Genomic DNA, 98,292 nt, shown 5'->3' with positions numbered 1-98,292 from the left:
ATAACCTAAATGGTTATCCATCTCTGCTTCCAGCATTTGTTCATAAACACGAGTATGAAGCTCTTTCATGAAAGCAGTAACATCTTCGCCAGTCTTAAACTGGGACAGAAACTCTTTACTTAAAAATTCTTTAGGAATGTCCATAAAATCTGATTTTTACAAAGTTAATATATAAATAAAAAAACTACGAGAAAAATCCCGTAGTTTTCTATTTACACAATCAGATGGATAGTCCCTTTAGTTTGGAATGTGGATATTTCAAAAATATATTAGTATTAATTGGGTAATCTTTGATTAAAATAAATATCTTCTGTTTATATTGTAAATAATACTTCTTTTTATGTATCTTTGCCTTCATAGTTTTAAATTGATGTTAGGGGAGATGGAGACAATAACAAATAAAGAAGTAAATGTCCGTTTGGACAATCAAAAAGGAATCTTGTGCATAACCGGCTTATTAGTTGGTACGATGGTATTTTTATACGATTCACAGGGAGAGCTGAGGGGGAAGTCCAAGTTTGAGTTGCCCTCAATTTCTATGCTGGTTCCTAAATATGGGACTTATGTATTGGTGATGAGCCATCCGAACTGTCAACCGGAAGTTCGTAGGATAATATATTCAGAGAAATAAAAAATGAGAGTGTGTCATACCGCGATGAACGCAAATTATCGCAGATTATTTATGACACATCCTCATTTTAATTTAATGAAACCTTTAGTTCCTGAATACTAATCCGTCACCGCTAGCGTCTACAATAATTGCTTTGCTTCGGTCTACTTCCTGAGAAAGTAGTTTTTTGGACAAGTCGTTCAGTAGGTAGCGTTGAATAGCCCTCTTTACCGGACGTGCTCCGAATTCGGGATCATATCCTACTTTAGATAAGAAGTCCAAAGCAGCTTCGGTCATCTCAAGTTCCACTCCGTTTTCGGCTAACATCTTCTGTACGCTCTTGATCTGTAAGAGTACAATCTGCTTGATTTCCTTTTCTGTTAACGGCAAGAACATGATTGTTTCGTCGATACGATTCAAGAATTCCGGACGAATGGTCTTTTTCAGCATATTCATCACTTCCTTTTTCGTTTCTTCGACTACCTCTTCTTTGTTTGCACCATTCAGCTTCTCCATCTGGCTCTGTATATAGGAACTACCCATATTTGAAGTCATGATGATGATAGTGTTCTTGAAGTTGACCACCCTTCCTTTGTTGTCTGTCAGCCGTCCGTCATCCAATACTTGCAACAGAATGTTGAATACATCCGGATGAGCTTTCTCTATTTCATCGAACAGAACGACAGAATAAGGTTTTCGTCGGATAGCTTCTGTCAGTTGACCGCCTTCATCGTATCCTACATATCCCGGAGGCGCTCCGACCAAACGGGAAACACTATGCTTTTCCTGATACTCACTCATATCGATACGGGTCATCATCGTTTCGTCATCAAACAGAAATTCAGCCAATGCCTTTGCAAGCTCTGTTTTACCCACACCGGTCGTTCCGAGAAAGATAAATGAGCCGATCGGGCGTTTCGGGTCTTGCAATCCGGCGCGGCTACGACGTACAGCGTCCGCAACAGCTTCTATCGCTTCATCCTGCCCGATAACCCGTTCGTGAAGCTCTTCTTCAAGATGCAACAGTTTGTCTTTCTCGCTCTGCATCATTTTGCTGACCGGAATACCCGTCCAACGAGAAACTACGTCTGCAATGTCTTCAGCGTCTACTTCCTCTTTAATCATGGCGGTATCACCTTGCATTTCGCGGAGCTTTTGCTGAGTCTCTTCTATTTCTTTGTCCAAAGCTTGGAGTTTACCGTAACGTATTTCCGCAACTTTTCCGTAGTCGCCTTCCCGTTCCGCCTTTTCAGCCTCAAACTTCAGATTCTCAATCTCCACCTTATTCTGTTGGATCTTGTCCATCAACGTCTTTTCGCTCTGCCATTTTGCCTTGAAAGACTTTTCCTGCTCTTTCAGTTCGGCAAGCTCCTTACCGATGATTTCCAACTTAGGCTTGTCATTCTCACGTTTGATGGCTTCACGCTCAATCTCCAATTGTTTGATTTTACGGGAAATCTCATCCAGCTCTTCCGGAACGGAATCCACCTCCATGCGTAATTTAGCGGCAGCTTCGTCCATCAGGTCGATAGCTTTGTCCGGCAAGAAACGATCGGTGATGTAGCGGCTACTTAGTTCTACGGCTGCAATGATCGCATCATCTTTGATACGGACATGATGATGGTTCTCGTAGCGTTCTTTCAGTCCACGCAGGATAGAGATTGTGCTCAAGTTATCCGGCTCATCCACCTGCACGATTTGGAAACGGCGTTCCAAAGCCTTATCCTTCTCGAAATATTTCTGGTATTCGTCGAGAGTCGTAGCACCGATAGACCGCAACTCGCCACGTGCTAAGGCCGGTTTTAGGATATTGGCAGCGTCCATTGCACCTTCCCCTTTTCCGGCGCCTACCAGCGTGTGAATCTCGTCAATAAACAAGATGATATCACCTTCGGATTTCTTCACCTCATTGACTACGGACTTCAACCGTTCCTCAAACTCACCTTTGTATTTTGCACCGGCAACCAATGCTCCCATATCCAATGAATACACCTGTTTGTTTTTCAGATTTTCGGGCACGTCTCCACGAAGAATACGATGCGCCAATCCTTCTACAATGGCTGTCTTACCGGTACCCGGTTCTCCAATCAGAATCGGATTGTTTTTAGTGCGACGGCTCAATATCTGAAGTACGCGGCGGATCTCCTCGTCACGTCCGATGACAGGGTCCAACTTACCGCTACGGGCAGCTTCATTCAAGTTGATGGCATACTTTTCGAGTGACTGATAGGTGTCTTCACTTGATTGGGACGTAACCTTTTCTCCTTTTCTCAATTCACTGATGGCGTTACGCAGTTCCTTTTCCGTCATACCTGCGTCCTTCAGGATGGTAGAAACAGTACTCTTGATAGTCAGCAATGCGAGTATGATATGTTCCAGTGAGACGAATTCGTCACCCATTTCTTTGGAATACTGTGTCGCTTTCTGTAAAACCTCGTTGGATTCACGACTCAGGTATGGCTCGCCACCGGATACTTTCGGAAGTGAATCGATTTGTCTGTCTACAACAAGAGCAACCTGTTGTCCGTTCATGCCCAATTTTTGGAAAATGAAATTAGTGACGTTTTCGCCTACTTTCATCACTCCCTGCATGATGTGGACAGGTTCAATAGCCTGTTGTCCCCGACTTTGTACCAGGTTCACAGCCTCCTGCACCGCTTCTTGAGATTTGATGGTAAAATTGTTAAAATTCATATTGTTGTTCTCCTTTCTTATTTCATGTTTCTAATAACACTTAAAAGGGCGCAAAAGATTTGCCAAGTAGAAAAATATGACAAAATAGCATGAATATTAAGGAGTTAAAGGACAAAATGACTTTTTTTGTTTAGTGCAGACTGACGAATTTGCAAGATAATCAAGTGGATAAATGAAAGTATTGTAGTATCTTTATCCGCTGTAATGATATAATTAAGGTATATATGAATGATAAACCCCAAATAAAACTGTCCGAAACAGTAGTGCTGATAGATGCCGCTTTTCTGAATTTTGTAATAACGGATATAAAAAACTATTTCGAGAAGACATTGCAACGTTCTTTACAAGAGATAGACCTTTCGTTGTTTACTTCCTATCTGACTCTGGATGCAGGAATCAACGAAGGAAAGAACGAGGTGCAATTTCTTTTTGTATATGATAAAGAATCGAGACACTTGCAACATTGCCAGCCCTCCGACTTGCAGGAGGAGCTGAACGGAGTTGCTTTCCAAAGTCCGTATGGCGAGTTCTCTTTTGCCGGTGTCCCGTCGGAGGGCATGGTGTCGAGAGAAGACCTGTTTATGGATTTGCTTTCCGTTGTCTCCGATTCGGTGGATGTGAAGCGGATGATTGTTGTTTCTTTCAACGAGGAATATGGGAAGAAAGTGACTGATGTTCTACAGGGACTGAAAGGCAAGGAAGTTATGCAGTTCCGTATGAATGAACCGGAAATACCGGTAAACTACAAATGGGATATGTTGGCTTTTCCTGTGATGCATTCATTGGGAATAAGGGCGGAGGAGTTATAATCGCTAATACTAAGTTGCTGTGTCCGATTTTCGTTTAAAAGTTTTTCAGAGTGTAGCGAAGAACCTAAGTTTTACGAAGGCTTCGCAAGAGTTGTTTGTCAGCCAGCCTGCTATCACCAAGCATATTCAGGAGTTGGAGACTTGTTACCAAACCCGTCTTTTCGATCGTCAGGGAAGTAAAATCTCCTTGACTGAGGCCGGAGAGCTGTTACTGAAGCATAGTGAAAAGATTTTGGATGATTATAAGCAATTGGAATACGAGATGCACTTGTTGCATGACGAATATATCGGAGAATTAAAACTGGGTGCCAGCACTACGATTGCGCAATATGTCCTTCCTCCTTTATTGGCCAACTTCATAACAAAGTTTCCACAAATCAATCTTTCTTTGATAAATGGGAATTCCCGTGGAGTGGAGGTGGCGTTGCAGGAACATCGTATTGATCTGGGATTGGTAGAGGGTATCTTCCGTTTACCGAATTTGAAGTACACTGCATTCCTGCAAGATGAACTCGTGGCTGTGGTTCATACGCGGAGTAAATTGGCGGTTGCCGACGAAATCCTTCCGGAAGAACTTCCAAATATCCCTTTGGTCTTGCGCGAAAGAGGTTCCGGTACATTAGATGTATTTGAGCGTGCGCTGCTGCAGTATAATCTGAAGCTCTCTTCTCTGAATGTTTTAATGTATCTTGGCAGTACGGAAAGTATCAAGCTTTTTCTGGAGCATACGGATTGTATGGGAATTGTTTCCATCCGTTCGGTACATAAGGAACTTGTTGTCGGCACTCTGAAGGTAGTTGAAATAAAAGGAATGCCGATGCAACGTGAGTTTAACTTTGTTCAGTTGCAAGGGCAGGAGGGAGGATTGTCCCAAGTTTTTATGCGTTTTGCGGGACATCATAGCAAGAGTTTATAACCTCGCTTAGGAATCTCTACTAGAAGAAAAACAATATTATCTCTCATCTCTCATGATTTGCTTGTAAATTGTTGATTATCAGTTTAGCATTTTATGAGAGATCTTTTTTATGCTACCATCTCTCATGCTTTCCGCACCTTTTGAGACATAATCTTTAACTCATTATTCTTCTTCTTGTTTCTTTTTTATATAGATTCTGTGTGCACCTCTTCCAGCGATTCCGATTCCGGAATTGGGTTGATCTCCCCATTGTTTTAATTCTATGGTTGCTGCCGTTTGTAAGAGTCCTGTTAGTTTCCGATATTCATGAACCGTAAGGAACGAATGCTCGTCGAGATATTTCAATGCCAGTTTGAGACGTTGCTCCGGTGTGAACTTCTGTGAGGAACGTTGCTTTTTCCAAGAGGCTCTTTCCAGTCGGCATCTTTCATTAATTCTTCTCAGCATGATTTTGTCTACTCGGAAATTTACATTTCCTACATAAATACTCTGTGCATTACGATGTTCACTTCCTTCTTCAGCTCCTTCCCGTTCTTTATCTTTGTACAGGGCCAGCGACGCTGTGAATGTGCCGATTCCGTCTATCTTAACCGAGCGTCCTTCCGCCATTATGTGTGCCATTTCGATGGAGGTTTGGAGCAATATACCTTCTATATCTCCTGGGCTGAAACCACTGACGTCACCCACTCGTTGGGCAAGTTCTTTTATGCTTGCATTGTCTACCCGTGCAAACTTCGGATATGTGATTCTCTTCCCCGTATTCTGTAAGTCGGGCATCTCCTCCATTATGTACTTTGCCATACTGTTTGTTGTTTGAATTATTAGTAGATAAGTTCTTGTATACTAGGGCAAAACTTCTTTTTCTCTAATAGATAAGTACTTTTGGGTTAAGTATAAACTATAAACGGAGCTTTCGTTTTTACAAACGCAAGTTTCATTTATAAAAACGAAAGCTTTGGTTATAAAAACAAAGCCTTCGTTTATAGTTTCCTCTTGTACAAAGGTAGGTTTTATATTTGAGAAAAAGAAGTTTAGCATTAATAAAAAGGAATTTATTTATTAATAGATTGTATGGAAAGTACTAGGATAAAGTGGAAGTAGGAAAGGGTGGCTGCGGAGTATGTTTATATATTTGGCATACTTTAAAAAGTGTACTGTACAGATTCCCGCGCTTTTTCTTTATATGGTAATCGCTTATCTAAATTTAGAACGCAAGTAAAAAATACTCTAATAGGTGTACCGGTTGATGATATAATTGAGACATCCAATCATTTTGGTTCGTGAATGCCTTCGTCATAATATCGTTCCATTTATTATAGATGAGCGCCATAAGCAATTTTATTATCGTGGACTTAGGGAGTTCGCGACTACTCGTGGATATTTGCTAGATACTTGTCTCTCTGCTCAAGATACTTATGTAGCGTGGGTAAAGTACTTTTATCCGGTATTATTAGACTGATAGATAGAAATAAAATCAGACTTTTATATGGGCTGTTTAATGAATCTTTTATGGTTGTTGCTTGACTGCATTAGCGTTATCACCTTTTGGAAAAGATAGTGTAGAAGTGTAATAAGGTAATCTTGATAAAGAAGAGGTTAGAGCTATAACTAAAAGTTATAACGTATAATTAGAAACGATTAGCGTGTCTTGATTGTTTGTCATACCTTTGCGCTCCAGAAAAACAATTAAAGATATATTATATGATTTCAACAGCTACAAAAACATTGCAGGCAAAAAATAAGACTATTTATGTCGCCCTGCTTTCTACTTTGACTCTTTTCTTATTTTTGGATTATATTCCGGGTTTGCAGGCATGGTCTGCATGGGTGACTCCTCCAGTAGCTCTGTTCCTCGGACTTATTTTTGCATTGACTTGCGGGCAGGCACATCCGAAATTCAATAAAAAGACTTCTAAATATCTATTGCAATACTCCGTTGTCGGATTAGGATTCGGTATGAATCTGCAATCAGCGTTGGCTTCCGGTAAGGAAGGGATGGAGTTTACTATTATTTCGGTGGTAGGTACATTGGCGATAGGTTGGTTTATCGGACGCAAGATATTTAAGATAGATAGAAATACTTCTTATCTGATCAGTTCGGGAACGGCTATTTGTGGTGGTAGTGCCATTGCGGCAGTAGGACCGGTATTGAAGGCAAAAGATAGTGAAATGTCTGTGGCATTGGGTACTATCTTTATTTTGAATGCTATTGCGCTTTTCATATTTCCAATGATTGGTCATGCTCTGAACATGAGCGAACATGAGTTTGGTACTTGGGCGGCTATTGCTATCCATGATACAAGTTCTGTGGTTGGAGCCGGTGCTGCTTATGGAGAGGAGGCTTTGAAGGTGGCTACTACCATCAAATTGACTCGTGCTCTTTGGATTATTCCGATAGCTTTCGCTACTTCATTCATTTTTAAGAGTAAGGGACAAAAGATTAGTATTCCCTGGTTTATTTTCTACTTTGTACTGGCGATGATCGTAAATACTTATTTGCTGGATGGAATGCCGGAAATTGGAAATGCTATTAATGGAATTGCTCGTAAGACATTGACAATTACGATGTTCTTTATTGGTGCTTCTCTTTCGATAGATGTTCTGAAAGCAGTTGGCGTAAAACCGTTATTGCAGGGAATAGCGTTATGGGTAGTCATTAGTTTGAGTACATTGGCATATATCTATTACTTTGCATAAGTAAGAATAAGGATTAGGTAATATATAAAAGAAGTGGGAGAATGTTCGTTTCGTACGATATTCTCCCACTTTTTTTGTACAACCCTCACTCCTCCGATTACAGCTTTGAAAAACTGTAAGGTGGAAGTGATTATTTCTTCTTTAACTCTTCAAAGATCAGTCCTTCCAGCTCTTCTGCTAGTTCCGGATTGTCGGCAATACATTGTTTGGCAGCGTCGCGTCCCTGTCCCAGCTTCGTGTCGTTGTAACTATACCATGAACCGCTTTTCTTGATGATTCCCAGATCGGCACCCAAGTCAACGATTTCTCCGGAATGGGAGATACCTTCACCGAACATGATATCAAATTCTGCTCTCCGGAAAGGAGGAGCCACTTTATTCTTCACGACTTTTACTTTAGTCAGTTTGCCCAGAATCTCTTCACCATCTTTGATCGGTTGTCCCGGACGGATATCCAAACGTACGGATGCGTAGAATTTTAAGGCATTACCACCGGTAGTTGTTTCCGGACTGCCGAACATTACACCGATCTTCTCACGCAACTGATTGATAAAGATACAAGTTGTACGTGTCTTGCTGACTGCTGCTGTCAACTTACGTAATGCCTGAGACATCAAACGTGCCTGAAGACCTACTTTATTGTCACCCATGTCACCTTCAATTTCAGCTTTAGGAGTCAATGCGGCAACGGAGTCGATTACGATAATGTCGATAGCGGAAGAACGGATCAGTTGTTCTGCAATTTCCAATGCCTGCTCCCCGTTGTCTGGCTGGGAGATGTACAGGTCGTCGATGTTTACACCTAATTTAGATGCATAGAAACGGTCGAAAGCATGTTCTGCATCAATGAAAGCTGCTATACCGCCAGCCTTTTGTGCTTCGGCAATGGCATGAATGGCCAATGTCGTTTTACCGGAAGATTCCGGACCATAAATTTCGATGATTCTACCTCTTGGGTAACCTCCCACGCCAAGTGCCACGTTCAAGGCTATGGAGCCTGTCGGGATCACTTCTACTTGTTCAACACTGTCGTCACCCATTTTCATGATAGAACCTTTACCGAAGCTCTTTTCTATCTTTTCCATGGCTGCCTGTAAGGCTTTTAGTTTTTCGCTTGATGCCATTTTATTATCTGTTTCAAAATTAAGTTCGTCTTTCTTTGCCATACCTTATTCTATAATTAATAGATTTATTGATTTAAAATCTGTGCGGCGTGTTCTTTGGTCTTCACCTCTTTGGGAGTGATAATCCGTTCTACTATTCCTTCTTCATTAATCAGGAAAGTAGTGCGGAAAGTACCCATGTAAGCGCGTCCGTACAGCTTCTTTTCTCCCCACACACCGAACTCTTCTACTAATTTCTTGTCAGTATCGGCAATCAGCGTGAAAGGAAGATTGTTTTTCTCGATGAATTTCTGGTGTGATTTCTCATTGTCTACACTGACACCGATTACTTCATAGCCGACTTTGCGTAGTTCGGAGTAGTTGTCGCGCAGATTACACGCTTGCGCGGTACACCCCGATGTATTGTCTTTCGGATAGAAGTACAACACAATCTTTTTCCCTTTATAAGCACTTAAACGGATTTCTTCGCCTTTTTCATTGATACCCAAGATTTCCGGTGCTTTATCTCCTACGTTTATCATAACTTTCTTTTTATCGAACAGGACTACTCTTACAATTCCAAATCTTTGTCGAATTCTTCATGCCACGGAAGGCCTTGTTTATTGAGTTGTTCCATGAACGGATCCGGATTGAATTCTTCAACGTTGTTTACGCCCGGACGTTTCCATTCACCTTTAAAGAACATCATAGCTCCGATCATTGCCGGAACTCCCGTTGTATAGCTCACTCCCTGCATACCTGTTTCTTTGTATGCTTCCTGGTGGCTGCAATTATTGTACACATAGTATGTACGTTCTTTTCCGTCTTTCAGACCACGTATACGGCAGCCGATAGAAGTTTCGCCTTCGTAGTTTTCGCCCAAGTCCTGCGGGTTAGGCAGAACTGCTTTGAGGAACTGCAGAGGTACAATCTTCACCCCATTATAATCGACCTCGTCAATGCGAGCCATGCCAATGTTTTGGATAACACGTAAATGAGTTAGGTATTCTTGTCCGAAAGTCATCCAGAAACGTGCACGTTTGATAGTCGGGAAATGTTTTACCAATGATTCCAGTTCCTCATGATATAGAAGGTATGAATCACGTGGACCGATATTCGGATAAGTCAGGTCCTTATGAATTTCCAGAGGACCGGTAGTTACCCATTTCCCGTTTTCATAATAACGTCCGTTCTGTGTAATCTCGCGGATATTGATTTCCGGATTGAAGTTTGTTGCAAATGCCTTGTGGTGATTTCCGGCATTACAATCTACAATATCCAGATACTGAATTTCGTCGAAATAATGTTTAGCTGCATAAGCTGTATAAATACCGCTTACTCCCGGATCGAATCCACAACCAAGAATGGCTGTCAGCCCTGCTTCTTTGAAACGTTCGTGATATGCCCATTGCCAACTGTATTCGAAATGTGCTTCATCTTTCGGCTCGTAATTGGCAGTATCCAAATAGTTTACTCCTGCTTTCAGGCACGCTTCCATAATAGTCAGGTCCTGATAGGGGAGGGCGACGTTAATCACCATTTCCGGTTTGAAATCATTGAACAGAGCTACCAGCTCGTCCACATTGTCGGCATCGACTTTTGCTGTTTTTATATTGGGGTTACCTATTGCCTCGACGATTTTATCGCATTTCTCTTTCGTACGGCTGGCAATCATTATATCTGTAAAAATGTCGGCATTCTGTGCCACTTTGTGTGCAACGACAGTACCAACACCACCTGCACCGATAATAAGAACTCTACCCATTTTCTTTAATTGCGAATTAAAAATTAAGAATATTAGAATTGTTTATGGAGCAAATATACGTGATTATTTTTAGATAATCATTCGTCTCGCTCTCTTTTTATTTACCTTTGTGAAGTCTATTCTCAATTTTTTTGTTATCTTTGTCCTCAATTTAACTTAAACGTTATAACAATATGAATAAAGTACTAGTTTCAATTTGCATTGCAGGTACAGCACTTGCAATGTCTTCATGCCGTTCAGTAGAGAAGGCAATGCCTTTGTCATCAATCAATGGCGAGTGGAATATCATAGAGGTCAATGGCTCGAAAGTGACTCCAGGCGAAAGCAGAACCCTTCCTTTTATTACTTTTGATACTGCAACCGGTCGTGTGTCCGGTAATAGCGGCTGTAATCGTATGATGGGTAGTTTCGATGTAAATGCGAAACCGGGAAGCCTTTCGTTGGGCGCGATGGCGGGTACGAAGATGATGTGTCCGGATATGACTACTGAGAGAAATGTATTGGGTGCTTTGGCACAAGTAAAAGGATATAAGAAAGCCGGTAAAGATAAAATGTATCTTTGCAATGCATCCAATCGTCCGGTTGTGGTTCTTGAAAAGAAGGAGGCTAATGTGAAATTGTCTGTTTTGAATGGAGAATGGAAAATAAAGGAAGCGAATGGCGAAGCAATCCCTTCTGGGATGGAAAAGCAACCTTTCATCGCTTTTGATGTGAAAAAGAAAACAATTCATGGCAATGCCGGATGTAACTTGATAAACGGTGGTTTTGAAACCAGCGCAAGCAATGCTAAATCAATCTCTTTTCCGGGAGTGGCAAGCACGATGATGGCTTGTCCGGATATGGAAACGGAAGGTAAGATTCTGAAAGCCTTGAACGAGGTGAAGTCATTTGATGTATTAGCAGGTGGCGGAATCGGTTTGTATGACGCAAATAATGCATTAGTGCTCGTCTTGGAAAAGTAATAAGTAAGAATAATATATATAATAATTAAGGTATGCCTGTGTCGCACATGATGACATAGGCATATTTTTTTGTTGGCATTGAACCAGAACCGCCTGTATTTGTTTAATGAGTCAGTTGCTGATAGTGTCCGGGTTTGATTGTGTCAGTAGTGTTTTATTTGTTGAAACTGTCTTTTTGGCAGATATTATGTCAAGCATTCGTATAATTTCTTTTTGGCATACGGTTTGTCTTTTAATAAACGTTCGTTTGGGATTACACCCTAGGAAAAGGATGGAAAAACAACCGGACAAAAGAAATTATAGAATAAATAATAAATAAAAAATAACGATCATGGGAAAAATTATTGGTATTGACTTAGGAACAACAAACTCTTGTGTTGCCGTATTTGAAGGTAACGAACCGGTAGTAATTGCAAACAGTGAAGGTAAGCGCACAACTCCTTCAGTAGTTGCTTTTGTGGATGGTGGTGAACGTAAGGTAGGTGATCCTGCTAAGCGTCAGGCTATTACCAACCCTACGCGTACGATTTTCTCTATTAAACGTTTCATGGGTGAAACTTGGGATCAAGTACAGAAAGAAGTAGAGCGTATTCCTTATAAAGTAGTGAAAGGTGACAACAATACTCCGCGTGTGGATATTGACGGTCGTCTGTATACTCCGCAGGAAATTTCTGCAATGATTCTTCAGAAGATGAAGAAAACTGCCGAAGACTATTTGGGACAAGAAGTGACAGAAGCTGTGATTACCGTTCCTGCTTATTTCTCTGACTCTCAACGTCAGGCTACAAAAGAAGCCGGACAAATTGCTGGTCTGGAAGTAAAACGTATTGTAAACGAACCGACAGCCGCAGCTCTTGCCTACGGTCTGGATAAGGCTCACAAAGATATGAAGATTGCTGTATTCGACCTTGGTGGTGGTACATTCGATATCTCTATCCTCGAATTCGGTGGTGGTGTATTTGAAGTGCTTTCAACAAATGGTGACACTCACTTGGGGGGCGATGACTTCGACCAGGTAATCATCAATTGGTTGGTACAGGAATTCAAGAATGATGAAGGTGCTGACTTGACTCAGGATCCGATGGCTCTGCAACGTTTGAAAGAGGCTGCTGAAAAAGCTAAGATTGAACTTTCTTCTTCTACAAGCACAGAAATCAACTTGCCGTACATTATGCCGGTAGCCGGTGTACCTAAGCACTTGGTTAAGACGTTGACTCGTGCTAAATTTGAATCTTTGGCTCACGGATTGATTCAGGCTTGTCTTGAACCATGTAAGAAAGCGATGAGCGATGCAGGTTTGAACAATGCCGATATTGATGAGGTAATCCTTGTAGGTGGTTCTTCCCGTATCCCGGCTGTTCAGAAGCTGGTAGAAGATTTCTTCGGCAAGACTCCTTCTAAGGGCGTGAATCCGGATGAAGTTGTAGCTGTAGGTGCTGCTGTGCAGGGTGCTGTTTTGACAGATGAAATCAAAGGTGTGGTATTGTTGGATGTTACTCCGTTGTCAATGGGTATCGAAACGTTGGGTGGCGTAATGACTAAGTTGATTGACGCTAACACTACCATTCCGGCACGTAAGAGTGAAACATTCTCTACTGCTGCCGACAACCAGACGGAAGTTACTATCCACGTATTACAGGGAGAACGTCCGATGGCTGCACAGAACAAATCAATCGGTCAGTTCAACTTGACAGGTATTGCTCCGGCTCGTCGTGGTGTTCCTCAAATTGAGGTTACATTTGATATCGATGCCAACGGTATCTTGAAAGTATCTGCAAAAGATAAGGCTACCGGTAAAGAACAGGCTATCCGTATTGAAGCTTCCAGCGGTTTGAGCAAGGAAGAAATCGAAAAGATGAAGGCTGAAGCTGAAGCTAATGCTGAAGCAGATAAGAAAGAACGTGAAAAGATCGACAAGCTGAACCAGGCTGACAGCGTAATCTTCTCTACTGAAAATCAGTTGAAAGAATTAGGTGATAAGTTGCCTGCTGATAAGAAAGCTCCGATTGAAGCTGCTTTGCAGAAATTGAAAGATGCTCACAAGGCACAAGATTTGGCTGCTATTGATACTGCTATGGCAGAAATCAATACTGCTTTCCAGGCTGCAAGTGCTGAAATGTATGCACAGAGCGGTGCGCAAGGTGGAGCACAGGCTGGTCCTGATATGAATGGTGGTGCTGGTCAGCAAGATAACAGCAAGCATGGAGATAATGTACAGGATGCTGACTTTGAGGAAGTCAAATGATTCCGATAAGGATACAGATAATAAACAATAAGCAAAAAGCGTGCAGCTCAACGAGTTGCACGCTTTTTGCGTTTAGAAGTTTCTTGCGGTACTTTTCTTTATATTTGGTATTATCGGGAAAGAAGTAAATCGGCTAATAGAACCGCTGTTTCTGGTTCATCTTTCGGTGCTTCTTTAGGTTTCCATGCTACAACGAATCGAACAGAGGCAGATTTTACTTCATATCCTTTTTCTTTCCATTCCGCCAATGTATTCTGCATATTTTGTGATAATTTGGCTACAGGTTTATTGGTTAATGAATCATACAAGACGAAATTGTCGTAGTTTAAAAGATCTCCGCCTCTTAATGCCAATATCTCTCGTTTAAGTTTTCTGAAGAATCCCAGATAGACATCTTTATGAGAGAGTTGTAGAACAATCTCTTCGGGCATTGCATACTCTTTGGAGTCAATAAAATACTGGTCTACATTTAAATGATTAAAACAATTGCTATTCGTATGTATAGACAGTCTGTTTTTTGCACGTGTTATTCCCACGTAGTATCGGCGCATCAAGTGAGCATCTTTCAAATAATTGTCAGATATGAGCATATATACATTGTCGAACTCTTTGCCTTTGGCTTTATGAATGGTCGATATCACGACATCTGTACCTGAAACGTTACAGAAATCTTCTACCGATGATTCAAATACAAACTCTTTGAAGTCACTAAGGTATTTTACTTTGTTGATTTGTTCAAATAGTTCCACACAACGCTTTACATACACCAAACTTTGACTTCCGTTGTAAGTGGAAAAAGTGGTATGTTTGGCATCATCCCATAATTCTTCCGGAACCAGGGGTGTTTTTGCCCGTTTGTCTATATACCTCAGGAAATATCTTATTTCGGCCATATTCCAAAAACGGAAACCATCCATAGATTGTACTAACTTGCTGTTTATTCCATATTTTCGTAAGAGAGCTACTAATATTACAGCTTCTTCGTTTGTTTGGGTGAGTACACACGAAGTGCCATTCGCCTGATGTTGAATTAATTCTTCAACGAGTGGCTGATACATATATTTTGATTGATAGTATGTTACTCCAACCCAACCATTCTCTTTTCTCATAGAGGTGATTGGGGTGCTTTTCATTCTTTTACCGATACTTTTCACAAATTCGTTGGCGAAATTCACTAGATGGTGCGCACTGCGATAATTCTCAGTCATTTCGAAAAACTTGCTTCCGGGTTCCTTTGTCAGTCGGTGCATATATTCGGAATTAGATCCGCGAAATTCATAGATATTTTGGTCATCGTCGCCTACTGCTATCATACGCATCTCCTCGTTATTGGTCATTAGGGCCTTTACAAGCTTATATTCGTCAGTACTCATGTCTTGAGCTTCGTCTATGACCAACACCGTCTTACCAATTTTGTTAGGTTCCACTTCTCCCTGATTAATCATTTCGGTAGCTTCTGCGACGACGTTTTTGGTATCTTCAAGATTTCCTACTCTTCCTAAAAGGTCAAAGCAATAAGAGTGAAATGTCTTTATCTCAACAAAGTGGGCGGCGTTGCCTATCAGCTCCATGAGTCTTTGTTTGAATTCGGTTGCGGCTGCCCTTGAAAACGTTAACATCAGAAGTTGTTCATGTTTTACATCTTCGAGCAGTAAGAGTGATGCGAGTTTGTGAACTAGCACACGTGTTTTTCCACTGCCGGGACCTGCTGCGACAACGATGCAACGTGAATCTTTATCGGAAATGATCTCCATTTGGCGCTTGGATAATTGACCGAATAATTGCTTGTATTTCTGTGGTGTCAGGTTACGCTGTATTTCACTGACCCTTTCCCCCTTGAAGTATTTTGTGATAAACTTCTTGTAGTCCATTTGGAAATAGTCTTGAACATATTGTAAAGCCGAATTGTAATCTCTTACCATCAGATTGGCATATTCACCCACAATATGAACTTGTTGAATCTTCTGCTTGTAGAATTCATTAAGCATTTGGTAGTCATCCTGCTTGTATCTCGATTTATTGTCCTTAATTCTTTGAATATTCATAGCATTATAAAGGACCAGGAAACCTCCTTCGAGTTTCAGCGCACCAATTTTTGACAGATAAAGAAGTGCTTCCTCCACGTCTTCCAATTGTATGTTGTCAAGCCCGCTGAAAAGGGACTGGGGATTTGACTTTATTTGATTTAGAAGTTCTACTACAGAAAACTGAACAGCTTTGTTTTGTGAGATTTGCTTTTCTGTATCAGCGGTCAACTTATATAGCCATTCCACTGTGAAACGGCTGATTTCCAATCGCCTTTCAAAACGTTTGATGGTTGATTCCATATCTGTTTGACGGCTGATTTCCATATTATGAACCGCATCCTCTTTCTTACGGATATATCCCTTGACTGTGAGGAAATAGAGTAACGTTCGGATGTCTTTTTCTTTAGATGTATTGATACCGTCGTTTGTTGCATCGTCATTCAGTTGCTTGCATGATGTCCGTAAAGATTTGTCAGGAATATGATTGAGGATGTATTGTTCAAGTTTCGCAAAACGTTCGAGGAGCGTGCGCGATTTTCGTTCCGATTCACCGGTATCTAACAAATAGGCGGATATGTCTTTACTGTCTGCCAATATACCTTCTTGTCGCATTCTCTCCACAACAGATATGATTTCACTCTTGCTTATCCCCAGTATATCTGCCAGATAATCAATTCGTGATTCAGCTTCTGAATCTTGGGCTTTGGCAATATGTTTCTGTGAAATCAGTGATTTGATGATTCTGACGGCTTTCTCTATCTCGTCACTGCCAAATAGTAGTGACGCTGATATGCGTTTTCTTGCCTCGTCTATATTTTTAACTGTGATACCTGTAGCATATACATGAGGTACATTATTGCCTCTTACCAAGTATCCACTTTGTTCCAAAGTTGCTAAAGCTGTCCGTACGCGGGTCTCAATATCGGATACAGAATCATCCCAACCTGCCTGTCGGGCAATTTCCAGTGCAGAGCAGCTAACTTTCATGCGTTGTCTGGTGAGATCTTTTACAGCTTTCCATACCTGTTGAATTTCACTAATACTTAGTTTTGTTTGGTTCAACAGTATAAAATGCTTGTCTAAGTCATTATCACTATAAAGCACATAGCAACGTGCGTTGAGGCTGGGATCACGGCCAGCCCTACCTGCTTCCTGCACATAATTCTCCAATGAGTCGGAAATGTCGTAATGTACCACAAGTCCGACATCCTTCTTGTCGACCCCCATACCGAAAGCTGATGTTGCCACGATGATGCGTACTTGGTCATTCATAAATGCATCTTGATTGGCAATCTTCTCTTCAGAATCCATTTTGCCATTGAATGGCAATGCTTTATAACCGTCACGAGTCAATTTGGCAGCCAATTCTTGTGTACGTTTGGTACGTGATACATAAACGATTGTAGGACAATCGGATTCTGCTACAAGTCCTCTCAGTTTTAAATATTTGTCATCGTTATTTTCGGCATGTATGACAGAATAACGCAGATTGGTCCTTGAAGCCGTTGATGCAAATAATTCTAAATCTAAATTCAAGGTTTGTTTGAAATAGTCACAAATGTCTTGTACCACTTTCTGTTTTGCCGTAGCGGTGAAGCAGGAAACGGGTATTGGTTTTTTACATCTTTTGTTTTGTTGGTATTCTCGGATAAATTTGCCTATGTAGAGATAATCAACCCTGAAATCTTGTCCCCATGAAGAAAAACAATGTGCTTCGTCTATTACGAATCTCACAACATGGCGTGCCATTAAAATCTTTTCAATGGTTTTTGAACGAAGCATTTCGGGAGATATATACAAAAGTGAAGCTTCTCCGTCTTGCACTCTTTGTATTGATAGTGCTCTTGTGATAGGATCTAACAATCCGTTGATAGTTACCGCATCAGTAATACCTCTATCAGCAAGGTTATCCACCTGATCTTTCATCAATGATTGTAGTGGCGAAATGACGATTGTGAGTCCGTGCACAGAACGTCCTTCCATAAGTGCGGGCAATTGAAAAGTAAGCGATTTTCCTCCACCGGTAGGAAATATTGCCAATAGTGATTTGCCTTTTACTGCTGCTTGGGCAGCTTGCTCTTGAAGCGGTTCGCCTTCGTATGTACGGAATTGTTCATATCCAAAGAATGTTTTCAAGTTATGAAGCACATTCAGTTGCGTATTACAGTAAACGCAATTTTCGCTGCAACTGTTATGACGCAGGAGTTTTACGACAAATTCTACTTCGGGATAATTGTGCAGTACCCATCCGGGAGTGATGGAGCGGTAGTCGGTGGTGTCAATTAAAGCCAAAGCGTATGCCAATTCACATGGACGCCGTTCAGTTAACATCTCAATATCAGCATGCTGGCAGATCTTATTCACGTAAAGTTTTCTTATGAGATCGGGTACTCCTTCATTGATATATTTCGCACCTACCATACTAAGAAATCCTTCAAACTCTGTCTTGCCTTTTAGTAACGATGCAAATAACGTACGTTTTTCGTCCGGCAGCGAATTCCAACGTGCTATTTCGTCCAGTAGCAGAGCTTTTGCTTTTTCGCAATCATTCACAGGGTTGTTCATCTGCTCGCTGATCAGTTTGTCATCTTTTACAAGCTTATGATAAGGGCGTTCCGGAAATAATAAAGGTGATACATAAAGTGTATCGACAAAGAAGCAGTGGAATGTTTTATCGGTAAACAGATACTTTGCATCATGATGGATGATATTATGTCCGCAGATATAGTCTGTATCACCAAGAAATTTGAACAGCTCTTCTTTCGAAGATTTATGAAATGTTGCACCATCATGACGGAGTGCCCCAATATCATGGATTTTATGATCTTTCAAACCAATTTCAACATCTACTATGGCATAACGTATGACATCAAATGGCACAGATGTATTTTTATTGTTGATTACATGGTTGGTGTCCTCATCTTTTCCGATTCCTATAAGTCTGCTCCATATTGACATATATCCAATAAATAAGTTGTTTTATAATTGAATTTATTATATATCTGTATCTTTTTATTGTTTGGGTATAGCCCCAATATTGTTTACAAAGATAAAAATAAAACTGAATAATCGGTTAAAATCACTGCATTCTTTTTATATATCGATACCATTTGTTTTGCCGTTCAATGAGATTACTGTAACTTTGCGTCCGGTTTAAAAAGATTGTATATTATGGAGTTACCTAAAGATCCGATGATGCTGTTTAGCGTTATCAATATGAAATTGCGGGATTGCTATTCTTCGCTTGATGAACTTTGTGAAGATATGGATGTAGATAAGGAAGAGCTGGTAGGTCAATTAAAAGCCGCAGGTTTTGAATATAGTGCAGAACACAATAAATTCTGGTAACAGTCTTTTCTTTTATTTACAGACTAACAATCTATCCGGATATCCGAAACGTCTTCATGCTCTTGGTAGAGCTTATGGAGTACGTTTTTTTATCATATTATTATTCTCTTTCATATCCTTCACTCGTTAATAAAAGCAAAAAGCAGGATTCTGTATTTAACTTCCACACTTTTATGCGTTCTAATAGACAAAGTTCAGAAAAAGAATCGATGATAAATGAGAATAAAATCAGAGAAACTTGTGCCTCGAATCGCGGACGGGGATTCAAGATGTTGATGGACGTTTTTCAGGAACCGATATACAATTATATTCGTAGACTGGTTGTATCCCATGAAGATGCAGAGGACGTACTTCAAGAAGTGTTTATCCGCGTGTTCCGGCACTTAGACCAGTTCCGTAGTGAAAGTTCTTTGAGTACGTGGATTTATCAGATCGCGACAAATGAAAGTCTGCGTTTACTGAATGACCGTAAAGAAGAAAGAAACGTTGCCTCCGAAGAGATTCAAGAGGAATTAATAAACAAGCTGCAAGCTTCTGATTACATTGATTACGAGAATGAGTTGGCTGTGAAATTTCAGGAAGCTATTTTGAGTTTACCGGAGAAACAACGTCTTGTGTTCAACTTGCGTTATTACGATGAACTCGAATACGAAGAAATAGCACGAATCTTGGACAGTAAAGTGGAAACACTTAAAGTAAACTACCATTATGCTAAAGAGAAAATAAAGGAATACATATTAAACAGATAGAAGAATGAAAAAGGATTTTGATTTTGACGATATTGGAAAACGTACCCCTTACCGTACTCCTGATGGCTTTTTCGAAGATATGCAACGGAGAGTGATGGAGCGTGCGGGAGTAAAGCAACGGCGGAAGTCACATTTGAAACTGATTGTTTCTGCAGTTGTTACGATGGCGGCAATATTAGCCGGATTCTTATTCGTTCCGTCCTTGCGTCAGATAAATGACGTTAAGTCGCCTTCTTCGATATTGGCTGTCGATAGAAGTAATGGCACGGACGTGGTAGATAAGTGGATTAAAGAATTGTCGGATGAGGAGTTGGAAGAGCTCGTCAGCTTCTCTGAAAACGATATATTTTTAAATTAAGTAACTCAATCAATTATTTAAAACGTAAAGATTATGAAGATGAAATTTATTTATGTACTTTTGGGTGCTCTCCTGTTGGGGAGTCAGATGAGCCTTTCTGCTCAAAACAATGATAACAGAGAAAAGAAACAGCGTCCTACGCAGGAACAAATGGTGCAGATGCAGACCAATCAGATGGTTAAAACGTTGATGTTGGATGATGCAACAGCAGCTAAGTTTACTCCTGTCTACGAGAAATATCTGAACGAATTGCGTGAATGTCGCATGATGAACCGTAAGCCCAGAGCGGAAAAAGCACAAGGTGCGGAAGCAAATGCTAAAAGAGAAGGTCAACGGCCGTCTATGACTGATGCGGAGATAGCAGCGATGTTGAAGAATCAATTTGCTCAGAGTCGCAAAATGTTGGATATTCGTGAAAAGTATTATAACGAGTTCAGCAAGATACTTTCTCAGAAGCAGATTATGAAGATCTATCAACAGGAGAAAAGCAATGCGAATAAATTCAAAAAAGAATTTGACCGTAGAAAAAAAGGACGTAAACCGGGACAAGGACACCATGAGGGACAGAAGCCTCGTGCTCCGCGTCAAGGTGAAAAATAAAGATTAGGTTCATTATTAGAGTTTTATTTTACTACATCGACACAAAATTGAACATAGGCAGCCATATTTGTTTTTTTCAGCGGCGTTTGATTAGTTGTTATGTCTTCTTGCTGATTATCAGTTTGGCTGCTTATGCGCAGTCCGGTGGAAAGCGTTTCTCCGGACGTGTCGTTGATTCGGAAACCTATCAGCCGGTACCGTTTGCTACGGTCCGGCTTTTGGCTTTATCGGATAGCTCCCTATTGGTAGGAGGGGCAACCGATGCGGAAGGTAAATTCCGATTGACCGTTGCCGCTCCCAAAAATAAGTCTTTGTTGCTTCATGTCTCTTTTATCGGATACACTGCGGTTTATCGGGAAGTATCGCCTGTAGCGGGCGGTCATAAAAATAATCTGGGCGATATACCTTTAGCTCCGGAAGTAATTGCTTTGGATGAAACCGTTGTGGTAGGACAAGCGCCTATGGCGGTAACCGAAGAAGATACAACCGTCTTTAATGCGTCTGCTTTTCGTACTCCCGAAGGTTCGATGTTGGAAGATTTAGTGAAACAACTTCCCGGTGGAGAGATAGATGCGGACGGAAAATTGTTGATTCATGGAAAAGAAGTGAAGAAGATTCTGGTAGATGGAAAGGAGTTCTTTTCCGACGATCCGAAAGCGGCATTAAAGAACCTCCCGGTGGAAATGGTGGAAAAGCTGAAAGCGTATGAACGTAAGTCTGATTTGGCACGTCTTACGGGGATTGATGACGGAGAGGAAGAAATGATTCTCGATCTGTCTGTGAAAAAGAATATGAAACTCGGCTGGATGGAGAATTTTATGGGTGGATATGGAAGCAAAGACCGTTATGAACTGGCCAATACATTGAACCGTTTTCGAGACAACTCCCAATTGACTATTATCGGAAACCTGAATAATACGAATAATCAGGGATTCTCTGAGATGCAAAAAGAATCAGCAGTCTCCAGCGGTAACCTGCGTACACAAAAAGGACTGACTACTTCCCGTTCTTTAGGTATTAACGCTACATACGATTGGCAACGCGTTAAATTTCGTTCGAATATTCAGTATGTAGGTACGGACAGGCTGGAAGATAGCCGTACGACAATCGATAACTTTCTCCGTCAAGATAAGTCGATAACGCAAAGTACGGGGCGCAACCGCCTGAAAAATGACAATCTGATCGCAAATGCGTTTTTGGAATGGAAGATGGATTCTGTTACAACCTTAATCTTTCGGCCCCAATACCGTACTGCCGCGAATGACAGACGTAACGGTAGTTTCCAGCAAGGGTGGGGGAATGATGTTTTGCTTAATGAGAAAGAGTCATCCGGAACCAATCATAATTCTTCGTACAATGTAACGATGATGATGCAACTCAGCCGTAAACTGAGTCGGATGGGGAGAAATATAGCCTTGAAAGTGGATTATGGAAGTAATGCCTCTTCAACGGACAGAAAGAATCTTTCTACCACGCATTATTTTAAGAACAATACGGAAAAAGTTCAGAATCAAAAGATAGAAGACGAAATAGACGGCTATAATTATCGGGTGCAACTGGTCTATGTAGAGCCGTTACCTTGGTTGCATTTTCTTCAGTTCCGTTACAGTTATCAGTATCGGGCGAATAATTCCGATCATTTCGTTTACAATTGGGATAAGGATCTGGACGAATTTACTCCCGATTATGATGAAGAGGCAAGCAACTGTTTCGAAAATCAGTATAGCAATCACTTGTTTAATGTTGCGGTTCGCACTTCCCGAAAGAAATATAACTATAATATAGGTGCCGACTTTGAACCTCAGAAGTCTGTGAGCCATTCCGTATTGAAAGATGATCCGGAAAATCAATTGGAAAGATCTGTTTTTAATTTCTCTCCTACCGTCAATTTCCGTTATAAGTTCTCCAAGCGCACCCGTTTGCAAATAGTATATCGGGGAAAGAGTCGCCAACCCAATATACGTGATCTGCAGCCTGTGACAGATCGTACCAATCCTTTGAACATCCGGGTGGGTAATCCTTCTTTGAAACCTTCTTATATAAATACATTTACGTTGAATTTCAATTCCTACAATATGAAACGTCAACGGAATATGGTTGCCACCGCTTTGGTTGAAAACACGATTAATAGCGTAACCAATCAAGTGACGTATGATAGCGAAACGGGGGTACGGACTACGACTCCACTCAATCTGAACGGGAATTGGCGGGCTTGGGGCTCTTTCTCCCTCAACACTCCTTTTAGAAACCGAAGCTGGATATTCCGCACCTACTCGTATCTGCAATACCGGAATCAGAACGGGTATACCACTATCAATAAAGAAGCTCCCGTGAAAAGTACTGTGAAACATCTTACTGCCCGTCAACGTCTGCAATTAACATATCGGACAAAGCAGATGGAGATCAGCGCACGTGCCGAGTTGCTTTATAATAATTCGCATAACAATGTGAAAGAGACGCGTACGGAAACGTATGATTATCGTTTCGGGACGGAAGTACAATATTATCTCCCTTGGGGAATGGAATTGTATACCGATCTTACCTATTTCCAACGTTCCGGCTATGGCTACGAAGGTTATGCTCGGGAGAATCTGATGTGGAATTGTCAGTTGTCGAAAGCCTTCTTGAAGCGGAAACAATTGTTGCTCCGTTTCAAGATATATGATATGCTCCGTCAGGATGTTTCAATGATACGTACCATTACCGCTACCGCTATCCGTGATACGGATTACAATGCGTTGGGTTCTTATTTTATGGTACACGCTATTCTACGCTTGAATCTGATGGGACGCTGAATGGAAATTAAATCTTCATTTGTCTGAAACCACTACCCTGTTTTGGTTGTTGTATGTCATGCGTATAAAACGGTGAAGAGTGGTAGTATGTTTAGATTGATGGAAAAAATAAAAGATGACGGCCGTTGGCGAATTTTCAAACTGAAATTGATTGATGCTCGGCTTTACTTCGTCAGTATCTTTGTTGGATTGCTGACGGGGCTTATTGCTGTCCCTTATCATTATTTGCTTCAATATTTCTTCAATCTACGTTACGACTTTTTCAACTCTCACCCCAAATGGTATTGGTATATCCTCCTTTTTCTATTGATGTGGGGCATTCTGGTATTTGTTTCTTGGCTGGTCAAGAAAATGCCTTTGATAACAGGGGGAGGTATTCCGCAGACACGAGGTGTCATTAACGGGAGGGTGGAATATAAACATCCTCTGATTGAATTGGTCTCTAAATTTGTGGGTGGAATACTTGCATTGAGTACGGGACTTTCTTTAGGGCGTGAAGGACCTTCCGTCCAGATCGGCTCCTATGTAGGCTGTTTGGTTTCCAAATGGGGCAGAGTGCTTGCCGGTGAGCGGAAACAATTGCTGTCTGCGGGGGCAGGTGCCGGGTTGGCGGCTGCTTTCGCTGCGCCGTTGGCTTCATCGCTGTTGGTTATTGAGTCCATAGAGCGGTTTGACGCTCCGAAAACCGCCATTACAACTCTTTTGGCGGGGGTAGTAGCCGGTGGGGTTGCCAGTTGGATTTTTCCGATTAATCCTTATTTCCAGATAGATGCGATAGTGCCGGGCATGACGTTTTGGTCGCAAGTGAAACTGTTTCTTTTGCTGGCTGCTGTTATTTCTGTTTTCGGAAAACTGTTCTCTATAACTACTCTTCAGGTGAAACGTATTTATCCTGCCATTAAGCACCCGGAATACGTGAAAATGCTGTATCTGCTTTTCATTGCTTTCATGATTTCTATGGCTGAAGTCAATCTGACTGGGGGAGGGGAACAGTTCTTGCTTTCGCAGGCTATGCATCCGGATATGCATATTCTCTGGATTGTAGGTATGATGTTATTACACTTGGTCTTTAGTATTTTTTCCTTTTCTTCGGGATTGCCGGGAGGAAGTTTCATTCCTACATTAGTGACAGGCGGACTGCTTGGGCAAATTATAGCCTTGATTATGGTTCAACAGGGAGTCATTGCCTATGAGAATATTAGTTATATCATGTTGATTTGTATGTCTGCTTTTCTGGTGGCAGTCGTCCGTACTCCTTTGACTGCTATCGTCTTGATAACGGAGATAACAGGACATCTGGAAGTATTCTATCCATCGATTGTTGTAGGAGGATTAACTTATTATTTCACGGAAATGCTCCAGATAAAACCCCTTAATGTGACTTTATATGAAGATATGATTCATTCGCCCGCATTTAAGGAGGAAACACGCTATACTTTGTCTGTTGAGGTGATGAGCGGTTCTTATTTAGACGGGAAAATTGTAGATGAACTTCGTCTGCCGGAACGTTGCATTATCATTAATGTCCATCGGGATAAGAAAGATTTTGCGCCTAAGGGACAAACGTTAATGCCGGGTGACCAGGTTCAGATAGAAATGGATTCACAAGATATCGAGAAACTATATGAACCTTTGGTCAGCATGGCAAATATTTATTGACCGGATTATTCAATGCTTCTGAGCCATGAAATTTCTTCTGCCCATTTGCTTTCATCCGGAGTTTCGAGTATGAGTGGGATATTATCGAATCTGGGATCTTTCATCAGTCTTTCAAAGAAAGCCTTTCCTATCAGGCCTTCGCCTATACTGTCGTGGCGGTCTACGTGGCTGCCCAATGCTTTCTTGGAATCATTCAGGTGCATTCCACGGAGATAACCGAAACCTACTTCCTTGTCAAATTCATCAAAGACCTTATCGTACTCGTTGACAAGGTCATAACCGGCCGTATAAGTATGGCAGGTGTCCAGACAAATACCTACCCGGCTTTTGTCGTCCACCCGGTCAATGATATATTTTAGTTGCCAGAATTCGCTTCCCAAGTTACTGCCTTGTCCGGCTGTATTTTCGATAACGGCCGTCACGTCTTTTGTCTTTTCTAACGCTAGATTGATACTTTCTGCGATAAGGGATAAACAGTCTTCGATTGATATCTTATTGAGAGAACTTCCAGGATGAAAATTCAATAACTTCAGGCCAAGCTGTTCGCAGCGTTGCATCTCGTCCAGAAAAGCGGCACGGCTTTTGGCAAGTCCTTCTTCTTCCGGATGTCCCAAATTGATGAGATAGCTGTCGTGAGGCAAGATGTATTCCGGTTGGAAACCATATTTATTACAATTCTCTTTGAAGAGAGCGATACTTTCTTCCGTCAATGGTTTGCTTACCCATTGGCGTTGATTCTTGGTGAACAAAGCAAACGCGTTTGCTCCTATTTCATGCGCATTGACAGGGGCAAGCTCTACCCCGCCGGATGCACTTACATGTGCTCCTATTTTTTTCATTGTTATATCTATAATTGTATGAGATGATTATGTTGGCTATGATTGCAAAGGTAATGAATATATTTAATATAGGAATATATTTAATAAAGTTTGAAACTGCTCCCGTTGTGCGTAGCTTTGAATGCTTTTTATTGTAGTAAAACTTGTGTTCTCTTATATCCTAACTTCCTTATGATTATATCTAAACTTCCGTTTTGCGGCAATGAAACTATAAACGAAGATTGCGTTTATAAAAACAAAGGCTTCATTTATATAAATGCAACCTTCGTTTTTATAATCAAAGGCTTCGTTTATAGATTGCGACTAGTCAAACCGAGATTTAGTTACTGATGAAGAGAAGTTTGGCTATAGGGAAGAAGAAGTTGTCTATTAGTAAAACATGGCTGAGTATGCGCCCTATTCATACGGAACGCTATTCGGATGAGATGTAAGTAAGCGTCTCTGCGATTCTATGTAAGCGTTTCCGAGATTCTATGATAGGTGAAAGACTGATGAGGGGAAGACCCTTCACCCGCAAACGACGATGAACAGGACGTTATGGCGAAAAGGTGAAGGGCTTTGAAATTTTAAATCCATACATGTTAGTTCGTTGGTTTTCGTGAATTGTATTGGGTTGTCATCGTGGAGAATACAGAGAGTGTCCTCGAACACCCTCCTGTATCTTTTAATTAATTCTTTTTATATTTCAAAGTCCGGCAAATAATCCGTCAGTACTTTACTGATCTGTTTGCCTTTTATCTGATCTGTTACAATTGTTGCACCTTCCTTTTTACCTGCATCATAGTTCAAAGAAACCTTTTCAGATTTGTTGGTAACAGTGATAGCGGCTTTTCCTTTCTCGGCCAGATTGCAGTTGATAACCCAATCTCCGACTTGAACGGTATTACCGTTACGGACTACTTTCATATCCGGGCGATTATTTCCATGAGTATCCATAACCGTTAAGAAACGGGCAACCTTGCATGGAACGGTTGTAGAAGAGAAATGCCAGTGATTAGGATATTTCAGAGCTTTCCCTTGCGCGTTCGTTACATTTTTCCAGTTTGTCGGAGCACAGAAGAAAGTATCTGCAATAGCCTGTTCTGTCTTAGCCGAACTGAAAAGGTGAGCTACAGATACTCCGCCTGCCTTATTCTTGCCCGTAACTTGCACTTCGTTCGGAAGTTCTTTCATTTCCATAGGAAGTTCTACCGTATGCAAAAGATAACTCCATGTTACAGCCTCTTTACCCTCCAGTTCGTCATAAATCACATATACGCCACTATTGCCTAATTGGATGATATGACGGCGGAACATATCCAGTTTGTTCTCATCCCATCCTTTTTCCGGAGTATATTGAGTACCCGATAGCTCACCGCGTTTCAGCCAAATGGGAGCAGTGACTTTTCCGTACGCATTGGACGCATCACCCACTATATAGGAAATCTTTTCCCCTTCATACCAACGTGGAATCCAGCCGTATCCTTCCGTACCTATCTTCTGCGTCATACCATTGACCAGAATACTATTGTGCGCACGTGTATTGCGGTAGGCGTACATGCAATGATCATCCGTAAAACCGGTACGATGACCGCTACTGTAGAAAATAGCCTTCCCACCATAGAACGTGTTGAAAGCATTCTGATTAGCCAGTGCATGAGAAGTGGAACCGTAAGGACTCGAACGGAATGAAAGCATGGCATTCTTACCTATATCTCCCAATGAAGTATGCATCGTTGCTATTCCCGTTTCGTTGAATACTTTTGTCATAGGGAGCTCAGCCAATGAACGTTCCTCTTTCGGCAATGATTTTTTAGTAGTACAGCGGTACCAAGTCAAGTCGCCGGATTTACCTAAGAATGTTTTCTTCATGATGTCCGGTTCTTTTTCCAATATCGTGCGTGCATAAGCTGCCGCCCACGGATTATTACATTCACGTGCCAGTGCATCTGCGTAGCCCACACGCGTGCCGTTCGGCTTCATCTTTGTCTCATGAGAATTCCCCTGTCCGGCAGATTTGGAGAATGGCGGTTGCTGATAGATGACATAAAGTGCATTGTTGTTATACCACGGGTCGGCAAAGAAATCGAATCCACTGATACGAGAGTAGAAAGCAGACACTTCGATTAACGTGCGGAGATTGACATGGAAATAAGAATCGCCATTATGCCATCCTCCGTCTGTATTAAGTCCCGGCAGACGAGATACCCATTCATTGTAACAATAATCCACCCAGGTGGAAGCCATCGGAAGTTCGCCGTACGTTGCGAAAGCCGCCATATTCAGAATACGGAAAGTCATTTGCCAGACATGATTGTCGGCAATACGGTTTTCCAGATGATTGACATACTCATGATAGAACTTCTTGCCATTATCGCGGATCGTTCTCAAGAGCAGTTTTTTTTCTTCCGGTTTCATCAGGTTATACCATGCATCGTATGCCGAAGTACTCATCGACAGAATCGTGGAACGGTTGAAATCTCCTGCAAAATACTTGCTGTTTTTCCATGAGAGAATTTCAGAAAGGCGTTTGATACCTTCCTTATAATACACCTCATCTTTAGTCAGCAGATAAGCGCGTACCATTGCTTCAATGTTCGCTTCTTCACGGTCTACAATCTTTCGGCTTTCCCGAATCAGTGCAGAACGGTATTGCACGATGTTCGTCAGTTTCACAACCTGTGTCGTATCAATTTCCTCTTCCAAATGTTTCAGCGGGTGATTCAAACATTTATTGGCCTTTGTGATATACGCCTGTGCTTCCGGGTTGTTCTTATTCCGTTCGATGATGTTATCCCAGTCGTTCGCATCGAGCAGAATGCGGGGATGAGTCTTTGGAAATTTAGCCAATACTTCTTGTTGTGAAGGCGGGTTGAAAGTACGCGTCTGCTCGTCTACATAGAAATGGTAAACAGGCGACCATTCCTCCTTACCGTCTTTGTCAACGTATGCGTGCTGCCAATACCATTTTCCTTTCCCGAACAATTTGAAAGGATTGAAGAATGCCCATTTCCTTTCAGCGGTGATAACTTCCGACTTGAACTCCGGATCACGTGCGATGCGGATACGATAAGTTACTTCCGGTTTGAAATCCTCTTCTTCCACACCGTCGAGTACGGCGCCGAGATGCGGATACTTATCCGGCCACATGAAGCGTGGCGGATTAACTGCAATATGCTGTCCATCCAGTGGCGAAGGAGTTTCGCGTACCTCATGCATCAATGTCTGTTGGCTAAGGCGCATAATACCTTTCTGGGCATATCCGTTTGCGGATAACAGGATGGAAAACAAAAGGAGAATATAGCTTCGTTGTTTCATAATCATGCTTTTTTAAACAGTTTTTTCAGTTTCACTGTCTTATTGTTAATCAACGGGCGAGCCCAAAAGCCGATGAACGTGATGTATCCTACAAAGACCAGGATAAACAACATACCTGTTCTCAGCGACGTAGCATCGGCTATCGTGCTGACAATCATCGGACCGCCTGCTCCGCCTACGATTGCGGAACATAAAATACCGGCAAAGGAGCCATGATGTTGTGAGGCGGAATTCAAGGCCAGAGAGAACACGATGGAGTACATCATTGAAATGCTGAATCCTACGGCAGGGAAAGCAATCAAAGCAATTCCCTTGCTTCCGAATAAAGCGGAAAGCAACAACACAATCGTCAATACTCCCGAAATCTGTAACAATCGTTTGCTGTCAATCAACTTCAGCAGCAACATTCCGACCAGACAACCGGCCGTCATCAATCCCCAAAAATAACTAACGGCTTGCGCGCCATCTGTTTGAGGGTTGACTCCATGATACTGTTCGAGGAATGTACTCATAAAGATAGAAGTGCCCTGCTCTGTGCTGACATAACAGAAGATTCCCAGAAAGAACAGCCATACATACTTTTGTTTGAATAAAGCCAGATAGGAATCCTTTGATCCGCTTTTCTCGTCTTCTTTCAATTCAATTTTCGGGAAACGGGAGAGACTGACGGCAATCAACATGACCAACAGAATTAAGGCGAATACCCAATAAAGCGATACCCAAGGCATTTCCCGCGGGGTGACGTCTGCCAATAAATCAATGAAGAATCCTTTTCCGGCTGTGTACGTTGCCGGATCAAGTTCGCGAATCAGATAAGTATACACTAAAGGACTCAGGAAAGAAGCGATTCCAAACATAAATTGCGCCAGTTCGGCAACAAACGCATAGTTCTCTTCCCCTCCCACAGTACGTTGAAGCGGATTCAGTACCGTTTGCAGCATAGCCATCCCCAAGCCGATGATGAAGGAAGAAGCCAGCAACATCGGATAGGTATGCATACAAGCAAACAGAATCGTTCCGATAAACGGCATTAGGAATCCGCCGAACAATACCGGCTTTTCACCGAAACGGTCGATCAGTAACCCGGCGGGAATGGACATGATGGCATAAGCCAGAAAGAAAGAGGTCGGGATAAAACCCGCCATTGCCAGGTCATTTAAATTGAAGTTGTGAATGATGTCCGGAATAAGTGGTCCCAGAATATTAGTGATAAACGAGATTGTGAACCAAAACGCCATTATCAGCACCAGCATTCCTATATTTCTTTTCATAATTTTGAATAAGTTGAAAGTTGACAATTGGAAGTCGAGAGTTTATTCAACTTTTAACTTTCCATTAAAGAAGAGGGAAGCGGCCCCGATACTTCCTGCCTTATTGCCTAATGCGGCAGCCATGATTTCCGTATTCACGGCACAGTCGGAGATAGCATGACGGTGTGCTTTTTCACTTACCTTCCGGATATAAAAATCACCGGCTTCGGAAAGGCCTCCGCCGATCACAATCTTCTGAGGGCTGAACGTATTGATGAATCCGGCAATACCGTGTCCCAGAAAATCGCAATGTTCTTTCAGTGATTCGGTGGCAATCTTATCGCCTTGTTTGTAAAGACGCACAATCAATTCACCGTTGATTTCTTCGCCCGGGTAGGAGATACCGGCTTCTGCTATTCGTTTACTGAAACGTCGTACGAGAGCGGAAGTAGAAGCATAGTGCTCCAGACAGCCGACAGAACCACAAGCGCAGGGCTCTCCATTGGCTATTAAGGGTACGTGCCCTAATTCCGTTCCCCGATTGGCAAAACCGTTGAATAATTTACCGTCGATAACAACTGCACCGCCGATACCGGTTCCTACCGTTAAGAAAACAACATGAGTCGCTCCTTTGCCTGCCCCGTACATAGTTTCACCTAGTCCCATCAGGTTAGCGTCATTTCCCAATAAAACCGGAATGCCGGTTTCTGCTTCAATGCGGTCTGCCAAACATAGGTTTTCCCATCCCTTGATGTTCTCCGCACCTCCCAGAACGATCCGGTTCGTACAATCTACGATACCCGGTGTTCCGATTCCTATACCGTTAATCTTATAATCCTGTTCTTTTGCAAAAGCCTTCACTTCATTAATGGCGGCAACCAACTGTCCGATGACCGCTTCTGCCGATACATCGGCTTTCGACGGCAACTTCCCTTGAAAATGAAATACGCCTTCATTATCAATAAGGGCGTATTTCACTGAAGTTCCGCCAAGGTCAATTCCTATAGCGTATTCTTTTTCCATATCATTTTAATACTTGATTTACACTCTTTCTGCCCAGATCGGTGAACTCCACGCCCATTGTCCGTCGCGTTGACGGGCGCGTACATAGTAATAATCCGTATCACGTTGAGGCTCTTTATCCTCCATGTAATGTTCTACCGTGAAGCAACTTTCCGGCATAGCGCGGTTGAAGAGGATCGCTTCGCTCAACCAGCCGATCATAAAGTGTGAACGTGAACCTTCAAGCAGTTCACCTAATGTATGTTCAAACTTCTTGCCATTGAATTCTGCGATAATCTTACCGTCTTTCGGCATTTCCACATCAAGTATTACAGCCTGCATAGCCGCTGTGGTAGTATTCGGATTCTTGCTGCTGTACATATCCAGTTCGGTTTCCTTGTCGTTCACGGAAACGATGCGGTTGACGTGTGTGTGGAATTCTGTTTCACCTTCTTGCGGAGAAGTGAAGGCCGCACCACGGAAGCAAGGAGTTACACCGTGCAATTTTCCTTTATCCAAAGACAGTTTACCCTGCCAGTGTACATATTGTTCTTCGCGGTTCCAACCGAAATCCATCTTCACTTTGCAACGTACCGTGTCACCTTCCGGAGCAACCGGAGTCAACGGACCGTTCATGCGGGCCAGAATCTGACCGTTCTTTATAATATCTACATAGTCGATACAGCTTTCACCGGTTACATTCACATAGATGCGTCGGCTGTTTCCGCGAACTACATCTCCCATAAAGGCGTCATTCAACCGGAAATCGATAAGAATCTTATCACCTGTTGCGGCGCATACGTGGCGGGTACGGAGTGCGTCCCAGATTGCATCACGGGTTAACGATGGAGCAAGCACTCCGATGCGTCCGTCTCCGTAACTTCCCGGATAACCGGAATGCTGGTCGGTAGAAGCCATGATACCGAACTTATTGCCTAACTCAAGACCGTATTGAATGGTTCCTTCCCATTGGCGAGGTCCCATATCATGCAGATACGGATAATCTCCCTGATCACTTTCCGCCAGACCGTGACGGGAATACATCTCTACGAACGGAGTCTGATCTCCTTCGGTGAAACATTTCCAGTTGTAGCCACGATAACCACCTTGATAACCCATGTGGTGCGGAGTGATAAATACTTTATGTCCTTTGGCTTTTTGTTTCCAGTCCTCAATAGAAGTACATTCAACAAGCGGTGCATCCAGGTCATAGTTCAATGCCACATGGTCACCATGTTCCATGCTGTGAGCTTCGTAGCCGATAAAAGCGAGGAATTCACCTTCTTTATTGTATTCGTTTGTCATGGCTACATATTTCTCGTAACCACCTTCACGCAAACGTTTGAAAGCACCTGTATGATAATCGATTACCCATTTCAGACGAGGATCGTCAGCTCCGGGAATATCCGGCCACATGGCATGGGGGGTGACGCTGACAAAATCCAATTGTCCTTTTGCTGCTTCAAAAGCGTCGCGCATATCGCCGTGTCCGTATGTGATGTTACAGTGGTTATGTAAGTCTCCCCAATACATTTTGAGGTCGCTTGCCGATGGCATGATTTTCTTTGCATCTTTGCTGCCCGGTGCACAAGCACCCAATAAGCTGCCCGAAGCTGCCAATCCGAGGAAAGACCAGCCTGTGTTTTTTAAGAACTTTCTTCTATCCATGGTTTTAGTAATTAGTTTATCTGTTTTTCATTAGTCGGCGATCCCCTTTGAAAAGAACTTTCTCTTTCTCATCAGGATCGGTGTCTTTGTACTGTTTTTGAGTCTCCTCAAGAAGTTGCATCAGTTCCTTTTGTTTTTCTGCATATTCCGGTTTGCCGAAAACATTATTCATTTCTCTGGGGTCGGCTTTCATGTCGTACATTTCCCATTCATCAATGTCGTTGTAGAAATGAATCAGTTTGAAATCTTGGGTACGGATACCGTAATGGCGTTTTACAGAGTGCTCCGCAGGATATTCATAATAATGATAATAAGCTGCTTTTCGCCAGTCGGCAGGAGTTTTGCCTTCGTTCACCAATATCGGTTTCAGCGAGGCACCTTGAATATCCGATGGTATTTCCACTCCGGCAAAGTCGAGGAAAGTAGGGGCAAAGTCAACATTCATGCTGATCGCATTGCTTACGCTTCCTGCTTTGATTGCCTTCGGATAACGGATGATAAGCGGCATACGCTGGCATTCTTCATACATGAAGCGTTTGTCGAACCAGCCATGTTCACCGAGGAAGAAGCCTTGATCGGAGGTATAGACAATAATTGTATTGTCCAGCTCACCAATATTTTCGAGATAATTCATCAGGCGACCGATGTTCTCGTCTACTGCCAATGTGGTAGCCAGATAATCGCGCATATACTGTTGGTATTTCCAACTGATCAACTCTTTGCCTTTCAAGTCGCCCTTACGATATTCTGCGATACGTTGTGCATACACAGAATCCCATTTGTCCTGTACTTCTGCAGGCATACGTTTGTACACACTGTAAAGACGGTTGGTAGTATCTTTCAGCATTTCTTCACGAGTCAGCAGTTTGAGATCCCAGTCGTCAGTCAAAGTGTGTTCGATAGACATATCCTGTTCACGAGCCGCTCTTCCACGTCCTTCGTAGTCGTCGAACAAGTTGGCAGGTTCGGGAAAGGTAGTATTGTTGAAGATACCCAGATAGCGGGGAGCAGGCATCCAGTTGCGGTGCGGTGCTTTCTGATGATACATCATGCAGAACGGTTTGCTCTTGTCGCGGCCTTCGAGGAATTTGATGGCTTTATCTGTGATAATGTCTGTTGCATATCCTTTTTCAACGATATGTTTACCGTCTTCCCAGAAGTCAGGATCGTAATAGTCGCCTTGTTCATGCTGACCGCTAAGGATGCTCCAATGGTCGAAACCTTGCGGCTCACTGATAAGGTGCCACTTGCCGATCATGGCAGTCTGATATCCGGCTTGTTGAAGAAGCTTTGGAAATGTCTGCTGGTCACCGTTGAAAGTGCTGGCATTATCGGTAAAGCCGTTCTCGTGACTGAACTTACCGGTCAGGATACAAGCACGTGAAGGACCGGAGAGAGCGTTGACAGCATAACAATTATCGAAACGGATACCTTCGTTGGCAATCCGGTCCATGTTAGGAGTCTGGATCAGATTTCCTCCATAGCATGACATTGCCTGAGTGGTATGGTCATCCGTCATCATGAAAATGATGTTCGGCTGTTTGGCTTCTTCCTTCTTTTGACCACCGCATGAAGCAAGGCTTAATGCAGCCAACGGGAGGAATAGGGTAGAGGGGGTTTTCATCAATTACTATATTTTGTATTTTAGTGACTGTTTCTTTCCGTTTACTTTCACTTCTACTTCCAGACCATTTTCATCGAACGCTTTGTTCTTGAATTTAGCGTCAAATTTAGGGGCATCTGCGCTTTTCTTTACCGGATAGATCACAGTGATATAACGTACAGCTTCTTCGCCGTCTTTCTTCACGTTGAATGATACATTCATACGTTTGTAACGTTTGCGGTAAGCTGTAGAACACCATCCCGGTTCTTTTTTCATAGTCATGCCGATAGGACCGAAACATTGCAGTTTCATGTTGCTTCCATCCTCGAACTGAGTAAGGAATGTCATGTCTTCGCGACTGTTTGCGATTTCTCCCTTCGGCATTTGATAATGAAGGTTGATGGAACCTTTGGCGCTGCCTGCCAATTCGTCTACAATTACAAAGTATGTGTTGTCGACGAAGAAAACGGAACGACGGTGCTTCAAGTTTTTGTAGCTTGGGTTTTCAGTCACCAACGTCTGGATTGTTCCTTCCGGCTGCCATAACTTAGTTACAGATTCTGTTGTATCCAGATTTTTGTTGTTCAGAGTCACAGTGTTGTGAACACAAGTCTGACGGTGCCAATTGCGTTGTTCCATTACTTCACCTTCGCCTGCATACACATACGAACCTGAATCCGGGAACAGATTTTTGCCATTGAACCATAGTTCGAATGTACCGTTGTCCGGTTGGCAGTGCCAGAAAGCTTTCGGACCGGCTTTTACCACCATTTGAGTAGCGTCCGTTCCCCAAGAGTTGCGGAATACGAAGAAACCTGATTTCAAGAATCCTTTAGACATATAATCCGGCAATGCACCTTCTTTACCTTCTGTTGCGAAGTATTTGATAGCCTGGTTTTTCGGGAATAATTTGCTCCATGATTTGTAGTTCTTCACCACTTCCTTCTTTGTTGTCAGTTTTGCGTCACTGAAACACGGATTTGTGTAGTCGGGAAAGGAGATGTTTGCATAGAACATAATCATGCTTTCGATAGTATCCAAATAGTCTTGTGGGAATTCTTTGCGGAATCCGTTTGCGTCTGCGATACCTAGTGCTTTACAGAAGATATTGATTGCGGCAAGATGATAATGCGGGTCAAGCTCGAATTGTCCCCCATCTTCATATACCTGTACATGAATTTCACGGTTCAGGATATCAATGCCGCTCTTTCTCCATGCCGGAGCGTCCTTGAATTCAGGGAAGAAAGCACCGGCATAAATCATACGCTGAGCTTCAAACAACAAGTGGTTACCTTGATCTGAGTAATTACCCAAAATATGTACAGCGTGTTTGTGATAGTTCACCAAGAACTCAGTTAGGAAATCTGGAGTGAAGGAAGGAGAGGGGAGGAACAGCTGGAATTGTGAGGTTTGATCTTGCAGACGGTTGCTCACTTCCAACGGACGCCATGCAAAACGTACGTTTTCCACTTCACCTTTAAGTTTGCTGTCACTCAACATTTCATATTCTTTTTTATCCATCTTCACCAACGGATTCTTTTTTATCCAGTCGATGTACTGATGAGCCCATTCTTTGGCATATTTCTCATCACCGGATACACGGTAAGCCTTACCCATCGGAGTGAACCATTTGTGACGGTGCAACTGCCAACGGAGTTCGTTATCTTTCACCGGCCAATATTGCCAGTTGATGTCTTCTCCATAATTATAAGAAGGTTGATAACCTTTGTGTACAAAGAAAGTATGTTGCAGCGCGTCGTCTGCCCATTTCTGTTCTTCTTTACCGATAGTGATTTTGTTCAGATTGATATCCGGAGTTTTTACGTTTGTACGTGCGCGATAGTAATCAAGCAAAGCTTTGGCTGCATCCGCATTTTTACCTTCCTGATGAAGTGCTTTCACTTTTTCCAGTCCCGGATAGTCCAGATTGAGAAGTGAAAATACTTCGCTTTTCAACTCTTGGGCATAACCTTTGCCTACGAGACATGCAAATGTCAGTAGGACGATATATTTTAAAGTTTTATTCATGATATACTTTACGATTTTAAAATTTACTATTGGATTCTTACTCTTATATTATTGAATCACTCTCAACTCTCCATTCTCAATTCTCAACTTCTTCAACTCCATGAATCTCTTCAATGCTTCCAGATAGTAGTAGTCGGCATAGTTCAGTGGAGTGTCTATTTCAGAACCGTTAGGTAATGAGCCGACAGAGTGCAATAGGATAAATCCTTGATTGTCGCCAACTTTTGCAAGGTATGCATCGCTTGACAAACTCTTCAGAATCTTTTCTTGCGTAATCCAGATATTTCTGTCCGTCGGGAACCATAGTGCTCAACTCGATTAATGCAGAAGCAGTAACAGCGGCGGCGGATGCATCACGCGGAGTCTCTTCTGTCACAGGAGCGTCATAGTCCCAATAAGGAATAGCGTCGTCAGTCTTCACACGATCCATTATCATGTTGGCTACTTTCACTGCAAAGTTCAAGAAAGTAGTGTCGTTTGTTTCACGGTAGCAAGCTGTGTAACCATATACAGCCCATGCCTGGCCGCGTGCCCATGAAGAATCATCGTTCTTGCCTTGATGAGTCTGTTTGCGTTCTACTGTTCCGTCGTTGTTGTAGCTCACTACATGCCAGCAAGTATAATCCGGACGGAAATGGTTGTTCATGGTAGTCATGGCGTGTTTAACGGCAATATCTTTATATTTGTTGTCACCTGTTGCTTTTGCTACGTTAAACAGAAGGTCGAGGTTCATCATGTTGTCGATGATAACCGGGAAGTTCCATGTTCCGAAATCCCATGAACGGATAGCGGCGATAGAATCGTTGAAACGTCCGCAGAGGTTGTCGGCAGTTTCTTTCATCACAGCTGCGATAGTATCGTTAGGGGCCAGACGTTCAGCATTGCCATAACTGCAATTGATCATGAAGCCTAAATCGTGTGTGCCTTTGTAATAGCGTACAGGATTCAAGAGATTTGTATATTGAATGGCTTGTGCTTTCAGAGTATCGTTTCCTGTCAGTTCGTATGCGTACCATAAAGAACCAGGAAAGAAACCGCTTGTCCAGTCATAAACGCCACAGAGACGGCGTTTACCTAATTGCTCTGCAGTCGGTTGTGCGCGAAGTGAGTCTTTGAAAGTCAGTGAGTCTCTTTCTAATTGACGGCAAAGAAACGCCATGTCATAGCCTGTGCGGATAGAACGCGGCAACATACCTGTGCCATTAATTTCCTCTGCGGAAAGCTGTAATTGTGCAGAAGCTACATCCAGTCCTTTTTTTATCCAACTGTAGTCTTCCTTAGGGGCTGTTTGGCACGATGCAAGCGCAATTGTAACCGAAGCAAAGAGAACGAGTTTCTTTTTCATGTTATTCATTTTAAGTGATTGTTTTTAGAAGTTTTGTAACTGATGCAAAAGTAGGTGAAAGCTCTAATTTCGCGTTACAAGATTGTCGAAAAGACATTCAATTAAGGCTTTTCAAATTTAGATTTTGTTGAAAAAGGTTTTAATATTCTCCAATATGCCCTATAATCAGGCATATTGGAGAGAATTGGGATCAGTTCCATTTAGGATTTTGTACAAACTGTTCACATAAGTCCATATCACGTTGTGGGATAGGATAAAGTTCATGTTTGCCAAACACTGTATATCTTCCTGCGGTATTATATGCTTTGTTTTTGGCCATATTATCATCAAAGAACCACTCTGTGATTGCATTGGATGTTTCTTTAACAGTTTTATAGTAGATGTCCCAACGTACTAAGTCCATACGGCGGTGTCCTTCGAATGCAAGTTCATAAGCGCGTTCGTCTTGAATAGCTTTGCGGAAGTCTTCGTAAGATAAGTTCTTTAAATTATATTTGTTGTTTCCATAGGCACGTTCACGTACTTTGTTTATAGCATCGTATGCCTCTTTAGTCGGGCCTTGCTTCCATTCGTTGAGAGCTTCTGCATATAGCAGTAATACATCAGCATAACGTAAGAAATACCAGTTGACATTTGATTTGTCATTATTGATTAATTTATTCTTTACGTATTTTTCAATGTCCCATTTGGCGGGGGTGTAGTTTTGTTTTTCTTTGTTCTTTAATTTACTATCTGCATCATTTTCCAATGCTTTTTTATCAGTATCACTTTTACCTTTAGCATATAAAACTTTGTTTGGACTATATTGGTAATTTGCTACTGAAAGGTTCAGGCGTTTGTCTTTAACGGTTTCCGGATTATATACCTCACCGTCTGTCAAGTCCTTTTCTCTCCATTTCAGAACGAAAGGATGAATAACCTTAACATTACCTGCGCAACTTCCACGTTCTCCTGCAAGCATTGTCGTTTTTACTCCATTCCATTTTCCAATGCGTCCGCACGGGTCACTGGCGCCTCCGGATGCTGTCGGACTGTAGAAACTGATTTCAATTAAACTTTCAGTAGGATCCCAAACACCATTACAAGTATTTTCCCATAATTGTTTAAAGTCATTTAACAAATCATGTTTTTGTGATTCGACCAGCACCTTCGCAGTTTTGGCTGCCTCTGCCCATTTAGTGTGATCTTTAACCGGATATCCGGCCCATGTGGCATAGACTTTGGTTAATAGGCCTAAAGCAGCTCCCTTGGACATACGGTATTTATTGCTTTGGCGATTTGTATCGTCTATTGCATAAGGAAGTGTTTGTATAGCATATAACAAGTCTTCTTCAATAAATTTATAAATAGTTTCAGGTTTTTCCTGAACGAAAGTACTTGGAGCTTGTTCGGACATTGCTGTATTAGTCATTAATGGCACATTACCAAATCTGCGTACTAACTCGAAATAGCACATACCACGAATAGCTCTTGCCTCGGCTATGTAAATATAAGCCAATTGCTTGTCGGTTTCATTGAAATCGTTCATCCGTTGTTGAAGAATCTCCATGAAATCATTCGCATTATAAATAGCTTTATATAAAGCAGCCCATGTTTGTTGTATTTCTGCTTGGCTTGCATTAAAAGCATTGGAAGGAATGATACGGTAATTTTCAGTAGTACTTCCTTCTACTTGTTCACAATCTGTTGCCAGATTGAACAGAATTGAGAGGTGATAGCCATACATGGCATCACTCACTAAACTTTGATAAACGCCTAACAATACAGTTTCCGCTTCTAAGGCGTTTTTCATGAATCTATTTTTATCAATCTCTGTCCGAGATTCTTCGTCAAGCGAGCATGAGAAAGGAAGTATGCACATCGCTGACAATAATATATAATAAAATATCTTTTTCATTGCGTTCTTTATTAGAATTGAAGATCAATACCGAATGTAAATACTCTACTCTTAGGATAAGCACCCCAGTCTAAACCTGGTGTCATAGGATTACTTCCTGCCGTACTAACTTCCGGATCATATCCACTGTATCCATTGATGCAGAATAGATTTTGTCCACTGGCGTAAACACGTAATTTAGATACATAAAATTTCTTAGTCCATTTATGCGGTAACGTGTATCCGAGAGTAACATTCTTCAAACGTAAGAAGGAACCATCTTCTACAAAACGAGAATATACATCATTTGTTATATAACCTTTAACCGAAGGTACTTTATTAGATGCATTTGTTTCACTCCAACGATCGGCTACTTCTGCCATCATGTTTCTACGGCCATTTCTAGTTTGTGTGGCATACAAACGTGTAGCATTATAGATGTCATTCCCATAATTGAACTGGAACATGAAACTTAAATCTATTCCTCTATAGTTGAATGTATTTGTAATACCACCATACCATTTAGGAAGTGCGTTACCTATTACTGTACGGTCTTCTGAAGTAATAATGCCATCACCATTCTGATCTTTATATTTTACAACGCCAGGACGTAAACCATCTGCATCAGTATAGCGAGTATTATTTACTACTCCTTCCTTTAAAATATATTTAGGATTGTTCGCGTCTGTATACCCATCTATGTAAAAGTCAGAACTTTGGTAGATACCATCAAATTCATACCCGTAAATCAAGCCTAATGATGAACCCACCATAGCTATGTAGTCATCTTGGGTGAAGTTACCGTCGAAACCGGAACGGGTTGTTTTATAATTAGCACCGGACTCTAATGATTTCAGTTCATTACGAATAAATGAAATATTGAAATTGGTACTCCATGTGAATGATTTCGTCTGAATGTTAGTACTGCTAAGATTTAACTCTATACCGCGATTCTGTATTTTACCAATATTTTGGTATTGGGTACTATGTCCGGTAACATGTGCTAATTCTTGAGCTAACAACAAGTCTTTTGTGTTTTTGATGAAGAAATCAGCAGTGAAGTTTAAACGGCTGTCAAAGAAGCCTAAATCTACTCCTAAATTGACACTGGACGAGCCTTCCCATTTCAAATTTTGATTTTTAATTTGTTTAGGGGTAAGTACAGTTACTAAACTGTTACCGATACCATATCTATTATTTTGATATAAATCAAGTGAGAGATAATTAGAGATTCGGTCGTTACCAACGATACCCCATCCCAAACGAACCTTAAAATTAGACAACCATGAAATATCTTTCATAAAGGCTTCTTCTGAGACACGCCACGCTGCCGAGAATGAAGGGAAGAATCCCCATTTGTTTTTCTTTGAGAATACAGTAGAACCATCGGCACGTACCGTGGCCGTCAATAAGTAACGATTGTCATAGTTGTAATTACCACGTGCAAAGAAAGACAACAACTTTTTGTCACCAAAGTCTGTGACGACTTTACTTGGGGTAGCTCCCAACCCTAAATTGTTGTTACCTAAATAGTCAACAGGAAAGTCCATTGCCTGCCCTAACAAATATTCATTGCTACGATAAGATATTTCATGTCCTAACATGATATCATAGCTGTTCTTTTTGTTGATTTTTTGTTTCCAAGTTAACTGGTTTGAATTGGTCCAACGTAAATCACGTCCCATTTGGGTGTCTCCGTAAGGCTTTTGACCATTACGGAATGCTTCTTTTGAACCCTCTTTATAGAATTTGTCAATGCGATTGTTTGTGGTATTATAAGTTGCTGCTGTTCTGAAAGTCAATCCTTTAATAATTTCCCAAGTCAGAGAGACATTGGCAGACCACATTTCCGCTCTTTTTTTATTGGTTACAGACTCTGTCTGTTTTACAGGATTTACTTGTGCCAGACTGCTTCCATCTTCCAACATTACAGGATCGATTGCAGATGCCAGCAATTCTTCATCTGTTAATTTAAGCCCACCTGTAGGACGTGCGCTTAAAATTTGTGCCAGCATATTAAAGCGTCCGCTATCCGCAGTTGTTCCAATTCCTTTTCTATTTGTTTGCGCATAATTTATAGTTGCATCAAATGATATTTTTTTGGTAAGCTTTTGCTTTAAGCGGAATTTGGCTGTTGTCCTGTCAAATCCACTGTTATTGAAAATACCATTTTCGTTATAACGTGTGAATAAAAGAGAATATGTGGTCTTTTCGTCTCCACCTGTGATTGAAAGGTTGTGATCTTGTGACCAAGTGGGATTAAATGTTTCATCCTGCCAGTCTACTCCACTTTGACCAATATAATCCTCTAATGATTGATAACGGTATGGAATGCCATTGTCATCATTTCCTTCTTTATAATATGTATCCGGATATTTTTCGTTAATTTCTCCTTGCAATTTTACAAACTCATAAGGGCTGAGAAGATCTAATTTTTTAGTGATCTTACGATAACTGGCGGAACCGTTGTATGTAACTGTTGGCCGTCCGCTTTTTCCGGATTTGGTAGTAATCATAACAACACCATTGGCAGCACGGGCACCATAAATTGCTGAAGAAGAGGCGTCTTTTAAAAATTCCATAGACTCAATGTCCGAGTTGGCAATGTTATCAATGTTGTCTACTTCAAATCCGTCAACAATGAACAGGGGGGAAGCGTCTCCCGTCATAGTACCGACACCACGAATGTTGATGTTGAAACCTGATCCGGGGCCACCATCGGATTGAGTAATTTGTACACCGGCAATTTGGCCTCCTAAAGCTCCAATGACAGAACTGCTTTGAAAACCTACAACGTCTTTTGCGGCTACCGAAGCAACTGAACCGGTCAAGTCGCTGCGTTTCATAGAACCGTAACCTACTACTACTACCTCGTCTAATGCTTGATTGTCAGGTATCATTTTTATGTTTACTTTTTGCTGTCCGGTATATTTCACTTCCTGTGTTTTATATCCGATATAGGAAACCACAATGGTGCTTCCTTTTTTGGCATTGATAGAATAATTGCCATCAATATCAGTAATTGTTCCTCCGCTATTTCCTTTTATTAAAACAGTTGCTCCAATTAACGGAAGATCTGTTTCGTCAACAACTGTTCCTTTAACTAAATTCTGGGCATACAGACTGATTGACATGACCAGTGCCAAGAGGGTGATGAACCCTCTATGGCTAATTGTATTGGTTATTATATTGTGCATAATTATTAGATTATTCGTTTTACTCTTCGTAATTTTCATCAAACCAGATGATTAGTGGTGTTACTTTACCTCCACTGTTGACATTTCCTATTATACCATCAGTACAAAAAGTCATTTCTGCTGCTATAAATCCATTAGCATATCCCTCGCTATCTTTCCACATATCTTTAATGATATTCACTGAATGTTCATGGTTTTTGTATTCTATAGTATTCGGATTGTAATTAATTACATAACCTAAGGATTGAGAGCTGTTATCTTTGTATCCACTGTTTGTGAAGAATGCCATCGGTGGTTTGTTTGCATTATTTTTTTGTCCACAAGTCTCCCATAAATGAGCCATGAATGGTGAAATTTTATCTGGATTTTTTTGGTCATAAGGTACACCATTAGTATGATTACCTCCAAAATTGTAGTAGTTGAAGTTTCTACGGTAGTCTAATAAGAATTTTTTACGCACATCACCTGAAAGTTCACTGTCAGATTTTCCTTTAAGGATTATTTTAGGAGATGTTGATATTCCTCCTTTATGTGGATTAACATGTAATACAAAGGGATAATATTCGATTTTGACATTATCTTGATTGTATTTTGTCCAATTGTTGAAATGGAAGAAAACAGGGACCTTAAGTTCTGTCTTATCATTTACAGTTGCAGTAATAATTCCGATATTGGATGTTGCTGCATCTCCTTTCCAACCAGAGAATGTAATTTCATTATTGGTGATATTTGCAGTTACTGATGTAGAAAGTTTTTCGTATTTAAATGTAATCTTAGCAGTGGAATAAGCATTGGTTTTTATAGTGAAGGTTCTATTCATATCATCTTCACTATTGAATCTAAATTGATTTTCGTATTGAATTCCCGGTAATGCATTACCGTTCGTATCTAAATTATTACCACAATGAATGTATGTAATCCTATCTTCATTTTGAGTTAGTTTGAAAGTTATATTGGCTTCTTTTTCATATTTTGAATTAGCAACTTTGACTTTCATTGTATAAGAGTCTTTACCTTCATCATTTATCACTAGTTTATTTCCCTCTTTCATAGTGATAGCACCTGTTGTTGTATTAAATTCAATGTTTTTTTGTAACTCTGGTTCACATTCAATAAGTGTATATTTAATATTTTCACCTCCACCTACTATAGTTGGCTCTATGGTATATGAAGGACTAAGCTCCATTCTTTCAATTGTATTTGTTTCATTTTCGTAATAAAATTGATCGAATTTTGCAATAAATGCTACTATTTTTAAAGAATAGGCGTTTTCAATAACTGTTCCTACCTCTCCTTCTTCATTGTACATATTTCTTGCACAAACACTGATCTTATAGGTTGTTCCTTTTTGTAATCCGTGCCCAGCTTCTACATATAGTTTACCTGTATTTTCATTAATTTTAATTATTTCTTGTTCGATGGCAGGTTCAATTGCGTAAATACTATATTTTAATCCATCTGTAGCTCCTTGATACGTTGGAAGTACCGATTCGAAAGTTGTTCCTTCTGGTGTAGCTGTACTTTCTTCTTCTAACTCTCCTTCAGCGGGGTCATAGGAAAAATTAAGTGGCTTAGATGTTACTTTAATGTTAATACTATTTTTTTCATCCAATAAATATTCATCTGTACGGGTTGATAATAAAATACTAACCGCATATAAGGTGCCTGGCTCTAAGATTCCTGATTTTTCATCTTGTACAATAGTAAATTCTCCTTCTTGGGAGATACTGAAACATTCTTTAACACCTTCTGTTGTCACTAATTCGTAAATAGGTTCTTCTTCTGTATTCTCATTGGTGATTTTGAATACATCAGAAACAGTGTATGAACTGATGGAAATATGTTCTTCACCAGTTGTTGTTATTTTTGCTATGGGCATATCAATTTCACTATTTTTGTTAATGATATCCCCGTAATCAGCCTGTATTAGCTTGGGAGTGACTATTACGTTTTTAGGAGCGGATGCTAATAATTTAACAATTACAATATCTTTATATTCATATCGAGTCCCTCCGGATATGCAAGAGATGGAAATTTTGTAGCGTCCTTTAGCTGCATTTTCTGTGTTTTGCACAGAAATTACTCCTGTTTCAGAATCAATCTGAAAACAATTTCCTGTATACACTTCATTGTTAAGTGTGATACCGGTAATTGTAAAATCAGAAGGGGCACTACCTTTATATGTAGGTTTACTGATTGTTCCGGTCATAGATGGAGCTATGTTGGTCAATCCTGTATAATAAAGTGCGAAGTTGGACGAGTCTGTTGTTTCTGTATCAGAACAAGAAACATAGAACAGCGGTGAAACTGTAACTATTAGAATCGCCAAAAAACTAAATGTTAATTTTCTTAGACTCATTTTATATCAGTATTAGTTATATTATTATAGGTTGATTATTTAGTGTATCCTAATTCATATCTCTGACCATTTACTGTGACCTCGAGCTTTATTGCATCCTCAATAAATGTTTCATCATCAGTGAATCTGGCCGAGATTTCAGGTGTTTCGTTTGCGACGGGATATATTACGGTTATATATCGTACCGGACTATTCTCTTTTTTATCCATTACGAGTGAGTAAGCCTTACGGGGAAGGAATAAACCTTTGGTGTCGTAGGAAATATATCCTTTGACTTCATTTTGGGTGATATCTGCATTACCAAAACTACGTATGAATAAGTTGTTATTGTCACTAAATGTAGTATGTGCTCCGTGGTTTTCTATATCTAAAGAAACAGATTCTGCTGTTTTATCGTCACAGAGATGGAAATATAGTTTACTAAATCCGGTTGCGTTTCCTATACCTTCATCTACTATTACAAAAAATGGTTTTTCTTTAGGCGTGACAAAGAATATAGAACGTCTATGAGTAAAGTTGGCATATCCTTGATTCTCTGTGGCTACAAATTGATATTGGTTAGTTTCTCCTTTACGGATTAATTTACCTAAGGTGTTTTTTATATCTTCATCTCCATATCTTTTTGCATTAGGTTCATCATTGTCTTCTGTTTCTTTATCGCTTAGAATCATTGTGTTATGAGATTTTGTTTGACGGAACCAACTGCGAATATTATTAGGAGTTCCACTACCTCCATAAGAAGATACTCCGGAATCAGGGAAAAAGTTACGCCCATTATGATATAATTCAAATGTTCCGTTATCCGGTTGATTGTGACTCCATATATCCATCTTTTCATTTGAATAGTTATTACTATGTATTAGCATAGTGGAAGTTTTATCCCATCCATTTCGTAGAATATAGTGTCCGGAGTTCTCGAAAACTTTTATTCCTGCGCTTGGTGCATGTCCTTGTCCACCACGAGTTGCCATCCACGCTAATTCTTGATTATTGGGGAACATCTCAGCATATTTCTTGAAGTTTTTCTCTAATACATTTTTCGTTTTCATCCACGAATCATTGAAAGCAGATGTACAATATTCATTGCTACCTGCCTCAAAATAGTTGGGATAGGTAAAATGTATAACTATTTCGGTCGCTTTCTCTAGGATTTGGTCAAACTTGGAAGTGAGTAAATTTTCCGGTAAATGATTCTCTTGGATGAGCCTTTTGAGATTATAGAGTTCGTCTAATATACCTATGTGATAATGTAAGGAAAGGTCACTAAGCATTCCGTCCGGTAAGAATTGTTTTTCAAGTTGTTCATTAATGATTCTACAACCTTCTGCTTGCCATTGAGGAGCATCTTTGAATTCCGGAAATAGAGTTCCGGCAAATACCATTGAGATTATTTGGCTAAATAGAATATTATTTTCGTCTGGATAGCGATTTTTTAGCAAGAAATCGGCATGTTCTGCAAAGTGAACTAAAAAGAAAGAAAGCCATTGGGGGGTGAAATTGGATGAAAACTTGAAATATTCAAATGCTTGTGCTTGCCCCATTAGACGTGTAGATACTTGTAATTGCCACCATGCAAATTCATCTACAACTGTTTCTGTTTTAGGGAATTTTGATACCCAATCTGAATACACGTCTTTCCATCCCAACATATATATTTCATCTTGTGTCTTTTGATATGCCATGGCTTGGAATGGAATCCAATTGTGCCGATGTAACTGCTTACGGTATTCGTCGTCAGCACCTTTGGGAATAAACTCCCAATTGATCTCTTTTCCCGATTTTAGGCTGTACGGAACTTTTTCTTTGCCATTTCCAAGATCTTTTTCTTCTAAGTAATTGGCATTTATATAAAAACGATAACCGTTTTCTGCTAATGCTAATTCTGCGTATCTTGCTTGTTGTGTTGTAATAGAATTTAAGGATACATAAGGATTAATGATACCAATTCGACCTCTATAGTATTCGAGTAGAGCTTTGGATGCAGAGTAATAATTTCCTGTTTCATACCATGCTTTTACCTGTTCCAATCCCGGATAATCTAAATTGATAACTTTAAACAAACGTTGGTCGATTTCCTCGTTAGGAAAACTTGTTTCCTCTTCGGCAGAATCTTTTCCACTGTTTTTGTAGAGTTCGTCGTCATCTGTGCATCCTGTAAATGCAATCAGTGAGAACACGCAAATAAAGAAGATGTTCTTCATACTTTATTAGGTTTTAATTATTAAAAGTTATATTTTACTGTTTGCAAATGTAATCTCTTTATATATAACGATTGGCCGAAGTTGTTCAGGCTTTGTTCAAAAATGTTTTTTTGATATTAGTTTTGTTGAATCATATACTATTTATGTTCAAAAGAACTGTTTATGACTTGAAAATAGGTCTTTTGTATGTTATAATGTAACCTCCTCGTACATATATAGAGGAAGGCTTTTGTACATTTTTAGGTGTTGGTTTGGACGTTTTTTAGTCCAAAGTGATTTTTGGAAACAGGTGGAATAGGGGAGATTATGAAGTCCGGAATCTGTCCTTGAGGATAGATAAAAACTTCTTCTCCTTTCTTTAAATTGATTTGGTATGTGCCGTTGTTGGTAGTTTGTACAGTAAACGCCCGTTTCCCTTTGAATATGGGATTAACAATGTCGGTAGTTACGATACATGGTTCTCCTGCAAGACTTTTGATGTGGATAAACAGTGTTTTCCCATTCTTTCTGTTAGCAGAAACTTTGAATGCTCCTTCTGTGCGTAAACCGGAGAAGCAGACATCTTTCCAAACGTCCGGCAGTGCAGGGAAAATACGGAGTTTCCCTCCCCAACTTTGTATTAACATATCATGTATACATTGTGCGCCTGATAGTGGCGTCTCGATAACCGGGCCGCTTTCTTTATACATGGTGGTCGAACTAAGGAACTTGCCAAATAATTTATTTAGATAGGATAGAGCCTCGTTTCCTTTTCCAATAGCGGAAGATATAGAAGATGCACCTGTACATGAGTAACCTAAAAGAGCTTTCGGCTTACTTTGCCAAAAGGCTAATGATTTCTCTATAAGTCGGGTATTGTTTGGTTGCTCCTTATTAATAAGGTATAAAGGATAGATGGAAAGCAAGTGTGAATAATGCCTGTGGGAGAAAGCATAAGGTGTGTCTTTTCCAATAAGTAACCCGTTTTCATCCATCGGATACGGAGTGAGATTATCCAAAACATTTTTCCAGGTTGAAATTAGTGGATCTTGAATCTGTAATCGCTGTGCTGACCCCAATAAGGTCTGACAACCCCAATATAATAGTGCGAGATCAAAGTTACAGTCTTCCGTTACACCATATTCGGGAGAATAAGTTTCAGGTAGATGATATTTGCCGTCTTCTCCTTTTTGGATGAAATGAAGATAGTAATTGATGGCCCCTTTTAATAACGGGAACAATTTGTTACGCAAAACTTCATCATCCATTTTATGACGATAAATAAGCCAAAGATTATGGCAGGCCCAAGGAAGAAGTCCCACTTGCGCTTTTCCTTTACCGGGAATTCCTACAGTGGTCGTCATGCATTCTAGATTTGAAGCAACACCTATGCCCAATGAGTTGTGACGATATGCGGCAGGTATGTTCAAGCGTAGTTGGTCAATGTGATTATAGAGTGCATTCTCTAGAGATGCGGCTAAATCCAAATGGTCGGAAGCATTCAGTGCCCAGTAGGTGAGTTGCACGTTGAGGTTCCACCAAGCATTTGGCCACGGTGTTTCAGATAACCACGGACCGGTGTTATCTATTAATGCCCGGTCGCCACGAGTAGCTGAGGCTAGTTTATACATTTGAATCCAGTAGAAATTTTCTTTCTTTGCATCCGGTAAGCTGATGAAACTAGCGGGATAATAAGAGTTCCACCATTGCCGATGAGCATTTTGAAGTGCTGCATAACCTTTACGTATGGCTTGGCGTATTTCTGCTTTACAAATCTTTTTTGAAGTACTTTGTGGATAAGTGTGTGTAAGATTTATCCATAAGATTCTTTCTTGTGGAGACGTTTTTGTCTCTTGCCATCCTACGGTTGTTTCTCCTCCTGCCAATAATTCTTGTATAGATAAGTTTATCTCATTTTCTTTGCTGTTAGTAGGGGAAGGATTGAGTTCGTAACCTTCGGGGATCTTATTCGTTTTTCCTTGCCTTTTGAATAATAGATAACGCGGGCTGTTAGCTTCAGCAGCTATCCATTCCCATCGAAAGTCATGTTCATCTCCTTCGGTAGTTGCTTTAACTACGATGATCATATCATCAGCATGAACGAAAGTTTGTAGATGGATAATTCCTTTTGTAGTGGTGATTTCAGTTGAAGCCTCTGCGTTCCAAAGATCAAGACGCATCTTGCCGCTGATTATTTCTCCTTTAGGGTGTAAAGCAAAATGCCCAGTAAGTAGTCGGGGAATTCCGAATACATCTCTTTTTGCACGATGATCGTGTACATCACAGTTTCCTGTTTCCAGGCGTATATAGTTTTTATTCGGTTCTTTGTAGATCATTAGTCCCAATCTGCCGTTACCTAGATAGGCTGAGTCATACCAATATTCCGGTAATCTTTCCCATATCATATCCTGCTGACTCATAAATTGAGGCCAATTTATATTCTGCTTGATATCCATAGAATAAATATCCGCACTACGAAGGCAGATTAAAAGCAGAAGGATACAGTTATAGTATCTGTGTTGAATATTCATAGTGCCATTTTTGTGTTTTATAAGGTTAACGAGAGATTTACAGGTTGCTAACAAACATAGGAATAAAAATAATAAATTCCAACTAATTGCTTGAATATATTTTTGCATAACTTTTAGTGTTTGAGTTGAAAGCTTAGTGGATATACCTGATTACCGATAGTCACTTCAATAGAAACATGGTTTGAGTTTGACGGGTCATCAGTAAATTTTGCACTGATCTTTTGATTGGAAACCTTACTGACCGGATATAGTATGGTAATGTATCGCACGGGGATACTTCTTTGTTTCTTCATAACAAGTGAATAGGCTTTTCTTGTTGAGTATTTTCTGTCGGTCTGATAAGATATCCGTCCATCAAAAGGCTTTAGGGTGATGGCCTGATTTCCAAAGCTTCGGATTAATAAGTTATTGTTTTCAAAGGTAGTATGTGCGCCTGCCTCTTGACTGTCCAGAATAACATTATTTACAGATGTTTCATCGCAAAGATGGAAATATAACTTAGCATAACCGGTTGCTGTGCCAAATCCTTCATCTACCAATACGAAAAATTCGGTCGGTTGTTTTACATAAAAAACAGCACGGCGGTGTTTGAAATCATTGTATCCTTGATTTTCGGTAACTATGAGTTGTTGGTCGGCATTTTCTTCACATAGTAGTAACTTGCCTTCTGCCTTGCTGATATTTTCGGCACCGATATCTTCGTGATCTTCAGATTTTCCCAGTACCATTGTATTGTGCGCTTTGGTCTGCCGAAACCATCTGCGTAGTTTCATTACTTCTGCATCATCCTCTTTCATATATGAACATACTCCGGAGTCCGGAAAGAAATTACGACCGTTATGATATAACTCGAATGTTCCGTTATCAAGTTGGTTATGGCTTGAGTCTTGTAACTTGGAAGATATGTTATTGCTAAGTATCAGCATTGTAGACTCTGGTGTCCAACCGTTGCGCAATACATAAAATCCGGAATCTTCGAATGTTTTGATTCTGCTGTCGGGAAGAGTGCCTTCATTACCATACGTTTGCATATACTTTAATTCAGAATCTTCCGGAAACATTGCCGCATACTTCACAAAGTTTTTGTTTAATACACTGCGTGTTTTTATCCATGAATCATTGAATGCGGGACTGCACTGTTTGCTTCCTTTCTTAAAATAACTTGGGTATGTGAAGTGCATGACAATTTTGGTGGCTTTCAAAAGCGTTTCATCGAGCTGTGGTGAGAGCAGATTGTCCGGCAATTTATTCAGTTGGATAAGCCGTTTGAGATCATAAAGTCCGTCTACTATGCCTATATGATAATGAAGAGAGAGATCGTTAGTCATTCCATCTTCCAAAAATAACTTTGTAGTTTGATCATTTATAATCTCACATCCTATTTTCTGCCATTGTGGGGCGTTCTTAAGTTCCGGAAACAATGTTCCGGCAAATACCAATGCTACTGCCTGGCTTAGTAGAATATTGTTTTCTCCGGAATATTTGTACATGGATAGATAATCGGCATGTTCAGCAAAATGTATGAGGAAAAAGGAAAGCCATTCCGGAGTGAAATGAGAGGAGGATTTGAAATACTCGAAAGATTCTGTTTGCCCCATAATACGTGTGGACATTTGGAGCTGGTGCCATTGGAATTTGTCCGGTTTCCCATTCGGCTTTGGATTTTTGAGTATCCAATCTGTATATACTTCTTTCCATGAAAGCATATATTTTTCATTCTTGGATTTTTGATAGGCTTTGCCCTGCATCGGTATCCAATTATGGCGATGTAACTGCTTTTGATATTCATTATCAGCACCTTCGGGAGCAAATTGCCAATTAATCGTTTGGTCGTTACTTTTCAGTGAATATGGAATTTTCCGGTCTTTGTCTTCTAAGTAATTGTCATTGACGTAAAAACGATATTCGTCTATGGCATAATCGGCATAACCTTGCTCCGTGTCATTAAGAGTAGCAGTCAGATTAGGGTTTTCAATGGCCGTTCTGCTTCTGTAGTAGGTAAGTAACTTTTGCATTGCTGCATCATTCTCACCGCTTTTATATAAAGATTTTATTTCTTCTAATCCCGGATAATCAAGATTGAGAATATCAAATAAATGTTCTTCGGCCTCTTCCTGAGGAGGGGTTGGCTCGTCTTTTGGAGGAAGATTATTATTATTTTCCTGAATGTCGTTGTCAGTGCACGCTATAAACGTGGCGATAAGAAATAACAATATGTGGATACCTAATTTATTACTGAAGCTCATAGTATTAATTATTAGTTTACGCAATTTCTGAGTACTGATTTATTTCTCTGCAAATATATGGAGTAAAGTAGCCTGATTATGGATAATTTTATTGAATAGTATTTCAATTTTGTGCAATGTTCCTGTTTGATACGTGGAAAAGGCCGTTGCATTTTGTAAAATTGTGCTGTAGTATTAATAATCTCGTCTACTTGTATTATGCAAAACATCTTGGTCTTTTGATAAGTTCGTCTGATAGAGTTAATGAGTTGGAGTTGAGTAATCGACTAGTTGCTGTTGTGTAACCATATGGAAAGACAAGTGTAACTTATCGGTTACACAACTGTAATGCACTAATGAAAAAATGCACTTTTCTCTTGGAAAAAAGCGAAAACATCCTGTTGTTTTTTGTAAACTTATTCTATTTTACCCCTGTTTTGGAACTTAAACTTTTGATAATGAGGATTGCAACATTTTTGTATTTCCCCCTATAATACTTAGAATAACTACAAAAATGTCACAGGCGATGAAAGAGAGGTTCATATTGCTGTTTTACAATAAAAAATCTTCTATATTCTCCGGAGTAATTTATTATAAGAGACTTCAGAGCCTATTTGAAAAGCCAGTGCTTGAAGGAGTTTTACAATCTTGTCTGCCTTTTTGATGTGTTCCCAATCTAAAATATCTTTATATAGGTAGCTGTCTGATAGTAACTTCAGAATTTCACTTTCCGAACTGGGATGTGTAACTACATCCGGATAATAGCCAAAAACCAAGCGGTGTGGTAACAGACGTTTTTCATCCAGTAAACCATGATGATTGACCATTTCTTGAAAAAAAGAGGGTACATTTTATATTCTCATTTTCTTCCGGTAAGAGGCTCATTTACTTTATTGGCTAAGTCGAACGAGGAACTCATGAATGGTTTGTTGTAATGCTCTTTCTATCATATTGCTTCCTCCATTTATCTGAGAACAAATTTCGAGCATTTTTGGATTCGGACTTATCCTTTTGTCCTCTTAATGTATTCTGTCGGAAGGTATCCAAAATATTTCTTGAAACTTGTAGCAAAGTAAGACGGGGTATTGAATCCTACCATTGTACTGACTTCCGCTACGGTATAACGTCCGTCTTTCAATAGTTTGGCAGCTTCGTTGAAACGAATCTTACGTATAAAGTCGATCGTGGATTCGCCGGTAATCGCTTTCAGTTTCAAGTGCAGGTTGGAGCGGCTCATGTTCATTTCTCTGGCAAACTCATCGGTGGAGAACTCGATATTGTCCATATTCTTTTCTACAATACTTACGGCACGTTTAAGCAAAGCCTCGTCCATGGCATTAAACGTGATCTTTTCGGGTTCTACTTCCAAAGACTTGGAATAACGTTCAAGCATACGTCTGCGTGTACGCATCATATTTTGTATCTTCGTGGTCAGGATCGAAAGAGAGAAAGGTTTGGGGATGTAGTCGTCCGCACCCATTTGCAGACCTTCCATCTGGTCTTTTGTTTCGCTTTTGGCTGATAACATAATTACCGGAATGTGACAGGTCGGAATGTTCTGTTTCACATTTTTGCATAACTTGATACCATCCATAACAGGCATCATCACATCAGTCACGATAATATCTACCTCATTTCCTTTCAATTTCTCCAATGCTTCTTCGCCATTTCCTGCCTCTAATATATTGAACAGTTCGGCAAGCCCGCTACTTAGATAGTGCCGGATTTCATTGTTGTCTTCTACGATGAGAATGGTTCCTCGCTTTTTGTCACCGGATTCTATAGCTTCATTCTCCACCTTTTCCGTGTCGATGAAATACATTTCTTTGGAATTGGTGGAATATACCTGTTCCTCCTCGCTCTTATTGCCGTTAGCAGCCAGTTCGGAGGGCTTGTAGATACTTATATCCTGTGGCAGATAGACGGAGAACGTACTTCCTTTTCCTTCTTCGCTATCCAGTTCGATATGTCCGTGATGTAGTTCGACCAGACGTTGTATCAATGAAAGTCCGATACCACTTCCTACATGTTCACTTTCGATCTGGTAGAAACGCTCGAATATTTTTCCCTGTTTATTGATAGGAATACCGATACCGGTATCACTGACTTGCAACACTAGATAATTATTTTCTTCCTTCAACGTGACAGTAATGCTTTGTCCGCTTTCTGTATATTTGAAAGCATTCGAAAGCAGGTTGTTTACTATCAATTCCAGATAATTAGGATCAAAAAGTACCTCTTTATCTTCCAGATCGGAGTGGAGAGTATAAGTTATCTTTTTGTGGCGTGCCAGTTTATCATAAAACAAAAAATTTTCTTGTATCAGTTGGTAAGCGTTCGCTTTCTTGGCTTTTAATTCGAATACTCCGAGTTCGGCACGGCGATAATCCATCAACTGATTGACAAGGTGTAGCAGACGATTAGCGTTTCGTTGGATATATTCCAATTGGTTTCGTGTCCAACGATCGCTTATCTTATTGATGATATCCTGCAGAGGAGCCAGGATAAGAGTCAATGGGGTACGAAGTTCATGGGAGATATTGATGAAGAAACGCATTTTCATCTGGTTGATTTCCTCCTGATGTTCTTTGTCTCTGCGTTCTATTTCCAGTTCAGCTTCCATGCTTTTGCGCATCCAGAAGAAACGGAAAACGAAAGTGATGAAGCCGATAAAAGTGGCTAGAAAAAGAAGAATAGCCCACCATGTTTTATACCATATCGGAAGTACGATAATCTCGAGTACAGTTGGGATAGTGTTCCATTTACCGTCACTATTGGCGGCTTTTACCATGAAATGATAAGTCCCTTGTGGCAGATTAGAGTAGGAAACACTACGTTTGTCTGTCAGATAATACCATTCTTTATCGTATCCTTCCAGCTTGTAAGCGAAAGTATTATGTTGTCCTGAAATATAATTGGATACGACGAACTCAATGGTGAAAGCTGTTTGCCAGGATTTCAGTGTGATACTTTCAGTTTCACTGATGTTTTTAGTCAATATGCCTGTTTCATCGTCCGGACGGACCGTTTTATTAAATAGCTGTAGCTTGGTTATTACTACCGGCGGAGTGTATGGATTGTCCAGCAACAATTCCGGACGGAAAGTAGTGATACCATTGATACCACCAAAGTACATTTGCCCGTTGGAAGTGCGGCAGTAGGAGGAAGAGTTGAATTGATTACTTTGTAATCCATCCGATTCTGTAAAGTTACGGAACTTTTCCGTTTCCGGATTGAAACAGGAAATACCACGATTGGTACTCAGCCAAAGTCGTCCGAAAGTATCTTCCAGTATGCCGTAGACCACATTATTGGGCAGTCCATTAATTGTTGTGTATCGTTTGATTGTTTTTTCTTCCTCATTAAAGCAATAGACTCCTTCACGTGTGCCTATCCAAATAATACCATTGGAAGCCTCGTAAATGCAATTGGTAAATAACTTTGTAACTGATGATTCAGGTAGTATCGTAACTTTCTGTATTTCCGGTCCTTCCTGTTGAAAGACTGATATACCCTCTTCACCGCCAATCCAAAGTCGTTTGTGGGAATCCCTGAATAAGATTGTGATTCGTTGAGAAGTGAAAGGCGTGCCGTCTTTCTCTTTTTCTATGGTTGTAAAACTGCGTTCTTTCGGATTGAAACGGACTAAAGCGCTGAGTGTTCCCAATAAGAGATTACCGTCTTTGTCGGGAAGGATGGCATATACATTCTCATTGATAAGCTGGCTGTTCAGCTGATTAAAACTTTCCATCCGTCCACTGTTACGGTGGAGGACGTTCAATCCTCCGGCGTGTGTACCTATATATACCAATGATTTTTCTTCATCCACATATACAGCTTTGATATTGTTGGAACCGATACCGATTTCACGCTCGTTTTCTTGCAAGGCGTAATGGGTGAAATGTTGTGTCTTGGTGTTGTATAGATTCAATCCGCCGTCATTGGTTCCTATCCACAGATTCTTGTCCTTGTCTTCTACAATACAGCTTACTACATTGTCACTCAATGAGTTCTTATATGGGATGCGCTGTATATTCTTGAATCGGTTTCGGATGGGATGGTAATAGTTGAGACCGCCAAAGTAGGTGCCAAGCCACATTCCTCCCTGTGAATCCATAAAAATACTTCGGACGGAACGTTGCGAAAGGCTGCCGCTTTCTACCGGACTGCTGCTATATGAAACGAACGAGTCACTGGCTTCGTGATAAATATTCAAATCATTGAAAGTTCCTATCCATAGACGGTTTTGTGAATCCAATGCCAGAGAACGTATGTAATTGGAACTTATACTTTTCGGATCGGAGGAGGAATGGAGGTATGTCTTTAGTTCTTTAGTTTTCGGATTGAGCAATAATAAGCCTGCCCCTTCGGTAGCTATCCATATTCGGGTGGGAGATTGCTGTAAAATAGCCTGAATCCGCTTGGTATCCAATATAGGAGTCACTTTCTCCAGATTTTTTTGAGTGACGGAATAACTGTAAAGCCCGTCTTCCATCGTACCGATATAGATTATGTCACCATGCCGGTAAAGAGCGGAAGCTATGATTTTGTGCATGGCAGTACTGAAAGCATCTTCTACAAACTTGGATTCTTTGCTGTCGAACATGATCAGACCTTCCTGTGTGCTTATCAACAATTGCTCAGGAGAGATTTCTGCGATGCCGTTGACCTGTTGCCGTTTGCCTTTTTTTTCATAGAAAAAGTTCTTGAATTGGTCTTTTTCTTCATCATAATAAGATAGACCGTCTCGTGTTCCTATCCAAACCCGTCCCTGACTATCGGTCTTGACAATTCTTGAAATGTCATTGGCAATGCTGTTAGGATCATCTTCATTGTGTTGATAAACCGTGAATGCGTATCCATCATATTTGTTTACCCCATCATAAGTGGCAAACCACATATTGCCCCGTTTGTCCTGATCGATGGCGAATACAGTGCTTTGTGACAATCCTTCATTGATGGAGATGTAAGAGAAGTTGATAGGTTCCGGTATTTCCGAAAAAGCGGAATGGGTACCTAAACACAGAAATAGCAAGCAAATGACTATATTTTTAAGGTTGCTCATTATTAGGTCATAAGATTAATAATGGCTTCAAAGGTAGTAAAATCTTTTATATACGGTATAATGAAAGATAGAAAAAATAAACCCGGAAATGATTCCAGGCTTATTTGTATGATTTAAAAATCTTATTATTTTTCTAAATTTCCGATTTCGTCCAGATTCTTTTGAATATCTTCATCCGTCAATGAATAGTTGACCAAATCACCTGCCAGATACTTGTCGTATGAAGCCATATCGATCAGGCCGTGTCCGGAAAGGTTGAACAGGATAACTTTTTCTTCCCCTGTTTCCTTACATTGGTTAGCTTCACGAATAGCAGCTGCAATGGCGTGGCAGGATTCGGGAGCCGGAATGATACCTTCTGCTTGTGCGAACAGGCAACCGGCTTCGAATGATTCCAACTGTTGGATATCTACCGCTTCCATCAATTTGTCTTTGAGCAATTGTGAAACAATCACACCTGCGCCATGATAACGAAGACCACCGGCATGGATATGTGCCGGAGCAAAATTATGTCCTAATGTAAACATCGGAAGGAGCGGAGTATATCCGGCTTCGTCACCGAAGTCATATTGGAATTTACCGCGTGTCAGTTTAGGGCATGAAGCGGGTTCGGCTGCCACGAAACGGGTTTTCTTTCCTTCCAGTATGTTATGACGCATGAACGGGAAAGAGATACCACCAAAGTTGGAACCTCCTCCGAAACACCCGATTACGATATCCGGGTATTCACCTGCCATCTCCATTTGTTTTTCGGCTTCCAGACCGATGATTGTCTGGTGAAGGGTGACGTGGCTAAGTACCGACCCAAGCGTGTATTTACAGTTGGGAGTCATTTGTGCCAGTTCGATAGCTTCGGAAATAGCTGTTCCTAATGAACCTTGATAGTTGGGGTGGGCAGTCAGAATATCTTTACCGGCACGGGTAGACATGGATGGAGAAGGAGTAACCTGTGCTCCGAACGTCTGCATGATGCTACGGCGGTAGGGCTTTTGCTCATAACTGATCTTTACTTGATAAACGGCCGCTTCCAAACCGAAGACTTTTGCCGCGTAAGAAAGAGCTGCTCCCCATTGTCCGGCACCTGTTTCGGTAGTGATATTGGTTACGCCTTCCTGCTTGCAATAGTATGCTTGTGCCAATGCGGAATTCAATTTGTGAGAACCGATGGGACTTACACTTTCGTTTTTGAAATAGATATGAGCCGGAGTACCGAGTACTTTTTCCAATCCGTATGCACGGACTAACGGTGTGCTGCGGTAATATTTGTACATTTCGCGTACTTCCTCCGGTATTTCAATCCAAGCATCGGTCTGATTCAATTCCTGTCGGCATAACTCTTCCGCAAAGATAGGATAGAGATCTTCTGCTTTCAGTGGTTGTTTAGTTTTCGGGTGCAACGGTGGCATTGGCTTGTTTACCATATCAGCCTGAATGTTGTACCAGTAATGTGGAATTTCTTCTTCCGGTAGGATATACCGTTTTCTTTTGTCACTCATAATATTGTGGTTTTTAATTATCTGCTGCCAAAAGTAGGCAAAATTTTTAATATTCAGATAAATTTGTCAACAAAGAATCGGTTTCGATTGTTATTTTAATTAAGTTTGCACGACGTTATAAAAAATATGATATGAAGATTTATCATAAATTCCTGTTATATCAGAATAAACTGCTAAAACCTTATATACGAATTATACTGGGCTTAGTGGAGGCTTTAACTTATTTAGCGTCTCTTACGCTAATTGTCGGAGTGATTTATGAACACGGCTTTCCGTTGTCGGTAGATGAAATTGCGAAAATACAAGTTCTGTATAAGGCTGTATGGATTATCTTTCTGATTGATGTAACGTTGCATATTTCGCTTGAATATAGGAGCACTAAAAAGCAATATCGGAAATTGGCCTGGATATTGAGCGGGCTGTTGTACCTGACTTTGATACCTGTCATTTTTCATCGTCCGGAGGAGGAAGGAGCTATCTTGCAGTTCTGGGAGTTCTTGGATGGCAAATTTTACCATTTGATATTATTGCTGGTCTTTTCTTTATTGAATCTGTCCAACGGATTGGTACGTCTGTTGGGGCGGCGTACCAACCCGTCTTTGATATTGGCAGTCAGTTTTCTGGCTATCATTCTTATTGGCACGGGATTATTGATGTTGCCAAAGTGTACGGTGAATGGCATTACTTGGGTCGATTCGCTGTTTACGGCTACGAGTGCGGTGTGTGTGACGGGGCTAGTACCGGTGGATGTGTCGACTACATTTACGACAGGAGGGCTCGTTGTTATAATCTTGCTGATTCAAATCGGTGGTTTGGGAGTGATGACATTAACGAGTTTCTTTGCGATGTTCTTTATGGGAAATACCTCTCTTTATAATCAGTTGGTTGTCCGGGATATGGTCAGTTCCAATTCATTGGGTTCTTTGTTGTCTACCTTATTATATATATTGGGCTTTACATTGGTGATTGAAGGAATCGGTATGGTCTCTATCTGGTTCAGTATTCATGGTACATTGGGGATGAATCTGGATGAGGAACTGGCTTTTGCTGCTTTTCATTCCATTTCGGCTTTCTGTAATGCCGGGTTCTCTACGCTTTCCGGCAATTTGGGGAATCCGATGGTGATGACCAATCATAACTGGTTGTTTGTCTCCGTTTCCTTTTTGATTATTCTGGGTGGGATTGGTTTCCCTATTTTGGTTAACTTCAAGGATATCGTTCTATATCATCTGCGTCATTTCTGGAGGTTTATCCGTACCCGTAAGTTGGAAAGGCACAAGGTGCATCATCTTTATAATTTAAATACGAAGATTGTGCTGATAATGACTTTTCTGCTTTTGGTAATCGGTACATTGGCGATTGCCGCTTTCGAATGGAATGCTTCGTTTGCGGGGATGCCTGTTGCGGATAAATGGACGCAGGCATTCTTTAATGCTACTTGTCCGCGAACCGCCGGTTTCAGCAGTGTCGATTTGGCCTCTCTGAGTGTACAGACGTTGTTGGTTTATCTGGTGTTGATGTGGATTGGAGGTGGGGCGCAGTCTACTGCCGGTGGTGTCAAAGTGAATGCCTTTGCGGTAGTTGTTCTCAATCTCGTAGCTGTGTTGCGTGGTACGGAGCGTGTCGAGGTGTTTGGTAGGGAGTTGTCTCATGATTCTATCCGGCGTTCCAATGCAACAGTGGTTATGTCATTGAGCGTGCTATTTCTTTTTATTTTTATCTTGAGTATGCTCGAACCGCAAGCATCGTTGATGGCATTGACGTTCGAATGTGTTTCAGCGCTTAGCACGGTAGGCTCCAGCTTGAATCTGACTCCGAGTTTGTGTGATGCAAGCAAATTATTGGTAGCGTTATTGATGTTTATCGGTCGCGTGGGCTTGATAACATTAATGCTTGGAATTGTGAAACAGAAAAAGAATACAAAATACCGTTATCCGAGTGATAACATCATCATAAACTAAAGATATGAAGTATATTATTATTGGTTTAGGGAATTATGGTCATGTGTTGGCAGAAGAGTTGTCTGCATTGGGACATGAAATTATTGGTGCGGATATCAGCGAAGGCCGTGTGGACGCAATCAAAGATAAGGTGGCTACTGCTTTTGTAATTGACGCGACGGACGAACAATCTTTGTCGGTACTTCCGCTGAATAGTGTGGATGTGGTGATTGTGGCGATTGGCGAAAACTTCGGTGCGTCTGTGCGGGTAGTGGCCCTGCTGAAGCAGAAGAAAGTAGCCCGTATTTATGCCCGTGCAATTGACGGTGTGCATAAGGCGGTATTGGAGGCTTTCAACTTGGAGAAGATTCTGACTCCGGAAGAAGATGCTGCACGTAACTTGGTGCAATTACTTGACTTCGGGACAAATATGGAGGGTTTCCGTATTGACTCGGAATATTATGTAGTGAAGTTTACCGTACCGAAGAAGTTTGTGGGATATTTTGTGAATGAACTGAATTTGGATGGAGAGTTTCATTTAAAACTTATCGGGCTGAAACGTGCGGATAAAATAACCAATTGTTTGGGGATCTCCCTGACAGAGCTTCATGTGAAAAACAATTTGCCGGAGGATGAGAAAGTAAATGAGGGGGACGAATTGGTTTGTTACGGTAAATACCGTGATTTCCAGGCTTTCTGGAAAGCTATCTGATAATTGCTTTATGTGAATATCGGCTATTGGAGTTCCGGTTTGCAATGATTAATAACCACAGGATGAAGTTGGACATTGCATTCTGTGGTTGTAAAGTTTAGTTGTACAATTAAACTTTGCGTAGTTTCCGGTTTGTGCTGGTCGAATACGAAATTCCCCAAACTGTAAAAGATTGGTTTGCCATCGTAATATTCCTCTTTTTGGATGATGTGAGGATGGTGTCCGATGATTGCATCCGCTCCGGCGCGAATGAGCGAGTGTGCACCTTTTCTTTGGACAAGGGTAGGGAGGGGCTGATATTCTACTCCCCAATGAAGAATAACGACTATGTAACTTTTGGGATTCTGCCGTTTGAAGTTTGTGATTTCTTCTTTCAGTTCCTCTATCGGCTGCTGACAGATACCGGGACTGTTTTCCAGATATACCCAGTTTTCCAAAGGAAGTGCAACGGAGTTGTAAAGTGCCACTTCTATCTTTCCTTTCTTAATAAGAACAGGCTGGCAACTTTGTGTGGAAGTATCTCCGTAGCCTACCGGAGTAATTCCGGAGGATAAGAGATATTGATTGGTGTCTGTCAATCCGTTTCGTCCTTGATCTATTGTATGATTATTTGCCATAGCAGCGTGAGTAATACCGGCTTGGGATAGAACTGTTGCCCATATTGGTTCAGCGCGGAAGATATATTTCTTGTGCAGTGGTGAACGAACGGAGGTAATAGGGCACTCTAGATTGATAACTGTTGCATCTACGGAGCGGAACAGTGGTGTGACTGATTCAAATAAGTGTTCGACACCTTTTTTTCGGATTTGTTGGCGTACTCCCCTGTCCAAAAGGACGTCTCCTGTGAAAGCGATAGACAGACATTCTTCTGAAGGCTGTTGACAGGCAGCCAGCATTAGGAATATGATTCCAATGTCAGCTGTGATTCGGCTTATCTGATAAAAGTTCATTAACAACCGGAACTATAAAAAACTCTTTCATTTACATGAGGCTCCTTCTCTATCAGGATACTCTTCATCCACTCTGGTACGGCGGGGGCTTTCTTTTCTTCCAGCATTTTTTGCCATTCTTCATCGGTAAGCCTTGTGCCTAGTGGCTGGACAAACTCGTAATAGCTGAAGGTCGCCCCGCGAGTCAAATAGAGGTTGCCTTCTATTTCTACTACGACATAAATATTGTTGGCATTTCCTGTCGCTATATGTAGTATTCCATTCTTGTTACAACCCCTTATATTGCGGGTATAAATATCGGCTACTATGGCTATCGACTTGTCCGGACCTTGTACTAATGACCAATCATCCAGATGCAAATCTGGGTCAACCACAGATAAAGTGAAATACTCAATACTGCTACCCATATATTCCAGTGTCCGGTATTCCGGTTCTGTCAGTTTCTCTCCTCTCAGTTCTTTTTCTGTTACTTGAATAAGGAAGGTGACGTAGTCATTCAATTGATCGGTTTTTCCTTTCAGGTCATCGGTCATACAATCGTTCTGTTGCAGGATTAGTCGGGTGGCCTGGAGAATGTTCTCCATTTTCCTCCAGAAAGGTAGATTAGGTTCTACATATCCTACAACGATTGGATCGGGAGGTCCGGCACCTCCACATTCAGCAGCCATCGGCTGTTCTCCATAAAGTATGGCATCGTGTTTTAACTCTGCCCAAGAAGCCAAAGCAGTATTCAGATTCTTGTATCCCCATTCAGGAGTTTGCATGAATCCCGGATTATTCTTGTCCGTTTGTTGCATGGTGAGCAAACTCTTCATCCATAGTTCGTAGACAGAGAGTTGTGTGGATTTACTTGTTTTGAATTTATCCTTTAGTTGTTGTAATTCTTTGGAATATTCGCTCCAGTTATTAGGCTCTTTATAAAAGTCAATCAACAAACTTTCAGCAGTACCTGTGCCAAAGGCCGCGAATACATCCAAACCTTTCGGGTAGGCTCGTTGACTATTGGGATTGACATCAACTAACTTTTGAGTTACTTCATTGTCAGATAGATACCGTTGTGGCATAAAGTTTATTTTATCCCGGCAAGTGATTTCTATCTGAGGCTTTATGTTGTTTTTATGTTTTGCCAATTCAATAAGAGCCTGATTCACTTTCTCTATTTGTCCGGCTGTCAGTGCGTCTTCAATATGTATGGCATTATTCTTTTCCAAAATTCGGGCGATATCAAAGATGGATAGGTTGTCAGCTTCCCCCATTAGGAATGTGAGTGGGGTATAGATATGTTGATATAACTTTATCAGTGGTGTCTGGTCTATACTTTTGTAAGTACAAAGTACGGCAGCCTGAAAAATGGAACGTTTCAATTGTTCCTGTTGCTCCCTGCAAAAGCAGGCAGTTTGCAGCCACATCATTGCTTTGAAATATGCTTGTAATTGCGGTTCTCGCGTGTAATGTCCACGAGGCTTGAAAAGGCTATACGGGAAATATGCATCTTTGTATGAAAGAAAGTCAGAAAAGTTATCTTCCTGTTTATTAATGTGCTCTATTTCTTCCTGATATTCTGTTTCATATTTGGAGGGAACGGTAAGCGTCTTATTGGTCAGCAGATAATAAGGGATGGCATAGAAGGTTGCTGCGTGTTCGGCCATATCTTTCAGGGATTCGTCCTCCGTTTGTTCGGCCAGCTTGATGCAGGCTGCATTGAAAGAATGGCATAGCATTTCGAGTGTAGGAATGATATGTTGCTTTTCCAGACTCTTTAGGATATAAGAGAAATACATGTGGAATGCTTGTAGATACAGGTCGGTAGTAATAAAATTAGGTACTTGGCGGTAGTCGTTTTCTTCGTAGGCATGAAAGAGTTGCAGGTTATTTCCTTTTGTGATGACAAAGTTGTTTTGTTGTAGTTTCTCCAATATTTCTTTGTCTATATCCTTAAATTGAAACAAGTTGACGATGTTATTTGTATTTCCCAGGTAATAGGAATCCCGTTGTATGAATTGATGCTGGCGTAGTTCTGTCATACGTGCATCAATACGGTCGACAAAGGCTTTTTCTTCAGGTGTCAGGTTGACCTCTTCATAGCTTTCTGCAAACTTACCTTTTCCTTCTTCTGCGTCCCAATATATATCATTGACTAAGTTGTTGTACCATTTGGTATTGGCTGAGAAAAAAGCATTGATATCCGCTTCCATAAAATGATAGCCATGTATGGCATACGGATAACTGCGTAATAACCGTAGTTCCTGAAAAGAAAGATGGCTGATATCCTGCTTTAAATCAATGGACTGAGGTAGTACCGTATCAGTCAACAGCGAGGAAACGGAATTGGTAATTGTATCTGTTTGTGCAGATACAGCGGACATGATTTGGTTGTTTTTGTTTTTATTCTTGCATCCGCAGAGAATGAACAATAGTATACAGGTGAATAATAATAGTCGTTTCATGTTTATTTCCATTCAGTTAATTACGCTATATAGTATGATGATAGTAGCTAATGTTTGAGGATATGTATGGCTTCCTGTTTTTTAACCTCCCGTTTTAAGTATCGCTTGAAATCCAGACCGAATCCTCTCCAGATGTATTCTGCGACTAGAAAATTCCCACTGCGTTCCCGTTCTAGAGTCCGTATCCGTGTGGGAGTCTCTTCACGGATTATTCTGAAGTCTTCCAATGGTTGTGCTACTCTTGACCCTAACCAAAGCGGACGGATATAAGCTTCATCTGCAATCCGGTAAATAAATAACCGTTTGTCCGGTTTGGGATCAAATCTTGTCGGTTTGATAACTCCGACAATGATTTCGGGAACTCCGTTTCCTGTAATATCTCCATAATCAAATTGATAGACAGGGTAGGGCAATTTCCAGGTAGAATGACTGGGGCGATCCGTGTCCAGGTGGATAACATAAAGTGAGTCGGACTCTTTATTCAGAGACACTTCCATGTGTTTCTGAGCAACCTTCCATTCAAACCTGTTATTGTCGTGACATGAACAGAATATAGGCATAAGACCTGTTAAGAGGAGGAAAGAAGTCCTATATGACATATCCGTAATTTTTTCTGATGCAAAGATAAATATTAATTTGCATTTATAAGCTCCTTTTCTTGCAAAAGGAAAGGCCTTGCCTGTATTTATATATAAAAGCCACCGGACGACTTTCGATAGAAGTGCAATCCGGTGGCAGATTAAGATATTGTTTGTTCTTGAAATGTGTTATTTCGTTTGGATACGAATATTTCCAGCTTTCACTCCACTTGCTTTTGCTGTGAGTACGATTTCTCCGGCTGTTTCACCGGATTGTACTATGGCTGTCAGCATTCCGTTGAAGGTATGCATTTTCGGAAGATGGAATTGCTCTAGATTTGTCGGGTCGCCATTAGCAGCGGCACGATACTTGCCTGCTCCTTTTACGGAGAAGTTTATCTGTCGGCTGTCAGCGGGACATAGATTTCCATCCTTATCTACCACTTTGACGGTGATATAGGCTAAGTCTTTTCCGTCTGCTGTCAGTTCGTTGCGGTTGCTCACCAGTTCGATGTGATGAGGCTTTCCGGCAGTGCGGACAATTTTTTCAGCTACTGCTTTTCCATCTTTATTGTAGGCTACTACTTTTATCTCGCCCGGCTCATATACAGCATCTATCCACATTAGGCGGTAACGGTTTTTAAGCGAGCTGTTGTTTTTACTTTGTTTGCCGTAACTTTTACCGTTAATAAACAGTTCGGCTGTAGGATGGTTGGTGTATACAAATACGGGAGTAACCTTCCCTTCACGTCCCGGCCATGTCCAGTGCGGCAGGATATGTAATGTTTCCGCCTTTTTGTTCCATACACTGCGATAAAGATAGTAACGGTCTTTAGGGATACTGGCAAGGTCGATGATGCCGAACATTGAACTGTGATTAGGCCATGCGTTTGTATCGTATGGCGATGGTTCACCTAGGTAATCAAATCCTGTCCATACGAATTGTCCGATTGTCCAATGGTTGTCGTCAGCTAGCGCAAAGTCTTCATCCGGAATATTTGACCAGGAACAGGCTTCCACATCGTATGAAGAGCATTGGTGGTCGTCGTAAGTGGCACTTTTTTTATCTTCCACAGGGAATTTGTATACTCCGCGTGAGCTGACGGTAGAAGCAGTCTCACTTCCTAATATCAGATTTTGTGGGAGTTGGTCGTATGCCTCTTTATAGCGATGAGCCCGATAGTTAAGTCCCGGAATGTCGATCATAGCGGCAAATCCGTTGGCAAGTACGCAAGTCACTTGGTCCATTCCGCAGGTAACGGGACGGGTAGGGTCTTCACGATGGCAAATATCTTGCAGGAACTTGGCTACTTTATAACCGACAGGACTGCATTGGGTCGGTACTTCATTTCCGATACTCCACATTACTACACACGGATTGTTACGGTAATTATGAAGCATATTCACCATATCACGTTCTGCCCATTCATTGAAATAACGGTGATAACCGTTTTTACATTTGGCGATATCCCATTCATCAAATGGTTCAATCATCATCATAAATCCCATTTCGTCACATAAGGCTACAAGTTCGGGAGTCGGCATATTGTGGGAGGTACGGATGGCGTCACATCCCATATCTTTTAATAGTGTAAGCTGATGCCGGAGAGCGGCTACATTAATAGCAGCACCCAACGGACCTAAATCATGGTGATTGCATACTCCTTGAAACTTACGATGCTTTCCGTTCAGGTAGAATCCTTTGTCGGCAATATATTCAATACTACGGATACCGAAACGTGTAGTGTAAGTATCTACCAACTTATTGTCTGCGTAAATCTTGGAAACGGCTTTATAGAGTGACGGATTCTCCGGTGACCAGAGTTCGGGCGCATTTACAATAAAATTCTGTTCGAATGGCTGTCCATGATTAATGCGGCTTGTATTTTCTTTGCGGGTAACGACTTTTCCATCAGGAGAAAGAATCTCCGTTTCGATACGGAGTTGTGTTTTCTCGCCTGCATTCTCAATTTTCGTTTGAAGGCGTATGGATGCAAAGTCCTTGTCGACATGAGGCGTTGTGATTTGTGTTCCCCATACGGGTACATGAATTTTGTCTGTTACAATCAGATGTACATTACGGTATAAACCAGCTCCCGGATACCAGCGTGAAGATTGTGGACGGTTTTCCAAACGTACGGCGAGTGTATTCTTTTTTCCATCTTTGTTGAGGAAAGGAGTTACATTGCAGTGGAAGGAGTTGTATCCGAAAGGCCAGAAACAAGCTTCCTTTCCGTTTACATAGACACGTGCTTCGCTCATAGCCCCATCAAAAAGAAGTGTTACTTCTTTGTCGGCAGGAGCGTCAAAACTTGTTCGATACCAGCCTGTGCCTACGTATGGCAGTCCGCCGGTGCGTCCGGTTTTCAAGGAAGCTTTTTTCTCGAAGTTCTGTGTGACTGCTACATTTTGTAGGTCATTGTTTACATCAAACGGACCGAAGATTGCCCAATCATGTGGAATAACAACCGATTCCCATTGGGTATCATTAAACTCCGGCTGGCTGGCTTCTTTGAAATCTCCTTTACTGAATCTCCAGTCCTTTTCGAGTAGTGTCTCACTGCGTTGTGCTTGCAATGTGCAGGCAACGCCCATCAAAAGTACAGTTAATAACTGTTTGGGATGTTTCATGTTCATTTTTGCTTTTCAGGTATACTATTAGTTGGATTTATTAAATGTCAATGTCCGGCATTACATTCACATAGTAATGCCGGTGTAAAGGTATAAAAACTAATCAATAAATTTATCGCTTGAAGGCATTAAATGAATTGGTAGGTCTTCCGTCGTCATCGAACATACCTTTGTGATATCCCTTCCAACCGCCATAGCATTGAGGTTCCCAAGCGAATACTCCGGGACATATATCAGTACCTAGTAATTTAGCTTTAGTAATGAAGTCTGTATAAAATGCTTCGGCGTTTTCATTGTTCCATGTCATGCCTATTTCACACATCATAACGGGTGTGTTGAATTCTTCATAGAGTTTTTGCATATTTGCGATACAATCTGTGTTCATTTTACGCCAATCTGCTGCAACAAAATTGGAATCTTCTTCATTGTCAGGATCCATTTGAGGATAAAGAGACATTCCGATGATATCCCATTTGGCTTGATTAGCTTGTAGATCTCCGAATACTTTCTGGAATTGTCCAATTTCATTTCCACGGTCTATATGTACGATGACTTTAGCCTGCGGATAAACTTCTTTTACTGCATTATAACCTGCTGTTACGAACTTGGCAAAATTTACGGTTCCATTTTCTTTATTTATATTGCCTTCATCGAACAACATTCCGTATCGAGTTTCGTTGCCCACTTGTACCCATTCTACATCTATACCTTTTTCTTTCAGAGTGTTGAGTACATCTTTGGTATGCTTGGCGATATCCTCCTGCAATTGTTCTACCGAGTGGTCTTTCCATGCTTGAGGTTTGTATTGTTTACCGGGATCTGCCCAAGCATCACTGTAATGGAAATCTATCATGAGACGATAACCTAAATTATGTGCTCGCCACGCTTTGAGTACGACATCTTCTTTGTTACACCAACCGTATACGTTATCTTTTTCTGTCGGATTTTCCGGATTGACCCAAACGCGCAAGCGGATAGCATTCATACCTAAGTCACGTAGCAATGACATACATTCTTGTTCTTGACCTTTAGCATTGTAGAATTTATAGCCGGAACTTTCCATCTCTGTGAGCCAACTGACGTCTGCTCCCCGAACAAAGCCGGACATATCGTAAACTGTTTCTGTTTTCTCCGGAAAAGTGGGAGTGTCGTTATCATCGCTGCAAGCGGTGAAGAAGGTTCCGCACAATAGTGCGGAAGCCGTAAGTAGTATATATTTTAATCGTTTCATAGTAATAATATCTTAATTTATAGATTGGATAGTATAAGTGCCGTTTATCAAGTCTACACTGATATCGTAAGTTCCGGTAGTTACTGGATATATTCCTTTGTTGGCATTGTAATATAGTTTGCCATCGTATCCTCCGTAAGATCCTGCCCAGTCATTATTTATTATGAATTTTACACCATATTCGGAATCTTGGTCTAATGTAATAGTCCCTGTGTATAATCCTTCTGTGTCAGTAGACTGTAAGGGGGGGAGGTCATCGTTGCCGGATATGCCTAAGTAGCAATAGATGCCTGTTACGGCTTTGACACTATATTTCAGCTCTTTCAAAGATACCTCAAATAAATAAAGACCGTTATCTGGAGCTGTTAGATTATTTCCTTTTCCATTGATTAAATCTCCGCTTTCGGCAGTGCTTGTGTTGTCGTCTGTGGCTAAGGTGTACAATTTACTCTCGTCCCAATAATTAACCAGACACATTGCGTAATCTCCCCATTCAGAAGCGACATTTACAACTCCAGCATATTTCTGAGCGTCTTTATCGTAAATGGTAATTTTATGGTCGTATGCCCATTCTCCATTGACGGCTGGACCTATCCCCGGTAAATATAAATATTCTCCTTCTTCTGGTTCAGGCTCAGGTTCTTCTTCTTTTTCCGTCACACTGACCGTCCATGCTTCCGGATTATTCAAGTCAATAACTAACGTGCATTCACCTGTCATCGGTACATTCACTGTGATGTTTTCTGCTGTTACATTTTCACCTGTGCTGAATGTCAATTGCCCTGCTGTTCCGCCAAAAGCGAACGAGGTATTTTGAGCTTTGCTGTCGTCAATCCCATTATCTGATCCACTAACACTCGTATTATCATAGAACTTACCTGTTCCTTTGATTTGAATGGTAACATCTGTTCCTGCTGTACCTGTAAATACACCTCTCCACTGATTATCGGCACGCTTATATTCCATTGTGATACCGTCAATTCCGCTTACTTCCAGTTGAGGTATTAGTAAGGCATTCCATTGCCTTTTGACTGTATTGACATTGACAAAATAACATCCAGATTGTCCTGGAAACCACATATCCCATGTACCGTCAGCTGCATCCGTTGTCAGTAAAAACGGAGTGCCTATACCACCGGACTGAGCTGTGTGCCAAGTTGTTCCATCGGCTTCTTGTACATAAATACCCTCATAAGCTGCAGCTCCGAAAAATCCTAGATACTGACCATCTGCATTGGCTGAATAGAAATCTTTGCCGGAGTCAGCTACCGTTTCTTTGTTGATGATGTCGGCATAGTGCATATCAATCGGATAAGGAGTCACCATCACTTTTACTGTGTTACTGTATACAGGAGTAATGTTACTTCCGTTACTTCCTGCCAATCGGAAATAAAGTGGCGCAGCCTCTTCTGCTGTTGCATTTAGTTTATAAGCGATGATATTTAATGCAGAAACTGTATAACTTTTAGAAAGCCCGCTTTCTGTTGATTCAATGATTGTTCCGGAAAAATCTTCCGACCGTGATATTTGTATGGTAGTCTGTACTCGGGTAGTCGCTTGATAGTTTGCATCGCTTATTTGCAAAGTCTGGTCTGTCCAAGCAAGTGACAAGGCATATAGCTTGGCAGTTGCTTCTGTCAGTACGACTGCATCGGCCGAAGCGATTAATGCGCTTTCTTCAGGACTGGAGAGGAAGAACTTGTCTCCGTCTTTTTCGCACGCTCCCGATAGCAGGAGGACGAAAAGTAAAGTGAGTAGGTTATTTATTTTTTTCATATCGTTGATACGTATAAGCGTGATTAATAGTTTTCATTGTATAAATTCGGATTGGCAGTCAACTCAGTTGTTGGTATTGGGTAAATGTTATATCTATCGTTTACTCCTGTACCTTCTTTGACTCCACCTTTCCATTGCCATTTGTAATCGTTTGAGGTGAACAGACTGTAACGTATCAGGTCCGTGCGTCGGTATCCTTCCCAGTATAATTCGCGGGCGCGTTCGTCTAGGATGAAAGATAAGGTAATTTCATCTTCTGTCTTATTGTTACTATTATCACCGTATGCCCGTTGTTGTAGATCATTGATATATCCTACTACAGTAGTAGCGTCAATTCCCGTTCCGCCTCTTTTGAAAGCTTCCGCTATCATCAGATAAACATCCGCCAAGCGGAATAAAGGATAGTCTGTATTTACTCCGCCATCAGCTGTATTGGAGGCCGTTTCTTTCGAGTCGGTCAGGTTCGTCCACTTTTCTACAAAGTATCCATTCGTCTGGTCGTCTATAATCTCTACGTCCTGACTTTGTCCGGTGGTGAAAAACATATATCGTTTATCAGTATTTTCATATCCTGTGAATAATTCAGGAATATTGCCTCGTACCCGGAACATTCCCCAACCACTCTTTACACCATAATCCTCTGGTTTCTGTAATTCGGATGTATTACTTACTGCCCCGCAAACGATATAAGTAGAAGACCCCCATGATACGGTATTCGTTGCATCCACCGGAAGGGTGAAGATTATTTCATTGGTACGGAGATGGTTGTCTGCATTGAATAATTTCGCATAATCGCTTTCCAATGAATACCCTTGTGCTATCACATTCTTGCAGGCTGTAATACACTTCGTATACATTTCCTGATTGTCGGTGTTGGTATAAACCTTCGCATTCAGATACAGTTTTGCCTGCAACGTATATGCCGCTCCTAATGTTGCCCGACCGTACATATCACTTCCGTTAGCAGACAAACAATTATTCGTATCACTTGTATTTGTGATTGCATTCAGTTCGCTTTCGATGTAATTGAAAATCTGCGCTCCTGTATAGCGGGGAGGTAGATAACCGACCAAAGGATCATTTTCCGTTATGAACGGAATATTGCGGAAGAGGTCGAGTGCGTGATAGTAGAACAAAGCACGCATAAAGCGGGCTTCCGCACGGTAAGTACGTATTTGCTTTTGGTCATCGGCGGAGAAAGAGCCGATTTTATCATCCGTTGCGTTGCGTAGGAATTCGTTACATAAAGCGATGTTGTAGTAGATACGATAATACATGTCCGATACCCAAGGGTCGTTGGCGTCCCAACTTAAATAAGTCAGTCCCGTTACATTGTCACCGGATAGCCAAGTAGATGCTACTTCGTCCGTACCGCATTCCTGCAAATTGAAATAGCAACGCATATAATCCTGACCACTGTTACTACTCAAATCTTCGTTACCGTTTTTTTCCTGACCGGTAGTTACCATGGAAGTATATATTTTCCCCAAGACAGACTTGTAGTTTTCCGCACTGGTGTAAATGGACGACGAAGTTTCGTCTACGTGTGGATATTGATCCAAGTCGCCTATACAGGAAGTGAACAGCAACGTGCTGCAAAAGTAAAAGGCTATATAAAATATCTTTTTCATGATTGGATGTTTTTGATAATTAGAAGTTAAGACCGATATTTAGGGAGAATGTACGCGGACGGGGGTAGAATGAGTTATCCACTCCGTTGGGAACTTCCGGATCCACACCACTGTATTTGGTGATGCAGAATACATTCTGAACCATTGCACTGACATTCAGGCTACATCCTTTATAAATTTCTCCGAAGTTGTATCCCAATGACAGGTTATCCATCTTTAAGAAAGAAGCATTCTCTACATAATAATCGGATAGATACTGACGTGATTTAAATCCGGTTTCCAGATAACTTCTGGAAAGATTATTCAATTGATAAGAGTTATAGCTGACCGTCTCCCAAGCTCCGGCATTCATTGCCATGGCATTGTAAACGTAGTTGCCGATATTGGCACGCAGACTGGTGCTTAACGTCCATTTCTTATAACGCAGTGAAGTGCTGAAACCGAGAATGTAATCCGGTGCCGGAGAATGATAGCGATATAAATCATTGGTGTTGATTTCCCCGTTTCCGTCGAGGTCTACGTATGCGCCTTCTACCGGTTTGCCTGTCTTTTCGTCATATAGCTGATGGTAAACGTAAAACATATAAGGTGCGTATCCTTCACTTAATACTTGCAATTGATAGCTGTCGATGTACGGCCCTACGGAAGTGTTGGTAGCTTGAGTACCGGCTGCGAGTGAAAGGTTTTTCACCTTCATCTTTTGCCAAGTCATGTTGAAACTCAAATCCCAATTCCAGTCTTTTGTTTGTATCGGAGTAGCGTTGATACTGAACTCAATACCTTCGCTGTCTACATTGCCTACGTTTGTGGTGATATTGCGGTCGAAAGTAGTACCTGCTGCAGCCGGTACGGTTGCAATCAAGTCTTTGGTCTGGCGGGTATAATAGTCAAAGCTACCGGTGATGCGGTCTTGCAGAAAACCGAAATCGAATCCGGCATTCCATGAAGTAGTCGTTTCCCACTTCAGGTCGGGTACGTAAGCCTCCGGACGATACGTGTGGATCGGGCTACCTCCAATCAGGGAGGATGCACCGCTTTGGCTGATATTGTAGACAGGTAGGTAATTATAATTACCGATACCGTCCTGCTGCCCTGTCACGCCGTAGCTTGCACGGAGTTTCAATGTACTTAATATCTTGTTATCTTTCAGGAAAGACTCTTCCGTCATTCTCCATCCGAGAGCTACTGAAGGGAAAGTACCCCAGCGTACATTTTTTGCGAAACGCGAAGTGGCATCCCGGCGTACGGTTGTCGTCAACATATAACGTGAGTCGAACGAATAGTTCAGACGACCGTAATAAGATAACAGCACATGACGGTCATCGGTAGCTTTGGATGTTTTTTGAATTTCTCCGAGTGTATTTGTCTCATAGTAGAGCGGGGTAGTGGATTTCCAATATTGATAGTCGTAACCGGCTGTTACATCAAAACTACTCTTGATGGATTCTACCAGTTTATTGTAGTTGGCATATAAGGTAAGCAAACGGTTTACCTTTTTCTGCGGTCCGTAAGTATAGTCCAAACCGGAAGTTGTATAGTTTTGTGCCGCCTCAGCCGGGACATATACACTTCCTTTACCTTGTGCATAGTCATAACCCAATGTAGCGTGCAACTTCAGATCGGGAAAGAAATGCAGCCGGTAGTCTGCATCGATATTTCCGATGAAACGTTTCACCGTACTGTGAGAATCATTCATTTTGAGAAGTCCGACCGGATTCATGACCGCTCCGTTCACGGGAGCTCCGGTGTTATCGATAGCTTCCGTATATCCGCCGAAATTGTCTGCTCCTGAATATACGGGAATGGTAGGATTCATGGTTGCCGCTGCCCAGATAGCTCCGGTATTGGCGAATGTATTTTTGTTGATAGACCCTTTGGCATTGATATTCAGTTTCAAGTGGTCTTTGAAGAAAGACGGATTTAGCGTGATGCTTCCCGTATAACGTTCCGCATTGTCCGTGCGTAATAACCCGCTTTGGTTGTAATAACCAACAGATGCACGGAACGGCAGGTTTTTGGCTATCTTTCCGGCAACGCTCAGATTATTGTCCGTACCGAATGCGTTTTGATAGATTTCATCGTTCCAATCTGTATGTGCGGTGCCGAGTAATGCCTGTTGCGCATCGGTACCTTTGCTTTGGATGGTATTTACGAATTCGTCATAGCTCATCATATCCGCCAGTTTGGTACGTGTCTGTACGGAGTTAGTCGTGCTGAAAGTAAACTTCAGTTTGTCCGAACTTCCTTTCTTGGTAGTGATCAAGATAACCCCGTTGGATGCGCGCGAACCATAGATAGCTGTGGAGGATGCGTCTTTCAGAATGGTCATGCTCTCAATATCGTTCGGGTTGATGAGGCTAAGGAAATTGCCGTCGTTACCACTGATACCTCCCTGTTCCAAAGGAACACCATCCAATACAATCAAAGGGTCGTTGCTGGCATTCAGTGAAGCACCGCCACGAACACGGATTGTACTTCCCGAAGTAGGAGAACCACTGTTGGACATGATTTGCACACCGGATATTTTACCGTTTATCAGTTGTTCGGGAGAGCTGACCAACCCCATATTGAAGTCTTTGCTGCTGACGTTTGTAACCGACCCGGTAAGGTCGCTTTTACGTTGCGTACCATATCCGATGACAACGACATCGCTCAAGACTTGTGAGTCGCTTTTCATCTGAACGTTCAGTGTAGTGCTGCTTGTTGGGATAGCTACAATCTTAGTTTCGTATCCGATGTAAGAAAATTGAAGTTCTTTATTGCCTTGCGGCACATTCAGCGTATAATTACCGTCGAAGTCGGTAACCGTTCCGGTAGAGGTACCTACAATGAGAATACTTACTCCAATCATAGGTTCTTTGTTTTCATCAATCACTTGTCCGGTGATTCGTTTGCCTCCTTGCTGTGCGAAGACCGAAATCGTGCCTCCTAAAAGGGCTGTACACAACATGAGTAGTACAGTCAGATGGCGTAGATTTAAGATATTACTGTTCATAATTACTGTGTTATTGATAATAGATTTGTTATTATATTTACTTAGGTTCTGGACCGAGTATAGAATTACTTTATTTATTCCAGCCAGATTTCCCCTAGCTCGATGATGGATTCTGTCTTGTCTTTTCCTAATAGAGACAATTCCAGTTTCTCTGCCTTCTCCATTTGGAAAGGTATGTCTGTTTCCGGATGGAAATATTGTTTCAGAAAAGTCGGATAAGCTATCGGAAGTAATGCCGTGTCCGCTTGATGCAACTTTTTCAAAGGGATACGTATGATTCCTTCCGGTGAAGGGGTACTGCAAATTGTTTTGTATGTATATCCGTCTGAAGTGATGAATCCTGCATAGAATCCTTCAGGGAGATTCTTATGGCGGTTGACACGGATGCAAAGAGTGGTGCAACTCTTTAATTTTCCTTTTCTTTCTTTTAGCACGTCTTGAATGGATTTGCGCAGGAAGTGATGTGTTTTCTCTCCTTTGGATGTGAAGGCGAAACGGAGTAATGGCTTTTCAATCGGAGAAAAATCGATTAAGGTACGTTTCAGGTCGTTCCATTCGGGAAGCGTATAGGCTTCTATGCCACTATGTGTGTCTGTCACGCTCAATAATTGTATTGGACTGTCGGGAGCGACAATACGGGTAGTCCAATATGAATCGGCAATGTAATCCCAATCCAACGGATTTCCTTTTATTCCAGAAGAAAATCCCTTTACGGAATTTCCGGCAGGATAAGTACGGGTACTGTCGCCCCGACAGACAATAATGTTATACTTAAAACAACCTTCTTGTAGTTCTGCGGCAGGAATTGTAGCTTGATAGCTATAGCCGCTTATACGTTTCATCTTGATAGATGGATTATGATCATTCCAGAAAGATACTTTGTCTGTGTAGATAATCACGGAGTCCGGAGAAGTGTTTCCAACCACTTGCGCAAGAATTGTTAAATCTCTGTCTGCTTCGGTGACTTGTGCAGGATTGTGGATGACTTTGTAATCTGTTGTATGCGGGGAAGGGGCTGCAAACTCTCCGAGACGAATGGAATTCCATCGGGAATCTGTTGTCCAATTCTGCTTCGGTGTGCAGTTCTTGCGTTTCAACAAGTAAACACCCGGTTGAAGATTACGGATAACTCCGTCTTTTACAGTCTCTTCTTTCCGTTGGTTTTCTTTATTGAGTGCGGTAAGAGTGAATGATTCTCCTAAATCGGGAATTTGAAGAGCCATATCCCAACAACCATAGATAATGCTGACTACCTCTTTGGCAAGTGACGGTTTGGCAAACGGGTCGCTGACTGTCACTGCATCCGGCATTACTTCCAGCCTCCATACTCCTGCTTCCAGACAGTCAATAAAATATGCACCGGTTCCTTCGTAATGTACGACGGGAGAACTGCCGCAACCGGCAATGGACATAAGTTGTGAAGCATTTCGAGGAAGGCTGTGGGTATTGTTGGAATAATAGTATTTCCTTCCATTATTCAGCTCGCTTAAATTCTCCGTATAGCTGACACGGAATCCGTCACCAAACAGTGTATCTTGAGGATAACTACCGTATGATTCTCCTCTTCTCAGATGGCGTGCCGCTTCGGCAGCAATTTTTATGCTGATTGCTTTGTGTGGTGTATAGGCAAGATTCAGAAAATGAGTCTGGTATTCCGTATTGGCGTATGCAATGTCCATCGGGTCGTATGCGAACTGCGTAACCCATTGAAATCCTGCCATGCGGAAAGTACGTGCCATAGCCGGATACATATAGGAATACATAATATCTGCCGGGTCGAATTCGTAAATCAGGCGTGCCTTCTTGTGAAATCCTTTCACCTTATCGGCAAAAGAAATATCATAGCGGTCTATATAGGGAAGAAAATTTCCTTGTTGCGTTTGTCCGGATACCAGTCCGATAGGATACCATTGATAAGTAGTGCCTTGAATGGCAGTCTCATAGTATGCTTCTACCACATATTCGTTGTGGCTTACATTATAGAAGACAGGTTTACGGTTCCCGGTTCTATGAATCGCTTCCAACATTCGGTTGATATATGCCTTTACCTCTTCCTTCGTACCGGAGTGGCAAGGTTCGTTATTGATTTCAAATCCCACTATGGAAGGATCGTCCTTATAGGCTATTCCGGTATAAGGATTGATATGTTTCACTAGGTTGTGGAGATAGGTCTCTTGTGCGGTAATGGCTTCCGGGTGAGAGTGCACGTCGCATTTATCATATTTATAAGAGAAACCACCGGTCTGAATGTTCCGTTCCGGGTAACCGTTTCCGAAATTGGTTTGGGCGGTAATAACAATATGAATGTTCCGTTCCTTGAGTTTGGCAATCAGATAGTCCATCAGGTCGAGATGCTCGTTTTCAAGGAGATTTCCTTGCTCGTCTGTGAGTTCGACATCCCAAAGGTGGATACGGTAAGCGTTCAATCCCAAACGGGTGATATGATATACGTCTTTATCTATAGCAGCTTTACGATCAAGTCCCAGATAACCTAAGGCACGATAGGCATGGGCAAAGGGGAGTGTGTAGTTCACACCGAAGAAAGAGGCTTCCTGACGGGTGTCACTCCAACGCATCACTCCGTTTCCGTCTATATATATATAAGGTGTAGAAGATGATTTCCCTTGTATATTGACAAAGGCGAATAATAAACAAATGGAGGTAAGAATAAATAGTCTTTTCATGCTATCAAATTTATCGGTTCATTGATAGTGACAAAGGTAAATTATTGGTAAATCAGGTAAAAGCACAGATTGGACATATAAGGATAAAAATAGGACGAAATGCTTTAGAATGCCCCTACAGCTCTTCATTTAAGTATTGACGGGGTGTTTTTCCGAATTCTGATTGGAAACATTTGGAGAAATAAGAGTGATTGGAAAAACCTACCATATACATTACTTCGGCAATGGTGAATTTCTTTTGTTGCAGTAACATTGCCGCCTTTTTCATCCTGATCGATTTGATATATTCCACAGGAGACATTCCGGTCAGTTGTTTAATCTTCCGGTAGATCTGTTTGTTGCTGAAGCCGGACAATTCGCATAGGGCATTCACGTTCAGGTCTGCATCGGAAAGATGGTCCTCAATCAGGCGGATGATATTTGACAAGAACTTCTCATCTTGTGATTCAGCTTCGATGGGTTTGAGCACAGGCAATGACTCCAGCGATTTTTTGGTTTGATGACTAGGGGTAATTTCTTCTTCTTCAATGGCGGTAATGGGAATACTTAGTCCTATGCTTGTACCTTGATTCTCTTTGGAGGTAACTCCGTTGATATGTCCGCCGTGCAGTTCCGTATAGGTCTTCACCAAGTAAAGCCCGATACCTGTACCTTCCTTATTTCCCGAACGGGGGGATTGATAAAAACGTTGGAAGATATATGGAATGTCTTGTTGCGGAATTCCGGTTCCGGTGTCCGATACACAAATGTCCAGTTGTCCGGTTTCCTGCGAATAAAAAAGGGAACACCGCACGCTTCCGCTGTCAGGAGTATATTTTACGGCATTTGAGAGCAGATTGTCCAGTATCACACCCAATTTGATTGCATCCATATCCGCATAAATTTTGGCTTTGTTCGCTTCAAAATGAAAAGTGAGCCGGGAATTCTCTTCGTAAACGGAGAACAGGCTACGGCTGAAAGATACCAGTTCGATACGCGACAGAATGAGTAATGAATCCGCATTACCCTCTATCCGATTGAAATTGAGTACCTGATGAATCAACGAATTTATCTTCATGGCGTTGCGCTGTACTTCTTCTAACGTTTGTTTCTCATGTTCAGTCTCTGTGGCAGGCAACAACTGGCTGACAGGAGCTATAATCCGGCTAAGTGGTGTTTTCAGTTCATTGGATAGGTTTGTAAAGAATGCCATTTTCTGACGTGACTGTTCCAAAATCTTCTCCTTCTCCAGGCGTTCCATCTTCAATCGGTTTTTAACCCGGAAGAAATTGATAGTCCAAGCGACCAGGCTTAGAAGTAAAAGGCAATAGATTATTTTTGCCCAAAGCGTATAATACCAGGGCGGCAGGATCTTTATGTCCAATATATAAGGATGTTCCGAAGGAACTCCGTTTTTTTCTACTTTGCTGATAGATAATTGATAATCCCCATAACTTAAATTGCTATAAGTAATACGGTTCGTATTGGATGGCAGAAAATTCCATTCTTTGTCCATACCTCCGAGCCGGTAAACGAATTTATTCTTTTCTTCGAGAGAGTAGGGGAGGTCGGACAGCTCAAAAGCCAAATTATTCTGATTGTACTTCAGTTCAATGGCATTGGTGTAACGTATATTGGGAATATTCGCTATGCGTGGGTTCATCAATTGATTGTTAATGTACAAAGCTGTCAGGAGAATGGGACGTTCGGGACGATTCATGGCTTGTATTTTCGGGCAGGATATGGCAAAACCGTCAGCGCCTCCCAAATAAACATTTCCGTCTTTCGAATCGAACAGCAGACTGGTAAAACGCTTATCCGTCATATTCTGCTGACGCGCATCCATCGTTTCCCGGTTGATAATCCAAAGCCCGTTCGTGGTAGAAACCCATATATGGTCTTTGACCGATGTCATGGACAAAATCTCGTTATTATTAAAGTTCCCGAAAGAAATGCTTTGCCGACTGGAGTCTTTAGGGTTGATACGCATTACTCCCCCGTGAAATCCTACCCAAAGCATACCTTCCGCATCACATAGTAGATAATTCGGGCTTTTTTCTCCGCTCAACTCATCGGAAAATAGTTTGGTGACTTGCTTTGTGCGTGGATTGATTTTATCCAGCCCTTTACTGTTGTATAGCAATACCCATACATTACCTTCCTTATCGGGCATAATCTGATTGATAAACATACCCGACAGTCCATTGTGAATAGAGTAATTGTATTCGGCTACGTATTGTCCGACTTTAGATTGCATTAATTTATGCTTGTCTACTACAAAGATTCCGCCTAAACAGGTGGCGATCCATAGGTTTCCGGAATCGTCTTCGAAGATGTAATAAGCCCAATTTGTATTGTAGGTTCCTGTGCTGTCGATAATGTTATAGTGTACAAACTCTTGTGTCGTATAGTCATAACGGTTGATACTGCCATCTGTAGCTATCCATAATTGCTGCTCTTTATCTTCATAGATATGGCGGATACGATTGTGTGATAAAGGATGTGCTTTATCTCCCATCCTGTACCAGACAGCCTCATGTCTGTTTCCGGTAGGATGGATAAAACGGAGTAATCCGTTTGTGCCGCCAAACCAATACATCCCTTTGGAATCCCGGAATAACGAGTAGAATTGATTTCCGTCTCCTGTACCCGTTATTTGAGAGATTGGTACGAATTGCAAGGCACTGTTATAACGCGACAAGGAGATACCATAATCAGTTCCCAGCCAGATATTATGTTCCTGGTCGGAAAAGATATTCCAAATGATGTTGTTTGTCAGCGACTGGATATTACGTGAATCATGGATGATATGTTGCAAAGGTTCCTCATTGTTTTGGTACACGTAAAGTCCGTTATCTGTACCGGCTAATAAGTTTCCGTTTCCATCCAATGCCAATGATTTGATGGAATTATTGTGGAAAACTTCGATTGCAACCATTTTTCCTGTTTCGGGAGTATATTGGAGAAGATATCCTTCCATACCGATCCAAATACACTGTCGGACGGTATCTTCCAATAAAGAGTTGACGAATAAATTACTTATCCCATGAGTGACAGGTAGAAAAATATCTTCAAACTTTCCACTTTCCGCTATATAACGACATAAACCATTGTAAGTACCCACATAGGTTTGCTTCTCTTTCGTGTGGATAATCGAATAGATTGTATTATGGGATAAACCACTATGCTTACTGTCGAAACGGGTTAATTTCCGGTTTTCTAATTGATAGGTATAGAGCCCGTTCAGGGAACCTATCCATAAGATTCGGTCACGGAGCGCCATTGTACGGACATCGGTAGGAAAATCCACCTCCGGCTGTTCATATCTGTCTGTACGGTAGTTGTAAACAAGTATTCCATTATCCGTCCCCAGATACAGATATGTATTGTCAATGATAATGCCGCAATAGATACGTGTGTTCGTCAGTTCTCCATAAGTGAAATGTTGTTGGGTGGAATAGCCGTCGTAACTGAATAAACCTTTATTGGAACCTATCCATATCATCCCTTCGCTGTCTTGCAAAAAGCAGCTGATAACCGAAGCTTCCGTACCGAGATAAATGTTTTCGAACTGCTGATAATTCACTTTTTGCCCATACACATCACGATGGATGCAGAATATGCAAATGAGTAGAAGTATCAATTTAATTCGTAGGTACATGATATCAGGTTTGCAAGTTTTACGTTGCAAATGTAGGAAAAAATGTCGGTTACACTTGTAAATATCCGCTTCTTTTTGTTCCTTTGTTACCTATTTATAAACGGAAAGCTTATATATGAGAATACTAATTTATTTGCTTTTGTTGCCATTAATGGTGGTTGTGGTTGCCTGTGGCGGCAAAAAAGGAGCTTCAGACAAAGAGTCGGTATTAGCGACAATGGATAGTGTGGATGCTCACGGATTGCAACGTATGCAGACTTCCAAAAGCGAAACGGACTTTAAATTTAAAGGAAAAGATTACCATTCCATTGTTTCACGTACTCCGGACGAAAGTTTGCCTCATATCAAGAATGAAATGGGAGATACCTATGTAGACAATAAGATCGTACTGCGTCTGATGCGCGGAAACGAGAAAGTTTTTGATAAGACGTTTACCAAGAATGATTTCTCTTCTGTGGTAGACGCGAAATTCCTGTCGAACTCTATTCTGGAAGGAATCGTATATGATAAGACTACTTCGCAAGGGATAGTGTATGCCGCAAGTGTCTGTTATCCGCAGACAGATTTGTATATGCCGCTCTCTATAACAATCACTTCAGACGGGAAAATGAATATAAAGAAAGTGGATATGCTTGAAGAAGAATATGATGATATCCCGTCTAATTAGCTCTTGGGATAGATATCGACAATGGAATTGCACAAATGTGAAAACATTTGAGACAAACGGAAGGCGACCTATATGGTTGCCTTTTGTATTTTTGCACCGTTAAAAACTTAATACCAACCATAGAATGAAGAAATACATTTTGGCTATCTGCGTGGTAGCAGTAAGCTGTACAGCACTGAACGCTCAAACAAAGAATACGCAAACATTGGTTCCGCTGACTGAACGGGTAAACGTACAGGCAGATTCGGCACGTGTTAATCAGATTATAGACGGTTGCTGGGTAGCAGTCGGATCTAAAAAGTCCCATGCCATTCAGAGGGACTTTACTCGTATGTTTAACGGAAAGCCTTCTTATCGTTTTGAACTGAAAGAAGACGATAATACACTGTCGGGATATGCCAAAGGCGAGACCAAGGGACGTGCGGAGTTCTCATACTGTTATGCAACATCCGATGATTTTAAAGGGAAACCTGCCGATACCTATAAGAAAGCGCAAATTATGAAAACCGTGTATCATCACGGAAAAGGAGCTTGCCCGCAAGGCTCTTCACGTGATTATGAGTTTTCGGTATACATCCCTTCTACATTGGGCAGTGATGTTTCCACTATTTTTGCTCAATGGCATGGAATGCCGGACCGTACATTGGTTCAGACTCCGCAAGGAGAAGTGAAGACATTGACAGTCGATGAATTTATAGAATTGGAAAAGACTACCATTTTTAAGAAAAATGTGGGCCACGAGAAAAAGGCCAAGTTGGACAAGCAAGGTAACCCCGTAAAAGATAAACATGGCAATCCTGTATATACAGCCGGAAAAGCTAATGGATGGTTGGTTGAACAAGGAGGCTATCCTCCATTGGCATTCGGATTCTCCGGAGGATGGTTCTATATCAAAGCAAACTCTGACCGTAGATGGCTGACCGACAAAGATGACCGTTGCAATGCAAATGTAGAAAAAACACCTGTCATGAAACCGGTGACTTCTGAATACAAGTCATCGACTATCGCTTACAAAATGCCTTTTGCCGATTTCCCGAAAGATTGTTGGATTACATTCCGTATCCATATTGATTGGACTGTCTACGGGAAAGAGGCTGAGACAATTGTAAAGCCGGGTATGCTTGATGTACAGATGAATTATCAGGATAAAGGTAAAAAGGTTAGTAAACACCTTGTAGACAATGAGCAGATTCTGATTGGACGTAACGACAAAGATGGCTACTATTTTAAATTTGGTATTTATAGGGTAGGTAACAGCACCAAACCGGTGTGTTACAATTTGGCAGGTTATTCGGAAAAGTAACTCCGGATAACAAGCTGCTGTTAGAGAAAGTTAAAGATTGGCAAACTCATAATATTCCAGAATCTTTTTAGGTTCTATATCGTTATTTGCATTATTAAAAACAAAGTGTAATATTAATGCTAAAAGGATAACGATTATGAAGAAGATTTTATCTTTACTTGTATTGGCTATAGTGGCCGTGCAGTTCTCGTTTGCAGCTGATGTGATAACTAAAGACATCAACCAATTGCCGCTTTCTGCGCGGAATTTTATCAATCGTCATTTCACAAAGCCTGAGGTTGTTCAGATTAAGATTGATAAGGATCTGATGGAGTCTACTAAGTATGAAGTCTTATTAATGGACGGTACGGAGATCGATTTTGACAGTAGGGGGAATTGGGAGGAAGTTAGCGCTAAGAAAGGAAAGACTGTTCCTGCAACTGTTGTTCCGGGATTTGCTGCCAATTATCTGAAGACTCATAATTTTGTGAGTGAAGGTGTGACGAAAGTAGAACGTGACCGTAAGGGGTACGAAATCGAATTGTCTACCGGAATATCTTTCAAGTTTGACAAGAAGGGCAAATTTTTGAAAGCGGATGATTGAGTAGTTATATGTAGATAAACCTAAACCGGAAGATTGTTATGTGGAAATTTAAGTTTGGCTTATGGGCAGTGGTTTTGATAACCTCTGTCTTTTCTTTCAGCGCATGTGGTGGTGATGATGATAATGATACTTTTGTTCCTCCTGCTAATATTGAGGTAGCTTTGAAACAATTGTATCCGGGTGCGCAGAATATAGAATGGGAAGTGAAAGGTGTTTATTATGTAGCTGATTGTTGGGTGACCGGTGATGAACTGGAAGTCTGGTTTGATGTGAATGCCAATTGGGTGATGACGGAGAATGAATTGGATAATGTTAATCAGTTAGTACCGGCTGTTTATACTGCCTTTATGGATTCTGACTATAACACATGGGTAGTGACGGATGTGTATGTTTTGACTTATCCTTTGAACCCGACTACCTCTGTCATTCAAGTAAAACAGGGCAGCCAGCGCTATTCACTTTATTTCTCACAGGAAGGCGGATTGCTCCATGAAAAAAATATTAGTAATGGAGATGATACCAATTGGCCGCCGACTGAGTAGGTGAATTGTTACATCTGTTGGTAGTCTTTAGCCAATCCTCCTTCGCTTGTTTCTTTATAGAGGGAGGGAAGGTCATGACCGGTTTGTTTCATCACTTGTACAACCTTATCGAAAGAAACGCGGTGCATACCGTCTGTAAAAGCAGAATAGAGGTTAGCGTCCAGCGCACGTGCTGCGGCATAAGCGTTTCGCTCGATACAGGGAATTTGTACTAATCCGCATACCGGGTCGCAAGTCATTCCCAAGTGGTGTTCCAATCCCATTTCTGCTGCATATTCAATTTGTGCGGGGCTACCTCCGAATAGTTGGTTGGCAGCGGCTGAAGCCATAGCACAGGCAACGCCTACCTCTCCTTGACAACCGACCTCCGCACCGGAGATGGATGCATTGAATTTGACGATATTACCGATAAGCCCTGCTGTTGCCAATGCGCGTAAAATGCGCATATCACTGAAATCACGGCTTTTCTGAAGGTGATAAAGTACTGCAGGCATTACACCACAGGAACCACAGGTAGGTGCAGTTACAATCTTGCCACCGGAAGCATTTTCTTCACTTACTGCCAATGCGTATGAAAAAACAAGCCCTCTGGATTGGAGAGATTGCTTGTATCCGGTGGCACGTATATAATAGGTAGAAGCTTTTCGTCTGAGATTTAACGGTCCTGGCAGTACGCCTTCCGCTTCCAGGCCACGATGAATGGCGTCTTTCATTGTAGTCCATACCTCTGCCAAATAATCCCAGATATCATCGTTCTCACATTCTTTTACGTATTCCCAATAACTTTTTCCTGTACGTTCACACCATTGCAGAATCTCGGTCATGTTGTTCATCCCATATACTTCCGGGCTTTCGATAGTCGGGCTATCGTTGTTTTCTGCCAGTGCACCGCCACCGATACTATAAACTGTCCAATTTTCGAGTACTTTGTTACTGGTGTCGAAAGCAGCAAATGTCATTCCATTCGGATGGAACGGTAGGAAAACTTTGGGTTGCCACACGATTTCTACAGGAGCAACCGCCTGCAGGGTGTCTATAATGGCCACATCTGTCATGTGCCCTTTCCCCGTAGCGGCTAGGCTGCCATAAAGGGTTACTTTAAAAGAAACTGCGTCCGGATGGCGTTCCAGAAACATTTCTGCGGCTTTACGCGGTCCCATAGTGTGGCTGCTGGAAGGACCTGTACCTATTCTATATAACTCTTTAATTGATTTCATGACTGATGATATATTTTCGTTAATACCAGTTTTTCTTTTTGAAGAACAAATATACGATAATACCGATAATTCCCATCACTAACCAGGCAAATAAATAACCATATCGCCAATCCAGCTCCGGCATCCATTTATAATTCATTCCCCATACCCCGGCCAGAAAAGTTAGGGGAATAAAGATAGTGGATACGATAGTCAGGCGTTTCATAATGTTGTTCATGCGCAGGTCATTGTTGGAAATATAAAGGTCTACCAATGAAGAAAGCGTTTCCCGGCAGATTTCGATGGTTTGCAGTACAAACTGGAGATGATCGTTCACATCGTTGAAGAAAGCACGGTTGACTTTATGGATAAGCAGGTTTTCCGCACGTAACAGTTTTACATATTGTTCTTTTAGCGGAAGTATTGCTTTCTTCATCAGCATATATTGGCGGCGGAGTGCCTGGATTTGAATGCCTATATCATATCCTTCGGTGATGGTGAGCAGTTCTTCTTCCAGATCTTCGAGAGCGTCATCGATAGAAGAGATGGTTGAAATATAATTTCCCATTACACTATTCAGTAGCACACTGAACAAATAGTCTGTTTGGCGGCTGCGTATTTTCAGAACGTCATTGCGCAAGGCTGTATTGACATCGTCGAAGAAGTCGGTTCCTTTTTCGAGGAAGGTAAGTACATAATTACTTCCGAGAATAATGCATACTTGTTGTTGGAGCAGTTCGTCCAACTCGTCCTCTCCCTTATGTGTATTGGGATAGAATAATTTCAAGATCAGGACAATATATTTATCATGCTCTTCGATTTTGGTGGGGTGGTTTGCATTTAGAATATCCTGTAATACAAGGAAGTCTATTTCGAAATGACTGCAAATCTCACGGATGGTTTCCGTATCTTTCATCCCGTGTACTTGCAGCCAATTGATGTGCGTATTGTCCAATGTATCTTTGATTGATTGGAAGGTATTACCGGACGACTCCTGTATTTCTGTCGTACTATACGTGCATAGGTGCAAATGGGTAGGAGTGAGACTGTCTCCGGTATAAATCAGCTTTTCGCTTAATAGGTTATTCTTCATGCTTTGTTCTCGTATTTAGACGTTTTTATTTATAGGTTAGTCAAAATCAACTACAGTGATTCCGGCACCTCCGAATTGTACGTGTTCGTCAGCATAATGGCTGACCCCCGGTACGGTAGAGAGGTATTGGCGGATAAGCGTACGGAGTATTCCCGTACCTGTTCCGTGAAGAATGCGCACGCGGTCCATGCCTACCAATATAGCATCGTCGATAAAGTAGGTGACTGCTTGCAGTGCTTCATCGCCACGCATACCCCGCACATCGATATCTTGTTTGAAACTGAGTTTCTTTTCGTACATCTGATCATGTGTCTGGCTGCTGACAAATGTACTCTTGGCAATCCCTTCCGTCTTTTGAGGAGCATTGCTGCGTTCGAGACGGTCTATCTTTACAGTCGTTTTAATGCTTCCGAAAGCGACAATTGCATTTTTGCCGTTTATTTCCATGACTTGACCAACACTTGTCTGTCCTTTGATTTTTACATTCTCGCCAATACCAATGGGAGTCACTTTGGGAACAATGATTGTTGGGGCATTGGCAGCTTTCGGTTCGTTCTTTTTATTTTTCTTCCGTTCCTGCTTTTCTTTCAACTTTTCCATTTTCCGTGCCAGTTTTTCTTCTTGTTCTTTGGAGGCTAATGCGTCCAAAGAAGTGCGGAAGTCAGTCAGTTCTTGACGTGCCAGACGAGTCTTTTCTTTTTCGGCCTGTGCTTCTTTGATGGTGCGGATAGTATTTTCAATACGGGCATTTGATTCTTGCAGTATTCGTTCCGCTTCTTCCTTTGCCTGTTTGATAATCTCTTTTCTTGACTTTTGCAGCTCTTCCATCTCCGTCTGGTAACGGGCAATGGTTTCTTCCATCTGTTTCTCCCGTTGTCGGATGGTTTGGCGTTTACCCTCCCAATAACGTTTGTCGCGGACAATGTCTTGCAAGTATTTATCAGCGTTGATGTATTCGCTTCCCACAATTTCCGAAGCGTCTGCAATGACATCTTCGGGTAATCCGATTTTTCGTGCGATTTCTACGGCAAACGAACTTCCGGGATTGCCAATCTGCAATTGGAATAGTGCCTGCATGAGATGACGGTCGTAAAGCATGGCTCCATTTACTACTCCTTCATGGTCTTCAGCGAAATGCTTCAGGTTTTGATAGTGAGTGGTGATCACTCCGAAAGTTTGTTTCCGGTTGAAACGTTTTAATACGGCTTCGGCGATGGCGCCTCCTATCTGGGGTTCCGTACCCCCTCCGAATTCATCAATCAAGATGAGGCTGCGTTCATTGCAGTTTTTCATCATGATTTTCATATTGGTCAGATGTGAAGAGTAGGTACTAAGATCATCTTCAATGGACTGCTCGTCACCGATGTCGATAAAAATACTGCTGAATATACCTGCATGACTGCGTTCGTGCAGCGGGATCAACATTCCGCATTGAAGCATATATTGCAGTAATCCTACCGTTTTCAGACAGACGGATTTACCACCGGCATTCGGACCGGATATAATAAGGATGCGTTGTTTTTGGTTAAGCTCGATATCCAGGGGCACGACTTTTTTCCCATGTTTGGCTAATGATAGCTGTAACAGGGGATGAACAGCCATTGTCCAATCCAGTAGTTGCTCATTTTCTATAGCTGGTTTCAAACAGTTCGTCTGTATTGCAAAATAACTTTTTGCGCGGATAAAATCAACTTCTGCCAGAAATTCATACGACTGTAAGATTTCCGGAATAGACGGGCGAAGGGTATTGGAGAACTCAGTAAGAATACGAATGATTTCCCGTCGTTCGTCTCCTTCAAGTTCACGGATACGATTATTGGCTTCTACTACTTCTGCGGGTTCTATAAATACAGTCTTTCCACTAGCGGATTCATCGTGTACGATTCCTTTGATTTTCCGTTTCAGTCCCGGAGCTATAGGGATGACCAGACGGCCGTCGCGCATAGTTGGAGTTACATCCTTATCTACGTATCCTTCGGATTGTGCGCTACGCAAGATACTGTTCAAAGATCGTGAGATACTTCCCATTGTGCTGGAGAGTTCACGACGTATGCGTGCTAATTCAGTTGAAGCGTTGTCTTTGATTTTACCGTATTTATTGAGAATACCGTCTATTTTTCCGATTAATTGCGGAAATACGGCTATATCTCCGGCTAATCGTTTCAGGCTGGGGTAAGGGGTATCGCTTTCTTCTTCCTCTTCATTCCGATGTAGGAAGCGTACGATATCGCGGATTGTTTCCAATGAACGGCGTAAGTCAAACAGTTCTTGTTCGTCCAGATACATGCCTTCTATCCGTACTCGTTTCAATGAAGGACGGACATCAAAGAAGAACTGATCGGGAAATCCGTCTTCTTCTTGAATGATGCGGATAAATTCAGTTACTTGATTTAATTTCTCTTCTACTTCTTCGTATTGGTCGGAAAAGACCATATCAGAGACTCGTTCCTCGCCTAAAGTGCTGAGACATCTATCCTTTAGTAGCTGTCTTATTTGGTCGAATCCTATCTTTTGCTCAAAATTTTGAGGATATATCATATTTCTATCTTGCTAATGGACTGCAAAAATACGATTTATTCGCGAAAAAAATATCAGAATGTTTGCAGATTTAAAAATGATTCGTACCTTTGCACCGCTTTCAACGGAAAGCACTTCTGATAAAGAAGTTTTGGAGAGGTGGCAGAGTGGTCGATTGCGGCGGTCTTGAAAACCGTTGAAGGTAACACTTCCCGGGGTTCGAATCCCTGTCTCTCCGCAATAAAGGGTGTAAATCAAGCATTTGCGAGATTTACACCCTTTTTTACACCCAAGAATGTAAAATTGGGTGTTTTTGTATTTTTTAAGATTCTTCAAAAGAATGTCAATTACAAAGCGATTGGTATTTCTATGGACTGGCAGAATGAACCTTTATGACGAAAAATATAGTTATTCAAAAAAATAAATATCTTAAATATGGAATTCATTTGCCAAATATGAAATTTCTATTCATATATTCCTCTTTTGTAATTCATTAGATATTGGGTAAAAGTCTTGCCTGTTTCTTTTTTGAAAAAACGCATGAGGTGACTGGGGTCGGAAAAGTGGAACTCGTCTGCCAGTTGGCTCACATTCAGATTGGAGAACAGTAGCTCATTTTTCAGCTCTTCCAAAAGACGTTGCTTGAGTAAGTGAATGGCTGATACACCAAATTGCGCCATGACAGAATTATTCAAGGTGATACGACTTACCCGAAGCATATCAGCATATTCTTGAACGCGCTGTGTCGTTCGGATATGTTTTTCGAGTAAGTCCTTGAATTTGAATGCGTAATTGTTTTTTGGCACTTCGACAGGTAGACGATAAGTTTGAGCGTATGCCCGGTTGATAATTACCAGTAGATAATAAAGCACTGACACAATGAGGTTGTAAGTGTCTACCACAGGATGTTGTAGTTCTTGTTTTATCTTTTTTAAGAGGCGCATATATTCCGTCAGCTCCTCCGGCTCGGCAAACAAGTAGGGCGGTGTATCAGTCTGATAATAATACAACAGCCGATATACGAAGAACTTGTCAGCAATGAACGTGCGCATAAAGTCTTCGCGGAAAATAAGAAAAGTGTAATCTAGTTCTACCTCGTTCACGTGCCATTCCTGTTGCTGGTGCGGCGACAAAAGCAGCACCATACCATCCCGTAACTCCACTTTTCGGAAGTTCAGCAACAAATATCCATTGGCACGACGAAAGAAATAGAAGCTGAAAAAATCTGTCTTAAACGCCTTATGCTCGGTCAAGACACCACAGATGTCCTTGCTTTCGCCTGTGTTAATGTAGAAGTCTACGCCACATTGCGTTTTATTGAACGGAACGCTTACAAGTCTTTCGGGATTGATTATAGCTTTCATCACTCTTGTTTTTTGCTTTCTGCAAATATACATCATTCTTTTATCAAAATGGCATATATTCCTGTTTTTAAGGCATAGAGACATTGGGATATCCTTTCGAACTTTGTACCCGAAAAATAATACAAAACATAACATCATGAACGAAAAAGCAATTATTCGGTTGGTACGCAGTGCCACCTTGAAAATCAACTATGCAGGACATACCATTCTTATTGACCCCGTATTTGCCGACAAAGGAACCCTGCAATCAGCTCTCGGTGTATATAAGAATCCGAGGGTACATCTCGTAATGCCTATTAGCGACATTACTGAAGGTGTTGATATGGTACTGCTCACCCACAACCACATCGACCATTACGAACCAAGTGTAAAGCAGCATTTGCCGAAAGACATTCCTTTCTACACCCAGCCACAAGATAAGGCCGCCATCCTGAAAGATGGTTTCTCAAATGTAGAAGCGATTGAAGAGAGCATAACCTTAGGTCATCTGACCATCCACCGTGCTATTGGCCATCACGGTTTCGGTCAGATAGGCCAGATGATGGGACCTGTTTCGGGCTATGTGCTGATGTCCGAAGGGCTTCCGACTATTTATATCATGGGCGATTGCAAATGGGAAGAATGTACTCTTGCTACCGTGGAAAAGTATCGTCCTAATTATATTGTGGTGAACAGTGGCGGTGCGGTATTTCCCGAATTCTCTAAGACGGACGGTTGTATCATCCCCAATGAACAGGAAGTAATGGCGATGCTTGACACACTCCCCCCACACATCAAGCTGATTACCGTACACATGGATGCCATCGATCATTGCCAGACCACCCGTGCCATCCTTCGCAACGAAGCTCGCCATCACGGGACGGATATGAGCCGACTGATTATACCGGAAGACGGAGAAAGCATAACACTTAAATAACTGTATAAACAATCATTTCAAAATATTAGAAAGATGAAAAAGATTAGGAAAATCGCGGTAGAACAGAATTTCGCCGCGATCAGTGTCGGTAAGTTGAATGAACTGAATGAATACGAACTTCAGCTTGGCCCGGATGTGAAAATTCCCGGAAAAGTATTCTGCAGCACCGCTCTCGGAACTACGGGAAGCGAGTTTTCTTTCCAGTCATTCGCCCCGGGTACAGAAACCGGATTTCTGCATAGTCACAAGAGTCATGAGGAACTTTATTTTTTCCTCTCCGGTAAAGGTGAATTTCAAGTAGACGGAACAGTGTTCCCAGTGGAAGAAGGTAGCGTTGTCAGGGTATCTCCTGCAGGAAAACGAAGTGTCCGTAACAACGGAACGACTCCGCTCCTCATGCTCTGCATACAATATTGCAGCAATACATTCTCACAGGAGGATGCCACTGACGGAATCATACTGAAAGAACCGGTAAAATGGAAAGTCTCTCCGAAATGATTCTAAAAAGGAACTCTAAGCAGATGACTATCTGTATAAAATCCCTGATAAAGAATATGAACATAGTGGTAGGCTGCTCCATCGGGTGCAGCTACTGCTATGCCCGTAACAACTGCCGCCGTTTCCATATTACGGACGACTTCTCCGTACCGGAATATATGGTGCGAAAGCTGCGTATCATCGACACGCCCAAGCCTCACGTATGGCTGATGACCGGAATGAGCGATTTCTCCGATTGGAAGCCTGAATGGAATGCGGAAATATTCAGACGAATGAAAAGCAATCCGCAACACGCTTATATATTCCTTACGAAATGTCCGGACAAGATCAGTTTCTCTACAGATGACGAGAATGTATGGATGGGCGTGACCGTCACGCGCAATTCCGAAAAAAAGCGGCTAGACGATTTGAAAAGAAATATCAAGGCCAAGCACTACCATGTCACTTTCGAACCTATTTTCGATGAAATCGGCGATATAGATTTCGAGGGTATCGACTGGATTGTCATAGGTACGGAGACCGGACATCGGAAAGGCAAAGTGGATTCCCGTCCCGAATGGGTGCTTCACATTGCCGACCAAGCCCAAACACAGGGCGTCCCCGTGTTTATGAAAGAGGATTTGCTGCCTATAATGGGCGAAGAAAGGATGATTCAGGAACTGCCGGAACAATTTACAAAACGCTTACAATGAATACCGAAATAATCAAAGAAATAGACGTACAGAGCGTTATGACCAAATCCTCACTGCCGGTCGGAGGATATTCGGTCAACCCTTACGTGGGCTGTCCCCACGCCTGTAAGTATTGCTACGCATCGTTTATGAAACGATTCACCGGGCATACAGAACCGTGGGGTGCATTTCTGGACGTGAAGAACTGGAAACCGATAGCCAATCCGCACAAATATGACGGAGAGCGCATTGTGATAGGTTCCGTGACGGATGGTTACAACCCGTATGAGGAGCAATTTTGCCGTACCCACAGGCTGCTCGAAGAGCTGCGTGGGAGCAACGCCGAGATTATGATATGCACTAAGTCCGACCTTGTCCTGCGCGACCTCGACCTGTTGAAGCGTTTTCCCAAAGTAACGGTGTCATGGTCGGTCAATACGCTTGACGAGCGTTTTCGTACGGATATGGACAATGCCGTGAGCATAGAACGTCGTCTGAACGCAATGCGTCAGGTCTATGAGGCGGGCATCCGTACCGTGTGTTTTGTATCGCCCATATTCCCCGGAATAACCGATATGAAGGCGATTATCGAGAAAGTGAAAGGATATGCCGATTTGATATGGCTCGAAAACCTGAATCTGCGCGGGCAGTTCAAGGGAGGGATAATGACGTATATCCGTGAGAAGCATCCCGACCTCTTTCCGTTATACGAAGAAATATACAACAAAAAGAGGCTTGATTACTGGCAGGCATTGGAACAGGACATTTCCCAATACGCCAAGGCACAGGGGTTTCCATATAGAATAAATGATTTGCCTTACGGGCGCTCGGAAAAAGGCAAGCCGGTTATCGTAAATTATTTCTACCACGAAAAGATACGATTGACTAAATGAGGGAAAGATATTGACAATATGGTATATTAATAGTGAATAAGATATTCTTTTATTGCTTATTTTACTTTAGAATAGTTAGACAACTTAGATTTTGTACTATATATTACGATAGAAGTACAATCCATGATGAATTGTACTTCTCTATATTACATCCTGAATCCTCTGGATTTTTGTTCTTTCTGCACTGAGTTACGCAGATGCTGCTGTAACTTCTCCCATTGTTCTTTGAACCATTCGCTGATTGGCTGTTGGTTTATAGTCAGCATCAATTTATTCTTATCGATCGGGCTTCGTTCAATTTTGAAAATTACATTTTTTGTTTCAAATCTCTGTCTATATTCTTCGGAATAGATTTTTCCACTACATCTGAGAGCTTCCTTTTTGTATAAAAGAGAATCAACCATCCCCTTGGTAAAACCAGTGACATAGCATAATTTTTCCATTCTCAGCATTTCTTTGAGTAATGGGAACCAGCATAATGCCTTTTCAAGCAGGGTGTTTAGCCGTGATATTTCTTTGTCTTTAGCTTCAATCTCTTTATTATGTATTCCTTGAAGATTGCGTATTTGTCTGCCGTGCTGTTCCTGCATTTGTTGCATCTGAATTTTTAATTCATCAGTAGCTTTGTCCCGGTTGGCAATCTCCTGATGTAGCTGCTCGATGTTATGTTCCAGTTCTTTCAACTTACCGCTTCCGAAAAGAGAACCTACGCTGCTGGTTATGGCAGTGGCTACATCGGTAGCTGCACTTTTGAGTTTGTCTGTACGTATCTCAGCTTTTACCTGTTTGAGTTCCTGTTCGGCAAGGCTTACCTGTTGCTCCTTGTGTCGCTTGGTTTCTTCTATACGTTGCAGTTCGGCTTTCTGCTTCTCAATGATGAAATCGTTTCGTTCCAGATGCTCTTTACCTGTGACAGCTTTTGTCTGCCCACGTTCCATTAGCAGAATATCGGAAGCAAGGGTCTGCATGGTTGCCATATCCTCGTCATTGAGCTTTCGGCTCTTCCCGGTTTCGTGGTTCATCCAGTCGAATACGATATGAGCATGATAGTTCGGCTTGAACCATCTGCTTCCTATTTGGAAGCTCTCTTTGTCTTCCGCTTCCGGCTGACCGTTCAGCCAATGCCCTTCGTCTTTATGCAGGAAAATCTGTAGCGGAGTGATGCCCCAGCGTCTTTGGCACTCTTCACCGAATTTGCGTACATCAGCCAGTGTGGTGTCCGGTCTGATAAGCAATACTCCTTCACGGATGGGTGAGCATCCCGCCACCTTGATAATCTTTCCATTCTTTCCCTTGCGTTCCCTTTCCTTTTCCTGCATGGCACGTCCGGTCTTTTCCTTGACCATTTGCTTGATATTGTCATAATGAGTTCGCAGTTCGGGAGTGCCGAAGTCGGGATTTATCCACTGTTCGTTATCGGTGGAAAGTTCGGGAACGACATAGATTCTGGACTCCCCGATATTACGCATATACTCGGCAGTCCTTCGGTTGTGTGCCTCGCTCGATGCGATGTTGCAAGGCTTGATGTGTATGCTTGATTTTGTTGCCATAGCTTCTTTTCTTTGTTTACAATTAATTTACTTTGCTCGCTTTCGCAGAGGGGTTATTTTATGAATCTCGGCTGCATTCGGCATAGGTCAAGCAAGTTTGCCTCTGCTCTCATTTGCACGAGATTTCTTAGGGGTAACCCATAAGCGGAGATTGCAAAGAGAGGGTCACTCTTTGCTCGGGGTTCTCAGGGGTGAAACGCCCTGAGTGGGTCATTAGGGCAAAGCCCTAATCCCCTCGGGAGAGCCCACAACTACGAAAGCGGAGCGTGTAGTTATAGTGGGCTATAACCGGAAGCCGCTCTTCTTCTCCGGTGATTGGCTGCGCACCCCTTTGGCGGACTGGAGCTGCCTTTTTCTTTCAACCTGTTTCTGTAAGTATTCGTTCAAGTCCTTGCATCCGCTGTAAATCTGCGAAGCGTCCCGGATGTACCGGTCTCTGCCGTATTCCATGCGGATTTGCCGGAGTGCTTCCATTCCTGCATGGTCGTTGTCGAAAAAGCAGTGGATGCGTTCGTAATTGCCCAACGGATAGAGAGCCTTGTTCACATTCGATACGGAGTTCAATACAATATAGTCCTGCCCGTCCAATTCCGGATAATTTGGGCAGCTCTCTTGTCTCAATGTCAGAAAGGAAAGGTAGTCCATGAAACCCTCGAACACATAGCAGGCAGTCCTTGCTTTTCCCGACTGTCTGATGTGGGAGATTTCCTTGGGGGCGATGCAGCCCTTGAAATAGGGGTTACGAACCTCAAACCCACCCGAACCGTTAGGGAATGCGATGGCAAAGTAACGCTTGCCGTTGTGGGTGTAACGGGCTTCACTACATTCTCTTTTTGCCAGTTCCAGATTTATTCCTCTACCTTGTAAATAGGAAAGCAGGGCAGGAGACGATAGCGGTACTATCTCCAGCTGTTGGAAGCTCGGACCGAAAGAGTCCTGCTTGCCAAAAGAGAAAGATACCGGGTGTACATGCGGTGTCTGTTCCGCAATCCGCTCCAGCAGGTAAGGTACATGGTCGGTAGCATACAGGTGTGCAGCCAGTTCAATGATACCGCCCCCTTTCCCTAAACCGAAGTCGTACCACTGGTTGCGTTCGGTGTTCACTTTGAAGGAAGCCTCTGTTTCTTCCCTCAAGGGAGATTTGTACCAAAGGTTGATACCCTGCTGTTTGACGGGTGAATACCCCAGGCTGTGCAGGTAGTCAGCCAGATTGATTTGTTTTGCAGTCTCGATGTTCATAAGGAAATCGTTTTTAGTGAGTGCTTTGATTATTTCTCTTTTTGCCCGCAACTCTTAAAAGTATGCGGTCAGTACAATCACTTCACTAAACTCCTAATATATAGACCCCCGGAATAAAGTGAAGTGATTTGTCTGTTTCTGAAATCACTTCACTAAATTGTCGTATATATAGGATACGGGAATAAAGTGAAGCGATTTTCGGGATTGTCGGCTAATAGTGGTAATCGGGCTTGAAGGAATACTTCCTGCCGTTTTCCTGCACTATCATCCGTTTGTTGCGCAGCATGGTGATAAGCGCCACTGCATTCTGGTGATTCAGTCTAACCCCTTCTGCCAGATAAGTCCTGATTAAGGTGTCTTCCAGCTCCTTGTAGCCGTATTCCTCTTTCAGTGCAAAAGCGGCTTCCAGTGCGGCACGGTGCTGCGGTTCTGAAATATCCTTGTAAGGGTCAAACTTTTCCACCGAGGGTCTTCCCGGCTTCCTTGCTTCCGGCTTGTAGCCTTCCGCAAGTTCGGGCAGGGCTCTGTCGTTGATGCAGAATGCAAAAGGCTCGAAATCCATCGCCCGGATGTGCATGGCGGAAACATGGCTGATGTCGCTGTTCCCCTTGTCCTTTTCCACCAGCAGGACTGTTTCCGCCTTGTTGTTCAGTTCCGTACCAATGTGCCCTCTTGCGTTCTCATCCCCCTTGTTCTGATGCAGTATCGTATGGATATGAATCTGCCTGTCGTCCGTCCACTGCATCAG

59 protein-coding genes, 1 tRNA gene and 3 pseudogenes are annotated in these 98,292 nt (G+C 41.7%); 23 read left to right on the top strand and 40 right to left on the bottom strand.

What is annotated here, in order from left to right; translation table 11 throughout:
* Positions 1-370 precede the first annotated feature (370 nt).
* Positions 371-631 (top strand): hypothetical protein, encoded by a 261-nt coding sequence (locus BACFIN_RS05485; protein ID WP_007756071.1) that lies wholly within the window; start codon positions 371-373, stop codon positions 629-631.
* Positions 632-715: 84 nt separating this feature from the next.
* On the opposite strand, the gene clpB is transcribed toward BACFIN_RS05485, so the two are convergent.
* Entirely contained in the window at positions 716-3,304 is a 2,589-nt protein-coding gene (gene clpB, locus BACFIN_RS05490; protein WP_007756060.1) for an ATP-dependent chaperone ClpB, read from the bottom strand.
* A gap of 224 nt (positions 3,305-3,528) precedes the next feature.
* Between clpB and BACFIN_RS05495 the strand changes: the two genes are divergently transcribed.
* Both BACFIN_RS05495 and BACFIN_RS05500 read left to right on the top strand, forming a co-directional pair.
* Positions 3,529-4,113, top strand: a complete 585-nt coding sequence (locus tag BACFIN_RS05495) for a DUF6621 family protein (protein WP_007756057.1) — start codon at positions 3,529-3,531, stop codon at positions 4,111-4,113.
* A gap of 19 nt (positions 4,114-4,132) precedes the next feature.
* Positions 4,133-5,029, top strand: coding sequence for a LysR substrate-binding domain-containing protein (locus tag BACFIN_RS05500; protein WP_007756053.1), 897 nt, complete (start codon positions 4,133-4,135; stop codon positions 5,027-5,029).
* Between the two features lie 162 nt (positions 5,030-5,191).
* Here BACFIN_RS05500 and BACFIN_RS05505 read toward each other — a convergent pair whose 3' ends face one another.
* Positions 5,192-5,830 (bottom strand): HU family DNA-binding protein, encoded by a 639-nt coding sequence (locus BACFIN_RS05505; protein WP_007756051.1) that lies wholly within the window; start codon positions 5,828-5,830, stop codon positions 5,192-5,194.
* A gap of 900 nt (positions 5,831-6,730) precedes the next feature.
* On the opposite strand from BACFIN_RS05505, the gene BACFIN_RS05510 reads away from it, so the two are divergent.
* Entirely contained in the window at positions 6,731-7,726 is a 996-nt protein-coding gene (locus tag BACFIN_RS05510) for a YeiH family protein (protein ID WP_007756046.1), read from the top strand.
* 130 nt (positions 7,727-7,856) lie between these two features.
* Here BACFIN_RS05510 and recA read toward each other — a convergent pair whose 3' ends face one another.
* From recA to BACFIN_RS05525, 3 genes are read right to left on the bottom strand one after another with little or no spacing between them, the layout of a single operon-like run.
* Positions 7,857-8,891 (bottom strand): recombinase RecA, encoded by a 1,035-nt coding sequence (gene recA / locus BACFIN_RS05515; protein WP_007756044.1) that lies wholly within the window; start codon positions 8,889-8,891, stop codon positions 7,857-7,859.
* Between the two features lie 23 nt (positions 8,892-8,914).
* The gene (bcp, locus tag BACFIN_RS05520; RefSeq protein WP_007756041.1) at positions 8,915-9,370 is read right to left on the bottom strand and encodes a thioredoxin-dependent thiol peroxidase; all 456 of its coding nucleotides are present in this window, start codon (positions 9,368-9,370) and stop codon (positions 8,915-8,917) included.
* Between the two features lie 29 nt (positions 9,371-9,399).
* On the bottom strand, positions 9,400-10,593 hold the full coding sequence (locus BACFIN_RS05525; RefSeq protein WP_007756039.1) for a saccharopine dehydrogenase family protein: 1,194 nt from the start codon (positions 10,591-10,593) through the stop codon (positions 9,400-9,402).
* Positions 10,594-10,766: 173 nt separating this feature from the next.
* Here BACFIN_RS05525 and BACFIN_RS05530 point away from each other — a divergent pair, with 173 nt between their 5' ends.
* Together BACFIN_RS05530 and dnaK are read left to right on the top strand one after the other, a co-directional pair.
* Positions 10,767-11,555 (top strand): META domain-containing protein, encoded by a 789-nt coding sequence (locus BACFIN_RS05530; RefSeq protein WP_007756037.1) that lies wholly within the window; start codon positions 10,767-10,769, stop codon positions 11,553-11,555.
* Between the two features lie 331 nt (positions 11,556-11,886).
* The gene (gene dnaK, locus BACFIN_RS05535) at positions 11,887-13,800 is read left to right on the top strand and encodes a molecular chaperone DnaK (RefSeq protein WP_007756035.1); all 1,914 of its coding nucleotides are present in this window, start codon (positions 11,887-11,889) and stop codon (positions 13,798-13,800) included.
* A 110-nt stretch (positions 13,801-13,910) separates the two neighbouring features.
* On the opposite strand, the gene BACFIN_RS05540 is transcribed toward dnaK, so the two are convergent.
* Positions 13,911-18,785, bottom strand: coding sequence for a RecQ family ATP-dependent DNA helicase (locus tag BACFIN_RS05540; protein WP_007756033.1), 4,875 nt, complete (start codon positions 18,783-18,785; stop codon positions 13,911-13,913).
* A gap of 213 nt (positions 18,786-18,998) precedes the next feature.
* Here BACFIN_RS05540 and BACFIN_RS05545 point away from each other — a divergent pair, with 213 nt between their 5' ends.
* From BACFIN_RS05545 to BACFIN_RS05565, 6 genes are all read left to right on the top strand, one after another.
* Positions 18,999-19,175, top strand: a complete 177-nt coding sequence (locus tag BACFIN_RS05545; RefSeq protein ID WP_007756029.1) for a DUF4250 domain-containing protein — start codon at positions 18,999-19,001, stop codon at positions 19,173-19,175.
* Positions 19,176-19,384: 209 nt separating this feature from the next.
* On the top strand, positions 19,385-19,924 hold the full coding sequence (locus BACFIN_RS0220110) for an RNA polymerase sigma factor (RefSeq protein ID WP_032839826.1): 540 nt from the start codon (positions 19,385-19,387) through the stop codon (positions 19,922-19,924).
* A gap of 4 nt (positions 19,925-19,928) precedes the next feature.
* Entirely contained in the window at positions 19,929-20,282 is a 354-nt protein-coding gene (locus BACFIN_RS05550; RefSeq protein ID WP_007756024.1) for a hypothetical protein, read from the top strand.
* Positions 20,283-20,315: 33 nt separating this feature from the next.
* Positions 20,316-20,882, top strand: coding sequence for a hypothetical protein (locus BACFIN_RS05555; protein WP_007756023.1), 567 nt, complete (start codon positions 20,316-20,318; stop codon positions 20,880-20,882).
* Positions 20,883-20,929: 47 nt separating this feature from the next.
* Entirely contained in the window at positions 20,930-23,677 is a 2,748-nt protein-coding gene (locus BACFIN_RS05560; protein ID WP_032839824.1) for a TonB-dependent receptor, read from the top strand.
* 87 nt (positions 23,678-23,764) lie between these two features.
* Positions 23,765-25,336, top strand: a complete 1,572-nt coding sequence (locus BACFIN_RS05565) for a ClC family H(+)/Cl(-) exchange transporter (protein WP_007756017.1) — start codon at positions 23,765-23,767, stop codon at positions 25,334-25,336.
* 5 nt (positions 25,337-25,341) lie between these two features.
* On the opposite strand, the gene nfo is transcribed toward BACFIN_RS05565, so the two are convergent.
* The 17 genes and pseudogenes from nfo to BACFIN_RS05650 all read right to left on the bottom strand — a co-directional run bounded on the left by nfo (position 25,342) and on the right by BACFIN_RS05650 (position 59,297).
* The gene (gene nfo / locus BACFIN_RS05570) at positions 25,342-26,175 is read right to left on the bottom strand and encodes a deoxyribonuclease IV (RefSeq protein WP_007756015.1); all 834 of its coding nucleotides are present in this window, start codon (positions 26,173-26,175) and stop codon (positions 25,342-25,344) included.
* Between the two features lie 678 nt (positions 26,176-26,853).
* Positions 26,854-29,472 carry a DUF4962 domain-containing protein gene (locus tag BACFIN_RS05575; RefSeq protein WP_032839833.1) on the bottom strand — a complete coding sequence of 873 codons (2,619 nt, stop codon included), beginning with the start codon at positions 29,470-29,472 and terminating at the stop codon, positions 26,854-26,856.
* A 2-nt stretch (positions 29,473-29,474) separates the two neighbouring features.
* Positions 29,475-30,743, bottom strand: coding sequence for a sugar MFS transporter (locus BACFIN_RS05580; RefSeq protein ID WP_007756009.1), 1,269 nt, complete (start codon positions 30,741-30,743; stop codon positions 29,475-29,477).
* 42 nt (positions 30,744-30,785) lie between these two features.
* Complete coding sequence (locus BACFIN_RS05585) at positions 30,786-31,745, bottom strand: ROK family protein (RefSeq protein ID WP_007756007.1); 960 nt, start codon at positions 31,743-31,745, stop codon at positions 30,786-30,788.
* A gap of 18 nt (positions 31,746-31,763) precedes the next feature.
* Positions 31,764-33,392, bottom strand: coding sequence for a PHP domain-containing protein (locus tag BACFIN_RS05590; protein ID WP_007756004.1), 1,629 nt, complete (start codon positions 33,390-33,392; stop codon positions 31,764-31,766).
* A gap of 16 nt (positions 33,393-33,408) precedes the next feature.
* On the bottom strand, positions 33,409-35,016 hold the full coding sequence (locus BACFIN_RS05595; protein ID WP_007756003.1) for a sulfatase family protein: 1,608 nt from the start codon (positions 35,014-35,016) through the stop codon (positions 33,409-33,411).
* Between the two features lie 6 nt (positions 35,017-35,022).
* Positions 35,023-37,023, bottom strand: coding sequence for a heparin-sulfate lyase HepC (gene hepC, locus BACFIN_RS05600; protein WP_007756002.1), 2,001 nt, complete (start codon positions 37,021-37,023; stop codon positions 35,023-35,025).
* Between the two features lie 48 nt (positions 37,024-37,071).
* Positions 37,072-38,377 (bottom strand): annotated as a pseudogene (locus tag BACFIN_RS20930) (DUF4995 domain-containing protein).
* Between the two features lie 181 nt (positions 38,378-38,558).
* Positions 38,559-40,265, bottom strand: a complete 1,707-nt coding sequence (locus tag BACFIN_RS05610; RefSeq protein ID WP_007755995.1) for a RagB/SusD family nutrient uptake outer membrane protein — start codon at positions 40,263-40,265, stop codon at positions 38,559-38,561.
* An 11-nt stretch (positions 40,266-40,276) separates the two neighbouring features.
* Positions 40,277-43,441, bottom strand: a complete 3,165-nt coding sequence (locus BACFIN_RS05615; protein ID WP_032839822.1) for a SusC/RagA family TonB-linked outer membrane protein — start codon at positions 43,439-43,441, stop codon at positions 40,277-40,279.
* A 19-nt stretch (positions 43,442-43,460) separates the two neighbouring features.
* Positions 43,461-45,800, bottom strand: coding sequence for a surface glycan-binding family protein (locus tag BACFIN_RS05620; protein ID WP_032839821.1), 2,340 nt, complete (start codon positions 45,798-45,800; stop codon positions 43,461-43,463).
* Between the two features lie 35 nt (positions 45,801-45,835).
* Positions 45,836-48,001 carry a heparin-sulfate lyase HepC gene (hepC, locus tag BACFIN_RS05625; protein ID WP_007755986.1) on the bottom strand — a complete coding sequence of 722 codons (2,166 nt, stop codon included), beginning with the start codon at positions 47,999-48,001 and terminating at the stop codon, positions 45,836-45,838.
* Positions 48,002-48,240: 239 nt separating this feature from the next.
* Positions 48,241-50,511 (bottom strand): glycosyl hydrolase family 95 catalytic domain-containing protein, encoded by a 2,271-nt coding sequence (locus tag BACFIN_RS05630; protein WP_032839820.1) that lies wholly within the window; start codon positions 50,509-50,511, stop codon positions 48,241-48,243.
* A gap of 113 nt (positions 50,512-50,624) precedes the next feature.
* Positions 50,625-52,757, bottom strand: a complete 2,133-nt coding sequence (hepC, locus tag BACFIN_RS05635) for a heparin-sulfate lyase HepC (protein ID WP_007755979.1) — start codon at positions 52,755-52,757, stop codon at positions 50,625-50,627.
* A gap of 563 nt (positions 52,758-53,320) precedes the next feature.
* A pseudogene (locus tag BACFIN_RS23730) lies at positions 53,321-53,652 on the bottom strand (ATPase); the annotation flags it as partial.
* 87 nt (positions 53,653-53,739) lie between these two features.
* Positions 53,740-57,801 carry a hybrid sensor histidine kinase/response regulator transcription factor gene (locus tag BACFIN_RS05645; RefSeq protein ID WP_007755976.1) on the bottom strand — a complete coding sequence of 1,354 codons (4,062 nt, stop codon included), beginning with the start codon at positions 57,799-57,801 and terminating at the stop codon, positions 53,740-53,742.
* 125 nt (positions 57,802-57,926) lie between these two features.
* Positions 57,927-59,297 carry a TrpB-like pyridoxal phosphate-dependent enzyme gene (locus BACFIN_RS05650; RefSeq protein ID WP_007755975.1) on the bottom strand — a complete coding sequence of 457 codons (1,371 nt, stop codon included), beginning with the start codon at positions 59,295-59,297 and terminating at the stop codon, positions 57,927-57,929.
* 131 nt (positions 59,298-59,428) lie between these two features.
* Between BACFIN_RS05650 and BACFIN_RS05655 the strand changes: the two genes are divergently transcribed.
* Positions 59,429-61,258, top strand: coding sequence for a TrkH family potassium uptake protein (locus BACFIN_RS05655; protein WP_007755974.1), 1,830 nt, complete (start codon positions 59,429-59,431; stop codon positions 61,256-61,258).
* A 4-nt stretch (positions 61,259-61,262) separates the two neighbouring features.
* Positions 61,263-61,949 (top strand): potassium channel family protein, encoded by a 687-nt coding sequence (locus BACFIN_RS05660; protein WP_007755973.1) that lies wholly within the window; start codon positions 61,263-61,265, stop codon positions 61,947-61,949.
* A 23-nt stretch (positions 61,950-61,972) separates the two neighbouring features.
* Here BACFIN_RS05660 and BACFIN_RS05665 read toward each other — a convergent pair whose 3' ends face one another.
* The 10 genes from BACFIN_RS05665 to BACFIN_RS05710 all read right to left on the bottom strand — a co-directional run bounded on the left by BACFIN_RS05665 (position 61,973) and on the right by BACFIN_RS05710 (position 82,512).
* Positions 61,973-62,899 (bottom strand): CapA family protein, encoded by a 927-nt coding sequence (locus tag BACFIN_RS05665; protein WP_007755971.1) that lies wholly within the window; start codon positions 62,897-62,899, stop codon positions 61,973-61,975.
* Positions 62,899-65,346 carry a DUF3160 domain-containing protein gene (locus BACFIN_RS05670; protein WP_032839819.1) on the bottom strand — a complete coding sequence of 816 codons (2,448 nt, stop codon included), beginning with the start codon at positions 65,344-65,346 and terminating at the stop codon, positions 62,899-62,901. The genes BACFIN_RS05665 and BACFIN_RS05670 overlap by 1 nt, the downstream gene beginning before the upstream one ends.
* 47 nt (positions 65,347-65,393) lie before the next feature.
* Entirely contained in the window at positions 65,394-65,843 is a 450-nt protein-coding gene (locus BACFIN_RS05675; RefSeq protein ID WP_032839818.1) for a hypothetical protein, read from the bottom strand.
* Between the two features lie 270 nt (positions 65,844-66,113).
* Positions 66,114-68,561, bottom strand: a complete 2,448-nt coding sequence (gene galB / locus BACFIN_RS05680; protein WP_007755964.1) for a beta-galactosidase GalB — start codon at positions 68,559-68,561, stop codon at positions 66,114-66,116.
* Positions 68,562-68,667: 106 nt separating this feature from the next.
* Complete coding sequence (locus tag BACFIN_RS05685; RefSeq protein ID WP_007755962.1) at positions 68,668-69,786, bottom strand: glycoside hydrolase family 53 protein; 1,119 nt, start codon at positions 69,784-69,786, stop codon at positions 68,668-68,670.
* Between the two features lie 12 nt (positions 69,787-69,798).
* Positions 69,799-71,562 (bottom strand): DUF5114 domain-containing protein, encoded by a 1,764-nt coding sequence (locus BACFIN_RS05690; protein WP_007755959.1) that lies wholly within the window; start codon positions 71,560-71,562, stop codon positions 69,799-69,801.
* Positions 71,563-71,585: 23 nt separating this feature from the next.
* Complete coding sequence (locus BACFIN_RS05695; RefSeq protein WP_007755958.1) at positions 71,586-73,193, bottom strand: RagB/SusD family nutrient uptake outer membrane protein; 1,608 nt, start codon at positions 73,191-73,193, stop codon at positions 71,586-71,588.
* A gap of 19 nt (positions 73,194-73,212) precedes the next feature.
* On the bottom strand, positions 73,213-76,188 hold the full coding sequence (locus BACFIN_RS05700; RefSeq protein WP_007755957.1) for a SusC/RagA family TonB-linked outer membrane protein: 2,976 nt from the start codon (positions 76,186-76,188) through the stop codon (positions 73,213-73,215).
* 74 nt (positions 76,189-76,262) lie between these two features.
* On the bottom strand, positions 76,263-78,872 hold the full coding sequence (locus BACFIN_RS05705; RefSeq protein ID WP_007755952.1) for a glycoside hydrolase 5 family protein: 2,610 nt from the start codon (positions 78,870-78,872) through the stop codon (positions 76,263-76,265).
* A gap of 115 nt (positions 78,873-78,987) precedes the next feature.
* Positions 78,988-82,512, bottom strand: a complete 3,525-nt coding sequence (locus tag BACFIN_RS05710; RefSeq protein WP_007755950.1) for a two-component regulator propeller domain-containing protein — start codon at positions 82,510-82,512, stop codon at positions 78,988-78,990.
* A gap of 115 nt (positions 82,513-82,627) precedes the next feature.
* Between BACFIN_RS05710 and BACFIN_RS05715 the strand changes: the two genes are divergently transcribed.
* The 4 genes from BACFIN_RS05715 to BACFIN_RS05730 all read left to right on the top strand — a co-directional run bounded on the left by BACFIN_RS05715 (position 82,628) and on the right by BACFIN_RS05730 (position 85,607).
* Entirely contained in the window at positions 82,628-83,179 is a 552-nt protein-coding gene (locus BACFIN_RS05715; protein ID WP_007758885.1) for a DUF4738 domain-containing protein, read from the top strand.
* A 124-nt stretch (positions 83,180-83,303) separates the two neighbouring features.
* Positions 83,304-84,482: a heparin lyase I family protein gene (locus BACFIN_RS05720; protein ID WP_007755944.1), complete on the top strand. Its 1,179-nt coding sequence runs from the start codon at positions 83,304-83,306 to the stop codon at positions 84,480-84,482.
* Between the two features lie 136 nt (positions 84,483-84,618).
* Positions 84,619-85,065 carry a PepSY-like domain-containing protein gene (locus tag BACFIN_RS05725; protein ID WP_007755943.1) on the top strand — a complete coding sequence of 149 codons (447 nt, stop codon included), beginning with the start codon at positions 84,619-84,621 and terminating at the stop codon, positions 85,063-85,065.
* A gap of 38 nt (positions 85,066-85,103) precedes the next feature.
* On the top strand, positions 85,104-85,607 hold the full coding sequence (locus BACFIN_RS05730) for a PepSY-like domain-containing protein (RefSeq protein WP_007755941.1): 504 nt from the start codon (positions 85,104-85,106) through the stop codon (positions 85,605-85,607).
* An 8-nt stretch (positions 85,608-85,615) separates the two neighbouring features.
* Here the strand turns inward: BACFIN_RS05730 and BACFIN_RS05735 are convergent, their stop codons facing one another.
* Genes BACFIN_RS05735 through BACFIN_RS05745 form a run of 3 tightly spaced genes read right to left on the bottom strand, consistent with a single transcriptional unit; the run spans position 85,616 to position 90,434 of the window.
* Positions 85,616-86,824, bottom strand: coding sequence for an L-serine ammonia-lyase (locus tag BACFIN_RS05735; RefSeq protein WP_032839817.1), 1,209 nt, complete (start codon positions 86,822-86,824; stop codon positions 85,616-85,618).
* Positions 86,825-86,843: 19 nt separating this feature from the next.
* The gene (gene corA / locus BACFIN_RS05740; protein ID WP_007755936.1) at positions 86,844-87,896 is read right to left on the bottom strand and encodes a magnesium/cobalt transporter CorA; all 1,053 of its coding nucleotides are present in this window, start codon (positions 87,894-87,896) and stop codon (positions 86,844-86,846) included.
* A gap of 36 nt (positions 87,897-87,932) precedes the next feature.
* Positions 87,933-90,434, bottom strand: a complete 2,502-nt coding sequence (locus BACFIN_RS05745; RefSeq protein WP_007755935.1) for an endonuclease MutS2 — start codon at positions 90,432-90,434, stop codon at positions 87,933-87,935.
* Between the two features lie 132 nt (positions 90,435-90,566).
* Here BACFIN_RS05745 and BACFIN_RS05750 point away from each other — a divergent pair.
* Positions 90,567-90,651 (top strand) — tRNA-Ser (locus BACFIN_RS05750).
* A 226-nt stretch (positions 90,652-90,877) separates the two neighbouring features.
* Here BACFIN_RS05750 and BACFIN_RS05755 read toward each other — a convergent pair.
* Entirely contained in the window at positions 90,878-91,777 is a 900-nt protein-coding gene (locus BACFIN_RS05755; protein ID WP_025819263.1) for a helix-turn-helix domain-containing protein, read from the bottom strand.
* 136 nt (positions 91,778-91,913) lie between these two features.
* Between BACFIN_RS05755 and BACFIN_RS05760 the strand changes: the two genes are divergently transcribed.
* Genes BACFIN_RS05760 through BACFIN_RS05775 form a run of 4 tightly spaced genes read left to right on the top strand, consistent with a single transcriptional unit; the run spans position 91,914 to position 94,755 of the window.
* The gene (locus BACFIN_RS05760) at positions 91,914-92,693 is read left to right on the top strand and encodes an MBL fold metallo-hydrolase (RefSeq protein WP_005924041.1); all 780 of its coding nucleotides are present in this window, start codon (positions 91,914-91,916) and stop codon (positions 92,691-92,693) included.
* A 33-nt stretch (positions 92,694-92,726) separates the two neighbouring features.
* Positions 92,727-93,191, top strand: a complete 465-nt coding sequence (locus BACFIN_RS05765) for a cupin domain-containing protein (protein ID WP_005924039.1) — start codon at positions 92,727-92,729, stop codon at positions 93,189-93,191.
* 23 nt (positions 93,192-93,214) lie between these two features.
* The gene (locus BACFIN_RS05770; protein ID WP_005924036.1) at positions 93,215-93,883 is read left to right on the top strand and encodes a radical SAM mobile pair protein A; all 669 of its coding nucleotides are present in this window, start codon (positions 93,215-93,217) and stop codon (positions 93,881-93,883) included.
* Positions 93,880-94,755, top strand: a complete 876-nt coding sequence (locus tag BACFIN_RS05775; RefSeq protein ID WP_005924033.1) for a radical SAM mobile pair protein B — start codon at positions 93,880-93,882, stop codon at positions 94,753-94,755. Before BACFIN_RS05770 ends, BACFIN_RS05775 begins: the two co-directional genes overlap by 4 nt.
* A gap of 146 nt (positions 94,756-94,901) precedes the next feature.
* On the opposite strand, the gene BACFIN_RS05780 is transcribed toward BACFIN_RS05775, so the two are convergent.
* The 3 genes and pseudogenes from BACFIN_RS05780 to BACFIN_RS05790 form a co-directional block, all read right to left on the bottom strand.
* On the bottom strand, positions 94,902-96,305 hold the full coding sequence (locus tag BACFIN_RS05780) for a hypothetical protein (protein WP_022210005.1): 1,404 nt from the start codon (positions 96,303-96,305) through the stop codon (positions 94,902-94,904).
* Positions 96,306-96,587: 282 nt separating this feature from the next.
* On the bottom strand, positions 96,588-97,544 hold the full coding sequence (locus BACFIN_RS05785; protein WP_032839816.1) for a toprim domain-containing protein: 957 nt from the start codon (positions 97,542-97,544) through the stop codon (positions 96,588-96,590).
* Positions 97,545-97,755: 211 nt separating this feature from the next.
* Positions 97,756-98,292: pseudogene (locus BACFIN_RS05790) on the bottom strand (AAA family ATPase); the annotation flags it as partial.

The organism is Bacteroides finegoldii DSM 17565 (assembly GCF_000156195.1).
Classification (GTDB): domain Bacteria; phylum Bacteroidota; class Bacteroidia; order Bacteroidales; family Bacteroidaceae; genus Bacteroides; species Bacteroides finegoldii.
The sequence above is the reverse complement of the archived record's forward strand: the minus strand, read 5'-3'. Positions and strand labels throughout refer to the sequence as shown.

Coding starts and splice junctions, on each gene's coding strand:
- recA (WP_007756044.1), bottom strand. CDS start 8,891: ATGGCAAAGAAAGACGAACTTAATTTTGAAACAGATAATAAAATGGCA.
- corA (WP_007755936.1), bottom strand. CDS start 87,896: ATGAAGAATAACCTATTAAGCGAAAAGCTGATTTATACCGGAGACAGT.
- BACFIN_RS05735 (WP_032839817.1), bottom strand. CDS start 86,824: ATGAAATCAATTAAAGAGTTATATAGAATAGGTACAGGTCCTTCCAGC.
- BACFIN_RS05720 (WP_007755944.1), top strand. CDS start 83,304: ATGAAGAAATACATTTTGGCTATCTGCGTGGTAGCAGTAAGCTGTACA.
- BACFIN_RS05665 (WP_007755971.1), bottom strand. CDS start 62,899: ATGAACTTTTATCAGATAAGCCGAATCACAGCTGACATTGGAATCATA.
- BACFIN_RS05575 (WP_032839833.1), bottom strand. CDS start 29,472: ATGAAACAACGAAGCTATATTCTCCTTTTGTTTTCCATCCTGTTATCC.
- BACFIN_RS05615 (WP_032839822.1), bottom strand. CDS start 43,441: ATGCACAATATAATAACCAATACAATTAGCCATAGAGGGTTCATCACC.
- BACFIN_RS05610 (WP_007755995.1), bottom strand. CDS start 40,265: ATGAAAAAGATATTTTATTATATATTATTGTCAGCGATGTGCATACTT.
- BACFIN_RS05705 (WP_007755952.1), bottom strand. CDS start 78,872: ATGAAAAGACTATTTATTCTTACCTCCATTTGTTTATTATTCGCCTTT.
- BACFIN_RS05485 (WP_007756071.1), top strand. CDS start 371: ATGTTAGGGGAGATGGAGACAATAACAAATAAAGAAGTAAATGTCCGT.
- BACFIN_RS05775 (WP_005924033.1), top strand. CDS start 93,880: ATGAATACCGAAATAATCAAAGAAATAGACGTACAGAGCGTTATGACC.
- clpB (WP_007756060.1), bottom strand. CDS start 3,304: ATGAATTTTAACAATTTTACCATCAAATCTCAAGAAGCGGTGCAGGAG.
- BACFIN_RS05715 (WP_007758885.1), top strand. CDS start 82,628: ATGAGAATACTAATTTATTTGCTTTTGTTGCCATTAATGGTGGTTGTG.
- BACFIN_RS05655 (WP_007755974.1), top strand. CDS start 59,429: ATGAAGATTTATCATAAATTCCTGTTATATCAGAATAAACTGCTAAAA.
- BACFIN_RS05620 (WP_032839821.1), bottom strand. CDS start 45,800: ATGAGTCTAAGAAAATTAACATTTAGTTTTTTGGCGATTCTAATAGTT.
- BACFIN_RS05770 (WP_005924036.1), top strand. CDS start 93,215: ATGACTATCTGTATAAAATCCCTGATAAAGAATATGAACATAGTGGTA.
- BACFIN_RS05590 (WP_007756004.1), bottom strand. CDS start 33,392: ATGGATAGAAGAAAGTTCTTAAAAAACACAGGCTGGTCTTTCCTCGGA.
- BACFIN_RS0220110 (WP_032839826.1), top strand. CDS start 19,385: ATGATAAATGAGAATAAAATCAGAGAAACTTGTGCCTCGAATCGCGGA.
- BACFIN_RS05745 (WP_007755935.1), bottom strand. CDS start 90,434: ATGATATATCCTCAAAATTTTGAGCAAAAGATAGGATTCGACCAAATA.
- BACFIN_RS05505 (WP_007756051.1), bottom strand. CDS start 5,830: ATGGCAAAGTACATAATGGAGGAGATGCCCGACTTACAGAATACGGGG.
- BACFIN_RS05685 (WP_007755962.1), bottom strand. CDS start 69,786: ATGAAACGATTAAAATATATACTACTTACGGCTTCCGCACTATTGTGC.
- BACFIN_RS05645 (WP_007755976.1), bottom strand. CDS start 57,801: ATGAGCAACCTTAAAAATATAGTCATTTGCTTGCTATTTCTGTGTTTA.
- BACFIN_RS05670 (WP_032839819.1), bottom strand. CDS start 65,346: ATGAAACGACTATTATTATTCACCTGTATACTATTGTTCATTCTCTGC.
- BACFIN_RS05675 (WP_032839818.1), bottom strand. CDS start 65,843: ATGGAAGTGTCTCTGAATAAAGAGTCCGACTCACTTTATGTTATCCAC.
- BACFIN_RS05700 (WP_007755957.1), bottom strand. CDS start 76,188: ATGAACAGTAATATCTTAAATCTACGCCATCTGACTGTACTACTCATG.
- BACFIN_RS05780 (WP_022210005.1), bottom strand. CDS start 96,305: ATGGCAACAAAATCAAGCATACACATCAAGCCTTGCAACATCGCATCG.
- BACFIN_RS05630 (WP_032839820.1), bottom strand. CDS start 50,511: ATGAATATTCAACACAGATACTATAACTGTATCCTTCTGCTTTTAATC.
- BACFIN_RS05730 (WP_007755941.1), top strand. CDS start 85,104: ATGTGGAAATTTAAGTTTGGCTTATGGGCAGTGGTTTTGATAACCTCT.
- BACFIN_RS05545 (WP_007756029.1), top strand. CDS start 18,999: ATGGAGTTACCTAAAGATCCGATGATGCTGTTTAGCGTTATCAATATG.
- bcp (WP_007756041.1), bottom strand. CDS start 9,370: ATGATAAACGTAGGAGATAAAGCACCGGAAATCTTGGGTATCAATGAA.
- nfo (WP_007756015.1), bottom strand. CDS start 26,175: ATGAAAAAAATAGGAGCACATGTAAGTGCATCCGGCGGGGTAGAGCTT.
- BACFIN_RS05525 (WP_007756039.1), bottom strand. CDS start 10,593: ATGGGTAGAGTTCTTATTATCGGTGCAGGTGGTGTTGGTACTGTCGTT.
- BACFIN_RS05755 (WP_025819263.1), bottom strand. CDS start 91,777: ATGAAAGCTATAATCAATCCCGAAAGACTTGTAAGCGTTCCGTTCAAT.
- BACFIN_RS05530 (WP_007756037.1), top strand. CDS start 10,767: ATGAATAAAGTACTAGTTTCAATTTGCATTGCAGGTACAGCACTTGCA.
- BACFIN_RS05710 (WP_007755950.1), bottom strand. CDS start 82,512: ATGTACCTACGAATTAAATTGATACTTCTACTCATTTGCATATTCTGC.
- BACFIN_RS05565 (WP_007756017.1), top strand. CDS start 23,765: ATGTTTAGATTGATGGAAAAAATAAAAGATGACGGCCGTTGGCGAATT.
- BACFIN_RS05540 (WP_007756033.1), bottom strand. CDS start 18,785: ATGTCAATATGGAGCAGACTTATAGGAATCGGAAAAGATGAGGACACC.
- BACFIN_RS05760 (WP_005924041.1), top strand. CDS start 91,914: ATGAACGAAAAAGCAATTATTCGGTTGGTACGCAGTGCCACCTTGAAA.
- BACFIN_RS05660 (WP_007755973.1), top strand. CDS start 61,263: ATGAAGTATATTATTATTGGTTTAGGGAATTATGGTCATGTGTTGGCA.
- BACFIN_RS05650 (WP_007755975.1), bottom strand. CDS start 59,297: ATGAGTGACAAAAGAAAACGGTATATCCTACCGGAAGAAGAAATTCCA.
- BACFIN_RS05695 (WP_007755958.1), bottom strand. CDS start 73,193: ATGAAAAAGATATTTTATATAGCCTTTTACTTTTGCAGCACGTTGCTG.
- BACFIN_RS05495 (WP_007756057.1), top strand. CDS start 3,529: ATGAATGATAAACCCCAAATAAAACTGTCCGAAACAGTAGTGCTGATA.
- hepC (WP_007755986.1), bottom strand. CDS start 48,001: ATGAAGAACATCTTCTTTATTTGCGTGTTCTCACTGATTGCATTTACA.
- BACFIN_RS05510 (WP_007756046.1), top strand. CDS start 6,731: ATGATTTCAACAGCTACAAAAACATTGCAGGCAAAAAATAAGACTATT.
- galB (WP_007755964.1), bottom strand. CDS start 68,561: ATGAACATGAAACATCCCAAACAGTTATTAACTGTACTTTTGATGGGC.
- BACFIN_RS05585 (WP_007756007.1), bottom strand. CDS start 31,745: ATGGAAAAAGAATACGCTATAGGAATTGACCTTGGCGGAACTTCAGTG.
- BACFIN_RS05690 (WP_007755959.1), bottom strand. CDS start 71,562: ATGAAAAAAATAAATAACCTACTCACTTTACTTTTCGTCCTCCTGCTA.
- hepC (WP_007755979.1), bottom strand. CDS start 52,757: ATGAGCTTCAGTAATAAATTAGGTATCCACATATTGTTATTTCTTATC.
- BACFIN_RS05580 (WP_007756009.1), bottom strand. CDS start 30,743: ATGAAAAGAAATATAGGAATGCTGGTGCTGATAATGGCGTTTTGGTTC.
- hepC (WP_007756002.1), bottom strand. CDS start 37,023: ATGAATAAAACTTTAAAATATATCGTCCTACTGACATTTGCATGTCTC.
- BACFIN_RS05725 (WP_007755943.1), top strand. CDS start 84,619: ATGAAGAAGATTTTATCTTTACTTGTATTGGCTATAGTGGCCGTGCAG.
- BACFIN_RS05785 (WP_032839816.1), bottom strand. CDS start 97,544: ATGAACATCGAGACTGCAAAACAAATCAATCTGGCTGACTACCTGCAC.
- dnaK (WP_007756035.1), top strand. CDS start 11,887: ATGGGAAAAATTATTGGTATTGACTTAGGAACAACAAACTCTTGTGTT.
- BACFIN_RS05765 (WP_005924039.1), top strand. CDS start 92,727: ATGAAAAAGATTAGGAAAATCGCGGTAGAACAGAATTTCGCCGCGATC.
- BACFIN_RS05555 (WP_007756023.1), top strand. CDS start 20,316: ATGAAGATGAAATTTATTTATGTACTTTTGGGTGCTCTCCTGTTGGGG.
- BACFIN_RS05550 (WP_007756024.1), top strand. CDS start 19,929: ATGAAAAAGGATTTTGATTTTGACGATATTGGAAAACGTACCCCTTAC.
- BACFIN_RS05595 (WP_007756003.1), bottom strand. CDS start 35,016: ATGAAAACCCCCTCTACCCTATTCCTCCCGTTGGCTGCATTAAGCCTT.